Origin of the sequence: Vibrio sp. CCUG 15886, from assembly GCF_028570825.1 — a bacterium.
Taxonomy (GTDB): Bacteria; Pseudomonadota; Gammaproteobacteria; order Enterobacterales; family Vibrionaceae; genus Vibrio; species Vibrio vulnificus_B.
This window is the reverse complement of sequence record NZ_JAQQBT010000007.1, coordinates 57672-173014: the sequence shown is the minus strand read 5'-3', so window position 1 is coordinate 173014 and position 115343 is coordinate 57672. Positions and strand designations below refer to the sequence as shown.

Annotated in this window: 109 protein-coding genes, 1 pseudogene and 1 riboswitch (2 of these 111 cut by a window edge); of the genes and pseudogenes, 53 read left to right on the top strand and 57 right to left on the bottom strand. The window is 45.6% G+C overall.

The window, feature by feature from the left end; translation table 11 throughout:
• Positions 1–282, top strand: the final stretch of a protein-coding gene (gene napH, locus PQQ36_RS14740; RefSeq protein ID WP_263179695.1) for a quinol dehydrogenase ferredoxin subunit NapH. The gene continues 573 nt to the left of window position 1, outside the view; only the last 282 of its 855 coding nucleotides appear in the window; its start codon lies beyond the left edge, outside the window; its stop codon occupies positions 280–282.
• A gap of 72 nt (positions 283–354) precedes the next feature.
• On the opposite strand, the gene PQQ36_RS14735 is transcribed toward napH, so the two are convergent.
• Both PQQ36_RS14735 and PQQ36_RS14730 read right to left on the bottom strand, forming a co-directional pair.
• Positions 355–1113 (bottom strand): 1-acylglycerol-3-phosphate O-acyltransferase, encoded by a 759-nt coding sequence (locus PQQ36_RS14735; RefSeq protein WP_101956926.1) that lies wholly within the window; start codon positions 1111–1113, stop codon positions 355–357.
• Between the two features lie 216 nt (positions 1114–1329).
• Positions 1330–2802, bottom strand: a complete 1473-nt coding sequence (locus tag PQQ36_RS14730) for a carboxypeptidase M32 (RefSeq protein WP_181392218.1) — start codon at positions 2800–2802, stop codon at positions 1330–1332.
• Positions 2803–3040: 238 nt separating this feature from the next.
• Here PQQ36_RS14730 and PQQ36_RS14725 point away from each other — a divergent pair, with 238 nt between their 5' ends.
• Both PQQ36_RS14725 and PQQ36_RS14720 read left to right on the top strand, forming a co-directional pair.
• Positions 3041–3676 carry a LysE family translocator gene (locus tag PQQ36_RS14725; RefSeq protein ID WP_011080538.1) on the top strand — a complete coding sequence of 212 codons (636 nt, stop codon included), beginning with the start codon at positions 3041–3043 and terminating at the stop codon, positions 3674–3676.
• On the top strand, positions 3676–4239 hold the full coding sequence (locus tag PQQ36_RS14720) for a hypothetical protein (protein WP_011080537.1): 564 nt from the start codon (positions 3676–3678) through the stop codon (positions 4237–4239). Before PQQ36_RS14725 ends, PQQ36_RS14720 begins: the two co-directional genes overlap by 1 nt.
• Before the next feature lie 99 nt (positions 4240–4338).
• Here the strand turns inward: PQQ36_RS14720 and PQQ36_RS14715 are convergent, their stop codons facing one another.
• Complete coding sequence (locus PQQ36_RS14715) at positions 4339–5715, bottom strand: alanine/glycine:cation symporter family protein (RefSeq protein WP_263179699.1); 1377 nt, start codon at positions 5713–5715, stop codon at positions 4339–4341.
• Positions 5716–5852: 137 nt separating this feature from the next.
• Positions 5853–5952: riboswitch (glycine riboswitch) on the bottom strand.
• A 329-nt stretch (positions 5953–6281) separates the two neighbouring features.
• Here PQQ36_RS14715 and PQQ36_RS14710 point away from each other — a divergent pair.
• Positions 6282–6440, top strand: a complete 159-nt coding sequence (locus PQQ36_RS14710) for a hypothetical protein (protein WP_011150215.1) — start codon at positions 6282–6284, stop codon at positions 6438–6440.
• Positions 6441–6466: 26 nt separating this feature from the next.
• On the top strand, positions 6467–7210 hold the full coding sequence (locus PQQ36_RS14705) for a chromosome segregation ATPase (RefSeq protein WP_011150216.1): 744 nt from the start codon (positions 6467–6469) through the stop codon (positions 7208–7210).
• A 359-nt stretch (positions 7211–7569) separates the two neighbouring features.
• Here PQQ36_RS14705 and PQQ36_RS14700 read toward each other — a convergent pair whose 3' ends face one another.
• From PQQ36_RS14700 to PQQ36_RS14675, 6 genes are all read right to left on the bottom strand, one after another.
• Positions 7570–8757 carry a helix-turn-helix transcriptional regulator gene (locus PQQ36_RS14700; protein WP_263179701.1) on the bottom strand — a complete coding sequence of 396 codons (1188 nt, stop codon included), beginning with the start codon at positions 8755–8757 and terminating at the stop codon, positions 7570–7572.
• A 178-nt stretch (positions 8758–8935) separates the two neighbouring features.
• The gene (locus PQQ36_RS14695) at positions 8936–10081 is read right to left on the bottom strand and encodes an ABC transporter permease (RefSeq protein ID WP_273661756.1); all 1146 of its coding nucleotides are present in this window, start codon (positions 10079–10081) and stop codon (positions 8936–8938) included.
• Positions 10068–11234: an ABC transporter permease gene (locus PQQ36_RS14690; protein ID WP_263179704.1), complete on the bottom strand. Its 1167-nt coding sequence runs from the start codon at positions 11232–11234 to the stop codon at positions 10068–10070. Before PQQ36_RS14690 ends, PQQ36_RS14695 begins: the two co-directional genes overlap by 14 nt.
• Before the next feature lie 10 nt (positions 11235–11244).
• A complete protein-coding gene (locus PQQ36_RS14685; RefSeq protein WP_045623741.1) occupies positions 11245–12219 on the bottom strand; it encodes an HlyD family secretion protein in 975 nt (324 codons plus the stop codon).
• Positions 12216–13625, bottom strand: coding sequence for a TolC family protein (locus tag PQQ36_RS14680; protein WP_273661755.1), 1410 nt, complete (start codon positions 13623–13625; stop codon positions 12216–12218). Before PQQ36_RS14680 ends, PQQ36_RS14685 begins: the two co-directional genes overlap by 4 nt.
• Before the next feature lie 238 nt (positions 13626–13863).
• Positions 13864–14091: a hypothetical protein gene (locus PQQ36_RS14675; protein WP_017422113.1), complete on the bottom strand. Its 228-nt coding sequence runs from the start codon at positions 14089–14091 to the stop codon at positions 13864–13866.
• A gap of 350 nt (positions 14092–14441) precedes the next feature.
• Here PQQ36_RS14675 and PQQ36_RS14670 point away from each other — a divergent pair, with 350 nt between their 5' ends.
• From PQQ36_RS14670 to gnd, 5 genes are all read left to right on the top strand, one after another.
• Positions 14442–16061, top strand: a complete 1620-nt coding sequence (locus PQQ36_RS14670; protein WP_273661754.1) for an ATP-binding protein — start codon at positions 14442–14444, stop codon at positions 16059–16061.
• Positions 16058–16744, top strand: a complete 687-nt coding sequence (locus tag PQQ36_RS14665) for a response regulator (protein WP_072605534.1) — start codon at positions 16058–16060, stop codon at positions 16742–16744. Before PQQ36_RS14670 ends, PQQ36_RS14665 begins: the two co-directional genes overlap by 4 nt.
• A 415-nt stretch (positions 16745–17159) precedes the next feature.
• Complete coding sequence (zwf, locus tag PQQ36_RS14660) at positions 17160–18662, top strand: glucose-6-phosphate dehydrogenase (RefSeq protein WP_273661760.1); 1503 nt, start codon at positions 17160–17162, stop codon at positions 18660–18662.
• Positions 18659–19393 (top strand): 6-phosphogluconolactonase, encoded by a 735-nt coding sequence (gene pgl, locus PQQ36_RS14655; RefSeq protein ID WP_011080525.1) that lies wholly within the window; start codon positions 18659–18661, stop codon positions 19391–19393. The genes zwf and pgl overlap by 4 nt, the downstream gene beginning before the upstream one ends.
• Positions 19394–19426: 33 nt before the next feature.
• Positions 19427–20875 (top strand): decarboxylating NADP(+)-dependent phosphogluconate dehydrogenase, encoded by a 1449-nt coding sequence (gene gnd / locus PQQ36_RS14650; protein WP_011080524.1) that lies wholly within the window; start codon positions 19427–19429, stop codon positions 20873–20875.
• Between the two features lie 87 nt (positions 20876–20962).
• Here gnd and PQQ36_RS14645 read toward each other — a convergent pair whose 3' ends face one another.
• Positions 20963–21169, bottom strand: coding sequence for a hypothetical protein (locus PQQ36_RS14645; RefSeq protein ID WP_043877161.1), 207 nt, complete (start codon positions 21167–21169; stop codon positions 20963–20965).
• Between the two features lie 345 nt (positions 21170–21514).
• Between PQQ36_RS14645 and PQQ36_RS14640 the strand changes: the two genes are divergently transcribed.
• On the top strand, positions 21515–21652 hold the full coding sequence (locus PQQ36_RS14640; protein WP_011080522.1) for a hypothetical protein: 138 nt from the start codon (positions 21515–21517) through the stop codon (positions 21650–21652).
• Between the two features lie 84 nt (positions 21653–21736).
• On the opposite strand, the gene PQQ36_RS14635 is transcribed toward PQQ36_RS14640, so the two are convergent.
• Positions 21737–22372 (bottom strand): outer membrane beta-barrel protein, encoded by a 636-nt coding sequence (locus PQQ36_RS14635; protein ID WP_011080521.1) that lies wholly within the window; start codon positions 22370–22372, stop codon positions 21737–21739.
• Between the two features lie 241 nt (positions 22373–22613).
• Here PQQ36_RS14635 and PQQ36_RS14630 point away from each other — a divergent pair, with 241 nt between their 5' ends.
• Positions 22614–22994 (top strand): VOC family protein, encoded by a 381-nt coding sequence (locus PQQ36_RS14630; RefSeq protein ID WP_011080520.1) that lies wholly within the window; start codon positions 22614–22616, stop codon positions 22992–22994.
• Positions 22995–23087: 93 nt separating this feature from the next.
• On the opposite strand, the gene PQQ36_RS14625 is transcribed toward PQQ36_RS14630, so the two are convergent.
• Complete coding sequence (locus PQQ36_RS14625; protein ID WP_011080519.1) at positions 23088–23576, bottom strand: hypothetical protein; 489 nt, start codon at positions 23574–23576, stop codon at positions 23088–23090.
• Between the two features lie 339 nt (positions 23577–23915).
• On the opposite strand from PQQ36_RS14625, the gene PQQ36_RS14620 reads away from it, so the two are divergent.
• Together PQQ36_RS14620 and PQQ36_RS14615 are read left to right on the top strand one after the other, a co-directional pair.
• A complete protein-coding gene (locus tag PQQ36_RS14620) occupies positions 23916–24119 on the top strand; it encodes a DUF1289 domain-containing protein (protein ID WP_080553474.1) in 204 nt (67 codons plus the stop codon).
• Positions 24120–24224: 105 nt separating this feature from the next.
• Positions 24225–24617, top strand: a complete 393-nt coding sequence (locus PQQ36_RS14615; protein WP_011080518.1) for an ATP-binding protein — start codon at positions 24225–24227, stop codon at positions 24615–24617.
• Position 24618: 1 nt separating this feature from the next.
• Here PQQ36_RS14615 and PQQ36_RS14610 read toward each other — a convergent pair whose 3' ends face one another.
• The 18 genes from PQQ36_RS14610 to PQQ36_RS14525 all read right to left on the bottom strand — a co-directional run bounded on the left by PQQ36_RS14610 (position 24619) and on the right by PQQ36_RS14525 (position 46482).
• The gene (locus PQQ36_RS14610) at positions 24619–25260 is read right to left on the bottom strand and encodes a sugar transferase (RefSeq protein ID WP_011080517.1); all 642 of its coding nucleotides are present in this window, start codon (positions 25258–25260) and stop codon (positions 24619–24621) included.
• Positions 25257–26486 carry a glycosyltransferase family 2 protein gene (locus tag PQQ36_RS14605; RefSeq protein ID WP_011080516.1) on the bottom strand — a complete coding sequence of 410 codons (1230 nt, stop codon included), beginning with the start codon at positions 26484–26486 and terminating at the stop codon, positions 25257–25259. The genes PQQ36_RS14610 and PQQ36_RS14605 overlap by 4 nt, the downstream gene beginning before the upstream one ends.
• On the bottom strand, positions 26483–27589 hold the full coding sequence (locus PQQ36_RS14600; protein ID WP_118893739.1) for a glycosyltransferase: 1107 nt from the start codon (positions 27587–27589) through the stop codon (positions 26483–26485). The genes PQQ36_RS14605 and PQQ36_RS14600 overlap by 4 nt, the downstream gene beginning before the upstream one ends.
• 210 nt (positions 27590–27799) lie before the next feature.
• The gene (locus PQQ36_RS14595) at positions 27800–29233 is read right to left on the bottom strand and encodes a GumC family protein (RefSeq protein ID WP_273661753.1); all 1434 of its coding nucleotides are present in this window, start codon (positions 29231–29233) and stop codon (positions 27800–27802) included.
• Positions 29230–30408: a glycosyltransferase family protein gene (locus tag PQQ36_RS14590; RefSeq protein ID WP_065090459.1), complete on the bottom strand. Its 1179-nt coding sequence runs from the start codon at positions 30406–30408 to the stop codon at positions 29230–29232. Before PQQ36_RS14590 ends, PQQ36_RS14595 begins: the two co-directional genes overlap by 4 nt.
• A gap of 10 nt (positions 30409–30418) precedes the next feature.
• Positions 30419–31189 carry an acyltransferase gene (locus PQQ36_RS14585; RefSeq protein WP_011080512.1) on the bottom strand — a complete coding sequence of 257 codons (771 nt, stop codon included), beginning with the start codon at positions 31187–31189 and terminating at the stop codon, positions 30419–30421.
• A gap of 116 nt (positions 31190–31305) precedes the next feature.
• Positions 31306–32667 (bottom strand): O-antigen ligase family protein, encoded by a 1362-nt coding sequence (locus PQQ36_RS14580; RefSeq protein WP_011080511.1) that lies wholly within the window; start codon positions 32665–32667, stop codon positions 31306–31308.
• Positions 32664–34124: a lipopolysaccharide biosynthesis protein gene (locus tag PQQ36_RS14575; protein ID WP_273661752.1), complete on the bottom strand. Its 1461-nt coding sequence runs from the start codon at positions 34122–34124 to the stop codon at positions 32664–32666. Before PQQ36_RS14575 ends, PQQ36_RS14580 begins: the two co-directional genes overlap by 4 nt.
• Positions 34121–35299 carry a glycosyltransferase family 4 protein gene (locus PQQ36_RS14570; RefSeq protein WP_103175241.1) on the bottom strand — a complete coding sequence of 393 codons (1179 nt, stop codon included), beginning with the start codon at positions 35297–35299 and terminating at the stop codon, positions 34121–34123. Before PQQ36_RS14570 ends, PQQ36_RS14575 begins: the two co-directional genes overlap by 4 nt.
• Positions 35296–36489, bottom strand: a complete 1194-nt coding sequence (locus PQQ36_RS14565) for a glycosyltransferase (protein WP_045623752.1) — start codon at positions 36487–36489, stop codon at positions 35296–35298. The genes PQQ36_RS14570 and PQQ36_RS14565 overlap by 4 nt, the downstream gene beginning before the upstream one ends.
• Positions 36490–36596: 107 nt before the next feature.
• Positions 36597–37730, bottom strand: coding sequence for a glycosyltransferase (locus PQQ36_RS14560; protein WP_273661751.1), 1134 nt, complete (start codon positions 37728–37730; stop codon positions 36597–36599).
• Positions 37723–39216, bottom strand: a complete 1494-nt coding sequence (locus PQQ36_RS14555; protein ID WP_039553593.1) for a sigma-54-dependent transcriptional regulator — start codon at positions 39214–39216, stop codon at positions 37723–37725. Before PQQ36_RS14555 ends, PQQ36_RS14560 begins: the two co-directional genes overlap by 8 nt.
• A 156-nt stretch (positions 39217–39372) precedes the next feature.
• Positions 39373–41661, bottom strand: a complete 2289-nt coding sequence (locus PQQ36_RS14550) for a HAMP domain-containing hybrid sensor histidine kinase/response regulator (RefSeq protein WP_198102609.1) — start codon at positions 41659–41661, stop codon at positions 39373–39375.
• Positions 41662–41684: 23 nt separating this feature from the next.
• On the bottom strand, positions 41685–42503 hold the full coding sequence (locus PQQ36_RS14545; protein WP_080932305.1) for a phosphate/phosphite/phosphonate ABC transporter substrate-binding protein: 819 nt from the start codon (positions 42501–42503) through the stop codon (positions 41685–41687).
• The gene (locus tag PQQ36_RS14540) at positions 42500–43192 is read right to left on the bottom strand and encodes a tyrosine-protein kinase family protein (protein ID WP_043877164.1); all 693 of its coding nucleotides are present in this window, start codon (positions 43190–43192) and stop codon (positions 42500–42502) included. Before PQQ36_RS14540 ends, PQQ36_RS14545 begins: the two co-directional genes overlap by 4 nt.
• Positions 43192–45246: an SLBB domain-containing protein gene (locus tag PQQ36_RS14535; RefSeq protein ID WP_413764449.1), complete on the bottom strand. Its 2055-nt coding sequence runs from the start codon at positions 45244–45246 to the stop codon at positions 43192–43194. Before PQQ36_RS14535 ends, PQQ36_RS14540 begins: the two co-directional genes overlap by 1 nt.
• A 41-nt stretch (positions 45247–45287) precedes the next feature.
• Positions 45288–46130 carry an OmpA family protein gene (locus PQQ36_RS14530; protein ID WP_011080501.1) on the bottom strand — a complete coding sequence of 281 codons (843 nt, stop codon included), beginning with the start codon at positions 46128–46130 and terminating at the stop codon, positions 45288–45290.
• A gap of 31 nt (positions 46131–46161) precedes the next feature.
• Positions 46162–46482: an STAS domain-containing protein gene (locus PQQ36_RS14525; RefSeq protein ID WP_011080500.1), complete on the bottom strand. Its 321-nt coding sequence runs from the start codon at positions 46480–46482 to the stop codon at positions 46162–46164.
• A 298-nt stretch (positions 46483–46780) separates the two neighbouring features.
• Between PQQ36_RS14525 and PQQ36_RS14520 the strand changes: the two genes are divergently transcribed.
• Together PQQ36_RS14520 and PQQ36_RS14515 are read left to right on the top strand one after the other, a co-directional pair.
• A complete protein-coding gene (locus tag PQQ36_RS14520) occupies positions 46781–47623 on the top strand; it encodes a DNA ligase (protein ID WP_225471940.1) in 843 nt (280 codons plus the stop codon).
• A gap of 251 nt (positions 47624–47874) precedes the next feature.
• Positions 47875–49794 carry a GGDEF domain-containing protein gene (locus PQQ36_RS14515; protein WP_225471941.1) on the top strand — a complete coding sequence of 640 codons (1920 nt, stop codon included), beginning with the start codon at positions 47875–47877 and terminating at the stop codon, positions 49792–49794.
• A 103-nt stretch (positions 49795–49897) separates the two neighbouring features.
• Here PQQ36_RS14515 and PQQ36_RS14510 read toward each other — a convergent pair whose 3' ends face one another.
• Both PQQ36_RS14510 and PQQ36_RS14505 read right to left on the bottom strand, forming a co-directional pair.
• On the bottom strand, positions 49898–50380 hold the full coding sequence (locus PQQ36_RS14510) for a YajQ family cyclic di-GMP-binding protein (RefSeq protein ID WP_017422085.1): 483 nt from the start codon (positions 50378–50380) through the stop codon (positions 49898–49900).
• A gap of 25 nt (positions 50381–50405) precedes the next feature.
• On the bottom strand, positions 50406–51458 hold the full coding sequence (locus tag PQQ36_RS14505) for a 3-deoxy-7-phosphoheptulonate synthase (RefSeq protein ID WP_011080496.1): 1053 nt from the start codon (positions 51456–51458) through the stop codon (positions 50406–50408).
• Between the two features lie 340 nt (positions 51459–51798).
• Between PQQ36_RS14505 and PQQ36_RS14500 the strand changes: the two genes are divergently transcribed.
• A complete protein-coding gene (locus PQQ36_RS14500; RefSeq protein WP_011080495.1) occupies positions 51799–52284 on the top strand; it encodes a PaaI family thioesterase in 486 nt (161 codons plus the stop codon).
• A gap of 2 nt (positions 52285–52286) precedes the next feature.
• Here the strand turns inward: PQQ36_RS14500 and PQQ36_RS14495 are convergent, their stop codons facing one another.
• Positions 52287–53645 carry a hypothetical protein gene (locus PQQ36_RS14495; protein WP_011080494.1) on the bottom strand — a complete coding sequence of 453 codons (1359 nt, stop codon included), beginning with the start codon at positions 53643–53645 and terminating at the stop codon, positions 52287–52289.
• A gap of 96 nt (positions 53646–53741) precedes the next feature.
• Here PQQ36_RS14495 and PQQ36_RS14490 point away from each other — a divergent pair, with 96 nt between their 5' ends.
• Entirely contained in the window at positions 53742–54578 is an 837-nt protein-coding gene (locus PQQ36_RS14490) for a CvfB family protein (RefSeq protein ID WP_011150250.1), read from the top strand.
• A 237-nt stretch (positions 54579–54815) separates the two neighbouring features.
• On the opposite strand, the gene rsmF is transcribed toward PQQ36_RS14490, so the two are convergent.
• The 4 genes from rsmF to PQQ36_RS14470 all read right to left on the bottom strand — a co-directional run bounded on the left by rsmF (position 54816) and on the right by PQQ36_RS14470 (position 62075).
• Positions 54816–56234, bottom strand: coding sequence for a 16S rRNA (cytosine(1407)-C(5))-methyltransferase RsmF (gene rsmF / locus PQQ36_RS14485; RefSeq protein ID WP_273661750.1), 1419 nt, complete (start codon positions 56232–56234; stop codon positions 54816–54818).
• Between the two features lie 98 nt (positions 56235–56332).
• Positions 56333–58990: an MlaD family protein gene (locus PQQ36_RS14480; protein ID WP_045620037.1), complete on the bottom strand. Its 2658-nt coding sequence runs from the start codon at positions 58988–58990 to the stop codon at positions 56333–56335.
• Positions 58974–60236 (bottom strand): paraquat-inducible protein A, encoded by a 1263-nt coding sequence (locus tag PQQ36_RS14475; RefSeq protein WP_013571849.1) that lies wholly within the window; start codon positions 60234–60236, stop codon positions 58974–58976. The genes PQQ36_RS14480 and PQQ36_RS14475 overlap by 17 nt, the downstream gene beginning before the upstream one ends.
• Positions 60237–60275: 39 nt before the next feature.
• Complete coding sequence (locus tag PQQ36_RS14470) at positions 60276–62075, bottom strand: ABC transporter ATP-binding protein (RefSeq protein ID WP_011080489.1); 1800 nt, start codon at positions 62073–62075, stop codon at positions 60276–60278.
• 127 nt (positions 62076–62202) lie between these two features.
• On the opposite strand from PQQ36_RS14470, the gene PQQ36_RS14465 reads away from it, so the two are divergent.
• The 13 genes from PQQ36_RS14465 to rmf all read left to right on the top strand — a co-directional run bounded on the left by PQQ36_RS14465 (position 62203) and on the right by rmf (position 83321).
• On the top strand, positions 62203–62676 hold the full coding sequence (locus PQQ36_RS14465) for a GAF domain-containing protein (protein ID WP_061058513.1): 474 nt from the start codon (positions 62203–62205) through the stop codon (positions 62674–62676).
• 99 nt (positions 62677–62775) lie between these two features.
• Complete coding sequence (gene proQ / locus PQQ36_RS14460) at positions 62776–63399, top strand: RNA chaperone ProQ (RefSeq protein ID WP_013571847.1); 624 nt, start codon at positions 62776–62778, stop codon at positions 63397–63399.
• Between the two features lie 17 nt (positions 63400–63416).
• Positions 63417–65417 (top strand): carboxy terminal-processing peptidase, encoded by a 2001-nt coding sequence (gene prc, locus PQQ36_RS14455; RefSeq protein WP_011080486.1) that lies wholly within the window; start codon positions 63417–63419, stop codon positions 65415–65417.
• Between the two features lie 202 nt (positions 65418–65619).
• Positions 65620–66288, top strand: coding sequence for a hypothetical protein (locus tag PQQ36_RS14450; protein WP_013571845.1), 669 nt, complete (start codon positions 65620–65622; stop codon positions 66286–66288).
• Between the two features lie 279 nt (positions 66289–66567).
• Entirely contained in the window at positions 66568–69177 is a 2610-nt protein-coding gene (pepN, locus tag PQQ36_RS14445) for an aminopeptidase N (protein ID WP_263179737.1), read from the top strand.
• Positions 69178–69225: 48 nt separating this feature from the next.
• Positions 69226–69444, top strand: a complete 219-nt coding sequence (locus tag PQQ36_RS14440) for a DUF2835 domain-containing protein (RefSeq protein WP_011080483.1) — start codon at positions 69226–69228, stop codon at positions 69442–69444.
• A gap of 207 nt (positions 69445–69651) precedes the next feature.
• Positions 69652–74493, top strand: a complete 4842-nt coding sequence (locus tag PQQ36_RS14435) for an NAD-glutamate dehydrogenase (protein WP_273661749.1) — start codon at positions 69652–69654, stop codon at positions 74491–74493.
• A gap of 297 nt (positions 74494–74790) precedes the next feature.
• Positions 74791–75801: a quinone-dependent dihydroorotate dehydrogenase gene (pyrD, locus tag PQQ36_RS14430; RefSeq protein WP_263134611.1), complete on the top strand. Its 1011-nt coding sequence runs from the start codon at positions 74791–74793 to the stop codon at positions 75799–75801.
• Positions 75802–75956: 155 nt separating this feature from the next.
• On the top strand, positions 75957–76499 hold the full coding sequence (locus tag PQQ36_RS14425; RefSeq protein WP_047112033.1) for a cell division protein ZapC: 543 nt from the start codon (positions 75957–75959) through the stop codon (positions 76497–76499).
• 493 nt (positions 76500–76992) lie between these two features.
• Positions 76993–79371 (top strand): bifunctional 23S rRNA (guanine(2069)-N(7))-methyltransferase RlmK/23S rRNA (guanine(2445)-N(2))-methyltransferase RlmL, encoded by a 2379-nt coding sequence (gene rlmKL, locus PQQ36_RS14420; protein WP_273661748.1) that lies wholly within the window; start codon positions 76993–76995, stop codon positions 79369–79371.
• Positions 79349–81268 carry an ABC transporter ATP-binding protein gene (locus tag PQQ36_RS14415; RefSeq protein ID WP_017790418.1) on the top strand — a complete coding sequence of 640 codons (1920 nt, stop codon included), beginning with the start codon at positions 79349–79351 and terminating at the stop codon, positions 81266–81268. The genes rlmKL and PQQ36_RS14415 overlap by 23 nt, the downstream gene beginning before the upstream one ends.
• A 7-nt stretch (positions 81269–81275) precedes the next feature.
• The gene (locus PQQ36_RS14410; protein ID WP_017790417.1) at positions 81276–82982 is read left to right on the top strand and encodes a DUF3466 family protein; all 1707 of its coding nucleotides are present in this window, start codon (positions 81276–81278) and stop codon (positions 82980–82982) included.
• A 165-nt stretch (positions 82983–83147) separates the two neighbouring features.
• On the top strand, positions 83148–83321 hold the full coding sequence (gene rmf, locus PQQ36_RS14405; protein WP_011080475.1) for a ribosome modulation factor: 174 nt from the start codon (positions 83148–83150) through the stop codon (positions 83319–83321).
• 141 nt (positions 83322–83462) lie between these two features.
• Here the strand turns inward: rmf and fabA are convergent, their stop codons facing one another.
• Positions 83463–83981: a bifunctional 3-hydroxydecanoyl-ACP dehydratase/trans-2-decenoyl-ACP isomerase gene (gene fabA / locus PQQ36_RS14400; protein WP_011080474.1), complete on the bottom strand. Its 519-nt coding sequence runs from the start codon at positions 83979–83981 to the stop codon at positions 83463–83465.
• Positions 83982–84052: 71 nt separating this feature from the next.
• Entirely contained in the window at positions 84053–85696 is a 1644-nt protein-coding gene (locus tag PQQ36_RS14395) for a S16 family serine protease (RefSeq protein ID WP_011080473.1), read from the bottom strand.
• Between the two features lie 188 nt (positions 85697–85884).
• Between PQQ36_RS14395 and matP the strand changes: the two genes are divergently transcribed.
• The 9 genes from matP to PQQ36_RS14350 all read left to right on the top strand — a co-directional run bounded on the left by matP (position 85885) and on the right by PQQ36_RS14350 (position 91300).
• Entirely contained in the window at positions 85885–86334 is a 450-nt protein-coding gene (gene matP, locus PQQ36_RS14390; protein ID WP_011150268.1) for a macrodomain Ter protein MatP, read from the top strand.
• 15 nt (positions 86335–86349) lie between these two features.
• Positions 86350–86661, top strand: coding sequence for a DUF3634 family protein (locus tag PQQ36_RS14385; RefSeq protein ID WP_011080471.1), 312 nt, complete (start codon positions 86350–86352; stop codon positions 86659–86661).
• Between the two features lie 104 nt (positions 86662–86765).
• A complete protein-coding gene (locus tag PQQ36_RS14380; protein ID WP_013571780.1) occupies positions 86766–87092 on the top strand; it encodes a hypothetical protein in 327 nt (108 codons plus the stop codon).
• 209 nt (positions 87093–87301) lie between these two features.
• Positions 87302–88519, top strand: coding sequence for an HDOD domain-containing protein (locus tag PQQ36_RS14375; protein ID WP_065090441.1), 1218 nt, complete (start codon positions 87302–87304; stop codon positions 88517–88519).
• Between the two features lie 43 nt (positions 88520–88562).
• Entirely contained in the window at positions 88563–88772 is a 210-nt protein-coding gene (locus PQQ36_RS14370) for a DUF3693 domain-containing protein (protein WP_273661747.1), read from the top strand.
• Positions 88732–89127, top strand: coding sequence for a phage protein (locus PQQ36_RS14365; protein ID WP_130239644.1), 396 nt, complete (start codon positions 88732–88734; stop codon positions 89125–89127). Before PQQ36_RS14370 ends, PQQ36_RS14365 begins: the two co-directional genes overlap by 41 nt.
• A 183-nt stretch (positions 89128–89310) precedes the next feature.
• On the top strand, positions 89311–89937 hold the full coding sequence (locus PQQ36_RS14360; RefSeq protein ID WP_130239645.1) for a hypothetical protein: 627 nt from the start codon (positions 89311–89313) through the stop codon (positions 89935–89937).
• Between the two features lie 2 nt (positions 89938–89939).
• Entirely contained in the window at positions 89940–90431 is a 492-nt protein-coding gene (locus tag PQQ36_RS14355) for a TIR domain-containing protein (RefSeq protein WP_130341250.1), read from the top strand.
• A 50-nt stretch (positions 90432–90481) separates the two neighbouring features.
• Positions 90482–91300 carry a hypothetical protein gene (locus PQQ36_RS14350; RefSeq protein WP_130239712.1) on the top strand — a complete coding sequence of 273 codons (819 nt, stop codon included), beginning with the start codon at positions 90482–90484 and terminating at the stop codon, positions 91298–91300.
• Between the two features lie 93 nt (positions 91301–91393).
• Here PQQ36_RS14350 and PQQ36_RS14345 read toward each other — a convergent pair whose 3' ends face one another.
• On the bottom strand, positions 91394–92104 hold the full coding sequence (locus PQQ36_RS14345; RefSeq protein WP_130239711.1) for a phospholipase D family protein: 711 nt from the start codon (positions 92102–92104) through the stop codon (positions 91394–91396).
• Positions 92105–92485: 381 nt separating this feature from the next.
• Here PQQ36_RS14345 and PQQ36_RS14340 point away from each other — a divergent pair, with 381 nt between their 5' ends.
• The gene (locus PQQ36_RS14340; protein ID WP_263115945.1) at positions 92486–92620 is read left to right on the top strand and encodes a hypothetical protein; all 135 of its coding nucleotides are present in this window, start codon (positions 92486–92488) and stop codon (positions 92618–92620) included.
• 72 nt (positions 92621–92692) lie between these two features.
• Here the strand turns inward: PQQ36_RS14340 and PQQ36_RS14335 are convergent, their stop codons facing one another.
• From PQQ36_RS14335 to PQQ36_RS14285, 11 genes are all read right to left on the bottom strand, one after another.
• Entirely contained in the window at positions 92693–92869 is a 177-nt protein-coding gene (locus PQQ36_RS14335; RefSeq protein WP_158001903.1) for a hypothetical protein, read from the bottom strand.
• Between the two features lie 9 nt (positions 92870–92878).
• A complete protein-coding gene (locus tag PQQ36_RS14330; RefSeq protein WP_130239710.1) occupies positions 92879–94246 on the bottom strand; it encodes a zonular occludens toxin domain-containing protein in 1368 nt (455 codons plus the stop codon).
• A 2-nt stretch (positions 94247–94248) separates the two neighbouring features.
• A complete protein-coding gene (locus tag PQQ36_RS14325; RefSeq protein WP_039537895.1) occupies positions 94249–94593 on the bottom strand; it encodes a DUF2523 family protein in 345 nt (114 codons plus the stop codon).
• On the bottom strand, positions 94593–96101 hold the full coding sequence (locus PQQ36_RS14320; RefSeq protein WP_130239709.1) for a hypothetical protein: 1509 nt from the start codon (positions 96099–96101) through the stop codon (positions 94593–94595). Before PQQ36_RS14320 ends, PQQ36_RS14325 begins: the two co-directional genes overlap by 1 nt.
• 132 nt (positions 96102–96233) lie before the next feature.
• Complete coding sequence (locus PQQ36_RS14315) at positions 96234–96440, bottom strand: hypothetical protein (protein WP_039537901.1); 207 nt, start codon at positions 96438–96440, stop codon at positions 96234–96236.
• A gap of 30 nt (positions 96441–96470) precedes the next feature.
• Entirely contained in the window at positions 96471–96701 is a 231-nt protein-coding gene (locus PQQ36_RS14310; RefSeq protein WP_015727932.1) for a hypothetical protein, read from the bottom strand.
• Positions 96702–96703: 2 nt separating this feature from the next.
• Positions 96704–97054, bottom strand: coding sequence for a DUF1293 domain-containing protein (locus PQQ36_RS14305; protein ID WP_015727931.1), 351 nt, complete (start codon positions 97052–97054; stop codon positions 96704–96706).
• Between the two features lies 1 nt (position 97055).
• Positions 97056–98123 (bottom strand): replication initiation factor domain-containing protein, encoded by a 1068-nt coding sequence (locus PQQ36_RS14300; protein ID WP_273661746.1) that lies wholly within the window; start codon positions 98121–98123, stop codon positions 97056–97058.
• Positions 98113–98313: a hypothetical protein gene (locus tag PQQ36_RS14295; protein WP_015727929.1), complete on the bottom strand. Its 201-nt coding sequence runs from the start codon at positions 98311–98313 to the stop codon at positions 98113–98115. Before PQQ36_RS14295 ends, PQQ36_RS14300 begins: the two co-directional genes overlap by 11 nt.
• Positions 98314–98315: 2 nt before the next feature.
• Positions 98316–98507 carry a hypothetical protein gene (locus tag PQQ36_RS14290; RefSeq protein WP_039560615.1) on the bottom strand — a complete coding sequence of 64 codons (192 nt, stop codon included), beginning with the start codon at positions 98505–98507 and terminating at the stop codon, positions 98316–98318.
• A gap of 2 nt (positions 98508–98509) precedes the next feature.
• Entirely contained in the window at positions 98510–98746 is a 237-nt protein-coding gene (locus PQQ36_RS14285; RefSeq protein ID WP_052132500.1) for a hypothetical protein, read from the bottom strand.
• Between the two features lie 191 nt (positions 98747–98937).
• Between PQQ36_RS14285 and PQQ36_RS14280 the strand changes: the two genes are divergently transcribed.
• Entirely contained in the window at positions 98938–99306 is a 369-nt protein-coding gene (locus tag PQQ36_RS14280) for a DUF3693 domain-containing protein (RefSeq protein WP_130239708.1), read from the top strand.
• A gap of 148 nt (positions 99307–99454) precedes the next feature.
• On the opposite strand, the gene PQQ36_RS14275 is transcribed toward PQQ36_RS14280, so the two are convergent.
• The 3 genes and pseudogenes from PQQ36_RS14275 to PQQ36_RS14265 all read right to left on the bottom strand — a co-directional run bounded on the left by PQQ36_RS14275 (position 99455) and on the right by PQQ36_RS14265 (position 102836).
• Positions 99455–101179, bottom strand: coding sequence for an ATP-binding protein (locus PQQ36_RS14275; RefSeq protein WP_443098526.1), 1725 nt, complete (start codon positions 101177–101179; stop codon positions 99455–99457).
• Positions 101166–102364 (bottom strand): annotated as a pseudogene (locus PQQ36_RS14270) (FIST signal transduction protein). Before PQQ36_RS14270 ends, PQQ36_RS14275 begins: the two are co-directional and overlap by 14 nt.
• 115 nt (positions 102365–102479) lie before the next feature.
• Positions 102480–102836, bottom strand: coding sequence for a hypothetical protein (locus PQQ36_RS14265; RefSeq protein ID WP_043877168.1), 357 nt, complete (start codon positions 102834–102836; stop codon positions 102480–102482).
• A gap of 250 nt (positions 102837–103086) precedes the next feature.
• On the opposite strand from PQQ36_RS14265, the gene ccoN reads away from it, so the two are divergent.
• From ccoN to ttcA, 11 genes are all read left to right on the top strand, one after another.
• Positions 103087–104520: a cytochrome-c oxidase, cbb3-type subunit I gene (gene ccoN / locus PQQ36_RS14260; RefSeq protein WP_273661744.1), complete on the top strand. Its 1434-nt coding sequence runs from the start codon at positions 103087–103089 to the stop codon at positions 104518–104520.
• A 12-nt stretch (positions 104521–104532) separates the two neighbouring features.
• Entirely contained in the window at positions 104533–105153 is a 621-nt protein-coding gene (gene ccoO / locus PQQ36_RS14255) for a cytochrome-c oxidase, cbb3-type subunit II (protein WP_011080465.1), read from the top strand.
• An 11-nt stretch (positions 105154–105164) separates the two neighbouring features.
• Complete coding sequence (locus PQQ36_RS14250) at positions 105165–105338, top strand: cbb3-type cytochrome oxidase subunit 3 (RefSeq protein ID WP_072614899.1); 174 nt, start codon at positions 105165–105167, stop codon at positions 105336–105338.
• Entirely contained in the window at positions 105338–106315 is a 978-nt protein-coding gene (gene ccoP / locus PQQ36_RS14245; RefSeq protein WP_273661743.1) for a cytochrome-c oxidase, cbb3-type subunit III, read from the top strand. Before PQQ36_RS14250 ends, ccoP begins: the two co-directional genes overlap by 1 nt.
• An 86-nt stretch (positions 106316–106401) precedes the next feature.
• Positions 106402–106878 carry a FixH family protein gene (locus tag PQQ36_RS14240; protein ID WP_011080462.1) on the top strand — a complete coding sequence of 159 codons (477 nt, stop codon included), beginning with the start codon at positions 106402–106404 and terminating at the stop codon, positions 106876–106878.
• A gap of 4 nt (positions 106879–106882) precedes the next feature.
• A complete protein-coding gene (locus PQQ36_RS14235) occupies positions 106883–109252 on the top strand; it encodes a heavy metal translocating P-type ATPase (protein ID WP_273661742.1) in 2370 nt (789 codons plus the stop codon).
• Positions 109253–109255: 3 nt separating this feature from the next.
• On the top strand, positions 109256–109426 hold the full coding sequence (ccoS, locus tag PQQ36_RS14230; RefSeq protein WP_011080460.1) for a cbb3-type cytochrome oxidase assembly protein CcoS: 171 nt from the start codon (positions 109256–109258) through the stop codon (positions 109424–109426).
• Complete coding sequence (locus PQQ36_RS14225) at positions 109426–110103, top strand: sulfite exporter TauE/SafE family protein (RefSeq protein WP_072614901.1); 678 nt, start codon at positions 109426–109428, stop codon at positions 110101–110103. The genes ccoS and PQQ36_RS14225 overlap by 1 nt, the downstream gene beginning before the upstream one ends.
• A gap of 86 nt (positions 110104–110189) precedes the next feature.
• Positions 110190–110936 (top strand): FNR family transcription factor, encoded by a 747-nt coding sequence (locus PQQ36_RS14220; RefSeq protein WP_011080458.1) that lies wholly within the window; start codon positions 110190–110192, stop codon positions 110934–110936.
• A 131-nt stretch (positions 110937–111067) separates the two neighbouring features.
• Positions 111068–112015: a universal stress protein UspE gene (gene uspE, locus PQQ36_RS14215; protein WP_011080457.1), complete on the top strand. Its 948-nt coding sequence runs from the start codon at positions 111068–111070 to the stop codon at positions 112013–112015.
• A gap of 114 nt (positions 112016–112129) precedes the next feature.
• A complete protein-coding gene (gene ttcA / locus PQQ36_RS14210; RefSeq protein ID WP_011150276.1) occupies positions 112130–113062 on the top strand; it encodes a tRNA 2-thiocytidine(32) synthetase TtcA in 933 nt (310 codons plus the stop codon).
• Positions 113063–113131: 69 nt separating this feature from the next.
• On the opposite strand, the gene PQQ36_RS14205 is transcribed toward ttcA, so the two are convergent.
• The 3 genes in view from PQQ36_RS14205 to PQQ36_RS14195 are tightly spaced (at most 18 nt apart) and all read right to left on the bottom strand, a layout consistent with a single transcriptional unit that may run on beyond the window.
• Positions 113132–113794, bottom strand: a complete 663-nt coding sequence (locus PQQ36_RS14205; RefSeq protein WP_273661740.1) for a DUF2987 domain-containing protein — start codon at positions 113792–113794, stop codon at positions 113132–113134.
• A gap of 18 nt (positions 113795–113812) precedes the next feature.
• Positions 113813–114601: a glucosaminidase domain-containing protein gene (locus PQQ36_RS14200; RefSeq protein ID WP_045620014.1), complete on the bottom strand. Its 789-nt coding sequence runs from the start codon at positions 114599–114601 to the stop codon at positions 113813–113815.
• Positions 114594–115343: the 3' portion of a membrane protein gene (locus PQQ36_RS14195; RefSeq protein ID WP_011150279.1), read on the bottom strand. 48 nt of this gene lie beyond the right edge of the window; only the last 750 of its 798 coding nucleotides appear in the window; the start codon falls outside the window, past its right edge; the stop codon is at positions 114594–114596. The genes PQQ36_RS14200 and PQQ36_RS14195 overlap by 8 nt, the downstream gene beginning before the upstream one ends.

The following is a 115343-nucleotide window of genomic DNA, read 5'->3' as shown; positions in this document are numbered from 1 at the left end:
GATCATGGTTGGTGTGGCCATCTGTGCCCACTCGGTGCAACTTATGGCGTGATTGGACGAAAAAGTGTTCTGAGAATCTCAGCGGAAAATCGAGAAGCGTGCACCAAGTGTATGGATTGCTACAATGTTTGCCCAGAGCCAGAGGTATTACGGCAGCCACTAAAAGAAGGGGACAGCAGAGTCATGGATCAAAACTGCATCAGTTGCGGACGTTGTATTGATGTTTGCCCCGAGAACGTGCTGGTATTTACACATCGCTTCAAAGACAAAGATAAGGCGTAACGTTCGTAACGCTAAAACAATCCTGCTGTTAATAATGAGCCCATCTTAACTGATGGGCTCATTATTTTCACATTAAGCGTTGGCTTGATTTCTCGGTGATCTTTGCTCAGCTTCGAGTTTTGCCACCTCTTCATCCAGTTCGCGTATTTTTGTCTCCATGATTTGATGACAATGATCAGCCAACTGACGAGCTTGCTGGAGGGTGTAGCCCTTTGTGTCTATGGGGGGCAACATTTCAGTGATGACAACCCCATTTTTCCAGCGATTGAGCGCAATTTTGTTGTGCGTGGTGCTGACACACATTGGAATAATAGGAACGCCAGCTTCTATCGCCATACGAAAGGCTCCCGTTTTAAAAGGGAGTAACCCGCGGCCTTTACTACGAGTTCCTTCAGGATAGACCCACACAGACAAATCCCGCGTTTGAATTGCTTCTGCCACTTGCGCGATGGTATCGCGAGCTTTCGACTTATTCTCTCTATCGATCAAAATGTTACCGGTTATCCAGTACAGCTGGCCAAAGAACGGCACCCACAGTAGGCTTTTTTTGCCGATCGTCACTGTTCGAGGAGGTAACATCCCAGGCGAGGTGACAAAATCAAAAACACTTTGATGGTTGGAGACGTAGACGGCATGACCATTTTGGCGAGCATGTTCAGCGCCACGCTGAATCAAGGTCATTCCTACGATTTTATGCAGTTGATTAAACCAGCGACAAAACACATGCACGTGTTTGGGATCCCTTGGACTAAAAAGGCAGTAGATCAGTGCGGAGAGTGTTGTGACCACCACAAAGATCGCGGCAAGTAGAATGCGAATGAATGCGAGCAAGAGGCCCCCTGATATGAGAAGATTTGCTCGCAGTCTACTAAAGTAATCGCTCTAATAAAGTAATTTGTTCACATTTTTGTAACGAAGGTAAAAGAATTAGAGTAAGAAGATTATTGGTAAAATGATTAACAGAAGGATGGCAACGTAATGAAAATAATAGGTTTTGTTTGTGCATAGAACAAAGAGCAGCGATGGCTGCTCTTTGAAGGGGATCAGCTACAGATAACGAGCTTGTAAGTGTGCTTGGAAAAACTTCGCATTGAGTGTTTCTCCGGTTGCCTGCTTAACAAGTTCGTCCGTGGTCAACAAGCTGCCTTTGCTCCAAATATGGTCTGATAGCCACGTGAAGATGGGTGTCAAATCGCCAGAACGAACAACGCTGTCTACATCAACGCTTTGCTTCATCGCTGCCATGAACTGAGCCGCATACATCGCCCCTAATGTGTATGAAGGGAAATAGCCAAATGAGCCATCGGTCCAATGGATATCCTGCATACAACCATTTTTGTAGTTGCCTTCGGTTGATAGGCCGAGATAGGACTTCATTTTCTCGTTCCAAAGTTCTGGCACGTCGGTGTGCTTAATCACGCCATTCATCAAATCTCGTTCGATTTCATAACGTAAAATCACGTGCGCTGGGTACGTCAGCTCGTCGGCATCGACACGAATATAGCCTTTTTCTACGCGAGTATAGATTTTAGCAAGGTTGTCGGTTTTGAACTCGTCACCTTGGAAGTAGTTGGTGGCGAGTTGTGCTAAATGCTCAACAAATGCAGGGCTACGGCCCAATTGCATTTCAAAAAACAGTGATTGTGACTCATGAATGCCCATCGAGCGTGCTTGGCCTGCGGATGTTCCAGCGAACGCTTTGGGCAAACCTTGCTCATACCGAGCGTGACCCGTTTCATGCACAATGCCCATCAGTGATTGCACAAACTCTTTTTCGTCGTATCGAGTGGTGATACGCACGTCACTAGGCACGCCGCCACAGAAAGGATGAACGCTCTCATCGAGACGCCCGTGTTCGAAATCAAACTGAAGCAATTTCATTACATCGAGGCCAAGTGCTTTCTGTTTTTCTGCAGGGTAGTGGCCATTTGGCAATTGGATCTGACCGGATATTTGCTTTTCGATGGCTTGATCAATCATCGATGGCAACCACGTTTTTACATCACTGAATAATTGGTCAAGTGACGCTGTGGTGGTGCCAGGTTCGTAGATATCCAGCATTGCATCATAAGCCGATACGCCTTTTGCTTCAGCACGAATTTGTGCCTCTTCACGTGACAATGTCACCACTTCCGCCCAGTTTTTTTCAAAACCTTGCCAATCGTTGTTGCCACGCTGAGTGCGCCACGCGTGCTCACACTTAGAACCCGCTAGAGATTGCGCTTGCACTAAGGATTCTGGCAGCAGGTTTGCTTGTTGCCAGTCTCGTTTCATTTCACGCAATACCGCGCTTTGTTCGACAGAGAGATTTTCTTCTTCTGCCTTAGCAAAAAGATCACCAAGCTGTGGTTGGGTCATTAGAGAGTGGATGTGTACTGACAGCTCTGCCATTGCGTTTGAGCGCGCTTCAGCGCCTCCGGATGGCATGACTGCGGCTTGGTCCCATCCTACAATGGCACTTAAATGTTCAAAGTGAGAGACCTTCTGGGAGTGGTCTAGGAGTTGTTGAAATGCGCTCATGTGACGTCTCTTTATCGTTATTCTTTCCATATCTCCCTAATTACGTTGTGCGCGTTTTCGCTGAGTGATTAGGGTTCCTGTAACGCTTTAAAGCTTATAACTTAAAGCGAAAAGTGCATTTTCCATAATTCATCTCATTTATACAACACTCTGGCAACGCCGTGTTCCTTGATTTGCTTGCGTAACGAATCAATAAAGAGTATTGATCTTCACACTTCCAACATAATTCAGACAATATATGGACATTTTAAATTTTGAAGCCTTTTTAATCGCCATTACCATCTTAACGTTAACTCCGGGGCTAGATACGGCATTGGTCATTCGCAATACGACTCGTGCTGGCTTGCAAGATGGCTGCATGACGAGTTTAGGCATTTGCTGCGGTTTGTTTGTGCACGCGCTGTTTTCTGCCATTGGGATTTCAGCCATTTTGGCGCAGTCAGCGGAGCTGTTTCAATTTGTAAAAATGATCGGGGCGGCTTACCTTATTTGGCTGGGCTTTAGTAGCTTGAAGTCTTTGATGACAAGTGGTGCAGGGTTAAGCGTCGCGCAGATGGCACAGCAAAGTTACGACGCAAAACGCTCGTTGCGAGAAGGTTTTTTGTCGAATGTGCTCAATCCTAAAACGGCGGTCTTCTATTTGGCGTTTTTGCCACAGTTTGTTAATCCAGAGGGTTCACCTCTCTTACAATCAATGACGATGGCGGGAATTCATTTCGTCATAGCGATGGTGTGGCAATGTGGGTTGGCTGGTGCGTTGAACTCAGCGAAAAATCTTTTGAAAAATGCGCAGTTCATGAAATGGATGGAAGGCGCAACAGGGGCCGTTTTGGTGGCTCTTGGTATTAAACTTTTGGTTGAAAAGCCAGTCTGATGCGTTTACTCACCAGTGTTTCTTTGGTATCGGTGATCTTTCTAAGTGGCTTTGCTGCCTTTGTCGCTTTGAAAACTGTGCCTCAGTTAAATTTTGCGTCGAAAGGTATGGACTGGCAGTGGCATTGGGCGTATTTCCTGCCATTCTCGAATGGCATTCAACAGACTCGGACTCAAGACACCAAACAATTGCTATTGAGGCGAGTCTATTTGGAAGATGACATTGCGGTTTTTGTTTCAACCACGTTGGACAACAAGTTCGAAATTGACGTGTTTAAAGCGGCTAAGTGTAACGCGACTTCTAGTGAGTGGGCCTCGGTTTCGGTAAATGGTGCGCCTATGACGCACGTCCCGTTGAAGTGTGAGGCTAGTGGTGACGGTTATCTCTTTCGCCATGTTGGGAACAAGTTGAAGTCCTTGGAATTTGGCTTTGAAGATGACTTCATTATCGAAAGCTTTGCACAATGGCCCATTAACGAAATCAAAGCGGATCAATTTAAACAGCAACATCCGACGTTTTTCAAAAAGCAGGGCGTTGAGGTGGAGCAGTGGCTAAGAGATTAAACAGACAAGATTGTGCTTGAGAGCATCTATCCACAACAGCAATAAAAACGCCCGCGATCACGAAGTGACAGCGGGCTTTTTTGTGTTAGAACTTAACGATTAGGCTTTAACGGCGTCAAAGTCGTCTGACTGAGAAGAGGGATTGAAGAACAGCTTCGTTTCTTCAATCACCACATGGCGCAACGCGATCAAACCAATAAGGTTAGGAATTGCCATAAGACCATTGACGATATCGGCCAAGATCCAAATCATATCCAATTGCATAAACGCGCCTGAAGCCACCAATGCGAGAAAGATGATCTTGTAAGGCAGGATTGCTCTGGTACCAAGTAGAAATACGACGCAACGCTCACCGTAATAGTTCCAGCCCAAAATGGTGGTAAATGCAAAGAACATCAGGCCAATTGACACCAACATTGGTCCCAAGGTATCTGCTTGTAAACCCACAGCAAAGGCATGTGTTGTCATCGCGGCACCAGCAAAGTCACTTTGCCAAGCACCCGTCAAAATAAGAGCAAGACCGGTCATCGTACAAATAACGATAGTATCGAAGAAGGTGCCTGTCATTGAGATTAAACCTTGTTTCACACAAGAGTCAGTTTTGGCTGCGGCTGCTGCCATCGGCGCACTTCCTAAACCAGATTCGTTTGAGAATACACCACGAGCAATGCCCGATTGAATGGCCAACATGATACTCGCGCCCAAGAAGCCACCCGTGGCCGCCGTGGAGGTAAATGCCGAAACCAAGACTAACTCAATCGCGTTGAGCAATTGATCGGTGTTCATGATGATGACACTCAAACACGCCAACACATAAAAGAGAGCCATGGCTGGAACCACTTTGCCAGCGACGCTTGCGATAGATTTAATGCCGCCTAATGTGACAAATGCGACAAGCAGAGTCAGTACCGACGCAGAAATCTCTCGAGATACGCCCAGTGAAATCTCACTTGCGTCTAAAATCGCGTTAACTTGTGGGAAAGTACCGATACCAAAACAAGCAACGCCTAGCGCAAAAATAGCAAACATGATTGCTAATGCTTTAGAGCCGACACCGTATTGAAGGTAGTACATCGGGCCACCAACCATTTGGCCTTTATCGTCTACTTTGCGATATTTAACCGCCAGCAAGCACTCCGCGTATTTGGTCGCCATACCAAACAAAGCGGCGAGCCACATCCAAAAAAGAGCACCAGGTCCACCCAATTTAATCGCGGTGGCCACGCCAACAATATTACCTGTACCAATGGTGGCAGAAAGGGCGGTACACAACGCGGCAAAGCTAGAAACATCACCTTGCTGTTGTGTGGATTTGTCTTTACTAAACACCATCGCAAGTGCAGTCGGTAGGTGCTTAAACTGAATTAAGCCTAGGCTAAATGTGAAATAGACTCCGGTGCCGACCAGAAGAATCAGCAAAGGTGGTCCCCAGACAAAGCTATCGATAGTTTGTAGTAAAGATTGAAGGTTGTTCATGATTTCCCCTTAATAAAACAACTAATAAGGAGAAGAGGGAAAGGTAAAGATCGAGGATCTAAAATGGGCCAACAAAGCAAAACTTTGCGGCCGAAAGCTCAAGCCACAAAAGAAAAGGTGCATGTTGGGGTATAACTTTCCACTCCTCTGTCCTTTTGCCTGAGAGTTTCACCCTGCACATGGGCAGGACTTGCTCCTTCGGCGACCGATTTAACGGTTCTCTCCAGAGGTTCCTCCAACTGCAGTCCTCGCATATTCTCTTGATATAACCAATAAGAATATTGCACCTGAAAGATTTACTTCTTCGGCGGGTATGACTAACCAAATGTTAAAATATGGTTAATTACCACTCTCCTGTAGCCTTCATCGGAACAATTGCCTGAACTATTCAGGCAATCTGTAGGCGAATCCTAACCAATAACTTTTGTGATGTCATCAACAAAAATATCGTTTGAGTAATTATTACGCGAATCGAGAAAAAACTACCGGAAGTTGACGTGTTCACTGCGAGAAATAGAGTACAATGCAAAGGCTAATAGATTGGTTTTGTTCGGTAAGGATGAAGAATGATAAGACTGATAGCAATTGTGGTTCTCATTGTATTGGCTTACTTTTTGCTGAGATATCGCACCAACGAAAAAATTCAGAAAGGGATTGTTGTGACGTTGCTAGGGATATTTGCCGTCTATACGATTGTTCTGGTTGCGAGCGAGCTGATTAAGTAGCTTAGTAATTCATATTGGAGTGAAATGTGGTGACATCGTCAAATAATCATCATGACGATCAAGATGATGTGGTCGTGATTGAAGAGCGTGATAACAAAACGGTTGTCTATATAGCGGTTGCAGCCATTTTAGGCATGGCCTTTGGTGGATTACTCGGCTCACATTTTACTGCCAAGAAATGGGAAGCAAATTACCAGACGCTAGAACAGCAATATAAGTCAACCGTTGACGATCGAAGTACGCTGGTGGCGAATTTGCAAACGCGTGAAGCCGAGCTAGATAAAGAACTGGATGCGAAGTTGGAGAGTGAACTTGCAATTCGTCAGAAAGAGCATCAGGCAGAAATCGAAAAGTTGCAGAATCAACTGACGGAGATGGAAAAGCTTAACATCGCTCTGGAAGGGCAATTGAAAACACAACAGTCTCGCATTGATTCTACCCAAGTTGAGAATGAAAAACTCAACCGCCAAGCGGATATGCAGGCGAATATGTTTGAGCGATCTCGCGAGCTGTTTCGTCGTGAGATGGAGATTAGCCAAGATCTTGAGAAGTTAGAAAAAGAGCGCGAGGCTTTGGTGCCCGCTTTTGACAAGCTGAAGAGTGAATGTGAAGTCTATTTGGCTGGGAAATCTTGGGATGCTAAGTCAGATGCGTGTGACAAACAAGATGAAGCGTCGTCCCGTTTAAGCCAGATCGATCAGCTTATCGAAGTGTACAAAATGGATTTGAAACAAATTCGAACCATTACGCAAGATTTAGGATTGCAGTAATTTTCTTTTTGATACCAACAGAAACAACAAGGCCCAGCGTAACGCTGGGCCTTGTTTATTCCGCTAGCCAATGACGGTGTTATTTTTATGCTTGGCTACTTGTCTTCCATGTCACACTGATGATGGAGTAAGGCAGCAATACGAAGGTGCGGAAATTCGTCATTCACATCTATTTCATGGCAAGAAAAAAATTCAGTGGCTCTGTGCCGGAGCCACTTAGAGTAGAACCCAATATCCAGAGCGAAATGTGAGTTCTTCAAATGAGCCATCCTTGCTCAATTTCCAGCCATCTACGCTAAAAAATCAGTGAATATTTGCACTTACATTAATTCATTTTGTCAATATGAAACATCCCCCATTTAGGGGGTATGTGCTGGACTGGTCAGAATGGTGGCAATCAGATCAGATTGTTTGCCTGTGCCGGTTTTACTGTAGATAGATTTGATGTGATCTTTGATGGTGTGAGGAGAGCGGTGACTGAGTTGAGCAATTTCATCTCGGCTGTAGCCTAACGTCAACAATTGGCAAACTTCGGTTTCCGCATCGGTAAAATTGAAAATCGGCTTGAGGAGAGTCGGGTTGAGTGTCGCACTTTTTTCTCTATCGTAGAGATAAATGATGCAGCCAATGCCTTCTTCCATAAGCTGATTGGATTCCGCGGCGAGAGGATAGCCTTGTGGAATAGTTTGCGCTTCCAAGCCGATTGCGACAAACAGTAGCGTTAGCCCACCACGTTGTGAAGACAGATGCATCACCTTACACGCATCCTGGTTTTTGACTCTGACAAGATGCAGTGTTTCTTGAATATTGAGCAGAAACTCATGGCGTAATCTGGCGTCACGGAAGCTGAGCTCACTAGGTAACAACTTAACGTTTTCCTGCAACGCGATGAGATCTTTCGCTTTGTGATTAGCGGCAACGTAAGCGCCTTTGCTGTCATAAAGCAGCGCTGCGTGAGGCAACTGGCTGATGATTTGGGTAAGATTATTAGTGTATTGCTGTGAGGTTTTGAACTGCTGATAAAGCGTAAAGGCACGTTGAATGTGAGGAACCAGCTTTTCCAATAGATAAAGTTCGGTTTCATCCAGTGGTGACTCACTTTTATTTCGATGCACACTGAGGAAGGCAATGTTGCCATCTGCATGGCCAATCAAAGCGGTAGCAACATCGCAAAAACCGTGGCGGTCAAACCAGTCTTCGACTTTCTGCTCTTGCGGGGTTAAGTCGTGTTGTCTACCGATATGTTTATCTAAGGAATAAAATCGCCCGATCGGGTTTGCGGCGATGAAGTCGTTAATGATGTTGCCGCGCGCGAGGTCTTGCTCTATGTATTCAATGACGGCATCAATTTGTGGGCCGGCTATCCAGCCTGAAACCAGCTCTCCACGGTAGTTTGACTGAATATGAAAGACTGCGTCGGCCAAACGAAATTCGCCCACCATTTGCTCTAGAAACGGTTCGAATCCACGAGGATGAACAGGAGCTTGGTAGAGAGAATCAATAAGTTGGCTAAAACGACTAATCGATGAATGGATATCCTTTTCCATAAAAAATGGTCGCTCTTCTACTTATCATTATGTGTGGTTTATAACTTATAGATATTCTCAATGGATCGAAGTTTTTACTGTGAGAAGTGTTAAGTCACTCGATCTTTACCTGTCTCATAATTGATAAAGGCTCAAATTAATGAGCCTTCTTGCATATCAATAATAGGGTATTAGACCGTTAAGCCAGTCTTCTATCTGCGCGTCGTTGTTGAACGGTTTGGAAGAGACAAAGTACCAACCAAAATGCGGCCACTAACCACAAGGTGCTCCAATAGTTGGCGATTTGTTGCCAACTCGCGCCCATTTGATTGAGGGCTAAGAATCCTTTGATCGCGTTGGTGCTTGGGCTCAGTTGTGCCAGCCATAGCAGCGGTGTTGGTATCATCTCTACAGGCCAAATGAAACCTGCTAAGAAGATCAGTGGCATTGAGCTAATCAGCACCACGAGGGTGACAAGCTCTCTTCGCGGCAGTAGCTCGCCCAACCAATAACCAGCCAAACACGACGCGATGAGGAAGGGTAACAAGAGCGTCAACAACTGGGTAGCGTGGCCTAAAGTGTGGACCTGATGCATGGTAAAGCTGGCACCAAAATAGTACGCGCTTAAAAGGTAGTACACACCAACCAATACCAGAGTTCTGACAGCGAGTAGCTTCCAACGAGGTTGGCTAGTCCAATATCCGTGACCATGTTTTTGCGTGCCAACCATCAAACCCGCCGCCATGATTAAGGTCTGCTGAAGGATCAGCACAAACACAGCGGGCACAACATACTCAACGTATCCCATGGTTGGGTTAAAGGTCGGTTTTAGATTTAGCTTTACCGCACTGTATTGGTTGGCCGCCAGCGAAAGAGGTACGCCATCCATGACCAGTTTGGAGACTTTCACTTGTGCAGCTAAAGTGCCTCCGGTCTGGGCCAGACCTTCAACCACCGTGCCATAGACCAAAAAGTAAGAGGCGTCGCCTGCATAGGAGAGTGTCGGGCTTTTTCCAAGCAACAAATCACGATAAAAATGCTCTGGAATTACCAATATGCCGCTGATTTTTCCCTCTAGGAACGCTTGTTTTGCCGATTCAATCGTGTAGTCGCGACGGACAACATGCACTTGTGGTGTGGCATCGACCATCCGTTCCAGCTTGAGACTCGTGGCGCTCATGTCGAGATTCACGACGGATATGGTCTGTTCCCGAGGGGTTTGATTCGCGTACGGAAGCGGGTATAGGAATGAATAGAAAACCACACCACCAAAGACAGTGAGTGTCACCACCGGGTTGGTGAAAAGGGCTTTTATCTCCGCTTTGAACAACTCAAACAGGGACATTTGTCGCCTCCGTTTTCTTTAGATGGCGTTTTGCCAGCGCCACAGCCAAAAAGGCGGGTAGCACGTAACCGACCATAGGTAGCAAATGAGTAAGCGACGTTAACGCGCTTGCACCGTAGCTGGCTTGTGCGACTTGTACTTCGATGTAGTGACTGATCGGCAGCAAACTACGCCAAAATTGCGCCAATGAACCCATGTCTGAAACTGGGAAAGTAATGCCCATAAACGCGAAGCTCGGGGCGGTAAACGCGCCGGCGAAACTCATGGCTCGCGCCGCATCCAATGTCATGAAGAAAAAGAATGCGCCCATGATCATACAAGCGATGGTGGTGGCTAACTGGGCGATCATGATCGGAAGTAATTGGCCTTGGAATGGCCAATCAAGCACGAAATAGAACCAAAATAGGAAAGCAAAACCATGCAAGAGGAAGATGGGCAGGTAAGCCGCGAGTGTTTTGCTGATGACTTTGAATGGTTGAGTACCCAGCCATCGATCAAGATGTTCCGGTTTTCTCGCATACACACGCAAATTGGCGGCGAGAATTAGAATGGAACAGACAACGATCATGATTTGCCAAATCGCCGGTACGACAGCAGAAACCAAAAACTGTGCATAGTTGGTGTTTTGGTTAAATAAAGGGGAAATTTGCGTGGAAATAGTGACAGCATTCCCCAAAGCGCCTTGTACCGTGCTATTGCCATGACTCAAGGATTTCATGGTCTCAAGGCCTGCATTAAAGAAGCCTTGGGCTTGCACTACGGCAGAATTGATCAAACGGCCAATCAAAATGTATTGACTGTTATAAAACACCGAGACTTGTGGTGCGCGTTGCAGGTAGATATCGCGATCGAAATGGTCAGGAATGATGACATAGGCATAAACCTTTCCTTCGATCATGGCGTTTTTGGCTTGTCGTACATCGCTAAACTGATAGTCGACACTCATCGTGGATGACGCATCCAGCATTTGAGTTAGCTTTCTCGAGAGTGTGCTGTGTGCGTTATCCACCACGCCGATAGGCAAATCTCGAGCGATGCCCGCTGAGAACACGCCCCAAATCAACAGCGCTAACAGGATAGGGATCCAAGTGAGACACGACAACAACCATTTGTCGTGTCTCAACACATGCAATTGTGAGAGTTGTGGTTTCATTGGCTAACCTTTACAGCTCAACCACTAAACTCATGCCCATGCGCAGATCGTTTACCGGCGTTACTGGACGCGCTTCGACTTCAAACGTGCGCAGGTCAAAGCCTTTGGAGGCATCGGTTGCACGCCAGGTCGCGAAATCACCCATCACAGCGATGTGGCTCACCTTAAACTCGACCTTTTTATCTAGCGCGGGTAGATAAGCTGAAAAGGTTTGATCTTTTTGGAAATGTTTCAGTAGGTCTTCTCGAACATTCAGCACCGCCCAAGCGTCTTGTGTATCGATCACCGTGACGACAGGAAAGCCCTGAGGCGCAAGCTCGCCACTTTGCAATAGCACTTGTGATACTTCACCATCAAACCAACTCTCGATGCGAGTATCGTTGGCGTACGCTTCGACTTCCGCAACAGCGCCTGCTGCCATGCGCGCTTTTTCAGCTGCTGCTAGTTTGGTTTCGTCGCGGACACCTTCTTTTGCCATTTCGTACATTTGAAATGCTGCGCTTTCGGTGTACTTGGCGGCTTGCCATTGTGTCATGGCTTCATCGCGTTTTTGCTCTGCAACAACACCATCGTTATACAGATTGTTGACGCGTTGGTAGGTCTTCTCCATCAAGTCTGCAGCGGCTTTGGCTTTTAGCCATTGGTCTTTTGCTGCTTGAATCTGTTGGCTACGAGCCCCTTTTTCGGCTTCTTGAGCAAGGGCGTCAGCCGCTTTTTCACCGGCTTTCGCTTGTTCGAGCTTGGCTTCGATTTCTGGGCTATGCAGGGTAAAAACCAGTTGGCCTTTGGTGATATTTTCCCCTTTCCGTACTAAGACTTGGTCGATACGGCCTGGTACTTTAGACGAAATACTGTACTGCTGCGCTTCAATCATGCCTTGCAAGCGGACTGGCTCTGGTTGATAGGCTTGATAAAAGCTGTAACCGACCCAGCTCACGACACCGACGGCACACAGTGACAGCAAAACAGGTTTAAATGATTTCATAGCGACGCCTCTTGAGTCGGTTGGTAAGCAGAAGATTGATATTGATTGAAGCTGTTCATTTCGCTACTGAGCGCCAATAACTTGGTCAAAGAGAGTAGGTAGCGAAATCGTGCAGCAGATTGCTGGGTTTCGACGCTCGCGAAATAGAGCTGCGCATCAACCACTTCCAAAGAAGTGGATAGGCCTTGGTTGAACGCTTTTTCTCTTAAATCCAGGTTCTCTTTGGCGAGGCGAATGCTTGATTCAAGGCCAATGACTTCGTCGATGGCTTGCTGCGCTTCCAAATAGGTTTTTTGTACCAGTACCGAAAGATCTTCTTTCGCTTGTGCTTTGAGAGATTGAACTTGAGAGACCATACTGTTGGCAGCTTTCACTTTGTCGCTGCGGCCAGTGTTTTCCAATAGTGGAATATTCACGCCCACACCAACCAGCCAATCCGGCTTCATCTCACTGGCTAACGAATCATCTTCGTAAAGACTGTAATCACCGTAAAGATAGACCTCAGGGTAGTATTTCCCTTTTTCAGCCTTGATCAGCGCGCTGGCTTGTTTCTCTTTTGCACTGAGTAAATCCAAGCCTGGGTAGGTGGCGAGTGTCTGCTCAGTAAAGGCGGTGAGTGGAGGAAGATGTTGGTTGATGAAGAGCCCTTCCGCGGGTTCGACCATGTCATTTTGTGCCAAGATTTTGCTCAAGGCTGATTGTGCGATATCGAGGTCACTTTGGGCTTTTCGTGTTTCGACCTTAGCTTTATCCAGTGACGCTTCTGCTTGTAAGCGTTCAACATGGGCGATTTGGCCCTGTTTTTCGAGCTTAATAGCGAAATCTCGATGCTGTGTTAAGCCTTGTTCCACCGCTTGGCGTGTTTGTAAGACTTCCTTGGCTAACACGACCGAGAAATAGTATTTGCTTAAGTCCTCGTATCTTGCTTGCGTCTCCATCGCCAGTTGGCTTCTGGCTTCATCGGTTTTCCCTTCCGCAGCCGCTTGTGCTGCAGAAATTCTACCGCCAGTGAAAATTGGCCAAATGGCACGGATGGAAGAAGTAAAGATATCTCGCTCGGTGATAGTAGACGTCGTATTGGCCAACGCCCCAAAAATGGGTTGAAAGGCAGGTGGAACCGCAATATGTTGGCCTGTGCTGTCGAGAAGTTGTTGTCCAGATACAGTGACATCGGTGTCTAGTCGAGTGTAATTAGCACCAACACTAATAGAAGGCAGATTTAAACTGCTGGTGGCGCTTTGCATATGTTGCTGGCTTTCAACATTGGCGCGTTGCGCTGCAAGAGAGTGGTTGTTTTCTTGCAAAAGTTGCCATGCCTGCTGGAAGGTAATGGGTGCCGCCTGACAGGCGAGCGATATGGAGCTCGAGAGCAGCCCAATCATCAATAGCTTACTGTGTCGTTTCATGATGGATATCGCAAAATAGAGTAATGACTCTAATATATAGTAATTGTGATCCACTGTTAAGCTGTGGGTTTATCTTTTCGCCAAGATTGCGAAATGAGCAGTTGCCATCTTGGTAAGCAAATGTGTCTATTAAAACATGAAGCCTCACCTATGCAAATTGGAACTTATTATGGGCAAGGTACAGATAATAAAAAGCACAACCCGAAAGCTGTGCTATTTTGCGTAGAGGCGAGCTATCTTACTTCATGGAAGGGCAGAAGAATTCTGCTCTCCATTCAAGTTGTCGAGAACCTTGCATGGTCTGCAAAAGATCCCGTCCGCTCATTTGCGGGAATGATAAAAGGACTTTCAGGTCACTCGGACTCCGGCCGTCTTTTTCATAAGCCCTGACGTGTGTAAAGGTTGAATGCATATTCTTCGACAGCATTGCCTTATTCAGACAAATTCCAAAGGTATCGCGTTCCATATTGATCGTTCCTTATCAATTGACACCACCTTGTCGTTATTATTGTAATCAAGTTTGATGTTGCTTTATTGCCCAAAAAGTATACGCCCTACGCCCTAAAAAGACCTCAAATTTAGCTAAATTCGTAGTGATCTAGATCAATAACTGGTTCGATGGTTATGTAACTTGTTGTTTATTTAAAATCCACTTCTCACATTTGAGAGGTATTACTTGCAGGATAATAAATAGTCATTTCACGAGGATTTATTTCTTGCGATTCACACTTCCGGAGGGTGGTAAGAGCTTGCATGTTAAAACGGTGTTAAGTTAACTGAGTTTTCGATGTTTTTAAGTGGTGCAAAGAGGTAAGCATGACGTGGCAAAGCATCAGTTTTCGTAAAAGAATGCTGGTCATTATGACGCTCTCCGGATTAATTGAGTTGCTTATCCTCGTAGCAGCGGGCTTTGCCTACCTCAAATACTCGCAAGAGCAAGAAATGGGGCAGAAGGCACTCGGTGTCGCGCGATTTCTTGCTACCTCTACGACGGTTATCGAGTTGATCGAAAATCGTGACAATGTCACCTATCAGCAAAAATTTCGAGAGCTAACCCAAGCATTGGGCGCAGCCTTCATTGTGGTGGGTGATCGTGAAGGTATTCGGTTGATCCACCCCGTTGATGAACGTCTTGGTTTGCCGATGCGTGGTGGTGATAACGCCCGTGCGTTGGAAGAAGGCGAAGCGTATATCTCCACTGCAAGAGGTTCATTGGGTTATTCTGTGCGTGGGAAAGCAGCAGTTTTTAACTCGGCGGGTGAAGTGATCGGTGTGGTTTCTGTGGGTTATCTGCTGGATCGATTACAAGACAGAATAGAGCCATTTGCGTGGTTTTTAATTGCTATGACGTTACTGGTGGTTGCTGCGAATGCCTTGGTTTCCAATTACGCTTCTCGTAAATTTCAGCGAGCGATTTTGGGGTTTGAACCGGAAGAAATTGGTCGGTTATATGGTGAGCTTGATGTGACCATGAGCACCATTAAAGAAGGGGTGTTAAGTATTGATTCGAGTGGCGTGCTGCGTTCCATCAACCGCAGTGCAGCGCAGATTCTCGGGTTAGATCCGGCCCAAGTGCTGAACAAACCGCTCTCTGATGCGTTGCCCGCCAGTGATCTGTACCGTGTATTAGAAACGGGACAAGAAGATCACGATATTGAACTTTACCTCAACCAAAAGAGGTTGATTGTCAACCGAAGCCCGGTTTACGTAGAGGGAAAGATTGTCGGCGCGGTGTCCAGTTTTCGTTTGCGTGATGAAATTTCTGAGCTCACTGAACAGCTTTCTCAAACCAAAGAGTATGCCGATTTATTACGCTCACAAACGCATGAACATCGCAACAAACTTAATACCATCAGTGGCCTAGTTCAGATGGGCGAGCTTGATGCGGTTCAACAGCTTATCGGGCAGGAGACGGCGCACTATCAGGGGTTGATCGAGTTTCTACGCGATACCATCAAAGATCCGTTGGTCGCGGGCATGCTGCTAGGAAAAACGGAACGCGCGCGTGAGCTTGGCTTAGAGTTAGTGGTTGAAGAAGGGGCTCGTTTAGAGCCGCTAAGTGCTTGGCTGAACCCAGAAGACATCACGACAATACTCGGTAACCTGATTGATAACGCTTTTGACGCGACCATGAGCGCGATCGCGCAAGAAGGCAATTTTGCCCGTTCACGCAGAACCATTGAAGTTTCCATCAGTGACTACGGAACGGAAGTGATTCTTGAAGTGCAGGATCAAGGTTGTGGTTTGCCCAAACAATTTTCCACCGAGCAGCTGCTTGAGAAAGGGATCTCGAGCAAAGCGACCAGCACTCGGGGTGTTGGGCTCTACTTAGTCAATCAATTAGCCGCACGTTATGGCGGCTCGATAGAGATGGCTGAGAATGACAAATTTGGCACAAGAATGACGGTCTATTTACCCAAGGAAGAACAAAGATGAATGCCGATACCCGAGTGATGATAATTGAAGATGATATGGCGATTGCTCAGCTTCATCATAAGTATTTGCAGCAAATGGATGGTTTCGAGGTGATTGGCATTGCGACCACACAAGCCGAAGCCGAAATGCAGTTGTCCGTGTTCGAGCCTGATTTGGTTTTGCTCGATGTTTACCTTCCTGATGGCAGTGGGTTGGAGATCCTCAATCAAATTCGCGGCAGCAATCGTCATTGTGACGTTATTTTGATTACCGCAGCAAGAGATGTGGAAACGCTACAAACCGCAATGCGTGGCGGTGTGGTGGACTATTTGTTAAAACCCGTGATGTTTCCGCGGCTGGAAAGTGCTTTGAACAAATACCGTGCGCAACGAGTGCAGTTGGGAACCGTGTCCGACCTTAATCAAGGCTTGGTGGATAAAATGCTGCAAGCAAGCAGTACGCAGGAAAGCTTATCCAATCGGCTACCCAAAGGTATCGATGGGGTTACCCTTGATAAAATTCGAACCTTATTTCAAGGCGAGGTTTCCTATACTGCCGATGAAGCGGGGGAGCAAATTGGGGCCAGTCGCACCACGGCAAGGCGCTATCTTGAATATTTGATCAGCTCAGGTGAGCTTGCTGCAGATTTGAATTACGGTACGGTCGGTCGCCCTGAACGAACGTATCGCAAAGTTCATCGTTAATTTGCTGGTTATGCGGCAAATTTAATATGTGAGCGGTGTTTTTGTTACTTATCGTGCAATGGATTACATTTGGGCGGATATTTGCTGATTATTTGCCCACATTTCGATTAAACTGGTCTAATCAGTTTTAAATTAAATAATCTTTAAATAACAAGTGGATATGTCATTTTTGAGTCATAATTTAAACGATTGCGATTCTAACTATTGATGTATGTCAAATTGTCGTAGACAATACGCCCCCGTGTCGGGCAAATCATTCTTATTACCAACCCACACTCACTGTTTTGTCAGGTTTTGTCTATTAGTGGAATAGGCAGGGCCGATTATCAATTTTTAGGTGTCACTGATAGGGTGGGCTCATCCTTTAAGCCGTATCCAGGCACACAACAAGTACCTCGTTTTTAAGGGAAAGATGATGGTAATACCAGAAAACAGCAGCATCGTAATTTTTGGTGCTTCAGGTGATTTAACATATCGCAAGTTGATCCCTGCTTTATACCACCTCTACGCAAGTAAGCAGCTACCAGAAAACTTTGCTATTTTAGGTGTCAGCCGCACTGAATACAGCGATGAATCTTATCGCGAAAAGTTAAAGCGCTCTCTTCAGGAAATGGAGAAAACGGAACCAGCTATTCTGGATTCATTTATCGACCATCTTCACTATCAAGCCATCAACACGTCAGACACACAAGACTACGCGAAGTTGGTTGTACGTTTAGACGAATTGGCCGCTCAATACCAGTTCGAACAACGTAATACACTGTTTTATCTTGCCACACCGCCAAGCCTTTACAGTGTCATTCCTGCAAGCCTTGCTCATCACGGTCTTAATAGTGAAGAGGATGGTTGGAAACGTCTGATCATTGAAAAACCGTTTGGTTATGATTTGGCTTCGGCACGTCAGCTCGACAAAGAAATACACGATTGCTTCCAAGAGCATCAGATCTATCGCATCGACCACTACCTTGGAAAAGAGACCGTACAAAACTTACTTGTTTTCCGTTTCTCTAACGCCATGTTTGAACCTCTGTGGAACCGCAACTTCATTGATTATGTGGAAATCACAGGTGCTGAATTCCTTGGCGTGGAAGAGCGTGGCGGTTATTACGACGGCTCTGGCGCTGTGCGCGATATGTTCCAAAACCATCTACTGCAAGTGTTGGTGATGGTGGGCATGGAACCGCCGGCACAAATTAATGCCGATTCCATGCGCGATGAAGTAGTGAAAGTTCTTCAGTGTTTAAAACCACTTGAGGAAGATGATCTGCGCAACAACCTAGTTTTGGGTCAATACACCGCATCAGACGTGCGCGGACAACATCTGCTTGGCTACCGTGAAGAAAACGGCGTAGCGGACGATTCTCGTACCGAGACTTACATTGGTCTTAAAGCGTACATCAATAACTGGCGTTGGAATGGCGTACCATTCTACGTGCGCACGGGTAAGCGTCTTCCAACTCGCGTGACAGAAGTGGTTATCCACTTCAAACAAACACCGCATCCGGTATTTGGCCAAAACGCTCCAGAAAACAAACTGATCATTCGTATTCAGCCTGATGAAGGCATTCAAATGAGCTTCGGTTTGAAAGAACCCGGTGCAGGCTTTAAAGCCAAAGAAGTGAAGATGAACTTCCATTATGCTTCGTTGCAAGAGACGCAAATGCTAACCGCCTATGAGCGTCTGCTTCTTGATGCGTTAAACGGCGATGCAACGCTGTTTGCTCGCAGCGATGCGGTAGAAGCGTGTTGGAAATACGTTCAACCTATCCTCGATTTCAAGCAAGATCCACAAGCACTCTTTGGTTATGCCTGCGGTACTTGGGGGCCAAAAGAGTCAGACGATTTGCTGCAGCGTGACGATCGCGCGTGGCGTTTCCCATGCAAAAACCTAACAGATACGGACTACTGCGAACTATGATCAATCACAAGATCTACCAAACAGCAGAGCAGGTAGTAGAAAGCCTAGCAAACGACATGAAAGCGTTTAGCGAAATGGGCCGACCTGTTCATATCTCACTTTCTGGTGGAAGCACGCCTAAAATGCTGTTTAAGCTTTTGGCATCAGAAACGTACGCAACCTCCATTCAGTGGCAAAATCTTCATTTTTGGTGGGGCGATGAACGCTGCGTGGCACCAGACGATGCTGAGAGCAACTACGGTGAAGCGAATGCCCTTTTATTCTCTAAACTAAGAGAATTGAGCCAAGTGAGCATTCCTGCGGAAAACATCCACCGCATCCGTGGTGAAGAGCAACCAGAAGTGGAAGCGGCACGTTTCGCAAAAGAAATGGCAGACGTGATTCCAACCGATAACGGCACACCTGTGTTCGATTGGATTTTGCTTGGTGTTGGCGCAGATGGTCACACCGCGTCGCTTTTCCCAGGTCAAACGAATTATGACGATGAGAACCTGTCAGTATTGGCTTCTCATCCGGAGTCTGGACAAATTCGCGTTTCGAAAACGGCACGTGTACTGGAAGCGGCTAAACGCATTAGCTACTTAGTACTGGGTGCAGGTAAAGCGGACATTGTTGAAGAGATCAACAGCAATCCAGCGGAAGAACTTCCTTACCCGGCAGCAAAAATTCATGCGAAAGCAGGGCTGACGGAATGGTATTTAGATTTAGACGCAGCAGCGAAAATCGCTTAACCGTCGCAGAAAGAAATATATTGGAGAGAAACAATGAAAGGTGATATCGGTGTAATTGGCCTAGCAGTAATGGGTCAAAACCTTATCCTGAACATGAACGACCACGGCTTTAAAGTGGTGGCTCACAACCGTACTGCGGCGAAAGTAGATGAGTTCCTAGAAGGCCCAGCGAAAGGCACTAACATCATTGGCGCATACTCACTTGAGGAACTGGTTGAGAAACTGGAAACACCACGCAAAGTGATGCTGATGGTTCGTGCTGGCGCGGTAGTGGACCAGTTTATTGATGCACTTGTACCGCTTCTTGATAAAGGCGACATCATCATTGACGGTGGTAACACGAACTACCCAGATACAAACCGTCGTGTAGCGGCGCTGCGCGAAAAAGGCATCCACTTCATCGGTACTGGTGTCTCTGGTGGTGAAGAGGGCGCACGTTTCGGCCCTTCTATTATGCCAGGCGGCGCTCCTGAAGCATGGGAAGCGGTTAAGCCTATCTTCCAAGGTATCTCTGCAAAAACTGACGCTGGCGAGCCTTGCTGTGACTGGGTGGGTAACGATGGTGCAGGTCACTTTGTTAAAATGGTCCACAACGGCATCGAATACGGCGACATGCAGTTGATCACCGAAGCGTACCAATTCATGAAAGATGGCCTTGGTATGTCTGCAGACGAGATGCAAGCCGTTTTCGCAGATTGGAACAAGACTGAGCTAGACAGCTACCTAGTCGAAATCACCGCTGACATCCTTGGCTACAAAGACGAAGATGGCGAGCCACTAGTAGAAAAGATCCTCGACACGGCTGGCCAAAAAGGTACTGGTAAATGGACAGGCATCAACGCACTGGATCTTGGTATTCCTCTAACGCTTATCTCTGAGTCAGTATTCTCTCGCTGCCTATCGGCACTGAAAGATCAACGTGTTGAAGCTGAGAAGCTATTTGGCAAGACCATTACTCCAGTGGAAGGCGACAAGAAAGAGTGGGTTGACGCACTTCGTCAAGCGCTTCTAGCATCTAAGATTATCTCTTACGCTCAAGGCTTTATGCTGATGCGTGAAGCGTCTAATGAAAATGGTTGGGATCTCAACTACGGCAACGTGGCACTCATGTGGCGCGGTGGTTGTATCATCCGTTCTGCGTTCCTAGGCAATATCCGTGATGCGTACGAAGCGAACCCAGATCTTGCGTTCCTAGGTTCTGATGACTACTTCAAAGGCATCCTACAAAACAGCCTAGTGGCATGGCGTAAAGTGGCGGCGAAGTCGCTAGAAGCGGGCATTCCAATGCCATGTACAACGTCTGCACTGACGTTCCTAGACGGTTACACAACTGCGCGTCTACCTGCAAACCTACTGCAAGCACAACGTGACTACTTCGGTGCTCACACTTATGAGCGTATCGACCGTGAGCGTGGTGAGTTCTTCCACACCAACTGGACCGGTACCGGCGGTAACACAGCGTCGACGACTTACGACGTTTAATAGATCGTTAGTAAACCAATAAAACGCAAAAGGATGTCCAAGTGACATCCTTTTTTCTTGAATGACTTTTAAAGCTAATGAACAAGCTTACGCACGCTTTTCTTTGGATGTGCTGGAATGGTATTTTTCGATGAACTTGTCGCGAAGGTAGAGCAATAAGCTCACAACTAAAGCAACGATAGAAACCGTAAACAGAGCATACATACTCAATATCCACGCAAACGTTGCGGTAAGAAAAGCGACGAAAGAGAACATTCTGCTGAATGACATGACATGACCGAGTTTCTGTTGCATAAGAACCTCCAATGGTTTCTGTTTGTCTCTGCCTACAATGTCAGTTGGTGGGGATGGATACATAAAATGTCGGCTAAATAAATCTCAAAAAGTGTACATCTTTGATGAAGGTAGTGTTTTTATTCAACATGAAAGGCGGTATTTCGTAAAAATGTTGTCAAAAGTCTCACTTTGTCTATCTACGCCCCTGAACTCATCCTATAATTAGCGTGCATATGGAGGATGTTTAATATTTAAACATCCTCTATTTTTTGAAACCGCCAACATGGAGTCGATTCGTTTGTGAGTCGATGTTGTTAAATGCTTACCGGGAAGGTGATTTAAATTACAACCGAGGTTCTTAAGATGACTATTAATAAGTACTTTGTATTTGTTCCACAAGCTGTTGAACAAACTCAGGAAAAGGAAAATAAAGTGGTAACAGATAAGGAAACTCAACGTCAGGCATTAGTAAAGCAAGCTCAGCAGGAAGGCGGGCTATAACGGCTAGGTTTCATAATGAGAGAGCACCCATCGAGGTGCTCTTTTTTTGTCTTTCGCGTGCGAAGAGTGCGTTGGATCTTGCCGCTAAAAAGCAAATTTTACCGCGGTTTGCCCATTAAACTGTTCAGAATCTCGGTAGGTATTGTAGCCTGCTGATACCTCTAACGAGAAAGTCGATCCAAACATAAACTGCCCAGTGAGTTTGAAGTCATTCATTACATCTTGGTCAAGATAAGAAATTCGATATCTTGGCGTGAGGGCTAAAAAGGGCGCAAGCTGGAAACTCACGCCGAGATCGGCTGCCGGGCCAAACTCTCGGAACCTCGCAGAACCTTCACGGGAGCTGTATTCACGCTCTACGTCGTATTTACTGACACCAACTGTGTAGAAAAGCGAAGTGGTATTGAAATTGTTGTAACCGCCTAAGCCAGCAAACGAGCTGGAGATGTCGGTATTTCCTGATGTGGTACCTTCAAACTCGTATTTGACATAAGCATCCATGGTAACGGGTGAATAGCTACCAGTGAAGTTAACACCAAAAAGATCTCTTGAGCCTTTACCATCGAACTCAGAGCCTAGAAATGATCCTAGACTGTCATTCTTCTGCTCGCTGTATTGCAGACCGACACCGATGTAAGAGTATTTGCCAAAAGAGTTTGCGTGTGCAGCTGCGCTAAGGGTCAGTAGCAGTGCTACTGTGGTCAATGTTTTTCTTTTCATTGTACTTTCTATGAAGATGGTGAATCGAGAAGGCGACCTTAACAATTAATAAAACAATGTTCAATTGCAATGTTCATAGCGAGCGTAATTGTTCTAAGCAGCGCTTTGTTGATGGTTATATTAGTTTAAGTGAATGTATGAATGTAATAGGCGGGATGCTCATTATTAAGACGTAGAAAACTGGCAATTAGGTCCTCATCGACTAGTGTTATGGCGAACATAACAACGTGTAGGAGGCAAAATGGATAAGAATCCCATCGGTTGGTTTGAGATTTATGTTGATGATGTAGAGAGAGCCAAACATTTTTATCAATCGGTTTTTCAAGTCACGTTTGAACAAATGATGGATCCGACAGGAACAGATATAGAAATGTGGTTCTTCCCATCGGATATGGAAAGCTATGGCGCAAGTGGAGCATTAGTGAAAATGGACGGTATTAGCGCCGGAGCAGGCGGTACGCTGGTGTACTTTTCTTGTGAAGACTGTGCGGTTGAACAGGAGAGAGCAACGCAACATGGTGGCGTTGTCGTTCAAGCGAAAATGGCCATCGGCGAGTACGGCTTTATCTCGTTAGTGCAGGATTCGGAAGGCAATATGATCGGCTTACATTCTATGCAGTAGTGGAATTGTTTTGCGCTCTCATTAAATAGAAAAGGCATCTAACAAGATGCCTTTTTGTCTTTGTGATTCGTTTATTGACGAATAAGGCGTCGCTTAAACACCTGCACGTTTAAGTAGGCCGGCCATAAGCGCAGAGCTTGAGCGCGCTTGTTTGCCTTTGCCTTGTAGGGATTTTGCAAGTGAGACGTTATCAATGCTCTTAGCAATGTACGCCATTGAGTTGTACAAATCCGTCGCAGATTTGATCTTTGACTTGTCATTCATAGGCGCAAGCAGTTGCACCATCTGAGTACCACTCATCTGTTTCTCTGTTGCGTATTCCTCAACGGCATCTAAAAGAAGATCAAGGTCGACCATGGCTTCTGCGCTTTCGATACCTTGTTTTTTCATCTCTTTTTGGTTGCGTCGACGCATTTGCTTGATGATGAAAGCAGGCTTGTTGAGCTTTTTGAAGCCGAAATAGCCGATCAGCGCGACAACCGCGATACCGCCAATCACATAACCCCAAACTGAACCTGTAGATTCAACAACAGGTTGAACAGTTTCTACTGCGTATTCAACGGTAGTAGGTGCATCAGACATAAAATTTACCTTTGAAAATGGCTTCTAAAATGAAGCGTAATACTAAATCTGGCTAGCGAAGCACCGCATTGCGGTGAATCAAAAATCGTTGGATAAGCTACTTTTACTCAAGTAGACAAAGCATTTGTTTTATCTCGCTTGCACATGTTATTGGGGCCACATACTGAAATACAAGGCATGAGGAGACGCTATCTTTTAAAGTGCAGCCATTGATCACACTTTTATTGAGCATTGAGACACTATTTGAGCAATGGCTTAGCTCGAACTGGTGGATGAAAAAGACGTGGTGCCAAAATTGAACGATACTTTAGTGAGGTTTGCAATTGAGGTGGCGCGGATATGGAAGAGCGACGATTCGATAATCCATGCATTCGGCACTGTTGTTTGAATGAGGAAGATGTCTGTTTAGGTTGCGGTCGGCACCTAAACGAGATCTTAGGCTGGACGCAATCGAACGCAGCGCAGCAGCAGGAAATATTGGCGCGCAGCCAAGCGCGTTTAGCCACACTGAAGGCACGCGTTTATTTCCATAACCCCAAATGAACTTCACAGCGGCACGCTCTCTGTTTGTTAACGAGAATACCGCGACAAAAACTGATAATATGTCCGCCTTATGCTTTATTTCTACTCTCTGTATCTCTACTCGCTATGTCTCAACAAGCCAAATTGACACTCATTCGCGGATTACCAGGTTCTGGTAAAAGTACGCTGGCGCAACAACTTGCGAAGCAAACGCATGCCGTTCATCTCGAGACAGACATGTATTTTGTCGATCAGCAAGGCCGCTATCAATTTGACCCAACGCGCTTAGAGCAAGCCCATCGTTGGTGTTTAAACAAAGTGTGCCAATACCTCAAACAGGGCAGAGCGGTGATTGTGAGCAATACCTTTGTTCAGCACTGGGAAATGAAGTCTTACTTGCGTTTTGCAGAGCGCCATGGTTTCAGCGTGGAGATTCTTGTCTGCACAGGTGAATATGGCTCGATTCATGATGTGCCAGCACAGACGATAGAAAAGATGCGTCAGCGCTGGCAAAACTAGCTCAACGACCTCGTCCATCCACCATCACAATGATGGTTTTGACGATAATGGCTATGTCTGTCTGCAGCCAGTTAGAGAAGGAATTGAGGCTCAACGCATAGCTATGATCAAACCCCACTTTTCGGCGAACATCTTCAATACTGGTGTCGTAGCCTTGATTGATTTGTGCAAGCCCTGTTATTCCGGGTAAAACCCCATAGGTGCGATCGGCAAAATAGGGGATCTCTTGTTCAAGGCGCTGATAAAAATCGGGTCTCTCAGGTCTTGGGCCAATCAGAGACATCTCACCTTTTAAAACATTAAATAGCTGCGGCAATTCATCTAGGCGCGTTTTGCGTAAAAATCGGCCCACAGGGGTAATTCTTGGGTCGTTTTCCGTTGCCCACACTGCGCCAGAGCGTGATTCTGCATCGCAGTACATAGTGCGAAACTTCATGATCTCGAACAGTTCCATTTTCTCGGGGGTCGAGCGTCCGACACGCAACTGTTTATAGATGATGTTGCCTTTCGAGGTGGCTTTGATTGCCAGTGCAATCAGAGGAAAGAGAGGCAAGGTCACGAGCAATGCTAACGAGGCAAACACTAGGTCGAACAGACGTTTTGCTCGAAAGATGTGCGATTCAAATAAGCCGTTACGTTTCATGAGCGTTCTCCATCGTGATGAACTCGAGTCCAGTGTCCATTTTCTTTACCCAGCAGATAGCGCAAGCCGCCGAGTAAATTGGCAAGGTGGCCTGTGACGAGGTAGTGGATCAGTCTGATTGGTTTGAATTTGGCCGCAGTCGGCCAGCAGTGGCCAAGCATCGCACCGAGATAGATGGCCAACTGTAAACCCAATAACGCGGCAAAAATGACATGCTGCATCAGCCACAATGACGTGATCAAACACAGCAGCATTAAGTAAGGGGTAAGCAGTCTGAGCCCTTTGCCAGAAAAGAAGGTAAAAGCGGTTCCCCCAAATTTTGGATTGAGTAACGCCGCCAATGCGATCAATTGTTGCATGTTGCCCGCAGAAATGCGTAAACGGCGCGCATAATCTTGTTGAAGCTCGCTGCGTTCAAGCTCAAGTGCCACCATTTCCGTCTCATAGTCTGCTTTATGACCTTGTTTCACGATGCTCATTGGCAAAATGAAATCATCGTTAATGGTATTGCTGCTCAGGGGTGTAAATAACTTAGTGCGAAAAAGATAGAAGGCGCCGTGTGAACCAATACTTGAACCGATTGAAGACTCTGTCGCCTTGATGCGAGTTTGATACTGCCAATAGGCATTCTCTGCCGAATTTTCATGGCACCAAATGCGATAGCTGGCGTTGACCACGCCAGTTTCTTGCTGTTCAAAATGCGCGGCGGCCAGCAGCAATGCATCGACGGAAATCAATGCTGAGACGTCACTGAGCGCCGTAATCTCGCTACTGATTTGAGCAACTTCGTCATTAATCACCGCCACCTTACCTCGGTTGACGGGATAGTCGTGAATTTCGAACAGCATCTCGGAACAAATCGCTTCCTGGATGGTGTCTTGAGCAATATCAACGGTGTTGTCGGTGCATCCATCACATGCGATGACCACGCGTAGCTTGTCGGCTGGATAATCTAGGCTCGCAAGGTTACGTATTTTGTCGGCGATCCAATGCGCTTCGTTATAGGCAGGAATAACAATCGTAATGCTGGGTAACATCTTGTCTTTTTGCTGCACGAGATAATGGCGTTGGAGAGTGTTTGAACTCAGGTTCGACGCCTGTTTTTTTCGTCCGGCCATCCATTTAAGTAAAACCGGATAGCCGACGTGGTGGTAAACAATCAAGCTGGCTGATGTTGCAAAAATGCCCGCCATCATCCACTCAAAGAAACTCAATGTTGCCATCATAGAGATGCTCCTAATGCCAATTGGTTGTACTGCGCCACCATGTGACGAATATTATGATGACGAACGACAAAATCACGCAAAGTGTGGGCAAAAGCAGATCGGTCCATGACCAATAACGCATTGATTTCTTGCGCTAACGCAGCGGCGTCAGCAGGAGGGCAGAGCCGACTTAAATGGGGGCATAAGGTTTCGTGGGTGCCGCCTACGCTGGTGGCAACCACCGGAACGTTGCACGCTTGCGCTTCTAGCGTCGAAAGAGGAAAGCCTTCGTTGAGTGACGGTAAGCAGAAAAGATCAAGCGATTGATAAAAAGTCGGCATCGTGCAGCAAAGGCCAAGAAACGTCACGCGATCTTGCAGTTGCATGGTAAACACCAAACGCTCTAACTCTTGGCGTAAAGAACCATGACCAGCAATCGCCAAGTGTACATCGTGAGGCAGCATGGGCAGCGCTTGTATCAGCCACTGCTGACCTTTCACCGATTCCAACCTTCCTGCACAACCGACAATACGCTTGTCCAATGGCAGATCTAACTGCTTACGAGCCCAAATTTTATCCGCAGGGGCAAAGTAATCGCAATCAATGCCGTTTTTAATGGTAATGATGTTTTCACGATGCAGATGTTGTTCAATGCTCAGTTTTACTTCGGTCGCGTCAGCCACCAAGATGGGCTGAACCAGTTTTAACGCCCATGTTTGCAATAACGCGTTTTTGGTCTGGGTAAGGTGCCAACCGTCATGCTCAGTATGAATGCGGCAAGCAACGCCGCTTAAACGAGCCGCGAGCCCTCCATACAGTAACGGACCAATATGATGGGTATGAACCACATCGGGTGAGAACTGGCGAAACAGCTTAACGAGATAGTGAATGGTCTGAACGCGGATACCCGCCCCTTTGTCGAGAAAGACACATTGGCGAGCGTACTTGCGCAGCTTAGGCCAATGCAGTACCGCATCTTGCTTTGTGCCCTCTAGGCTAATGATGTAGACATCGTGATCCGTCGAGCAGACGTTCATCATGTCCAGAACGAGCGTTTCTAAGCCGCCGGGAGCGAGATGTTGAACAACATGAAAAATGGTTTTTCTCGGCTTGTCTTTGTTCATGTCCTATCCCCATTTCAACTGATTAACGTAAAGCGTCGCGTAGTGCTTAAGGGATTTAGCAGGTTGTGTGCCAATGATTTAGTTGAATTAAAACATGGAGTTATATCGATTGGCTGTAGTGTTCTCATATTGAGAATCGCTTTGACGAGCGATTAAAAAATGCCCACCAAAGCGGATGCTGTGGTGGGCGAGGCGTGATATTCAGTGGGATCAGTTACGCGGGGCGCGAATACGAGGAATCACCGTTAAAACGGGCACATTGATGAGGCTGCGTAACTGTTGTTGACTGCGTATGGTTGAATCAAAAATCTCAAAGAAGATCGCCATGCCCGCACCGAGCGCGATGCCGCCAAATAGCCCTGCCAGCACGAAGAGAATCACAGGTAAGTTGGCGGTGGAAGATGGCGTGTAGGGGACATCAATCACTTTCACACGTTTATTTTGCTCAAAGATGCCTAATGAGCCTGTCAGTTGCGCCATTTCATAACGCTGAACCAATTCTTCATACAGTTGGCGCTTCACTGTGACGTCGCGCTCCAGCCGTGTGATGTCTTTCGCGGTATTGCCGAAGTGATTGGCTTTTTGTTCCAGCTCGCCAATCATGTTTGCGAGGCTGAGGGTTTCTTCGTTCAGTGCTTCATAACGGCCTCGTATCACCTGCAACTGCTGCAACTGAGTGACCAAAAGCGGCTGGCTGTCATTGGTATCGCTGATGGTGCTACTGGCGATATCCCATAGTTGAGCGCTATTGAGCGTGACACTGCGGTTACTCAGCAGTTGATGCCGCTCTTGTTCCAAGCGCGAAAGCTCGCGCATTTTGGCTTGAACAAAGCTGTGCTGATCGGTGTACTTGGCACTTAGCAAGGCCAGTTCACTGCGGATGGTGATAATTTGTTCTTCAATTTTGCCAATCACAGGGTTGGTTTTCGACAATTGTTGGTCAAGCGAACCTAAGGTTTTTTCCACACCAGCAAGCTCGGCTTCTTTCTCTGCAAGGCTCTGTTTAAGAGAAGCCAAGCGCGTTAAGTTCTGCGCTTGCATCGCTGGTGTGTCGGCAGAATATTGGTTTTGAAAGTCAGCCAACGCTTGTTCAGCCGCGAACAGCTCTTGCTGACGTTTTTCAATATGCACGGTGAGAAATTCGCTGGAATCGCGGATGGACGAACGCTCTGGAGCCAACAGTTGGTCGATAAATTGATCGCTGACTGCCGAGAGCAGTGAGGCCATGCCTTTGGGCGAGTTGGCGACCAGTTCAATCTGGATAAAATCTTTGCCTAACTGCTGAACGTTGAGCTTTCCAGCGAGTTGATGAATGATGCGATCCTGCTCGGCGGTGGTCATGTTGTCATCAATCAGCCCCTCTTGTTTGGCCACGGAATAGAGTACATGGCGGCTTTTTAGCAAGGTGCTGAGGGCACTTAGGCGATCTTTGAGCATGGTGGAGACGGCAATATCTTCAAGAAACGGATTCATTTTGGCGGTTTCTTGGATGAGCATGCTGGTGTGCGAGCGATAAATCGGCGTCGCCGTCATTCCAATCAACGCACCGACGATCGGCAAAATCACAATGGGCGTCACAATGACGTATCGACGTCGCCATGCGGCCACCAATATGGAATAGAGGCGCAGTTTTAATCCCATCATAGCTGTTCCACCAAATGTTCAACGTAACGAGCGCGCGCTTCCCAGCTTTGCTGGCTTAGCTGCTTATCGAGTGGATGGCGTGTTTTGGGCTGACTTTGCAATGTGAGCAGTTGCGTCACCATTTCTTGTGCGTTTTCAGCCAACCAAAGATGGCTATAAAACTTCTCTACTGCGGGAAAGTTTTTACTCAGTACAGGCGTGCCTGCCGCCAAATATTCCAATAACTTTAATGGATTGCAGTATTTGATTTGCTGATTGATGACAAAGGGTAACCAACTGACATCCCAATGTTGTGAATACCGAGGCAGTGCATGGTGCGCTTTCTTCCCGAGATAAATCACATTTGGCAACTTGGGTAACGGATTACTATCAAATTCACAGGGGCCAATGAACACAAAGCCCCAGTGTGGAAGCTGAGAGGCAACGCGTTCAATTAAGGGGTAATCCAGCCATTGAGAGAGTGAGCCATAAAAACCGCATAAATGGGTAAAGCCTGTGGGCAAATCATCGGCGCGATGGGCTGGGCGAGTAAAGAGTTCAAGATCGACGCCATGAGGGAGTAAGAAGGTTTTCTGCGCCGGGAATTTTTCCAACAAACGCTGGCTGGCCACCAATATGCAGTCGCAACGCTGTGCGAGTTTTGTTTCATGCTGGCTCACCGTGTGATGATCCACGCCAGCCAGCGATGCAAAATCATCACCACAATAATAGACCGAGCGAAACAGCGGAAAACTGTCGAGTAAATCGGCGGCCGTTGGCAGTGAAGTCCAAAAGATCGGATCGTGCATTCGTAATTGTTTGAGTTTTCGTTGTAACTGTAGCGTCAGCATCCTTTTCGCCAACCAGCGAGCCCAGCGACTGGAGGGGGCAGGAATGGTCAGGAAAGAGACGATCTCGATGTTGCTTGAAACCGTATTAGGCTCATCAAACGTTTCGCTATTTTCGCCGTTTTCGCCATTCCCATCGTTTTCGACAAAGGGCTGACGTTTTTGTAACGCGATGGCAAACAGTTTGGCCAAAAGACGTTTGGCGTCTTTTAAACTCCACTTGGGTTGACGAAGGCCAATCGAATTGACCCACAAAACGCGATGGCGCTTAGCGAGCTGTCGCACGATGTGCTGCGTTGAAGAGGGCAGCCCTCCAAAGTCTTCAGCAAAAACAATCATGTCATTCATGATGCTCTCCTCAACGAGGTATGTTCAATGAACGAATCACGTGGGCGGGATTACCGCCTGCGATCACACCTTCAGGAATAGAATGTGTCACCACACTGCCTGCGGCGATCACACTGCCAGCTCCGACGGTGACGCCCGCCATGATCATCACGTTGCTGCCAATCCAGCTGCCGCGTTGTAGGGTAATTGGGCGAATCTGGCTGGGATCATCGCCTTCACCCGCGGCACGACGTTTGGGATCTAAGGGGTGGCCTGAATAACCAAAAAACATGCAGCGTCCGGCGATCGCGACGTCGTCTTCAATCGTGATCAGGTCGCCCACCGCGATGGTGGTTTGCCAGCCAATCGAGACACGATTGCCGATGTTCAATCGAGGCTCTTTGACAGAGCTGCAGCCTGTGATGGTTGCTTGACCGGAAAGGTTACAGTCATCGCCCATGGAGATACGAACATTGTTGGTGATGAGCGGTAATCCGCCATACAAGTAGAGCTGTTTGCCGCATGCCTTGACCCTGCCTTTGAATGCTGGCGTGGTGATGAAGGTGCGATACACATAGTCGCTTGATTGGCGAAGCAACACCATCAAACGGTAGAGCAAGGCATTGTAAAAATGTGGTGTGGGTAAGTTGGCACAACGGATCTGTTTGAGTGTGCGAAAAAGCGCTCGCATAAGAGGATTGGGATGATGTTTGAGCCAAGATTTTACGTCGCTTCCTTGAAAGGTTTTCGTGTTTTTCTCGCTATCTGGTTTGACTCCGAGTTGTGATTTATTCACCAACATAACGCCTCCTACCGAACATTGAATGTTATTTGTTCTCTAAGCTTTTGTATCAACAACTATGCCACTTGGAGATTATCGATAATTCAATAGCTTAGCGTTTGCTGCTGCGTTGGTGTTTAGGCATTCTCATTTTGAGAATCAATTTTAATGATGTGGCTGATGGCGATAGTGAGGGCGGTAAGAATATAAATTGGCCAAGTAAACCCTTGGGTGAGAAAAGTACCGGAGACGATCGTTCCCAAAAGCCCGGCAAAGACCGCGTTGGCGGCAATATCAATGGCGGTCGGTTTTTGGCAGTGAATTTGCCGAATAGAGTGCAAAGAGGTTTTGATTAAGCAAACAATGAGACCAAGAAACAGAGTTAGGCCAACAAACCCTGTTTCGGCAAGTACGCCAAACCAAGTGCTGTGTACGGCGTGATTGAGCCCATCCCAGTGCGGGCTGTAGAAGAAATAGTTGTAGTAAAAGTTTTGTAACCCGACGCCAAGTAAAGGATGGGCCAATGCCATTTTGAAAGCGGCCTCCCAAGCGTAGAGTCGCCCCATGGCTGAAGCATCAATGCCTTCTTCGGCTGAGCCGCCAGAAGCGCGATCGGATATCCCCGCCACCGCATAGAGAAGCAAACTGGCCACACACCCAAGGAGGATCAGCACCGTTTTATTGCGAATGGTTTTGTTGGCGAAGTAACCCAGAACCGCCATGGCACCGAGCAACCCACCACGGCTTTGTGTTTCCAGTAGTGCCAGGAAAAGGATCGCACACGTCACGCCCGCGAGAAGGCGCACCGCCACGTGGGTTCTGCGATGAAAACTTAAGCTAACGCTAAACGCAAATGGAAACATCAGCACTAACGCCAGGTCGTTTGGATCACCAAGCATAGAACCCAGATCGCGCCCGATGGTCACTCGTGAGCCTTCCACTAGGCCAATCCCTTGCATGGCGTTACTCAGTGCCACGCAACCAATCAGTAAGCCAGAGAGCGTGATGGTAATCGAAATAATGTTGAGATGTTTAGCGCTGGTGACGAGCCACATGATGGCTAAGGTCATCACCATGATTTTCCAGTAGACACTGGAAAAAGCGCCAAATGCCACTCCTCGATTGCCTGCAAAGAAAAGACCAATGACAACCACAAGCCAAAAGGCGACTAACCAGTTCATCACAGGGTGCCAGTAGGGCTTCAACTGTCGTGTAATGATAAGATGCCAGCCCAATGCCGCCAAAGCGCCAAATGAAAGCAATAAGGGAATTTTCAGAGAATAGAGCTGTGGAATGGCTTCATGGATACGAAAAAAAGAGAACACCACAAACAACAGTACCAACCAAAAGGTTTGATTGAGCACATAAAGCGTTGCGATAGGGAGTAAGCAAAGCGCTACCACCACAAGTGGGTTGGGTTGCCAAGCCCATACCAGCGCCACCACCATACAAAGTGTCAGCACAAACGCCAGATGTGGGTAGCGAGGGGTGACGGTCATAACGCCTCCTCATGGGCGTTCAATGACGGTGCTGCCTGCAAGCCTTGTTGGGTGGATTCTCGTGGGGTGGATTGAAAGTGCAGAATCGGCCATGCCAACACGATGATCACGCCCAAGCAGAGTAAGATTGAAACAGCCCCCGTTAGCCAGTCGCTTGCGAAATAGAGTGCGCCAACGCCAATTAACGCGCAGAGAAAAATCATCGCCAGACGGAAAAACTGCCATGGAAGAGCAAAGGCTCGTTGGCTTAACACCATCACGCCAATAGCTCGCACACCTTGCGTGATCGCAAGGGCAAAGCAGACACCGACCACGCCAAAGGATGACAGCCCCCAAAACAAACTCACGGCCAACAGCGCACAGACCAGATTCAGTATCAGCAACTGCCGAGTTTGATGACGATAGAGTAGGCCGAGATTCACTAGCTCATAACTTTCTTTGAACATCGCCGCTGGGATGAGCAATGCTAAAAAGGTGATCGCAGAAGCAAAGCTGCTGGGTAAGGCGTAGAGAACAAACACTTTTGCAATTGCAAATACCGCGACCGCAAGCAGTGAGATATACACCAGCCCACATTGACTGATCTTGACGGCTTTCGTCTCGCCTGAGTGGGCAAGGCATTCGAAACGTTTTGGCATCCACCACATGCCAAAAGGCTGCACCAAAATACACAAGGCGAGCGAAAATTTCGCGGCAATCGCGTAAATACCCAATTGAGCAAGAGAAGAAAACCCACCAATAAACCATCTTTCTGCCCCATTTAACGTAAAAGCCAGCAATGCGGAGAGCATCAGCGGTGCGGCGTAGTGCAACCAGCGCTTAAGCTGCGCCGATGAGATGGAAGCGATCCGATAGCGATTTAGCCAGTGCAGCGCTACGCATTGATAAAGTGCGCTGAGTAAGCTGCAAAGCAATAGTCCAGTGACACTCGGCCGATAGTGCAGCACCAGCAATACACAAGAGAGCTGGAGAACGAGCGCACTCAGCGTTATCGTGACCAGCGCTTTGGCTTTGTCATCTTGAATTCTTAACCAAGCGGTGCCGATGGCAATCAAACATTCAAGGCTGATGCAGGCGAACAGAAGTGACAGTGTGATGCTGTTGAGTTCTCCATTCCACGCGATGTTTTGGACGATGGCGAAAGCGAGTAAGAAAAACGTCAGCGCGATGATCGCTGCGAGCGAGTAGACCTGATTCACCACCTGCTTTTTCTCATTCATCGATTCACAGGGGGCTGCGAAACGGTAAAGCACTTCATGCAAGGAGAGCGAAACCATCAGCGCGGAAAAGGTGCCAATGGACGCCAATAGCTCCAACGTGCCCAACTGAGTGGTGGAAAGATAGTGCGCCATAATGGGCAGCATCAACAGTGCCGCGCCTTTTTGTAAAATCAGAGCCACGCCAAACAGTGACATATTTTGCAGTGAACGGGAGTAGCGCAGTTGTTGTAATCTCATAGCGCACCTTTTTGTCGAGTACGGCTAAGTGGGATGACATTGCGTGTGAGTTTTCCCCCTAATGAATCGATGATTGGCTGGTAACAAAGATCGGAACGATAGAGCTTGGCTAAGGTTCTGCCATTGCGTGATAAACGTTGACGGTTACAGGGTGAGGCGAGCAGCAGCTCAATTTTCTGCCGCAAATCTTTTGCACTATTGGGTTGGTATTTAATGCAGTGTTCGCCATCTGTCAGTTTTTCAGCCCAGAAAGCACCATCGTCGGGGATGATCACACACAGACCCGCAGCCAGAGCTTCGAGAATGGATAAGCCAAAAGGCTCATTTTGGCTGGTGGAAATAAAGATCGAACACTGTGAGCGGATATGATCAAGATGGCTTGGCTGTTGATACCAATGGCAGCGCGTGAGGGTGAGATCCGGTTCACTTACCGCCAGTTGAGTCTGCTGAGGTTGGATATAGCAAACGTGGCAGTCGATGTCTTGAGGATGAATTTTTAATGCCTCAACCAGCAAATCAAGCCCCTTCCATTTGAGTAATGACGCCGCCCAAAAGAGTTGATCCGATTGTGCATCGCACTCTGTTGGCCACTGCTCTGCACTTAATCCATTGGTAAAAGGGACAAAGTTGTTGCGCTCAAACACCATTCTAGCTCGGTCTGTGTTGGCCATTGAGGGGGCTGTTTTTTCGTAGTAGCGACACAGCGCCCCGAAGAGGCTTTTTTTCGCACAAGGCAGATAAAACACCTTTTCCGCTACCGAGAGGCAATGGCCAATTGAACGCGACCGCGCCACTTTGCCATGAATCACTTGAGTAATCGGTGTTTTGAACATGAGTTTGAAAAGATAAAGTGGCATATCAAGCCCTGGGCCAGAAATGCCCATGAGCCGATGGATCTTAGGCAAACGCAAAGTGATCACCAGCAAAACCAACCAATGATAGGCTTGCAGTAGCCAGTACTTTAACCCTTGTTCCGCGAGCAACATGGCTATCGTCGGGTATGAATAGACTGAACAATTGCCATGAGCCAATGCGCTTTGCCAGTTATCGCGATTAGCGGTGACGATATAGAAATGGATTGAGCGCTGTTTGGCGACGTGCAGCATCTCTTGTGTGGCGATTTTAGACCCGCCTAGATAGCTAATGGGATCAAAAATTAACACGTTCTGTTTCATGACAGCAGCTCCTTACGACGAAAGAAGTAAAGAAGGGGACGCAGCATCGCACGCCATTGAGGGGCGGGTTGGTCGCGCTTCATCAAGGCGAGATAATGCGCTTGCAACGTTTGGGTGTTGCACTGAATCGTCAGGTTTTCATGCGCATCCACGTAAGCAGTTTGTTTGAGCTTGTGACTCAGCACCGGATTCAGCATCAGCGTTTGCATGGCTTGCACCAGTGAAAATACGCCGCTGTTGTGATACAGAAGCCCATTTCGGTTATGAGAAACGAATTCGGGAATGCCTCCAGTGCGTGGGGCAATCACAGGCAACTCCGCCATCATGGCTTCTGCTATCACCAATCCAAACGCCTCTTGGTAAGCGCCGCTAACAAAGGCATCCGCATCGGATTTCAGCCATATGGCGGCGTTGGCTTTTTCGCCTAACCAGTGCACTTGCTCGCTTAATCCCAATGTCTCGCTCAAGTGTTTAAGGGTGATACGTTCAGGGCCGTCACCAATGATCACTAAATGGGCTTTCTCGCCATTTTTTTTCAGCAGATAGAGCGCCTTGAGCAAACGATCCACGCCTTTTCTCGCGATCAAGGAGCCAATCGTGATGAAGGTAAAGGCTTGGCGTGGAATCGAAAGTTGAGTTTTGAGGGAAGTGTCAAGTGATGAGGAAGGCAAACCCACGCCGTTGTGCACCACACTCAACTGAGGCTGGGTGAGCCCTTCACTTTGCATTGCTTGGCTAATGGCGTTACTTACGCAAACAATTTTATCGGCGAGATGAAAGCCCATTAAAAAGCGCTCGCGGAGTGGGTAGTCGCCATGGAGTTGAAGCAGCAGTGGGCAGTGACAAAGTCGTGCAGCAATACTCATCCATTGGCAAGGCGCGCCACTGTTGACGTGGATAAGCGCAACATGGTGGCGTTGTATTAAGGTGATCGCCCGGGCAACCAATTTCATCGTGTTGAGGGGGTTAAACTTGTTTGACCCTATGACACCCAATACCGAAAATGGGTCTTGATAGGTGGTGATATCACATTGAGTGAGATGATCGAACAGAGGCTGACAATTTGACCATACGATAGGCTCAAACTGTTGGGTGTCTAACGTTGCCAGTAGATGGATGAGCGTTGTCTCGCTGCCTCGGATCCAGTTATCCCCATAGTGGACAAATAAAATGGGTGTTCTTGTTGTCATTGTGATTCCCTATCCACGACTTATTCTCATGTTAGCTAGGGAGTGCAATGGCAGTGCCAAAGAAATACTCGATTTATCTCACTGAAAAATCGAGCATTTCTTGTTGGCTAATGGTGAGGCGTCAATTTGATTCTCAAATTGGGAAAAGCGTTGTCGATATGATAGGACGAGAGAATTTGCGGCAAAACAGCTTGAGGCGAATAGTGTTGCATTATGGTCTCGCGCGCCTGAAACAGTAGGCGTTGCTGTTCCGCGGACGGCATCTCCAACCAACGCTGCAAATGCGCCACCAAATCTGCTTCTGTTTGTGCAATAAAACCGTTTTGACCATGTTCGATAAGTTGGCCTAATTGGCCGACATTCATCGCAATGACAGCGACGCCGTTTGCCATGGCTTCTAACGCTGCCATGGGTAGGCCTTCAAAGCGAGAAGGGATGATCAACACGGAAATCTTAGGCCAAACCTTCGTCATGTCACTGACAAACCCAGAAAACTCGACGTTGTCGTTCGCTAAGGTCTCCAACGGCTCGCGTTCTGGTCCGTCACCGTACAGATGGAAGGTCAGGGAAGGAAAGTGCTCCGCCAATTCGACAAAACGATCGGCGGCTTTTTCGTAACTCAAACGGCCTACGAAGCCGATGTGTTGCGAACAATTCTGATGCGATTCTGCCAGCTCTGATACCGGGACAAAATTGTTGATTCGCTCTCCAGAAAAAGGCAAAGAGTGAAGAATAGCATCGCTGACGGCAAAGCGATGATCGCTAATGAAGCTGGTCAGGCGATCGACCCAATCGTACAACCACAGCTTACCCGTTTTACTTTCTCCTGCATGATAGGTGCTGACTAAACGCAGATGCGGAAAGCTCATCATTCGTGCTAAGCGCGCGTAGATATTGGCTTTGTAGCCATGGGTATGTACGGCGATGGGCCGATAGCGCTTTAGCGCAACGGCTAACTGCATAATGGGCATGGGGTGATTACCGGATAACTGAGAGATGTAGTTAACGCGGATCCCTCGCTGTCTGAGCTGCTGCATAATCAGAGGGCGACGGACATATTTGTTGGTTAATAAAACACGTACCGAATAATGCTGAGCCTTGAGTGCCGAAGCGAGCTCAATCACATGGCTTTCAATCCCTCCGTAAACGAGAGAGTCGAGCAGCAGCCATATCTCTTTCCCGACGCGATGACTTTTGGCTGTGCGTTTTTTGCCGAGTGCGGCTTTGTTATCGTCAGGCATTTTCTTCTGCCTCCCACGCTTGTTTTTTGCGATACACCGTCGAGGGGCTTAGCTCCAACATCACCGCTGCACTGATCACGTTGCCATCGCAAAAGGCGATGGCGTTTTGAATCGCTTCGCGTTCGATTTGCCACATTGGACGGATACTGCCGTCAGAATGGTGGAACGCATTGTGGGCGAGTGGGTTGGCCTTGGACGTTTGCGTCTCAAGCGAATGATGGTTTAACGCCTCATGTCCGTTGTGCATCTCGTGTATGACCGCTTGAGTAGGTTGAGGTGGGGTTGAGAGTTTAGCGGGTTCTTTGACGGTTTGCGGTTTGGTGGTGAGCTGAGCCGGCAAATGTTCCACATTCAGTTGGTTGTCATCGTTGAGAACGACAATGTTGCGAATGATGTTTTGCAACTGACGAACATTGCCCGGCCAGTTGTATTTTTTGAGTATTGATTGAGCTTCTTTGCTGATTGAGTTGAATTTTTTGCCGTCTTCTTTGGCGTAAGTTTTGAGGAAGTGATTGGCCAGCTCAACAATGTCATTACCTCGTTCTCTAAGTGGCGGCATTTCAATGGGAACCACATGGACACGATAGTAGAGATCTTCCCTAAAACGGCCTTCTTCGACCTCTTTGAGGGGATCGCGATTGGTGGCGCAGATGATGCGCACATCCACCTTGACTTCTTTACTGCCGCCGAGTGGGGTGAAGGTACCAGTCTGAAGAAAACGCAGCAGTTTTTTCTGCATCTCCAGTTCCATTTCGCACAATTCATCGAGAAACAACGTGCCGCCGTTGGCCAGCATTGCCGCACCTTTGCGGTCGGTTGTCGCTCCAGTAAACGCCCCTTTTAAGTGACCAAAGATTTCGCTTTCCATTAAGTCACGAGGAATCGCCCCACAGTTGATTGCGATAAAGGGCTGCTCTTTGCGTAGGCTCTGTTTGTGGATCGCTTCAGCACACACTTCTTTCCCTGTGCCACTCTCTCCGTTGATAAAAACACTGGCGGTGGTTGGTGCCACGGAATCAATGGTTTTATAAACGGCCTGCATTGGCAGGCACGCGCCGATAAAGCCATGATAACGTGGCCTGTCGAAGCGAGATTGCATGTTCTCAACCAAATGCTCTAACTTGGCGCGTTTTAGATGAACGGCAATGGATGTTTTCAAACGGTCGGCTTTGATTGGCTTTTCGAGAAAATCTTCCGCCCCTTTGTTCATTAAGCTGACGGCGATGTCAACGGAGCCATGAGCGGTGGCGATGATAACCGCGGTCGGAATATCGTTTTGGTTGATCCAGTCGAGCACATCTTCCCCGGACATATCGGGCAACTTGAGATCCAAAATCACCAGTTGAGGCGTATTGCGCTCAATAAACTGAATCGCGTCACGTCCGGTTTCTACGTGAAAAATGTCATAGGGCTCATCTTTGACGTATTGCTTATATAAAATGGCAAGTGAAGTGGAATCCTCGACTAACAGTACTTTTGCTCGCATCTCTTCTCCTTACCCATGTCACCGTCTGTTGCTCGTATATTAATAATAGTTTTAGCACATGGGTGGCGCTTTGCTGGGTTAAGCGACTATTTTTGATTGAAATTTCTTCAAATCGTTGTTGTGCGATCTCGTATTAGGACAGCAATATTCAACGCGTTAAATTGAGTTTGGCTCTACAAACCCAAGTTGTTTGCGATCGTTTAGGGCAGACAGCGAATCGTGTGCTAGCTGAGCAATACCAGACGCGTCTTCCATTACGGCGTCATACTCTTTTGCTACGCACAGCCGCTCAAGCTTTCTGGCCAGGTTGGATAAGCGTCGATTGCCCAGCGCCAGTGATGAACTGCCTAGCGTGTGTAACTCAAACTCCAGTTGTTGAAAATCGCTGTGAGCGATCGCCTGATCAATCTTCACCAAGCGCCGCTCCGATTCTTCAATGTAATGCTCAATGAGCATCGGCATCACCTCAGCACTGGTGTCACGAATCATTTGTTGAATGATCAATTCATCCACCAATGGGGCGGTGGTGTTTTTCTCTGACGTTAAGGTGATCTGCATATGATTGGTTTTCTCCGTTTCAAGGGGCTTATTAGCAGTATCGTGGTGATTGGATGCGCTTAAAATCTTGTTCAACTCCTCAATTAAATGACGGCTACGTAGCGGCTTAGAGAGGTAGCCATTCATGCCTGAGCGAAGAAACTTCTCTTTATCGCCATATAGCGCGTGTGCGGTAAGCGCAATAATGGGCGTTGCTGCTTGTTTGGCATCGGGCAATTGACGAATCTCTTTGCACGCTTGCATGCCATCTTTGCCGGGCATCGAAATATCCATAAAAATAATGTCGTAGTGGTGATTTGATGCCATGCTCACCGCTTCATAACCATCGTTGGCTAAGTCGATCGCCACGCCAAGGCGCTCAAACATGGCTTTAATCACCATCTGATTCGCGGTGTTGTCTTCCGCAACCAAGATGCGTTTGCCTTGAAGCAATGTGCAGACGCTATCATTGTCAGGCTGAGCCTGTTGCGTGACAGTGTCATGTTCTGCCAGTGGCATTTCCACACTAAACACAAAGCAAGAGCCTTTTCCCACTTCGCTTTCAACGTTGATTTCACCTTCCATCAATTGAGCAAGACGTTTACAAATCGCAAGGCCAAGCCCCGAGCCTTCGCGAGTCCGAGAATAGCCCTGATCGACCATGGTGAACTCTTCGAACAAAATGGCCATGGCATCGGGCGCAATACCGATACCGGTGTCGTTGATCTCGCAGCGGATATAGAGCTTATCGCCTTCGTTTTGTGTCGTCACATGAAGGGACACGCTTCCTTTTTGGGTAAATTTGACGGCGTTGCCGAGCAAGTTAAGCAGCACTTGGCGATAGCGGTTTGAGTCACCCACCACCACGTAGTCACACTCATCGTTGAAGGTGAGAGACAAGTACAACCCTTTGGTTTTGGCGAGGGGTTCAAAGCTGTTGACGATTTCCTCAACGCAGCTTTTTAGCTCAAACGGGCGAGGGTAAAGAATCAGCGTATTGGCTTCCATGCGAGAGAAATCAAGAATGTCGTTGATGATGGAAAGCAGCAGCTCGCCAGATTCTTTCGCCGTATGGACAAGGTTTTGCTGATGGTTGTCCAGTTTGGTTTCACCCAAAATGCCGAGTAGCCCAAGCACTCCATTCATCGGCGTGCGAATTTCATGAGACATGGAGGCCAGAAAGCGGCTTTTCGATTCATTGGCGAGCTCAGCTTGGGTCCGGGCTTGCTCAAGCTCTTGGTAGCTGGTGGCGAGATTATGCGACATGGAGTCAAACGCGGCGGCCACTTTGCCGATTTCATCTTTCGCCTTGAGTTGAAGTTGGAAGCCGGGGCCATCATTGGCAACGCGCTCTGCCGCGCGAGTGAGTTGATAGAGATTTTGGCTGAGATAACTCCCTAAAAAATAGGAAAAGAGAGCAACAAGAATGATCTCTAATACGGCGATAAGGACGATGGCTTTGCTCGCTTCATCAAGCGCGGTTTGAATCGCCGTGGTGTTAAAACCCATGCGAATTTCACCATAGGTTAGGCCATCGACGGTGATCTTTTCACTCACATCAAACACCAAATCGCCTAAGCTGACGTGGTCATCGGCTTGCCAATCGGCACTCACTTTTGGCAAAGCACCTGCAAACGCCAGTTGCTGCTCGTTGTTGCGGATATCCACATAGAGGATGTCTGGAAGAGAGAGGATTTCTTGAGTCAAATCATCCAAAGTGGCGAGATCGAGGGAAAGTAGGGCATCTTTGGATGCACGAGCAAACATCTGTGAGGTGGCATTGGCTTTTTGAATAAACTGCTCTTGATTTGATTGGCGCATGAAGTTCATGGCACTGAAAACCAGCAGCATCAACATGATGATTTCAATGCAGGCAATGCCGATGATGGTTTTAATTCGAAAAGACATAATGACCTCCTGGCGAGATACCTTTAGTCCGTCAGTAACTTAATATCGAGCTGGCGAATATCGTTCCAATCAGAATCTTGCGCCGCGACAAACGCAGAAATCTTGAGTGGGCTCAACAATGACTCTCTCCCGTTGCGCTGATTGAGATTGAGCAGGGCGTTTTGCAGCGCCAATACGGTGTTTGCATCAAGGTTCGGTTTTACGGCGATAGGGTGTGGCGTGTAGCCATCGCTGGTCCAAAGTATCTTTAATTGCTGACGAACATCGGCAGGAGCGGCGTTCAGTGTTCTGGCAATGCCACCGCCAGCAGGTAATAAGCCACGCGCTACATTGAGATAGACAGAGTCGTGGGATGAAACGTATTTGGGCTGATATTCAATACCTTGTTGGTTTAAATACCCTTGCGTCAGTATCGTCGCAGCAAAAGCGGCTGGTGACGGAAACGCCAATGTTTGTCCGTTCAACTGAGAAATGGTGTTAATGGCGTCATTGGCATTCACCACAATTAAGCCATAAATCAACGTATCTTTGGCTTTGGCGATGGCTTGGTAGCCAACTTGCTGGTGGAACACCACATAGTGATAAGGGTTCATGTAAGCGATGTCGTAATGGCCCTCATTGAGGCGTGCTTCAAACGTCGGAATGTCGGGGGCGGTGGCAAAAACAATCTCGAGCCCGATATCCTCGCTGAGTGCTTTGATCACTGGCGTCCAATTGTCGGCCAGACGGCTGGCGGATTGCTGAGGTACCACACCAAAAACCAGCGGTTTACACCAACTGATGGGTGCAAAGAGGAGCAGTGCGGTCAGTATCCATTGCTTCATCGTCAAGTCTCCAATCAATAGGGCAGATTCAAAAATTCGTTTTTATACAACCAGTTTTCTAAGCGCTTTCTTAAGCGTAGTGGAAGAAATTTGAATTTATTCAATTGTCTGACCAATTCTTCTGAAAAACTTGGCGAATCTTTCATGTTCAAAATGGTGCCAAGTAGATGAATGGATCGGGCATCGAGCAGACTTTGTGCCTGCAAAATTTGGTTTTCTGTTGTACTGCCATAGCAAGCGACAAGAATGGTGGCATCACACGCACTGGCGACGCTTTGTGCTGGCACATTTCCTTTATTGAGATTAAGTAGCGGCGAGGTATCAATAATGATGCGCTCATAGTGGCTTTGCCATTTATTGACGGCTGAGCACAAGTTGGCCGGATCTTTGTAGGAAAGCTGAACGGCCGTCTGGGTGGGCGCTGGCACGCCGACCAATACTTGATGGGTTTCATTGTGTTCGATGAGCATTCCTGGCTGCGCTTCGTGCTCGAAGCTATGCACATCGTGAAAAGCGGGCTTAAACAGATTGAGGTCGACATACAAGGTATGATGGCCCGCAAGAATGAATCGTTCAGCCAGCGCAGTCGCAATTGAGGTGACGCCGTCACCAGAGCTGCAGCCCGTGAGACAAATGGAGCGAATCTGTTCAAGCTCTGCTTTGAGATAGAGCTGTTCAATTTCGGCGTGAGTCGCGGGAATCATCATCATAATGCTCCTATTAATACCAAGGTGGTGGTGATTTGCAGCACATCGCGCAAACCTGCGCGTGCTTTTTCAATCAAGCTTTCATCGCGGCTCGGAATATAAATCGTGTCGCCTGCACGGATCACGGGAAGGTGGTAAATATTCGCGGTTTTGCTGAAACTCACGAGATCGAAGGTGCGCGCCTGCCCTTGGCAGCAAGACATATTAACCACGCTGATTTTCTCTAAATAAGCGCTTGAGCTTGGTCCACCAGCCTCCGCGAGTAAATCGAGGATCGTCATGTTGTCGTTAAAGGCGTAGCGTCCCGGTTTGTTCACCGCTCCTAGCACTCGAACGGTTGATTCTTTGCTGGTATCGAGCCAGTTTTTCTCCTTCTCTGGAATGTAGATGGTGTCTCCGGGCTTGACGTGAGGAAGAAGAGATTCATCTCCGGTTTCAAAATAGAGTGAGAGATTGAGTTTGCTGACCAGCGAGTAGCTTTTATCTCGGTGCGTGACGCGGATATTGTGAATATCAGCATCTTTGGTTGGTCCGTCAGCGGCAGACAAAATGTCAAGAAAGTGCATTTCATTGGTAAAGCGATAGCGCCCTGGCGCATTGACTTGACCAAAGACATAAATCGAGGCATCTGAGCTTTGTCTCACCCACTGTGATTTGTTGTCGGATGGGTCTTGTGGTAAATCGTGCACACGAATGATCGCGCCTGCATCAATGCGAGGCAGGGCTTTCGTTGGCGCACCTTGGCGAATAAAAGCATCGAGGTCAAACACTTGCATTTTGCCGCCGTTGACAACTTCGATCTTCGTTGTGTCAGCCCGTAATGTTGGGCCACCGACATGCGCCAGCAGATCCATCAAATCCATTTCGTCGGACCACTCGATGCGACCCGGACGAACCACTTCGCCCATGACAGCAACGGCGCGATCGGGGGCCACTTTAAGCCAGGACTTCTCGTTCATGTCGGTTTTTTCTGGGACAAAAATGGCGTCACCGGGCTGGATTTGTGGCACCTTGGTTTTGCCCAATCCTTCCGTGTGTGCGGTCAAATCAAATCGGATCACGCGCCCATCCGCTTTAAGCACACGAATTTGACGAGACTCAGCAAATCGTGTGGGGCCGCCGGCATTGGCAAGAATGTCCATAAAGGTAGCCCCAGGTTTGCCTTCATACGCGCCGGGGTGAGCCACTTCGCCCATGATATACACGGTGTTGGAGCCGGACTTAATCTCCTCTTCTTGACGAGGAACGAACACAGTGGAGCCGGGGGCGATATCGGGTAAAAGAGAAGAATCGCCGCTATCGAGGTATTTTTTTAGATTGAATACTTTGGGCTCATTGTTGGAAATCACTCGGATCTGTTCTACGCCAGCGTAACGTGTAACCCCACCTGAGCGCATCAAAATATCAACCAAGTTGGTGTCTGGTTTGTAACTGAACGAGCCCGGCGAGTTCACTTCACCGAACACTTTGATGCCTTTGGTAGAATCTGCGCTGTCGCCACTGTCTGCCAGTTTTGCAGGATCAAACGTCTGCTCAATGTTGCCTACTAAAGGAGAGGCGGGAACGAAAAGCACGTCAAGCGACATCAACTGTGGTAACAACTCATCGTTGCCAGAGTCGAGAAATTGTTTGTAGTTAAACTCGCGACGGTCACTGCCCCGTTTTAACTGCATTTTGTCGAGTTGAGCGCCAGAGCGTAATCCCCCCGCCGCATGGAAAGCCATCTCAACGCTTGCGCCTTGCGGCAAAGTGTATTCACCCGGCTGTGAGACATAGCCTTGTACGGAAATCAGCATCTGTTGTTGTTTGACAAACACGCTGAGGTTACTCACATCACGAAAAACGGTGGCTAATGACTGTTTTACCGCGTTTTCCAATTGTGCCGATTGATAACCTGCAACATAAATTGGGCCAATCTCTGGCAGAGTGATTCGGCCACGTTTATCGACTTGGAATCCGCGATTGAGGCTCTCTTCTCCAGGTAGGTTAATTTGGATTAGATCGCCCACCTGCACGCGCTCATCGGCAGCATGGCTTAGGATTGGCGCAATCATTAACAGCAAAAGAATGAGAGCGAGATAGCTTTTTGCGATGTTCATTGTACGCCTCCTGCATAGGGAGATGGCTCCGTATTCGCTGGCGATTGAATTTCGATGCTCACACGGCGATTGGTCAGGCGCACGGCGGCACTTTCACCATCAAACAAGGGCAGTTTTTCTCCCAGTGAATAGGTGGTGATGCGGTTGGGATCCAAACCGAAAATGGCTAAGTAACGTTTGACTTGCTCGGCTCTGTCCATCGCCAGTTTTTCGTTGTATGCCTCGTTACCGGTGGCATCCGCGTGGCCCGTCACGGTGAGGGTTAACGCGGTGTGCTCGCGCAATATATTGGCCGCTTTGGCAAGGTGGCCCATGTATTTGGGATTAATTTCCGCGGAATTCACCGCGAATTGATTGTCAATATTGAGGATGTCATAGAGCTCGTTGACGATATCCAACTGAAAACGGAAGGCGTCTTCATCACGTGGGGGAACGCATCGAGTGTGTGAAAGTACGTAGTCGAGCTGCTGTTCTAGTTGATGCAGACGTTTACGTTGAATGACCAAATCGTTCGCCGCATCGAGCAGCAATCCGCCTTGCAATTCACGAGCGATGCGATTTTGCAGCTCTAAGGCTTGTACCACAGAGGCAGGAAAGCACCATTTAGCGCCTTCGCGGATCAACGAATCTAAGTGCAATTTCGCCAGTTGCCAATCGAAGCGCATGCCATGTTCAGGACCGAGAGGTTCATCAGGCATGACCGGAGAAAAGTCGGCGTTTTCATAACTGATATTTTGATAACTCTCTGCCAATCCACCGCTGCCATGCTCAGGGTAGCTTGCACAACCTGAGATGAGCAGGGTGAAATAGAGCGTTGTAAACAGTAAGTGTTTTTGCATGCCAACCTCCGACGAATTTTTATTGTTATGGTTAAAACTGCTTGGAGTTAACGGGAATCGCGTGGTCAATACGCAGCAAGCTGATGATTTCGAGTGGCTGGCCGCGTACGTTTTCAATGCGCATGGTGCGTTCACGTTCAACCAATCTTTTATAGAGATAAACGATCGCCCCAATACCTGATGAATCGAGAAACTCAACACCACTCATATCGACTTCGATATCGGTATGGCGATCGTTGTTGATCAACTCATCAATGTGAATTTGGGCTTGGCGGCTACCGTGGGCATCAAAATTACCAACGATAGACAGTGTGAGTGTTTGTTGATTGAGGTCGAGTGTGCTGAGTTCCATGTGACGTTCTCCTGTTGGGTGTCTTCAACAAAGAGCAGGTTGTATGCCAAAAATTACACTATAAAAATCAATTGGATAGATTGGAGTGTTTTAGGCTTCTCAAATCGAAATGATTTTTTCTCAATTTGAGAATCAGGAAAACACGTCTGAGAGCATGGAAAAATTGTAATTAATAGAACCCTTTTTCGATTTTTACTGAGTGCTGTCGCACATCATTTATGAACCTTGATACTGGACGTGAACATGGCGGGGAAATGCGATAAAAAACGCTAGAAAGGAAAGGATTAGGGGAAGCAGGATGCGTTTGACTATATTATCGATGGCGATTCTCGTCGCCATCCCTGCGATGGCTGAGGAAGAGCCATTGCCAATACCAGAGGTGATGCTTGCACAAACTTATGGGCATGGCGTGAAGATCAACGATTATTGGTATAGCGAAAAATTGGATGGTATTCGGGGGTATTGGACTGGCACTCAATTGCTTACTCGCAATGGCAATCGAATTTATGCTCCGACGTGGTTTATTGAAGCATTACCACCGATGGCGCTCGATGGTGAGTTATGGGCCGGACGAGGTAATTTTCACATTGTGCAGCAGACAGTGCTGGACGCCACGCCCGATGAGCATGCTTGGAAGCAGATTGACTTTATGGTTTTTGACCTGCCAGAGTCAGCGGGTGATTACCAAAAGCGCTACTATACCCTGATCGATTTAGTGAAAAACATCGACGCAAGGCACATCAAATTTGTTGAGCACAAACCGATCGTCAGCGAAGCACAGCTTTTTGAAAAACTGGATGCCATTACGGGCGTCAGTGGTGAAGGGGTGATGCTTAGGAATATCACCAGCCGCTACCAAGCGGGGCGGGGCAGTGATCTACTGAAACTGAAGAAGTACAGTGATGCAGAAGCGACGGTCATTGGTTATAAGCCAGGGAGTGGCCGTTTAATGGGTATGCTAGGCGCATTGTTGGTCCGGCTCGATGATGGTACCGAGTTCTATATCGGTAGTGGTTTCACCGACGAACAACGCAAAAATCCCCCTGCTATTGGGGCGACTGTTACTTATCGACACAATGGTTTCACTAACAGCGGCAAACCCAAATTTGCCCGATATCTGCGAGAGCGTCTTCCAGAATAAAGGGCTTTATTAGCAGAACTTTTAACTGAAATGCATTGGTTGTGTGACGAATGTCTTGCGTTATAGAGTTGGAAATTATATATAACGCAATCACCATGTTTTTTGTGTGTTTATTATCCGTGTGCGCTATGAAATGATGGTTTTCATAGCTCTGCCTTATCGTTTTGCTCTGTCGTCAGCGTTTCTTTGATAACGTGGCACTGCGATAACCCCATATTCAAGGAAGAGCGAATCTGAGTCAGTAATGCCGAATGTCATCAAAAGTTAAACCGTTATTCATATCACTTTTTTCTGCTCTCATTCCAACTGTGGTTTTTGCCGAGCCTCATGCTTTACCTTGCGATCTCTACTTAGATGAGCTCATCTCCGAGCAAGATCACATTTACCTTCAGTACTACGTGGATTCGCTACGCTACCCACAAATCACGGCAAATAAAACGTTTGTTTATCCAGAAAATGGCAGTGATAACGCCAAAGCCTTGTATTTGTTTGCTAAAAACAATCTCTTTAAGTACGAAGGAAAAGAAAGCTCCAACTTACCCGAAGTGCTTGAGTTGGCAGAGCAAACGGATCAGCAATGGATTAAGGCTGAAGCGAAGTTAACGCAAGGTCGCGGGCTGATGACCCAAAATCAGTTTCGCCAAGCAGAGGCGTATTTTCTTGAAGCGCAAGAGATGGCAGATGCGCTTGGCTACCAGTCTTTAGAAGGGCGCGCGCTAAAATGGCTCGGCAATGTAGCCTATGAGTTTACCGATTTTACGGTGGCGCTGAATCAGTATCATCGTGCGTTAGAGATTTTTGAACAGAATGAAGAGCCGCTTCAGGCTTCTATGGTGCTCAATAATATCTCCACTGTGTACATGGATAGCAAAGATTGGCAACGTGCGGAGCAGTTCAATCGTCAGTCTAATCGGCTCTATGACTCCAATCATTTCAAAAACACTTTGTTTGAAGCCATCTTACTCACGAATGCCAGTGTGATTGATGGGGCCATGGGGCGTAAAGAGTCTGAGCTCAATAACATCAGATTGGCATATGAAAAGGCCGGTGTGGCAGGGGCCAGCTATCTAAAAATTAAAACCCTAGTTAACATGACGGAAGTATTGCTGAGGCAAGAGCACACGCAACTCGCCATGGAAACAGGTTTAGAATGTCTCAAATTTTCACAGCAAAACGGCACTGAGAGTCAAATTGCTCATTGCCAAGACATTCTTGCGGAAGTGTTCCTTGTCGAAAATGAACTCAAAGCTGCCACCAGCTATATCCAGTTGGCATTGAAGCAGTTTGAAGAAGATAAAGAGACCATTGCGATCATCGAAGCGCTAAAAACATTGTCGCGAATTCAACAGCACTCGGGTGATCTCAAGTCTGCACTGCAAACTTATCAAACCGCGTCGCAGTTAGAGCAAAAATACCTCACCGAATCGTTTAACTCTGACGTGGCGATTGTCAGAGGTCGGCTCGATGAAAAACTCGCTTCGCAAGAGCTGATGTTGCTTGAGGCGCAAAACGCCTTGCAATTGACCCAACTGGAAGCGCAAAAATTACGTGAATGGGCCTATATGCTGGCCGTAACTCTATTCTCGTTTCTCGCATATCTGCTTTGGCGTAAGCTCAAAGCAAGCCAACGTTTACAACAAGCATTGACGCAACAAAACGTGCAACTAGAGACGCAATCTATGATTGATCCTCTCACGCGGGTCAACAATCGCAGCTATCTGGATAAATGGTGGCAAAGCATCAGCAACAAGTCAGACACCATGAACACGCCGAAATGCTTGGCCGTAGTTGATATCGATCATTTCAAACAGATCAATGATACCTATGGACATCAAGTGGGGGATGATGTGCTGTCAAAAGTGGCCGACATGCTTAGCTGCTGTACACGCGGTGACGACTTACTGCTTCGATGGGGGGGAGAAGAGTTTGTTTTGGTATTGAATCTAACTTGCCAACAGGCCCATCAGACATTAACTAGGCTGCAAGAAGCGATTTCGCGCACTGAAATTGCCGCGTCGGATGAGGTTGTCGCCGTTACGGTTTCGATTGGTGCGGTTTGTGTCTCTTCGGCTCATGAATTGCAGCAAAATTGGGAACCCTATTTATTTCAAGCCGATGAAGCGTTATATGACATCAAACGCGGTGGCAGAAATGGCGTAAAAGTCATCTGAGTCCATTTTCTTTTTTCCTTTCTGCGTAGTGTTTATTATGTCGCAGATAAACAAAAAGCCTCATCAGAGGCTTTTTTCGTTGGATATGATCGCGATATCGCGATTAATCACGGAAGTTATTGAACTGGAACGGTTGGCCAAGTTCTGCGGCACGAATTGCTGCAATAGCTTCTTGCAAATCGTCGCGTTTTTTACCCGTTACGCGAACTTTGTCGCCTTGGATAGAAGCTTGTACTTTCAGTTTGGCATCTTTAATCAGCTTAACGATTTTTTTCGCCATTGGCGTTTCAATGCCTTGCAGGAAAACAATGTCTTGATGCCAGTTTTTACCAGTCTGTTCAGCCGTTTTCGCATCCATAGAGTTTGCGTCAACGCCACGTTTAGCAAGGTGACCACGTAAAATATCGCGCATTTGCTTTAACTGGAAGTCACCTTCAGCAGAGACTTTTACCGTTTGCTCTACTAGCTCAAAGCTAGCTTGCACGTTACGAAAATCAAAACGAGTCGAAAGCTCACGGTTTGAGTTGTCTACAGCGTTGCGTAGTTCAACGGTATCGATTTCAGAAACAATGTCAAATGACGGCATGGTTTAAGTTCCTATAGTTATTATCTTAACGGCTTTCTTTTACAGCAGTCGCAAGCATATCCAGCATTTGCGCTGTGTGTTCCCAGCTTAGGCAAGGGTCAGTGATCGATTGGCCGTAGGTCAAGTTATCAAGATCAGTCATCGGCTGATTGCCTTCGGTAATGAAGCTTTCTGCCATGATGCCTGCGATATAAGTGCTGCCCGCTTTTAGTTGGTTACAAATGTCTTGCGCGACATCGAGCTGTTTACGATGTTGCTTTTCACAGTTAGCGTGACTGAAATCAACGATCAAACGTTGTGGCAAATCGAATTCAGCCAGTGATTGACAGGCAGACTCAACCGATTTTGCGTCAAAGTTAGGGCCTGTATCACCACCACGCAGAATAATATGTCCATATGGGTTACCACTGGTGCGGTAAACGGTCATGCGGCCATTTTTATCTGGAGAGTAGAAGTAATGCGAAGCTTTTGATGCGCGAATTGCGTCAATCGCAATTTTCACGTTGCCGTTGGTGCCGTTTTTAAAGCCAACCGGGCAGGAGAGTGCAGACGCCATTTCACGGTGAATTTGCGATTCAGTGGTTCGAGCTCCAATCGCGCCCCAAGTGATCAAATCAGCAATATATTGACCGGTGATCATGTCAAGAAACTCGGTTGCGGTGGCAAGGCCAAGTTTGTTGATATCGAGCAATAGCTTACGTGCTTTATGCAGGCCTGCTTCTAGTGCGTAAGAGCCATCCAGATTTGGGTCGGTAATGAGGCCTTTCCAGCCCACCACAGTGCGTGGTTTTTCAAAGTAGGTGCGCATAACGATGAACAGCTCATCGCGATACAGCTCTTGAATCGAGCTTAAACGCGTCGCGTAATCAATCGCGGCTTCAGTATCGTGCACAGAGCAAGGACCGACAATCACCAAAAGGCGGTTGTCCTTACCCGTTAGAATATCTTCAATTTGTCTGCGAGATTTCGCAATTCGCTCGGCCACATCGTCGGTAATCGGATGGGCTTGGCTCAACTCAGCGGGAGTTGGCATTGGACCCAAAGGTTGGGTTCTCAATTCATCTGTTTTTAGTGGCATGTGATAGCTTTGTATTTTATTACGAAGCGGTAAAGATAACGGAATTAGCCACAGGAATAAACCATTTAACGGGATTCTTAGCCATCTATTTACGTGTCAAACTGTAAAGCTGGCGTGAATTAAAATGAATATAAGCGTAAGTGAAACAGTATGAGTAACTGTTAATAAATAAAAGCCTTAATGAAAAGGGAGTTAATGAACATTTTCCACTGAATTGATGATGAATCGCGGGGATAAATTCGTGATGGACTCAGCGACTTGATGATTTTTGTTAACAATTCTTTGACAACTGGTGCTGTGCGCAGGAAACTGGTCTGACTAGTTATGAGGAAACGCCACTATGCTTACGTCACTACAAAAAGCCAATCTTTATCTCAATATGTTTGGGTTTTCTAAAGTCCCACTGATATGGTTGTGTCGCCCCAAAATCATTGCCATTGATGAAAAAATGGTGGAAGTGAAAATCCCCCTAAGAAAACGAACAAAGAATCACCTGAATAGCATGTACTTCGGTGCATTAGCCGTTGGTGCGGATGTGGCAGGTGGTTTTTTGGCGATGAGCAAAGCCAAAAATCAAGGAGAGAAAATTTCCTTGGCGTTTAAGGGCGTAAAGGCGGAATTTCTAAAAAGGCCAGAGGCGGATGTGCATTTTGTTTGCCATGATGGTCCTTTGATCGACCAAATGCTGGCTCAAACCATGCAAACAGGTGAAAGGGTTAATCAAGATGTTCGAATTACCGCGCTTTGTCCCACCTTGCATGGGGATGAGCCGATGGCCGAATTTGATTTAACCCTATCGATTAAAAAAGTGACGCCTAGGGCGTAACGCTAGGTTTCAGGTTGTTCGATTTTCTCGATGGCAACAATTTTCGAGCGATTCATGACAATTTTCCAGCGGTAGTAAACGGGTTCACCTTGGTGGGTGTTTTCTTTCACAATCAGATTAAAGAGATGGCGTTTTTCCACTGATTCGCGACTGACTTGCCCATCTTGTAGCCGATAGATACGATTGCTGCCTTTGTCCATCAAACGTGTAAATGGTCTTAAACTGATGTTGAATGTTTCGCGTGTTTGCTCATAGCCACTCAAAAAGCGAGACGTCGACATTTCCGTTTTGGCGTGGTAGTGAAGAATTTGCTCTTCACGCTGAACCACACGTCGTTTGCGAATGGCTTGAATGCGATCCGGCAGTTTATTGATGACGGTGTAATCTAACCATTCCAACTTGTGGCCGACCTCTTTCCCTGTTGTGGGGTCGGTGTATTTACGACGCCACTTCGGCTTACCTTTGCGGATCCAACGCCACATCATGTCACGTAAGTCATCTTTAAAGATTTCACGTAAAGCATAAATGATCGACATGGCGACGATGAATGACGCAGAAATTTCGCCAAGATAATCTCGCGCAGAAATGACCGTGGTTGTGACAAACACCATCACAAGACCCGTTGCCAAGCCTTTGATCATGCGTTTGATGTTCTTGCCTAGTGAGGTGGTTTTTTCATTCAACACAATCGGGTGCTCAATCAAGCGGCGCAGTAAACGCATTTTGTTGGTCATGCGCGTTGCATCGTCTGCTGCGTTGGATGAGTTGTACTTATTGAGTTTTCGATGTGCTTGCTCTTTTTCACAGAGAGTGATTAAGCGATCCTTGATGGTGCTGTAATCCCCTTCACGTGGTAAGTGGGCAACTAAGGCAAGAAATTTTTGTTCTGTGTACCAAGAAAGATAGTTGTCGATGTTGACGTAATAACGCTTAAGAATCTCTTCATACGGGATAGAGCGGCGCAGTCTTTTGAGGATATCGAGAGAAATCTCAATCACCTCATCGACTTGATCTTCGGTGACGCCGTCACTGGATTGCTCATTCAGTTTAGCCACGGCTTTATCGAGTGCAATAACGTATTGATAAGCAAACAAACTCAAGCTAACACGATACTGAGTGTTGGATAAACGCCCCCGCTGTGCTAATCGGCTGTGTACTAGAGGCAGTAGTGTTTTGTCACTGTAATAAGAACGCTTTTGCACCACAGAGGTATAGTAAAACTCAGATTCAGAGAGCACTTCAGGCGTTAGCCCAAGCTCTCCTGGAACGAATAGGTAGAAGTCGAGATCGAGTTTTTTACTTGCCCCCATAATATGGCTGATCTTGAGGGTGATGGAGTCTTGTTTATCGACTGAAATCAACGAAATACCCTATTTGATAAATAATTGTATTGAGACTTGCGCAAGAATAGCAGAGATCACGTATAATCTCTGCAAATTTGCAGTGAGATATATTCAATGATTAAAGTTGGTCAAATTAACAACTTAGAAGTAACTAAACGCACAGATTTTGGTGTATTCCTAGATGGAAAAGATTACGGCAGCATTTTACTGGCAAACAAACATGTGCCAGAAGGTTGTGACGTCGGCGCTAAAATCGATGTCTTTATTTACTTTGACTCCGACAATCAATTGGCAGCTACAACTGAAACGCCAATCGCACAAGTGGGCGAATGGGGCTTGATGAAGGTTGAGGGGGTCAACAGCACGGGTGCTTTTGTTAACTGGGGCATCAAAGAGAAAGATCTGCTGGTGCCATACAGTGAGCAACGCAGTCGTTTTACCGCTGGTCAATCGATTCTCGTGTATGTATACACCGATAAAGCCTCTGGTCGCATCGTCGGCACCACCAAATTCAATAAGCTGCTTGATAAAACGCCGGCGAATTACACCCGCAACGAGCAAGTGGATCTGATCATTGCCGAGCGCAGTCAGTTGGGCTTCAAAGCGATTGTGAACGGTTCACACTGGGGCATGATTTTTCCATCGGATGTTTTTGGCAAGCTGTTTATCGGCAAGAAACTGAAGGGATACATCAAAAACGTTCGTGAAGATGGCAAAATTGACCTTGCATTACAAAAAGTGGGCGTTGCCAAAATGGACGACCTTTCTGAAAAAGTCCTCGAGTTACTTGAAAAGAAAGGGGGCTTTTTGCCACTTAACGATAAGTCGACTCCAGAGGCAATTTTTACGGCTTTTCGCACTAGCAAAGGGACGTACAAGAAAACCATCGGCGGCTTGTTTAAAGCAGGCAAGATCGTCATTGAGAAAGATGGTATTCGCGCGGTGAAGTAGTCACTGGTCATTCTTGCCAGCAAAAAAAGAGGCCCATCGGTTCCGTCGGTGGGCCTAGGGGAAATGGCTCTTAAGAGCCTGCGCTAAACAGTGTTGCTATGTGAGTGGTAAGAATGTTACAGAAGGGGAGATTCTTACTTGGGTTTCACATCCAACTGATCCTAAGTGTAGTACAGGCTTACTGCGCTGCTTGGTTCTAAGACCCACGCAGCGCTGATTCTGGAAGCAGTCTTAGATTTAGAACAAATTCTTATCTCTGACTAATTCTCGCGGTAATCCATTCTTAATTTTGTTACTTACCCACTTACCCAAACCAATAATTGCACCTTGGTAGCGAACGAAAACTTCGCCTTTGCCACTGTTTTCTGGGTAGATATCGCGGCCCATAAACCATTCGCGTGCGGCATCGGTGTCGATGTCCACAACGGTTTTCTCATTGCCACTGGCTAGTGTTGTCGCAATCTGATGCTGCCAACGATAGCCATTCTTGTGCTTTTCAGCCAGCTTGATCCCCATGCGAGAGAAACGCAGTTCACCCAGCATGGGTTCTAAAGCATTAGGGAAGAGCCAAACATCGTTGTCTCGTAACCAAATGGTGCCGTCCGCTGGTAAACTGATATCGAGTGAATCAGAGAGGGATTTTTCAATCAAAGCGCTCTCTTTTTTACTCGCTTTTTGAAATGGAAACTTACCCATTTTCTTGTTGACGTCTGGACTGTTGACCGACGCCAGTTTGCGAATACGCGCGACGAAGAAACCTTCACTGTCGTACACTTGCGGGAAAATATGCAGAAACCCATCTTCTGTTAGCGCTTTCTCTGCGCCATCAAAGAGCGAGCTCAAACTTTCAAACGCCACTGCATCGCCAAAAGTGTGTTTTAGATGGTGACAAACTTGCTGGTTTTCTTCTTCGCTCAATGTGCAGGTTGAGTAAACCATGACACCGCCCGGTTTGAGCGCTTGAAACGCACTTTCGATCAAATCTTTTTGTGTCGCGGCAATTTCCAGTACAGATTCTTGGGACCAGTTTTTCATGGCATCTTCGTCTTTACGCACGGTGCCTTCACCTGAACAAGGGGTGTCAAGCAACACGGCGTCAAACGATTCCGGTAGCCAACCACCAAACACGCGGCCATCAAAGTTACTCAATGCTGCATTTCGAACACCACAACGTTCAATGTTGGCGTGAAGCACTTTCACTCGGCTTGCAGCATACTCGTTCGCGACCAAAATGCCTTGGTTGTTCATTAATGCTGCGATTTGTGTGGTTTTAGAGCCAGGTGCCGCGGCGGTATCCAGCACCGATTCAAATTGGTTTTCACCCAGAAAGAGCGCGCTAACTGGCATCATTGAGCTGGCTTCTTGAATATAGAACAAACCGCACATATGCTCAGCCGTGTTGCCAAGCGGCACTTTGCTTTCATCTGCCTCAATCCAAAAACCGGTTTCACACCAAGGAACAGGGTGAAGCGTCCAACCTTTCTCTTGCGCGATGGTCAGAAAGGCATCAACGGAGATCTTGAGCGTGTTGACGCGGATACTTTTACGCAGTGGCTGCTGACAATAGGCGATAAAGTCGTCCATGTTCAAGGCGCTAGGTAGGATGGTTTTGATTTTTTCCAGAAAGGTTTCTGGCAGATAGACGTTTGAATGCACAGTAGGGTTCCAGGTGCCAATATGGGAGGGGAATGATAAACGAATTGGCGAGCAGACAAAAATAAAAATGCAGCCCGAAAGCTGCATTTAGAGTCACACTAAGGTTTAGGAATGGCCGTTCGCCACTTTTTCCAATCTTCCTCGGCTTTGTCGTAGAGGAAAAATGCTTGGCCTTGCTGCGCGATAGGCTCTAATTGTTTTTGCGGTGGGGTTGCGAAGGCAATGCCACCTCGAACCAAGCTATCAAATGAGCCAGCTTTAATGTTGGCACCGGATAGGCCTATTGAAACGTCGACGCCAGACACATTCCAAAACAGGCTGTTTTGTCTGACCAAATAAGCGTATTCGTTTTGAATCTCGATACTAAAGACAACACGATCAGCAAACTTACCAAGCTGGACATCGGTCACGCTGCCCACTTCCATATCGCGATAAAGAATCGGCGTTCCAACACTGACCGAGCCACGATGCTCACTTTGTAGTGTAAACACAGTTCCCGTTGGATGAGGTGGCTTATTGGCTAATTCAAAACTGAATGCCGCTTTCCCTTTGCCTGGCTCTACCTGGATGTATTTGCTGATTAGGGCGTCGATGTTTTTTACCCCATTTAGGCCAATTTTGGGTTCCGCTAACCAAAAATGCGAACCTTGCAAAGCAACATTGGCGACGTATTCTGGCAGAATTCTTGCTGATGCCTCTACGATGCCTTTGTTGAAATCAGGCGCCACCAGCGTAATTTCTCCCACCTTGACCCCTTGATATTGGATCGCCATTCCCTTGCTGAGGGATTGGCCTCCATCGGATCTGAGTGTAATAATTCGGCCAAATTTGCGCGCTTGGTTTTGGTCCGGATAGAGTTTCCAATGCTGCCCAGTTTTGTTCTCAATGCCAGCAACCGTGTCAAAAGCAATTCCACCTTGTAGTAGTGTTTTAAGCGGAGCGGCTTTGATCGCCACACCGGCCAAGCTGGCGTCCACTTCGACGCCCGAGCGGTTCCAAAACACCGTTTGATCATTGATGAGATGCTTATAACGATTCTCGATGCTGATAGTGACTTCGACGCCACCGTTGGCTAAGGCGAAGTCCGAGACGCTACCGACGGGTAGGTTACGGTAGAGAAGGGGGCTTCCTTTTGAAATCGGCGGTAATTCTGCAGCAAACAGGGTCAATGTTTGCGAGCCCGTTTGATTGAACTTTGCCAACTCGGCAAGTGAGCGACTTTGGAACAGCTGATAGGTTGGACTTGCGTTGTTTTTTCCTTCACTGACGAAGCTAATCGAGCCTGTGAGTAGCTGTTTAGCGGGCGGTACAGTGACACTCAGGCCAGATTCAGTCAGCTCAGCGGTTGCACTGCCCGTTACGAAAAAGCGGTTGTTGGCGCGAATTAAATAGGCGTATTGTTTGTCGATGAGGACATCAAGATACACTTCATTGGCAGGTTGACGGGCTGTTTTTTCGTCCAACAGGCCGACTTTGATCACCGAACCAACAACAATCCCTTTGTAAAGGATGTTCGCACCCGCATCGAGACCGTACGAGCTGTCGGACAAGAGACGTACAGACAAGGACTTAGCTTGTTGTTGTGAATATTCCTCTTTTTTAATCGCAGTAAAGCGGCGAGATTTTTCCCCGTCACCGGGAATGATGGTAAGGAAGTTACCGCGAACCAAATTGCTGATGTTTTCGACACCAGAAAGCGACACTTTGGCTTCTTCTAATACAAAATCACTGCCTGTTGTCAGCATGTCGCTAAAGGCGGGTTGAATAGCGGCATTGGCAATAATCACCTCACGCCCTTCTGAAAGCGAAAGATTGGTAATTTCACCTACTTCAATGCCTCGGTACATAATCGGTGCGCCGTTAGAGCTAATGTTATGACCATCGGGGAGGGTGATTTGTACCGAAATCCCACGGCCAGCGGTTTTGAGGTCGCGATACAAACGAAACTGAGCATTTTTCTCCACGGGTTCACCATCATCTGGCGAATCGACCGCGATGGCGCCGCCAAATAAGGCGCTCATGCTTTCCAAACGTACATCCACACCTTCAAAGCCAATGCTGGCCCCAATGCCACTGACGTTCCAAAATCGGCTCTGCTGGTTAATGATGTGGCGATATTCATCGTCAATTCGAGCAAGAATGGTCACCGATTTACCGTTTTCCGCTAAGCGGTAACTGTACACTTCGCCGATAGGGATCTTCTTGTAAACAATTTTAGAACCAATCGAGACGCCACCCAAATCGCGGGCACGTAAGGTGATCGTCAGCCCTTTTTCGGCAAGAATATCGGTGGGCGCGCTATCAAGAGCATAAAACACGGTTTCGGCTTCATCGTCGTCATTGCCGGGTTGAATAGCGATGTAGTTACCAGAAACCAAAGCATCAAGACCAGAAATACCGGAGAGACTGGCCGTTGGTTTTACCAACCAAAAACGGGTGTTTTTGTTGAGGAGCTGAGTCGCTTCGGGATAAATATCGGCATCGACGTAGATATTAGAAAGGTCTTTGGAGAGGTTAATATCTCGCACCATGCCAACTTCTAAGCCTTGATAGCGAATCGTTGTACGACCTGCAACCAATCCTTGTGCGTCAGAAAAGTAAATTTGAACTCGTTGCCCTGCATCGTGGATCGCCTTCGCGACCAACCATCCCGCAAGCAGCATGGTTAAGATAGGCAAAATCCAAAGGGGAGAAATCCCTTTGTTCTTTCGCACATCAGGAGTGTAAGATTTTTGCGAACTATTTTGTTTGCTCATGCAATGACTCATCTTTATTTGCATCTGAGTAGTTGTCCCAGATTAATCGGGGGTCAATACTTTCTGCGGCCAACATGGTTAACACAACCACCATACCAAATGCGACCGCTCCATATCCGGGAGTAAAATCGAGAATTTGACCTCGATCGACTAAGGTCATCATGATCGAGATGACAAAAAGATCCATCACAGACCATTTACCAATCCATTTAACAAAGAAGTAAATCGTCATTCTCTGCCGATGGTAAATCGTACGTTTGAAATGGATGCACAAAAGTATGTAAGTCAAACCGAGTATCTTAGCGACGGGCACCACAATACTGGCGACAAAAATGATCACGGCGATACCATGCATGCCGTTTTTAATTAAGGATGCAACACCCGAAAAAATCGTATCTTCTAGCCGTTGCCCATTAGTGATTAGAATCGAAATAGGGATCAAGTTGGCAGGGAAAATCGCGACAGTGGCTGCGATTAAATAGGCCCATGTTTTTTGTAACGAGTGCGGTTTGCGATGGTGTAGAGGGCTATGGCAGCGAATGCATTGCTCTGCTTCGGGTTGAGACATGTGACAGCTGTGGCAGTGGACATGCTTTTCTTCGAGCGAGTAGTGGCTCTCTGCATGCCATGTTTCCCAATATCGCCTGACACTGACGCGAGTTATGAGCAAGACACTAAAAAGTTGCAATAGGAGCAAGCCAATTAAGCCTGGCCCAACGAAAATATCGGAATAGTCTTGCAGTTTAAAACATGAGATGGCGATGCTGACGAGGAAGACATCCAGCATCATCCAGTGTTTAAGATTTTGCACGATTTCCAGTGAATACTTGAGCACTCGAAACCAGCGATAATGCAGCGCCATATGAGCGGTCACCACGGCACTGCACACTAATAATGGGGCTAATGAGCTGCAAAACATGATCAGCAGTGAAAGAGCAACAAAGCCTTCATCCATTAAGGTCAACATACCGGATGGGAGTGTTGCAGGGATCATGACGCCAAAAAGTCGAATGCTGATAAAGTTAAAAAAGTGAGAAGGGATAAACAGCATCAAGCAGGTGATCGCGATGGCGAGGTTACCAGAAAGGCTTGGGTTGCCACCACGATAGAGCTGGGTACCACACCTTGGGCAATATGCGCTGCGGCCTTTGGCAACATGCAACACATCGACGGGAAGTTCGCACCCTTGGCACAAACGGACTTTTTCAATTTCGGTTTGATGCTGATGAGTAGTAGGAGAGGTCATTGCGACCTCTCAAAATGGGCGATAGAGGACGTGCTGCCACTAGCTGGCATGCGATTGGACACTGCCATAAAGTGTTTGATACAAGCCATCTTGCTCAACCAGCTCAGTATGTGTCCCGCTTTGTGTAACTTGTCCATCTTCCAATACATAGATCAAATCCGCTTGTTTTACCGCAGACAATCGGTGTGCCACGATAAGCGTTGTCTTTCCTTTCAAATATTCATTAAGCGCTCTATGGAGCGCCGCTTCGGTTGCGGTATCTAACGCTGAGGTTGCTTCATCCAAAATCACAAATTGAGGATCACTCAATACCATGCGAGCAATAGCTAAACGCTGTCTTTGGCCTCCGGATAAACGTATCCCATTTCGGCCCACTTGCGTATCCAACCCAGCAGTTAACTGCGAAATAACATCTTGCAGTTGAGCGATTTCCAACGCTTGCCACAGCGCGCTTTCGTCATAGTCGCCACCAAGGGTCAGATTATGCCTTAGGCTGTCATTAAATAGTATAGGTTGTTGTAATACAACAGCAATTTTTTCACGAATTAACTCAAAACCAATATCATCGCTGGACTCATTATTGTAACGAATGACTCCGCTGTCTTGTCGGTAGACACCAATAAGCAGCTGAATTAATGTGGACTTTCCACCACCACTTGCACCAACGAGAGCGACTTTCTTTCCCGCAGGGATTCGTAAATTCAACTGATTTAATACAGTGGTTTCACTGTTGTAAGAGAAGCTGACATTTTCGACCGAAACATCAATTTCTTTGCCATCAGTGAAAGGATTGACTTTCGACTCAGGTCTATACTCTTCTTCCAGTTCCAAAAGCGCGTTGATGCGGGCAAGCGCCGCTTTCGCGCTATACCAAGAAAACTGGATACCTAGCAGTTCTTGAACCGGAGTCAGCATGAACCAAAGATAACCAAAAACAGCAAAAATTTGGCCAATCGTGAGATCACTAAAGAGTACCATTAGCATCGCAACGGCACGAAACAGCTCAAAACCAAGTAAAAAGAGCAAAAAGGAGACTCTACCCGCGGCTTCGGATTGCCAAGCATATTTGTCTGCGTTGAGTCGGACTTGATCAGCTTGCTGTTTGAGCTCAGAGAGAAACTCTCGTTCCTTATTGGCTGCTCTCAATTGATAGATGCCATCAAGGGTTTCAACTAGGCGATTTTGAAACTGCTCAAATGCTTGGTTTTCACGCTTTTTGAGATGTTTAACTTTGCTGCCTAGTTTTCTAGAGAAGTAAATAACGATAGGGTTGACTAAGAGGATAAACAAGCCAAGTCGCCATTCCAGCCACAGAAGAACACCTGCAGTGCCGATGACGGTAAGCAAGCTAATCACGAACTTCGCTAAGGTGCTGCCGATGAATTGGTCAATGGTCTCGATGTCTGTGATGAGGTGTGCGTTGATGCCTCCGCTACCTCGAGTCTCATATTGACGAATACTGATGCGACCGAGTTTATCGATCATCTTAGCGCGCATTTGATAAGTAATGGTTTTTGAGACCAAGGTGAACTGGCGGCTCTGTAAAATGTTTAATGCTTGGCTGGTGATACGCATCAGAATCACCAGTAACAAAGTCAAGAAGATATACCCTGTCGGTGTTTGCCAGGCTTGAGGCAATAGGGTATTCATGGCTGCTAATCCTTTACCAGGTTGATCAAGTAACACTTCGTCAACCATGAGTGGCATGAGTAGAGGAATAGGGACGCTAACCAAAGTGGCAACAATGGCAATGAGGTTCGCAAACACAAGCTTAGATTTGTGTTTTTTTGCTTGTGTTAAAAGCCAGGAGCGGCTAATAGTGTCGGATGTCGATAACATTATAATGAGAATAAGTCCTATTTATATTAGAGTCAGCATTCTAGCGGCTGTTGATTCTATTCCAAAGTAAATTCAGGAAATTATTAATGCACGCTTCAGCTGTGCAATAAACAATTGGAAGCTTTATATGACCATAGAACATTACCAAACACTCACCAAACAAGCAGTCGCACTTATTGAATCAGAGCGTGACTTAATCGCCAATCTTTCAAACATTAGTGCGTTGCTGAACATGGGAATGTCCGATCTCAACTGGGTTGGATTTTACTTATATAGAGAAGACGAGTTGGTTTTAGGGCCATTTCAGGGAAAAGTAGCGTGCGTGCGAATTCCTATGGGTAAGGGCGTATGCGGAACGGCAGCGCAAACTTATACTGTTCAACGAGTGCATGATGTGCACGAGTTTGAAGGACATATTGCCTGCGATGCGGCGAGCAATTCAGAAATTGTTATCCCATTCTCAATCAATGGGCAATTGGCTGGCGTTCTGGATATTGATAGCCCAAGTGTAGGTAGATTTAGTGAAATTGATGAACAAGGGTTAACATTTTTCATGGCAGAAGTAGAAAAGCTGCTTAATTCACACGCGAACAACGCATAAATTGGGTAACGAGAGTGGTTTTTCGCCCGCATCTCTCTATAATACGAGAATATTTTTATCTTAATGCTCGCGGGCAGGCCGCTCAAACCAGGACAACTCATGACTGAAAAGTTAAAAAACAGCAAAGAAGTTATTGCATATATTGCTGAATGTTTCCCTAAGTGCTTTACTTTAGAAGGTGAAGCGAAACCTCTTAAAATTGGTATTTTTCAAGATCTTGCTGAACGTCTAAGTGAAGATGAAAAAGTAAGCAAGACTCAGCTTCGAGCAGCGTTAAGACAATACACTTCTTCTTGGCGTTACCTACACGGCGTTAAACTAGGCGCAACTCGTGTTGACCTAGATGGTAACGAGTGTGGTGTACTAGAAGAAGAACACGTTGAACATGCGAAAGCAACGCTAGCGGAAAGCAAAGCTAAGGTACAAGCTCGCCGTAAAGAACAAGCTCAAAAAGCTCGTGACGAAGAGAAGTCAAAGCCAAAAGCTAAAAAAGCACCTCAGCAACGTCGTGCTAACAAACCTCAGGCGCAAAAGCCTGCGAAACAACCTGTGGAAACACGTGCGCTAAACGCAGATGAATTGATCACTGGTAAAGCGGTTAACGTAAACATGGGTAAAGGAAACATGGCTGCGACTATCGTAGAAATTAATAAGGATGATGTGCGAGTTCAACTGTCTAACGGCCTTCAAATGGTTGTGAAAGCGGAGCACCTTCGCGCATAAAGGAGACACTCCTACGCATGAAATGCCGTTCAAAAGTGACTCTGATTGCTGCTAGCCTTTGGCTAGCAGCGTCAGCTCAGGCTCTAGAAGCCAAACTATCAGAAAAAGATCTCCCTTTACTTGCACCTGAAGTTCAACACGAAACTGCAAGCAAAAGGGTCACTTCTCGTTTTACTCGTTCTCATTACAAGCATTTTAATTTCAACGATGATTTCTCTCGTGCGATGTTTAATCGCTATATAGAAATGCTTGATTACAATAAGAATATCTTCACCCAAGCAGACATTGATTCATTTGAAAAGTGGTCAACAGAGTTGGATGACCAACTCAAAGAAGGCAACAATCAAATCGCGTTTGATGTTTACAATCTCTCAATGAAAAAGCGTTTTGAGCGATTCTCTTATGCTCTCAAACTGCTCGATCAAGAAATCACCTTTGATACGGATGATGAGATTGAACTCGATCGCACTGATGCGGCTTGGCCAAAGGATCAAACCGAGCTTAATGAACTGTGGCGTCAGCGAGTAAAATACGATGCGCTGAACCTCAAGTTGACTGGCAAAGATTGGCCAGAAATTAAAGAAATTCTAGAAAAACGTTATAACAACGCGATGAAGAGAATTACTCAAACGCGCAACGAAGACGTTTTTCAACTTTACATGAACGCGTTTGCACGCGAAGTGGATCCTCATACCAGCTATCTTTCGCCAAGAAACGCTGAACAATTCCAGTCCGAGATGAACTTGTCACTGGAAGGCATTGGTGCTGTTTTACAGATGACGGATGATTACACTGTTATCCGTTCTTTGGTTGCTGGTGGCCCTGCGTCTAAAAGTAAACAGTTAGGCGAGGGGGACCGAATCATCGGTGTTGGTCAAGATAAGAAAGACATCGTCGATGTGATCGGTTGGCGTCTTGATGATGTTGTCCAGTTGATTAAAGGTCCTAAAGGAACCAAAGTTCACCTACAAGTTCTGCCAGAAGGTAAAGATTCTAAGAGTTACGTTGTCACTATTGTACGTGACAAAATTCGCTTGGAAGACCGAGCGGTGAAGGCCGAGGTGATTGAAAAAGATGGCAAAAAAATCGGTGTTCTAGAAGTACCGAGTTTTTATGTGGGTCTTTCTGCCGACACCGATAAGCTGCTGACTGATCTCAAAGGTAAGGGTGTTGACGGCATCATCGTTGATTTGAGAAACAATGGTGGTGGGGCATTAACTGAAGCCACTGCGCTCACGGGTTTGTTTATTGAAAAGGGCCCTGTGGTTCAAGTTCGTGACAGTTATGGGCGAGTGAAAGTCAACGCTGATACGGATGGACAAATCAGTTATTCAGGCCCGATGACGGTGTTGGTTAATCGCTATAGTGCATCTGCTTCTGAAATTTTCGCCGCTGCACTACAAGACTATGGCCGCGCCATTATTCTTGGTGAAAACTCATTTGGTAAAGGAACCGTACAACAGCACCGCTCGCTGAATCATATCTATGATTTGTTTGACAAAGAAATCGGTTATGTTCAGTACACCATCCAAAAATTCTATCGAATTGATGGAGGCAGCACGCAAAATAAAGGTGTCGTGCCAGACATTCCTTTCCCTACCGCGATTGATCCTGAAGAAACAGGTGAGAGTGTTGAAGATAATGCTCTACCTTGGGACAGTATTGAGAAAGCGGATTATCAAGTGTTACAACGTAATGATTCTTTGATTGAACAGTTGCGTGTAAAACACGATGAGCGGATCGCTAACGAGCTAGAGTTTAAGTTTATTGCGGAAGACATTGCGAAGTACAAAGCAGAGAAAGACGACAATACGCTTTCTTTGAATGAAAAAGTGCGTAAGCAAGAATCTGAACAGGCTGATAAGCAGCGCCTAGATCGCATCAATCAACGCCAAGCATTAGCGGGTAAAGAAGCGTTTAAGACTTTAGACGATGTACCCAAAGACTATGAAACGCCAGATGCATATCTTGATGAATCTGTTGCTATCATGGTAGACATGCTGAAAAAACCGTCCTAAAAACGGTGTGATGATAAAAAGCGAGCATTAAAGCTCGCTTTTTTCATTCATAACCCATAGCAAAGTGAAGGAAAGATGACGTATAGATGAAGTTATTTTTCTCTGAACAATAATGTGATTTAAGTCAAAAAAATTCGCCATATGATGACTCCATGCCTAAGCTTTAAGAAAACGGCATACAGCCCAAGTGTGGAGATGAACAATGAAATGGCTCTTAACTTTGCTCGCTGCGCTAACGCTATCTTCGGTTTACGCTCAAGATACGTCCACTAAATCCGCTGATTTAACCTATTTTGACACCCCCTTATTACTTGGCGATTGGTATTTGGTGAATCCGAATGTTGAAGACAGTCGTGAAGACTTTAGGGCGATTAAGCTCACGTTAAACTCTAAGTATGAGTTCCAAATCGATATCCAAAAACGCGACTACAGCATTGACCATTGGGAAGGGATCTACACCGCAAATGAAGACACCATCATATTAGGACTCAATACGGATGAGCCTCAAGTCTATCAGTATGAAAGTAATCACAATATGCTCAATCTCAACGGCGTGACGTTTACCAAAGGTTTACCCAATGCACTGGCGGGTATTTGGTCGAGTGCGCAATTATCTGGAGAAGGGATGATCGCGAATCAGATAAACAAAATGGACTTAATTTTACAGCCTGATTTTGTCTTTATGTTTAGGGTGACATCTGAGGATGGAGATGAGTCGGTCAAGAAAGGGGTTTACTACACCGAAGGAAATCATTTGGTGTTGTTATACGAAAATGGTGAGCATGATACAACTTATGTCTTAGACACAGATCAGTTAACGTTACAGGAAGAGAGTGGGGAAATGCTCGCAGTACTTAACCGAGTACGTTAACCCAAGTGGCCTAATAGAGGCTGTCTAAATGGCAGTAAAAGAGACATATTGATGGATTTTTCATCGGAAAAGAGAGGATTTTCAACGAGTCTTCTCTTTTTTTGCGTCAAGCCTTGTTTTATTCGTTTCCAAACCGCATCTAACAGAGGTAATTTATCTGTGCCCGAAATAACAGACACACAGATGCACAAGTGGATAGTTGCGGTTAGCGTAAACCTTTAAAGCAATTATGAAATAACGACGGGCACATTCTGATTCACTGTACAAGGATTTATAGATATGTCTCAAACCCCACAGGCTAAATATCGTAAAGATTACAAGGCGCCTTCGCATACGATAACCGACATCGATTTAACCTTTGATCTTTACGATCACAACACCGTCGTCACGGCGGTTTCTCAAGTTAAGCAACAGGGTGAGAGTGATGTCCTTGAGTTAGACGGTGAAGCTCTAAAACTGATTTCTGTTGCTGTGAATGGTGAAGCATGGTCGGCGTTTGAGGTTAAAGAGAGTTCCTTGCTTCTCTCGAATCTTCCAGCAGAGTTTGAGCTTGTCATCGTGACCGAAATCGATCCAGAAGCCAACACCGCGTTGGAAGGCCTGTATAAATCGGGTGGTGCTTTCTGTACACAATGTGAAGCTGAAGGTTTTAGACGCATCACATATTACTTAGACCGCCCTGATGTCTTAGCGCGTTACCAGACAAAAGTGATTGCCGACAAAGCACAATATCCTTATTTGCTGAGCAATGGTAACCGCATCGCAGAAGGAGAACTGGAAGGTGGCCGTCATTGGGTTCAATGGCAAGATCCGCATCCAAAACCTGCATACTTGTTTGCTCTTGTTGCAGGCGACTTTGATGTGCTTCGTGATAAGTTTGTCACCAAGTCTGGTCGTAGCGTAGATCTTGAAATCTTTGTCGACAAAGGAAACTTAGATCGTGCGCCACATGCGATGACTTCTCTGATCAATTCGATGAAATGGGATGAAGAACGTTTCGATCTCGAGTATGACCTAGATATCTACATGATCGTCGCCGTTGATTTCTTCAACATGGGTGCGATGGAAAACAAAGGTCTCAATATCTTTAACTCAAAGTTTGTTTTAGCCAACTCTCAAACCGCGACTGACGCAGATTACCTCGGCATTGAGCGCGTGATTGGTCATGAGTATTTCCACAACTGGACAGGAAACCGCGTGACTTGTCGCGATTGGTTCCAATTGAGCTTGAAGGAAGGTCTAACCGTTTTCCGCGATCAAGAATTCTCTTCTGATCTTGGCTCTAGAGCAGTGAATCGCATTCAGAACGTGCGTACCATTCGTGGGCCGCAGTTTGCGGAGGATGCTAGCCCAATGTCTCATCCAATTCGCCCTGATAAAGTGATTGAAATGAATAACTTCTACACGCTAACAGTGTATGAAAAAGGCAGTGAAGTTATTCGCATGTATCATACTTTACTAGGTGAAGAAGGTTTCCAAAAAGGGATGAAGCTCTACTTTGAGCGTCACGACGGTACTGCTGCGACTTGTGAAGATTTTGTCTCTGCCATGGAAGATGCAACGGGTGTTGATTTAACACAGTTCCGCTTGTGGTACAGCCAGTCGGGTACACCAACGCTTCGTGTGAGTAGCCAATATGATGCCGAGAAACAAACTTACGCGTTAACGGTTGAGCAGTCGACCGAGCCAACACACGAGCAAGCGGAAAAGCAACCATTGCATATTCCATTCGATATCGAGCTTTACGCAGCAAATGGTGATGTGATCCCAATGATCATTGCTGGTGAGCCTGTTGGAAACGTGCTGGATGTGAAAGCCGACAAACAAACCTTCGTGTTTGAGAATGTGGCAGAAAAGCCAGTGCCTTCTTTGTTACGTGAATTCTCAGCACCGGTTAAGCTTGAGTACGATTATTCAGACCGTGAGCTGATGTTCCTTATGGTGAATGCTCGTAACGAATTTTCTCGTTGGGATGCCAGCCAAATGTTACTGGCAAAATACATTCGTCAAAATGTTGAGCGAGTTCAGGCGGGTAAAGAAGTAGAACTGCCTGAGGCGGTTGTTGATGCCTTCCGTGGTGTGCTTCTTAATGCAGAATTAGATTCCGCGTTTATCGCTGAAGTCATGTCATTACCAAACCACAATGAAGTGTCTGGTTGGTACAAGCAAGTGGACGTTGATGCGATTGCTCAGGTCCTCAAACAGTTAAAAGTCATTCTTGCGACACAGCTATGTGATGAGTTGAGTGCACTTTATCATAGCTTGAAGCAAGCTGAGTATACCATCGAGCATGCGGCGATTGGTCAGCGTGCGTTACGCAATATCTGTCTAGCGTATCTGGCATATACTCAAGAGGGTAATGATTTGGTATTGAAGCAATACCAAGAGTCGAACAACATGACCGATACAGTTGCAGCGATGGCATCCGCCAACCAAGCGCAATTGCCTTGCCGTGAAGCACTGATGCAAGATTACAGTGATAAGTGGAAGCATGATGGTCTCGTTATGGATAAGTGGTTTATCCTACAAGGCTGCAACCCTGCTGCCAATGCATTGGACGTTGTTAAAGAGACGATGAAGCATGAAGCATTTAGTCTTAAAAACCCCAATCGTACACGCAGCTTGATTGGTTCTTTCCTTGGTATGAACCCAGTGAACTTCCATGATAAATCTGGCGCGGGTTATCGTTTTGCTGGCGAAATCCTACGCGAGTTGAACAGTACCAATCCCCAAGTGGCATCGCGCTTAGTGGATCCTTTGCTCAAGTTAGGTAAGTACGATAGTGATCGTCAGGCGTTAATTCGCCAAGAGCTCAAAGCCCTTCAAGGTTTAGAGGATTTGGCAAAAGATCTATTTGAAAAAGTGTCAAAAGCACTAGAAAACGAATAACCGTGATCGTGAGATAGCTGGCACAATGCCAGCTATCTTGTTCAAACTATGAATTACTATTACTTCACACTCAATATTAGCTATCAGGCATTTTTAGCTCACTATTCTGGTGCGGCGAGTGCTGTTCAAGTGGTGACAGAGCAAGGACTGAGGATTCAATTACCAGCGGTTAAATTTCGGCCGTTTCTCAGCCAGTTAGGTTTAAAAGGGCGCTTTAGACTAACAACTGACCAGAATCATCGATTTATTAAGTTAGAATCACTATAAGAACCTAGTTTAACAGTGAGTTAAACACGAATCTTAATCACATTATCAAACATTTCACCTCTATTCTTCGTTAATTTTATTAACTAAATTTCAATATTGCTTTTACAATAAGCGCATGCATTACCTATGCTTAGTTATTGAGTCTCCTAGCTAGATTTATTGCTAAGTGTCCCCTACAAAAAAACTATTCTAATGTGGAGTGTGAATATGACCGCGCGTGAAAATGTAGTGCCGGTTCTGCTTGAAAAAGTTTACCAACTGATTCAGGAAAAACTCGAGCTATCCCACCAGCCTTTCGTTACTAAATTAGCTCAACACCTATTTAGTAACATGTCTATGGACGACCTAATCCAACGCAATGAGTCTGACCTTTACGGTGCGATTATTAGTCTTTGGCATCATATTCAAGAGAAGAAACCAGACGACGTCTCGGTTCGAGTATTTAACCCAACGGTCAGTCGCCACGGTTGGCAATCAACGCATACCATCGTAGAAGTGGTGGTACCTGATAGTCCGTTCTTGGTTGATTCCATCAAAATGGCGTTAAGCCGACTGGATCTTAACTGTCACTTAATGCTCAACAACCCGACGCAAATCACTCGCAATGAAAAAGGCCAAGTGATTGATGTCAATGGACAGGGTGGGATCTTACAGTCACTGTTTCACATCGAAGTTGACCGACTAAGCAAAAAAGATGAGATGCACAAGTTGAAGCAAGAGCTGCTTGATGTGCTCAACGATACTCGCTTGGTGGTGAACGATTGGTTGCTCATGGTAGAGCGACTAGAGCAAGTGACAGCACAACTGGAAGCGCAAAAATCAGCGGTTTCCATGGATGGTGAACGTTTCGATGAAAGCATTGCATTTCTACGTTGGTTAGGGGACCACAACTTTACGTTCATGGGATACAAAGAGTACGACTTGGTGAGTGTGGATGGCGAAACTGAGCTCGTACCAACAAAAGAAAAAGGCTTGGGCCTTTTTGCGGAAGAATCTCGAGTTCGCAGTGTGAAGTTATCACAACTTTCAGATTCAGCTCGCCTCGAAGCCAAGAAGCCAAGCGCACTGATTATCACTAAAGGCAACAAAGCGTCTCGTATTCATCGTCCTGCATACAACGACTACATCGGCATTAAAAAGTTTGATGCCAAAGGAAAAGTGGTTGGTGAGCATCGTTTCACGGGCCTGTATACCTCGTCGGTGTATAACCAAACCGTTTCTTCCATTCCACTTATCCGCGAAAAAGTGGATCGCATTCTCGATGCCAGCGGATACCGCGATGGCTCATATGCCTTTAAAGCGCTACACAATATCCTTGAAAATTACCCCCGCGATGAACTGATTCAGGCAAAAGAAGAAGAGTTACTTGAAGTCGGCATGGGCGTGGTGCAAATGCATGATCGCGATCTTCTGCGTCTGTTTGTACGCAAAGACCCGTTTGGCCGATTCTTTAGTGCGATGGTGTATGTAACAAGAGATCGTTACAACACAGAATTGCGTCGTCAAACTCAACGCATTTTGAAACAGTACTTTGGCAGTGAGCAAGAAGTTGAGTTTACAACGTACTTCTCCGAAGGGCCGTTAGCACGTACCCATTATATTGTGCGTGTAGACAACAATAACATCGACGTAGACGTGAAAAACATCGAGCAAAATCTAATGGAAGTCTCTTCAACTTGGGATGATCGCCTTAAAGATTCTATCATTGCCAACTTTGGCGAAAGTAAAGGACTGCCACTTTCAAAAGAATACATGAAGGCATTTCCACGCTCGTACAAAGAAGCGATGATGCCGGGCAGTGCGGTTGATGATATTGATCGTTTAGAGGCACTTAGTGATGACAACAAACTGGGTATGCTTTTCTACCGCCCTCAAGAGTTGTCCGCAGACTCTAAAGCCGTACGCTTAAAACTGTTCCATCGTGACGAACCCATTCACCTTTCTGACGTCATGCCGATGCTCGAAAACTTGGGTCTGCGTGTGATTGGGGAGTCGCCATACGAGATCCACAAGACCAATGGTCAAACATTCTGGATCCTCGATTTCTCGATGTTGCACAAGAGCGACAAGGTAGTGGACTTAAGTGAAGCGAGAGATCGTTTCCAACAAGCGTTTGCTGCTATTTGGGAAGGGGAATTAGAAAGTGACGGTTTCAACCGTCTGCTATTGGGGGCTTCGCTGACTGGCCGAGAAATTTCAATTTTACGTGCCTATGCTCGTTATATGCGCCAAGTGGGTTTCCCATTCAGTCAACAATACATCGAAGACACCCTGAGTCACTATCCAGAGTTGGCCAAAGGGTTGGTTGATCTCTTTGTCAAACGTTTTGATCCTAAACACAAAGGAAGCGAAAAAGGTCAACATGAGCTGATCAACAAGATCACCGAACAGCTAGAGTCGGTGGATAGCTTGGATGACGATCGTATCATTCGTCGTTACATGGAAATGATCGTTGCAACCGTACGGACAAACTATTTCCAACTTGATGATCAAAAACAACCGAAACCTTGGTTGTCATTAAAACTAAAACCGCGTGAAATCCCTGAAATTCCACAACCCGTGCCAGCCTTTGAAATCTTCGTCTATGCTCCCGACATTGAAGGTGTTCATTTGCGTGGCGGAAAAGTGGCTCGTGGTGGTTTGCGTTGGTCAGATCGCCAAGAAGACTTCCGTACAGAAGTGCTTGGCTTGGTGAAAGCGCAACAGGTTAAAAATACCGTTATCGTGCCTGTTGGAGCTAAAGGTGGCTTTGTTTGTAAACGTCAACATACCATGACCAACCGTGATGAGATTTTTGCAGAAGGCCAGCGTTGTTATAAACGTTTCATTCGTGCGCTATTAGATGTCTCTGACAACATCATTGAAGGGGAAGTGATTCCACCGAAGAGCGTTGTACGACATGATGAGGATGACCCGTATTTAGTCGTTGCTGCGGATAAAGGCACCGCAACCTTCTCCGATTTGGCAAACTCTGTGTCTGCTGAATATAACTTCTGGTTAGGTGATGCATTTGCGTCTGGTGGTTCTAACGGCTATGACCACAAAGCAATGGGTATCACTGCGAAAGGTGGTTGGGAGTCCGTGAAGCGTCATTTCCGTGAAATGGGTATTGATTGTCAAACAACAGACTTCACGGCGATTGGTGTTGGTGATATGGCTGGTGACGTATTCGGTAACGGTATGCTGCTGTCAAAGCACATTCGTCTACAAGCGGCCTTTAACCATCTTCATATCTTTATTGATCCAAACCCGGATTCGGCTTCTAGTTGGGAAGAGCGTGATCGTTTGTTCCAGCTTCCTCGCTCGAGCTGGGAAGATTATAATCCTAAGCTGATTTCAAAAGGCGGCGGCGTCTTCTCACGTAAGGCGAAGTCGATTACCTTGACAGCAGAGATCCAAAAAATGTTGGGTACAAAGAAAACCACTTTGGCGCCAAACGAATTGATCAAAATGATCTTGAAAATGGACGTAGATCTGCTTTGGAATGGTGGTATTGGTACGTATGTGAAAGCATCGAGTGAGACACATACCGATGTAGGCGATCGAGCGAACGATGTGTTACGTATCGACGGTCGTGATCTCAATGCCAAAGTGGTTGGTGAGGGTTGTAACTTAGGTATGACGCAAAAAGGTCGTATCGAGTACGCTCTAAAAGGCGGACGTGTTAATACCGACTTTGTTGATAACGTGGGCGGTGTGGATTGCTCGGATAACGAAGTCAACATTAAGATCTTCTTGAATGGTTTGGTCTCCAATGGCGACATGACCGTGAAACAGCGCAATAAGATCTTGGAATCGATGCAAGATGAAGTCGGAGATATCGTTCTAGATGATGCTTACCGCCAATCTGAATCCATCTCTGTGACCGAGCAGCAAGGTGTTAGTGTCGTTAAAGAGCAAATTCGCTTTATTCATACTATGGAAAAAGCAGGCTATCTGGATCGCGTTCTAGAAAACATCCCTGATGACGAAACGTTACTAGAGCGTGAGAAGCTGGGCCAAGGCCTAACTCGTCCTGAACTGGCAGTGTTGGTTGCTTATGGCAAGATGGTACTTAAAGAGCAACTGGCCAATGACGAGATTGCGAATGATGAGTTCCATGGGCAGCAATTGATCCAATACTTCCCAAGTGAATTGAGAAACAAATTCGCGAATCAGATGTCTTCACATCCACTGCGTGCGGAAATCATTGCTACATCACTTGCGAACCAAATGGTTAACGAAATGGGGTGTAACTTCGTCACTCGTCTCCAAGAAGAGACTGGCGCATCGGTGGTGGATATCGCCAATGCGTACAGTGCTTCACGCGAGATTTACGGCTTGGGTGAGATTTTGGCTCAAACACGTGAACTGGACAATGTCGCAAGCGCAGATGCTCAATACGAAATCATGTTCCATGTACGTCGAATGCTTCGTCGTGTTGCACGCTGGCTACTGCGAAATCGCAGTGGTAAGAACACGGTGAGCGAGCTGATTGCTAAGTACCAAGCTGACGTTGATGTGATCACGCATTCTCTTGACAACATGCTGGTTGTCTCTGAAGTGGAAGAGCATGATGAGTTGGCAGAAAGTTGGATCTGTCGTGGGGTAGAAGCGAAGCTAGCTAGCCGCGTTTCTCGTCTAACCAGTCTCCAATCAGCGTTAGACATTTCTTCGGTTGCTCGTGAAACCAATAAAACGGTTGAGGAAGCAGCGAAGTTGTACTTCAACTTAGGCGATCGTTTATCACTACATTGGTTCTTGAAGCAAATTAATGGTCAGGCAGTCGATAACAACTGGCAAGCCTTGGCTCGTGCTGCTTTCCGCGAAGATCTCGATTGGCAACAACGTTTGCTGACTGCTCAAGTGCTCAACTGCATGCAGTCAGAGAACAAGGGAGATGTTATGGAAGCGCTGGAAACGTGGATGGAGCGCAATGAAACCTCACTACATCGTTGGGAAAGCATTCTCAACGAGTTCAAAGTGGGTAGTGTGCATGAGTTTGCCAAGTTCTCAGTCGCATTGAGAGAACTGGTTCTTCTCAACTTAAATTGCAGCTCAAATAGTTAATGTTTTGAGTCTCTGACATAAAAAAGCCCCTTTAATGGGGCTTTTTTCATATCGAAGTGCAAAAAACAATCAACAATAAGTTGCGTTGTCACGTTTTGAGTGTTGGCAATCGTTACAATCACTCGTGCCTTTCGCTAACTTTCAACAAATAAAAACTTTAACCCTATGTTTTAAATCAATTTAATTCTACTAATGCATTTGGAATGCAATATCTTTGACGTTTTTGTTTGAAAAGTTGTTCTTTTAAGTAAATAATACCAACCCGTTTACACGGGGCTTTTTTCTTTCGGAGGCACAATGCTTTACCGTCTTGCCAGAGCTGGCTTTTTTCAATTGGATGCAGAAAAGGCACACGATCTCGCTATCCATAACTTCAAACGCTTTACCGGCACACCAATTGATCTTTTCTATCGTCAACAACTCCCAAATCGACCAGTAGAATGCATGGGACTCACTTTCCGAAACCCAGTTGGCCTTGCGGCTGGTCTTGATAAAAATGGTGAGTGTATCGAAGCATTTGACGCAATGGGATTCGGCTTTGTTGAAGTTGGTACCGTTACACCTAGAGCACAATCAGGAAATGATAAACCACGTTTGTTCCGCTTAGTAGGGGCGGAAGGGATCATTAACCGTATGGGTTTCAATAACCTAGGTGTTGACAATCTCATTGAAAATGTCAAGAAGGCCAAATACAGCTGTGTATTAGGCATCAATATTGGTAAAAACAAAGACACACCAATCGAGAAGGGCGCGGAAGATTATCTCATCTGTATGGAAAAGGTATATGAGTATGCGGGATATATTGCCGTGAATATTTCTTCTCCAAACACGCCTGGGCTAAGAACACTTCAATATGGCGAAGCGCTTGATGAATTACTGGTTGAGTTAAAACGTAAGCAAGCTGAGCTTGAAGAGAAGCATGGAAAATATGTACCTCTGGCATTAAAGATCGCACCGGATCTTACCGACGATGAAATTCGCCAGATTTGCCAATCATTGATCAACAACAAGATCGATGGTGTGATCGCAACCAATACCACGCTTGATCGTACGATGGTTGAAGGCATGAAACATGCGCAAGAGGCTGGGGGCCTTAGTGGCCGTCCACTGCAGTCTCGTTCTACTGAGGTCGTGCGATTACTTCGTAAAGAGTTACAAGGTAACATACCAATTATTGGCGTCGGTGGTGTTGATTCTTATGTTGCTGCAAAAGAAAAAATGTTGGCAGGGGCGGATCTTGTACAAGTTTACTCTGGCTTCATCTATCACGGCCCTGGCTTAGTACGCGATATTGTTAAAAATCTATAGAATGATTCGCTAACATACTGACATAGCAGCTTTTCTAACAGAAAAAAGAGGACTTGGTTTCCTCTTTTTTTTTATTCATTCGTTTGTAGAATCAAAACAGTTGGAGGGTAATTAAGCGTTTACCTCTGTGAATCAGTCAGTGTGAGAATAGAACGATGCTTAAACCAAGTGATAAATGGAGCTGGTATTTTGATAAGCCGTCAGGCCGTCTAATGCTTGACTTAGGCGATAGATATCTATTTCAAACCAATCTTAGTGATAAATTGCTGGTGGACTGCGCTTTCTCCTATAACGACTTCACAGTTGATGACGCGAGTGCCTTTCAGACTTTCAAAGAATGTCTGTCGTCGCTTGATTTGAGTGAATATCGCAGAGATGAGCTGACGCTCTACTGCGTTGCTGCTAAGCGCTTTCATAAGCCAGTCCAACCCAAGAGTTGGTTTTTCCATTCTACAGGTTTGGATTACCAACCCAATGAAGGGGAGCTTGTACAGCTGCAAAATGGCTTGAATCAAGGGCTGTTTATCGTATTGGAAGCAGGGGACAATGCAAGCTTAGTCAGCTGTGTAGAGCTTGAAGGCTTTATGCTAAGCGGTTCAAAGAGCTTAAGTTATGGTGAAGCCATCAAAGTCATGCACGATCGCATGTCTACTGCTGCAAGAATGAATACGCTAATGCCTATGGCGTTAGTCGGATAACCTTTCCTAATTTTCGTTCCTATAAATTTTTCATCGGCCTTTTGGCCGATTTTTTTTGCCTTCTCCTACCTCTGTTCATTGTGTTAATTCGTCTAAATACTGCGACTATGAGAGCTTGTAGTGCAATCAGGTAGACATTTTTTACACATTTTTAGCACGTAAAATGTCCACTTTTGCCGGCGAAATGTCATCGATAGAGTAAAAAATTCCCTCTTTTAAGTGGTTTTGTAATTAAATTACCAACATAAATTCCACCTGGTATAGTCCAATTCATATGTGAATAAGCATTCACTATCGTAATTTGAACCGAATTTTCGTTTAAGATTGCGTACGTTTCGTTCGTCACCGCTGAATTGGTGTTATTAATTCACGACGATAAAACGACCAATTGACACACTGGCTCATAGGGAGATGAGAAAAGTCCTTGAAATGCGAGGCATGGAGTAGATTTGTCAGGTATAATCAACGCCATTTTTAATAGCTAAAGAACACTATGAACCAATATCTTGCGGTTACCTCAAATGGTCTTGAGAACCTTCTTGCTGAAGAACTAACAAAACTTGGAATTGCAGACGCTAAGCCAGTACAGGCTGGAGTAAGATTTAAAGCCTCTAATGAACAGGTTTATCGTTGCTGTCTATGGAGTAGGTTGGCATCGCGTTTTGTTCGCGTGTTGTCCGAGTTTACCTGTCAAAGTGATATGGACTTGTATTTGGCAACGTCCTCTATCAATTGGGTAAATCAATTCCACAGCACTAAGAAGTTTGTGGTTGATTTCAACGGCACGAACCGTGAGATTCGTAACAGCCAGTACGGTGCGATGAAAGTGAAAGATGGCATCGTAGATTGTTTTGAAAAGAAAAACCTGCCACGTCCAAATATCAGCAAAGAACGTCCGGATGTACGTATCCATGTTCGTCTTCACAAAGACAAAGCGATTCTTGGTGTTGATATGGTCGGGAATGGCTTGCACCAACGTGGCTATCGTCCTGCATCTGGTAAAGCACCACTCCGTGAAACCTTGGCTGCTGCCATCATCCTTCGCTCAGGCTGGACAGAGGAACAACCGCTTTTGGATCCAATGTGTGGCTCAGGTACGTTGTTGATAGAGGCGGCCATGATGGCAGCAAACATGGCGCCTGGCGTAAAACGCGAAAAGTGGGTCTTTGAATCACTTGAAGATTTCGAGCCAGAAGTGTGGGCAGAAATAAAATCAGAAGCAAATGTCATTGCTCGAAGAGGTGTCAAAAAAGTTGGCGCAAGATTCTATGGCTTTGATAATGATGAAAAAGTGCTGAAAATTGCCCAAGATAACGCTCGCAGAGCAGGGGTTGCGGATCTTATCGAGTTTAAGTTAGGTGACGCCGCTACAGTGTCACGTCCTCAAGAATTTGAGAATGGTGTAATTGTTTGTAACCCACCTTATGGTGAGCGACTTGGCACAGAGCCAGGATTGATTGCACTATACACAGCGTTTGGTGGCCAGTTAAAAGCCCAGTTTGGTGGGTGTACGGCATCTATTTTCTCGAGTTCAGATGAGCTGTTGAGCTGTCTTCGCATGCGTGCGGAAAAACAGTTTAAATTGAATAACGGTGCGTTACCTTGTCACCAAAAGAATTACACGATCGCTCAGAGAAGTGCAGAGCAGATTGAAGGTGCGGATGGTCCGCTTTCTATCGCACCAGACTTTGCTAACCGCCTAAAGAAAAACATCGGTAAGATTGGCAAATGGGCTCAAAGAGAACAGCTCGATTGTTACCGCATCTATGATGCCGACCTGCCAGAATACAACGTGGCGATAGACGTCTATCAAGATCACTTGGTGATTCAAGAATACGCCGCACCAAAAGATATTCCGGAAGAGAAGGCAAAGCGTCGTCTGACGGACATCATTCGTGCTTCGATTCAGGTAACCGGCGTAGAAGCCAACAAAGTTGTGCTGAAGGTTCGTGAGAAACAAAAAGGCCGTAACCAATATCAAAAATTGGGTCAAGTTTCTGAGCGAATGGAAGTCAACGAGTATGGTGCAAAGCTGATCGTCAATTTGTACGATTATCTGGATACGGGGTTGTTCCTAGATCATAAGATCACGCGCCGTCGTTTGGGTGAAATGGCAAAAGGAGCTGATTTCCTTAACCTGTTTGCTTATACAGGTAGTGCCACGGTACACGCCGCTCTTGGTGGTGCCCGCTCGACAACAACGGTCGACATGTCGAACACCTACCTTGAGTGGGCAAAAGACAACATGTCTGCAAATGGTTGTATCGGACGTCAACATAAGTTTGAGCAGGCAGATTGTTTACAGTGGTTAGAGAAAGCACAGGGACAGTACGATTTAATCTTTATTGATCCGCCGACGTTTTCAAACTCTAAGCGTATGGAAGACTCGTTTGACGTTCAGCGCGACCATATCAAACTGATGAAAAACTTAAAACGTTTGCTAAGAGAAAACGGCACGATTGTTTTCTCTAATAACAAGCGTCATTTCAAAATGGATATGGAGGCAATGGAAGAGCTGGGTTTAGACGCGAAGAACATTTCTTCTCAGACGCTACCACTCGATTTCTCAAGAAACAAACATATCCATAACTGTTGGGTCATCACCCACAAAAAAATAGGAACAAGGAACGTGATCACCCTATACAGTACCGAAGGATGTCATCTGTGTGAGATGGCTTACGAGTTGGTGGAACAAGCAGGCATTGCTGAACAAGTTCAAGTGATTGATATCGCGTTTGATGATGCGTTATTTTCTCGTTACGGGGTCACGATTCCTGTCTTAAATTCTCAAGGGTCAGAGCTTGGCTGGCCCTTTGATCTAGAAAAATTAAAACAATGGTTGGACGATAATGGCATTACTTACCATTCATAATGGTCAACTCGCCTTTGGCGATAATCCTCTACTTGATAAAGCTGATTTTGTACTTCAAGAGCATGAGCGAGTTTGTTTGGTAGGACGAAATGGGGCGGGTAAATCGACCTTAATGAAAGTTCTAGCGGGCGAGGTGATTCTTGATGATGGTAAGCTACAGATCACTCAAGATGTCGTAGTCTCACGCTTAGAACAAGATCCACCACGAAATGAACCAGGAACGGTTTACGATTATGTCGCAAGTGGGCTAGCTGAAATTGGCGAACAATTAAAGATCTATCATGATCTTCTCGATCTTGTTGCTCAAGACCCAACGGAAAAGAACATTAACCGCTTAGCGAGAGTGCAAGAACAGCTTGATCACGCTAACGCGTGGCGATTTGAAGACCGAGTTAAGCATGTGTTGGCGGCATTAAAGCTGGATGCTGAAACGAAGCTCACCGATCTGTCGGGTGGTTGGCAACGAAAAGCTGCGCTGGCGAAAGCGCTAGTATGCGATCCAGATGTCTTGCTGTTAGACGAACCAACTAACCACCTTGATGTTACGACGATTGAATGGCTAGAAACGTTCCTCAAAGATTTCCGTGGCTCCATCATTTTTATTTCCCACGACCGAGCCTTCATCAAAGCGATGGCAACGCGTATCGTTGACCTTGACCGCGGTAAACTCGCTTCTTTTCCTGGTGATTACGACAACTACCTTGTTGAGAAGGAAGAAATGCTTCGTGTTGAGGAGATGCAAAACGCAGAGTTTGATAAAAAGCTCGCTCAGGAAGAAGTGTGGATTCGTCAAGGTATCAAAGCACGCCGCACACGTAATGAAGGTCGCGTTCGTGCACTTAAAAAGCTGCGAGAGGAACGCCAGAATCGAGTTGATGTACAAGGCAAAGCCAAAATTCAAATCGATGACGCCGCACGCTCTGGCAAGATCGTCTTTGAAGCAGAAAAACTGCAGTTTTCATTCGATGGAAAGAAAATTGTTGATGATTTCAGTTTTAATATCATGCGTGGCGATCGAATTGCGCTTATTGGCCCTAATGGCTGTGGCAAGAGCACGGTCCTTAAGTTACTGCTGGATCAGCTAAAACCGGAATCTGGCCGTTTGCATTGTGGTACTAAGCTGGAAGTTGCGTATTTTGACCAATATCGAGAGATTTTGGACCCTGAAAAGACGGTCATTGATAACCTAGCGGATGGTAAACAAGAAGTCACTGTGGGTGGGCGAGAACGCCATGCATTGAGCTATCTTCAGGATTTCCTTTTCTCACCGAAGCGTGCTCGTACACCCGTCAAAGCACTTTCAGGTGGTGAAAAAAACCGTCTGCTTCTAGCTCGTATCTTCCTAAAACCGAACAATTTATTGATTCTCGACGAACCAACTAACGATTTAGATATCGAAACATTGGAACTTTTAGAAGAATTGCTTGCCAATTATCAAGGTACTCTACTGCTGGTCAGCCACGACCGACAGTTTGTGGATAATACCGTCACGACAAGCTGGATCTTTGAAGGTGAAGGGAAAATCGAAGAGTTTGTCGGTGGTTATCATGATGCTCAACAGCAGCGCAAACAAGCGATCGAAGCTCGTGAAGTGATGGAAAAATCAGCGCCTAAAGCAAAAGTCGTTGAGGAAACTCCCAAAACTGCGCCAGCTAAGAATACCTCTAAGAAGTTATCATATAAGCTCCAACGAGAACTTGAAGCACTACCTGCCAAGTTAGAACAGTTGGAAGTGGATATTGAAGCGCTTCAAGAGCAAGTAAACTCCGCAGAGTTTTTTGCTCAACCCGTAGAGACAACGCAACCAGTGCTAGAGCAACTTGCCGCACTGGAGCAGGAATTAGAAATTGCTTTCGAGAGATGGGAAGAGCTCGAAGCTATGCAACAGGACAGTTAATAAATAGATGAATTGCAGTATTAGATTCAAATTAACCACAGTCGCGCTACTCGTTGGTAGCGCCATGAATGCCAACGCCGCTTTGTATAAGGTCGTTGAAGTTGATCCTGCACTCAATGGAAGTTCATCAACCTATACCGATGCTTATGGTGTTGCAATTCAACAAGGTGATGTCGCTTTCGAAACCGGTTGTTTCGCAAATGGTGCTAATTGTACAGACGATAAGTTCAAACTCGCACTTGAGACTCGTGTCAGTGTCGATGGGGTGAGCTATCGAGAAGAGCTTCCGTTTGCGATGGATGCGACGTTTGGCTATATCCAGGAGTTTGATGACTTTGAGCGTTATTGCTACAACGAGCTGCGTTATTCGACGTGTGAAACGTGGGCATCGATTCACTGGGCTCCTTGGTACAAAGAACTAAGCAAAGACTATACTTCAAACGCACTGGCTTTTGTGGAAGGTAATCAAAGCGCCTACACCAATAAATTCAACAATGTCATTAACAGTTTAACGGAAAGCGGTTCACCCGTTGGGAATCAAAGCATTGTCAATGGTGAGGGGGTGTTACAGACCCGCAATAAAGTCGTGGCGCCAGTGATGCCTGTGTATGAAAAGGTCAGCGACACAGACACGGAAACTGATTTCTATCAATCACGAGCTTGGAAAACCGATGGTATTTACACCGTAGGTAGCGTGTCCTCTAAAACAGGTAATGAAAACGGCACACACTATACGAGCAAAGCGGCCATTTGGGACGCTGCTGGCGCAGTGAAACAGTTGGATTGGCCTCAAGGCGGAGATAGAGATGGTGAACGTTTGGCGCAAGGCAGTATGCGTGATGTGGTGGTTGATACGGCGAAAAATATAGTTTACGGCGTTGGTTACAACACTTACGCAGATGACAACTATATTAATGCCAGCGTGTTTGTTGGTACGTTTGACGCTGGCGGTGCATTAAAAGACTCTACTTGGCAAAGTAAACAAGTTAGTGGCGCGCAGATGAAGATCAGCGGTGATATCATTCACAGTAATTCTGTTGTTACTAACGTAAACAGTAATTTTGTCGCAATAGGCGAAGCAAAGCGCGCTGGTGGTAAACCGTCTGAAGGTTCAGCAGCCAATCGACTATTCTTGGTAAAAGATGTTAGAGCCGAAAGTGTTTCGGCGACATTTCTACCTGAGTTAGGGGGGATCTTCTTCTCTGGTGCAGGCGGTAAAATGGGTGGCATCAACAAATACAATGAAATTGTTGGTCAGCTGGACGCTGAAGATACTCGTGAGATCGATGGCAAGCCGCGTCGTAAACGTGCATTTATTCTGCCTTATGAGGCAAATGGTTCTGTTGAAAGTAGAAGATCGATATTTGATAACAAAGCGTGGTATTTGGATGACCTTACCAATGGTTCTAACGCGCCTGTTGAAAACAACCAATATCGTGTTATCGACGCAACGGATATCAATGATGCTGGTGTGATTTCCGCGACAGCAATCAAGTGTGAAGGTGGCTACGATACGACCGCACACAACTCATATTGTGGTGAAGGTTCCAAAGAGGAAACAGTGGTTGCTGTTAAGCTAATCCCTATCGCCAATGCCGACGCCAATGACATAGAGAAACGTCCAGTTGAAAAAGCTGCAGCAGAGCGTAGCGGTGCAGGACTTGGTTGGTTGTCTTTGACATTACTGGTTTTATTTGGTTTCCGCAGAAAATAGGCTACTTTTTAAACTAGGCACAGCTTCACAATTTTGAAGTTGTGCCTTTTTTATCGCTTGAGAAATCCCTTCATTTGATCGATTCTTAATTGTGGAGTCACAAAAACTCCATCAAAGTTTCACAGTAGTACGTTAGTTCTAATGGACCTGTATGAGGTAGAAATTATGAAGAGACAAAAGCGTGATCGCCTAGAACGAGCACAATCCCAAGGCTACAAGGCAGGCTTAAACGGTAGATCTCAGGAAGAATGTCCTTATCAACAGATGGACGCTCGTTCGTATTGGTTAGGTGGTTGGCGTGATGCCAGAAGTGACAAACTCTCTGGTCTCTATAAATGATGTCCACATACAACACAGAAGGATTTTAAAGAAGGGCCCACGATGTGGGTCTTTTCTATTATTGGGCGGAATAAAAACGGAAGGCCAAAGAAAAAACGGCCACGAGGCCGTCTTATCAAAATCACTGGAAAGTGGAACAACTTAGAATGCTGAGGTGTCTTGGAAAAGACCCACTTTTAGATCCTTCGCGACGTAAATCTCTTTACCGTCGACAAGAACTCGGCCATCCGCTAGACCCATAACAAGCTTACGATTGACAACTCGTTTCATGTGGATCTCGTAGGTCACTTTTTTCGCTGTAGGGAGGATTTGACCAGTAAATTTGACCTCACCAACGCCCAAAGCGCGGCCTTTGCCTTTGCCGCCAACCCAACCAAGGAAGAAACCAACTAACTGCCACATCGCATCCAAGCCAAGACAACCAGGCATCACTGGGTCGCCAGGGAAATGGCAGTCAAAGAACCATAGATCCGGTTTGATATCTAGCTCTGCCAAGATGAGGCCTTTACCAAAGTCGCCTTCAGTTTCTGACATTTTGGTTACTCGGTCCATCATTAACATGTTTGGTGCTGGTAGCTGAGGGTAACCAGGGCCAAACAGTTCACCTTGACTAGAGGCTAAAAGATCTTCGCGGGTATATGATTCACGTTTATTCTGCATTGTTTGTAAACTCCAATTTTAGACACAGGCATGTTAGTGAACAGGTGTACGCTAAACAACTCCGATCAGTACTAGACAAACCAGTTTTTAATCCATTGAACAAAGCCTTGCGGATGATCATGCTTCGCAAAGTTATCGATTCTTTCCGCAATTTTGTTGAGCACGCTATCTTCGTCTTCGCCACAAAACGGCTTATTCATAATGATAGGGATCACGTCTTCAACATCGGATACCGCCCAAATATGAAACTCACCGAGCTTAATACTTTCGACCACTTCTTTATGAAGTGCCAGATGTTTTAAGTTCGTTTCTGGCAAAATAACCCCTTGTTCGCCAGTGAAACCTTGATGTTTACAAACCTGATAGAAGCCTTCAATTTTTTCATTTAGGCCTCCTACGGCTTGTACACGGCCAAATTGGTCCACTGCACCCGTTACTGCGATTTGCTGATTGATGGGGTACTCAGATAGGGCGCTGACTAGGCAGCAAAGTTCAGCAAGTGACGCACTATCTCCATCGACTTCACTGTAAGATTGCTCAAATACGATAGAAGCAGAATAAGGCAGTGGCGCATCTAGCTGAAGCGCACTGCTGACAAATGCTTGCATGATCATCATACCCTTTGCATGAAGATTTCCGCCGAGCTCGGCTTTACGTTCAACGTCAGAAATATCACCGTCACCAAAATGGATAACACAAGAAATTCGCGCTGGCTCACCATAAGAAACCGGGTGACCTGCGACATCAATAACGGTTAGGCCGTTAATCTGACCGATTTGTTCGCCGGTGGTTTCAATGATCACTTGGCCATCTAGGATATCGTCGATAGCGCGTTGGGGGAGATAAGACTCTCGGAAATATTTTTTCTCAATGGCCGCATCCATGTGCTCGCCGTTGATCTGATAACCTTGCGATTCAATGGCGGCCAGAGATAACCATTGATGAAGCCAAATTGGTGAGAGAGGCAGATAATGTTGGTCCTCTGTTTCACGAACACCGGCAATCAACAAACGTTGTAGGGCGTCCTTATCAAAACTGGGCAGATGGTAACGATCACATATCCATTTAATGTATCCAACATAGGCATCTAAATTCTCTTCACCTAAGTGAAAATCTTCTTCGAGTTCAGTGAATAAAGTCATTGGAGAGAAGAGATCAGGATCAAGATACTCAAGATCTGCTAATTGCCCACGATCACCAGTAATAACCAATTTTATGTCGTAGCAAGTCGGTTCCAGGTGTGATGATTGCCACTCGGGTTTTAATGGAGAAATGAGTAGGGATTCGCCAAGCACTGCCGCCTTAATCGCTGGCCAAGAGCCCGGATTTGCAAGCAGCAAATTCGCAGAGACAGTGACAATGCCACCACGAGCTTTAGAGAACAGTCCTGTAATGATTTCGACGTCACCATTAGCATTAAGCTTATAGCGGTCAAAGAGATGAGAAGGAGAGAGCGTCTCTGTTTTTAGGACCACTAGTTCAGGATCAATAGAGTTCAATCCTTCTTCAACCAAACCACGATAGATAGGGTTATCACAACAATTAATTACCAAGAAACGAGCCATTCCAGAAAGAAGGGTAAAGTGACGGAATGTTGCTAATGCACGCTCTTGTAGCTCAAAATAATGGGTTAACTCAATAGAGTGAAGATTAGCAAAAGACGATTCAAATTGATCGAATTGTGGCGTAACGGCTTGCCAGTTAATTTGGTTCATTGACTTTCTTCATAAACTTTAATTGCAGCGGAGTATATCAGAACCAACAAAATCTGCAGTTAAATCCGGCTAAATAGAGGGTGAGGGAGGAAAAAGTTGATCTCTCTCTATCCTTCGACCACGTTTTGTTGAGAATTAAACCCACATGGGTTACGCTGTCACCCTAAGTAGCGCTAGGACATGGAAAAATGAAATATCAACAACTCGAAAACTTGGAATGTGGGTGGAAATGGCAGTATTTGATCAATAAGTGGAAAGATGGAGAAACCATCACTAAATATATTGATTCGAGTGAAGCTGACCATGCAGTTTCTGAACTAAGAAAGTTAGAACATGAACCGACCAAAGTCCTCGAGTGGATTGATTTGCACATGGCGGAGGAGTTGGACAAGAAACTCAAACAAGCCATTCGTGCTAAACGCAAGCGCCATTTCAATGCTGAGCAGATCCATACAAAGAAAAAATCCATCGATTTAGATTATCGTGTGTGGGAAAAGCTATCGACACGTGCGAATGAATTGGGTTGTACTTTGTCTGATGCCATTGAATATTTACTGAGTGAAGCTTCTCGTAGCGAAAAAGCGAGTGCAGCCGTATCGACTCTGAAAGAAGACTTAAGCAAGTTATTATCCGATTAGTGCAGGAGAACACACATGTTGTATGTCATTATCGTTGCCGCTATCGTTATCTTTTGGCTAGTGGCCATTGACCGCCCCGTATTGAAAGTTTCCTTTAAAGAAGGACACCTTCAGTCAATCAAAGGGAACTTGCCACCGTCTTTTCGCCATAATTTAGTGGAGATTGGTGAGAAGACGCCTTTTGATGGTGAAATGAAAGTTTACAGCTTACGTACTGGTGCAAAGTTGGTGTTCAGTAAACAAGTGCCAAAGAAAGTCCAACAAAGAATTCGTAACGTATTTCCACATCAAGGATTTAAGTCTAGCAAAGGTAAGAAACACGCCTAACAAACATATCAATTGCAACAACCACTAATCCGCCACGCAATTGAATAAAATCGACGTATATCATCCAGTCTGAGCACTGTATTGTATTTTCATTTGGAAAAACTATGCGATACAGTGTCACTTTTCTTATTTCATCTCTTTTACTTTTCTATCCAAGTGCAATTCATGCCGATGATTCCACTCGTAACCCAATAGCGTTAAAGCTAAAAAAGTCAGTACAAAAGAAAATCGACAAAGAATTTATCCACTATTCGGGCTATTGCGACGTTGTCGTTTATTTTAATCACACTGACAAGCATGCGGTGGTTGAGAAGGTCAATGGGACGGGGGATGCCAAAATATGTCGCTTTGCGAAGCAAACAATCAAAGTCGGCAGTAAATTTCGCTATAAGGTACCGGAACGAATGATTGTCATTCACATCTCAAGCTAATTGATAATTGATAATTGATTGAAAACATGGTGTGTTGTGAACGTTTACTACTCGATGTGATGTTCAAGAACGATTATCGTCAGTGACTTATAGTGACAGAGTAGGCAATTTCAAGATTAAATAATGGAAGCAATATCACTTTGGTTTCTCATTTTTGGTCTCTATGGAATAAACTAAAACTAGTGATAAATCTTTAAAGGGATACAGATTTGCTACTCGCCAACAGACGGTATACACAAGAAGCGATTGAAACAGCGGAACAAGTGGCAAATGAGGTTAATGTTAGGCATGCCAAATGGTTAGTGAGTATGAAATACCTTCTTGATCAGTCTAACGTTGATAACCTACTTAGTTTACAAGGTCGCTATTGCGAAGACGTTATTTTTTCTGAAGATGAACGTATCACTCGCAATCAACGCATTTTATTAGAATGTGAGCAGGCAAAAGTGGTTGAGCGGCGTGAACAGGTAAAAGCAAGACAAAATACCCATAAACGTGTCGTTGTGGATGTTACTCGCCATGCTGAGCACATGATGATTGAGAAACTACTCAATACGCCTATAGACAAATTGTTCAATGGTATACCCAACTTTGATCATCTTGCTTCGTTTGCTTACTCACCATCCTTGAGTTTCTCCAAGTTGAGTACTTTGACAACCTTGAGTCATCAGCTTAGTTCAAGCATTTTAGATCTCGTTACAAACCCTAAATTCTGCGAACGCATAGGGAAATCATCAAAAAGTGCGACCGATGCGAAGATAGCAATAGGGCAGATGGGCATAGAAAACTGCCGTTTACTTTTCCCTGTTCTGATGGCTAGGCCGATGCTCAAATGGTCCGATGCGAATACCAAGTTGATTGCTCCTAAAATGTGGCAACATATGATAGTCACCGCGAATGTCACTAGAATGCGCTTACAAGATGCAAATTTCAAAGAGCCCGATGCAGGCATCTTGATTGGTGTGTTGAGAACAGTTGGTCAGTTTCTCGCATCAAACCATTTTACGCATACATTTGAAGATGCTTTAGTTGAGATGATGCTCAAATACCGCGAGCAAGATATGCGTGAAGAGTATTACGCTTGTGCAGAGGTCGTCGCCAATATGTCTTTTTTACCCAAAATTATTTTCGAACTTGAGGGACAACTTGCCAAACGAGTCTTGGAGTCCATGGATTGGCCAGCAAATGCAATGTTTATCAAAAATGCCGTGATTGAAGATATAGACAATGTGCCTGTTGAAGAAAGAAGTATTGCAGGAGCTGCATTAGCACAAGGTCGGGCATTCTCAATCTATGATGGATTGCAGCACAGCAATGCATTCGTAGAAAAACACAAACCATATTGGTTTGCTCAAGTACAAATGCCTGGAACATCGCTTAAAGATATTCAAGCAAGAATGCCCGGACGCTTAACACTGTCTATGTAAGTTGGTTATAGCTTTTCGCAATCCGCATAGAGTGATTCAGTAAATGCATGATGGGCTCAGTTTAAGCGGAATTTCAATAGCTTGTGGTGGCTTGGCTATGTGGATTGGTAGCCCTGCGGAAGCGTTAGCTAAGTGCGCATTATGCGGGCTTATGTTAAGTGTTGAATATATCAACGGTGCATATGAAACTTCGAGATTTCGGAGTTTCATTAATGAAGTATTACGAAATGACAAAAAACTTTGTTTTTCGTGAATTTGAATGCGGCTTAACCGTCGAAGAGACAGCCAAACTATGTTTTAAAAGTGTGAGACAGGTCAAGGAGTGGGATAAAGGAAAAACCATACCTAATGAGTGCAAAAGACTCATGAGGATGTCAAAGGGACGAGAACTCTCACCTTGTGAATCATGGGATGCTTTTAGAATGCACTATGACAAACTTGAATTACCCACAGGCAAGTTGGTGACTGCTCAGGAGATATTAGCAGGAGTCGCGCTGATGGAGATCGCAGCACCAGATGACTTAAGAACAAAATCGAAGCTGCTTAAATATGCGAGAGCTATAAACGAGATAAGAAAACGTCTTCCTAAAAATACAAGCTCAACATAGAGAAGCTGGCCTGAAAGCTCCTAGTATAAGAACGAATGATAGAATCAATTTCACTTAGATTATCTAGTTGAACTATAACGAGATTCTGTTCAAATTATCATCATTCTAGATCAAAAAAGTGGACATAACGGTACAATGTTCTGATATTATCACCGCAGTACAATAAGATACTTGGAGTTACTATTGAAGAACGGTTTCATTTATCCACTTTTTGATGCTGTAGTGAGGTTCTGCTATTACTGCAATTTAGTCGAGTTATTCAAGTTTTTAGCTAAACTATCACTCGGAATTTTGAAAAAAGGTGACGTGTCGGTTGCTGACACGATAAAAGCTTGTAACGTTGCAATCGATATATACCAGATCTTTAAATGGTTTATTTTGCTGAGTCTTTGGTATTTAGGTATAGACAGTAAAGCAGCATTGTTGGTTACATATTACTTACTTGCCTCTAACCTTTTTACCTACTTTTACTACCATGTTTGGGGAAGTCGATACACGCAGCGTATAGACCGAGAAACACTGAATCGAAAGTTTTTAAATGCTATGTTAGCAATCAGCTACTATCTTGCATGTTACGCTTACCTATACCATGTTCATTTTAGCAATGAAATAAAATGGCCAGGAGATTTAGTTGATAGTACTAATGCAATTTACCTAAGCATTGCCAACGCATTTACGCTGACTTATGGTGGTTTTTCTCCAGAAACTCAAGAAATTAGAGTTGTATTTATGAGTCAACTTATAAATACATTTCTATTCTTTACAATAATAATCTCAAATTCTATACCAAATCATGCAGAAAAGGAGTGACTGTGAGTTACAGAAATAAAACTTATGTAATGTTTGATGCAGATACAGATATATCGAAGTATCGTCTTATGACAGCGTGGAAAGAAAACGAAAGAATTGACTTTGATTTTCATGATGCGCATGACTTAAATAATATAAGAGCAATGTCTAGTGAAGAAACTATCAAGAGACGTTTAAGAGAACGATTGAAAAACACAAAGCAAGCTGTGTTGTTAGTAGGTGAAAATACGAAAAATCTATACAAGTTTGTTCGTTGGGAAATAGAAGTTGCGATAAGTATGGATATACCAATCGTAGCTGTGAATTTATGTAAATCAGATGGGGAAACGGATAAAACACCAGCTATACTAAAGAATAAAGCATATTTTGTATCTGTTCCATTTGAAGTAAAAAAAATAAAATATGCATTAAATAACTTTCCTGACGAATATCATAAAAACAAAACTAAAGCACCGAGTTCTAGACATTATGACTGGAGCAAGATAAAACTATAATTTAATGTTTGTTTGTATATTTAGCAAGTTTTAATAAGAGATTAAATTAAATGGAAAAAGATACTTGTGGAATTATTATGCCAATCTCATCTATCGATGGATGTGGAGAGGCACACTGGAAAGACGTTTTAGATATTTTGAAGGAAGCTATTTCTGATGCTGGTTATAAGCCTAATTTGGTAAGTAAATCAGATGACTCAGGAGTTATTCAACAAAGAATAATTCAAAATTTATACGAAAATCCGATTGTTGTATGCGACGTTAGTGGAAAAAATCCAAATGTAATGTTTGAATTAGGAATGAGATTGGCTTTTGATAAGCCTACAATTATTATTAAAGATGATGATACTGCTTATTCTTTCGATACTGCGCAAATCGAGCATATACCTTATCCTCGTGATTTAAGGTTTACCGAGATAGTTAAATTCAAAAAGAAGTTGACAGAAAAAATCCAAAGTACTGTTGAAAAATCACTAAATGATCCTCAATACACAACTTTTTTAAAACACTTTGGTGAATTTAAAGTGGCGAAAATTGAGACAAAAGAAGTGCCGGGAATAGAAATTTTAATGGATGAGATACGTGATCTAAAATACTCAGTTTCAAATTTGGAAGTGCGCAGAAATAGCGGGATAAAAAATAGAACAATTGCAGATATATCAGTTTGTGCAAGGGATAGTTCTTATGAACAGGTGGCTCTTGTTGAAAGTTTGTTGACTTTTAATTCACAAGTAAAATCTTGTAGGGTTAGAGAGATAAGAAAAGACCACTTCCACCTAGAAATCGAATTAATGGATGGCGAGATATCTAAAGAAATTGAAGGAATTATATTAGATCACATACCAACTGCTAAAATGCACATACGTTGATTTTATTATTCACTTTGACTATCTAGATAGTTTTAGCATATATCACGCCAAAATGATGTGATATATGCTAATAGAAATTAGTATCTAATTAAATCACGCAAAATCGAGCAGTTCTGGCCAAATAAAGTATGGACCAAAGCGTTTACTGTATTTGAACTCACCACCTTGCGCTTTACCAGATTCCGTTAGAATGTGCTTTCCGTTATCTACGGTGAGGTAGCCCTTAACAACACACAACTGAAGGAAGTCATCAGTTTTTAGCTTGTGTTTTTTCGCAAGTTTGGATGAAGTGATCTTAGACTGATCGTCCGTAGAGCTTGATTCCTCATCATGTTCAGCATCTGCTGCTTCAGCCGAAACCTTTTCTAAAGAAATTCTGACTTCATCGCTTATACGAATGATGCGTTGCGCTTCTTCATAGGAATCTTTGTAAAGCTCACTGTCTGAATCACGGTCGATGAAAATACCCATTTCATTGTTGTTTACTTGACTGAATTCATAGAGGTTAAGGCTTGTTATGATGCAAGAGCTTTCGTTTATGTAGCACTTAGCATGTAGGTTCTTACAAAAGCTAGTACGCACGAAAGACAGTCCTTTAAGCCAATTGATCTCGTCAGGTTGAAGCTCACTCTTGCCGTAGACAATCCTGATGTCAATTTTGAGACGGTCTTTGTCTTCTAGGAGCTCTCTAATTCGGTCATTGAGTTTGAGAAAGGGACTGATAAGAATCAATCGTTCTGATGCGTTCTTAATCAGTTCTTCGAGATAGTAGTTTGTCGCACTTGTATTTAAAAACTTAGCCATTTCATATCCTTGACATATAAAACCTAGCACATACACGCTACGACCAATATTCGTGCAGATCAAGTGTTCTGATTCAAAAAGCAAACACAATGCATAGTATGAAGTTTTGCCCCTAGCAATCAGTCAGCACAGTGGAAGAACTCGCTTCGCTCAAACACTGGCGCACTTCGTTTGCGGTTCGACTGGTTCGGTGAGAATGGATAGTACGGGGGAATTTACCCCCGTGATACAGGACGGGGGTTTGCTCACGCTCCGCGTCCTCAGTCTTCGTCCTTGTGCGCGTTCGCTTAACCCCAATGTGGATAGAGACACTGAAAAACGCTGAGCGTTATGCTGATGTGGCGGCTTCTTTCTAGGCTTAGTAGGGCGAGGGGTGGCAGCATGTCAAAGGAACGATGTGGAATACTAACCGCGCCATTTGGCTATGTTCGCTTACTTGAGTTTGGAGAGTGGCTTGGTGCTTCGCTTGCACTGCGTGCATCGCTTTTCCCTGTCGGGGCGAAGGGGGAAGATTAGGTGGTTTTCATCGACGGGCTAGGCCGCGCCTCTCCGCGTCCTAGTCCGTCCTTGTGCGAGGCTTGCCAAGCCCTAGTCTGTTGGCAATGAGCGTCTTTTCTTGTATTCAGTGACCGCGTAACCAACGCAGCTTCTTAGCGTATCGTAGACGAACAGACCGCCCAAGACGGCCAGCAGGTTGTAAAAGTAGGCCGCTTCTAGCAGCGTGGCCAAGTCGTCAGCGCTGATAACGAGGGGTTCCAGTTCCATAGTGTTTCCTCAAAATAGTGGGCCAAGTTGTACGTTGGCCGTTTCGGGTTTTCTCTCCTGGACAACATCACGCGCCATCGGTTTGCAATACACGTTCAGGCTTACCGCTTCCTTCGTCAGCTTGAGCAAGCAATCATCGTAATGCACGTAAGCAATTTGATTGGCCTTTAAGAATCGGTCATTCAAGTAATAGGTGCCTTCCGGTGTTTTCGCCTCTAGCGTGACATAGAAGTAAAAGCCGTCCTTGTTTTGCTTGGTGGTGTGTCCCGTGTAGTAGAGCGTTTGAATATCGTAAAGGCCAAGCATCTGCTTGATGTCGTCTATCCGAGTAGATGGACGATTGGAAACAGAAGTAGCCGTATTCCCGTTCCCACTAGGATGTAAAGTAGGATCAACTTGAGCCCCTTGCGCAGATACCCCAGAGGCCGAGCCAGAAACGGCAATCTCAGTGCTTTGCGTGGCCGCGTTCGCCACCGTCTTAGAAGTACCAAAAACCAAATTGGATAGCGCATAGATGAAATACCCCATACAGAGCAAACCTAAAACCATAACGCCCATGATTTTGGGATTGCGAAATAACATGTTCATTGCACCAGAATCACGCGCAATACCTGTTGATGTAGACTTGTAGAGCAAGAACGCCTCAAGCGGAATTTTCTGCTTGGTCAGGTTTGGATCTTTTCCTTTGGGGATGGTCGGCGTTGAGACGTTCTTCTGATGTTTGTAGATGTAAGGCTTTCGTTTCGCCCAGAAATAAGCGTCACGGCCTTTGTGGAAAAAGCATTCTTCCGAAGGTGCGCGAATTTCACTTTGAATTTGTCCCCAGTCGGGTGAGAGCAAGTGAATATCCCAGTTGTATTTGCGGTGACGTTGAAAGCCTTCGTTAAAGGACAAGGGATAGATGATCCTCCCTTGCTCATCATATTCAGCGCGACCTCTATCATCGACCTCACCAGCATCAAGGTTGGACATATCCGCAGGGGTATAGCGTGAGTAGAAGAAACTCTCATAGTCAGGCGGCAGCTTATCGAGGAACTCAGACAAAGGGCGATACATTACCTTATCGATACGAAAGCCGACGTTCTTAGAGAAAATATCTTGGCACTCATCAATCACAATCAACGCCCCAAGCGGACACCAACAAAAGAAGTGTTGCCACAACTCGATGCCGTCTTGGTCACGGCTAAAGATTCGAATCAAGCGAGTAGTGGAGGGGAACTGGATGTTCAAGCGCTTTTCTATCACCTCAAGCGGTTGCATGCCTTCAATGTTGGTGACGACCACGCGACCCGCTTTCAGAGCTTCGTAAATCACAAAGTAGGCGGTGTAAGCCGATTTATAAGAGCCGTTCGCGCCTGTTCTAATGAAGATAGCCATGATTAAAACCTTGTCATTCTCAGCACAAAGGCCGTCGCTAAGCAGTTGAAGTAAATCGAAATCGCTTGCGGTATCTTGAAAAGAAACGCGTAGTAACGCAGCTCACTAGGCAGTGCGTTAAACGAAGAAGAGATCATTTGATTAAAACCAATGTCATTGAGCAGATATACCGCCGTGTCATAGGCCATTTGCAACGACATGATGAAGAAATAGAACTTAATCTTGACGTACCACGCGTTGAGATAGACGAAGAACTGGTGAAAGTAGTCCGGAATCGACGTGATGAACTCAACGAACGTGTCGCCAATGCTGCTAAGAAACGCTAAGAAATCGAGGATAAGTTGCATTAGTCTTTGGCTCCCATAACAACGCGCAGGCCAGCAATGACCGCGATAAACAAAATCACCGCACTGATGGTGCCGGAGTTACGAACCAGCGCAGGAAAGACCGAAGACGAGGCGCTCAGATTTCCCCCGTTAGCGAACGAGAAATTTAAAGTGTGCTCAACAAACTCGCCATTAGTGAGCGAGCTGGCGTTAAAAGCGAACAGGCTCTTAAAGTCTTGCACCTTTTGGTTGTACTGGTTTTTCAACTCTTCGACTTCGGTGTTGAGCTTGGTGATGTCAGACTCTTGATAGAGGGGCAGCTCATTGAACTTCACCAGTGAATCGTGTTCGCCTTTGTTCAAGCCCTTACCGCCAAGCAAATCGGACATGTCACCGAGTTGATCACCAATATTACCAAGGCTAGTTCCAAGGCCGTCTATCTTAGAGCCGACCGCGTTAACCGCACCAATAACCCCGTCTTGATTGCCACCATTGCCCAACTCCAATGCATCAATTTTGGCGTTCAAGTCTCCGAACTGTGCGTTCATTGAGGCTTCCATCCCATCGACATTTTTGTTGAGCGTGTTGAATTTGGTGTTTAGGTTACGGTTTACGTTGCCGACTTGGGACTTGAGGTTGGTTTGATTGGCCTCAAGCGTGTTTTGGTTGTTATTGATGGCGTTCAAAAGCGTGTTGGATTTTTCGTTGATTTCACGAGTTAGGCGCGTTGTCGTTTGGTCGTGTTCATCTCTCACCGTCAAATCCAGAAAACGAATTTTTTTACTGATGTAATCAGAGAGGTCATTATCAAGGTAAGGGTAGAGCTTATCGACTTCTGCTTTGAGCTCTTCAAGTTGTTTTTGGGTCGCCTCATTACTCTCGTTTGCACTGGTGACAAGTGCTTTCACTTCTTTGTTGACCTCATCGTTAGAGGCGGCAATTTCGCCACCGACTTTTGAAAGGTTTTTGTTGAGGTTTTCATTGGACGCGCTGACTTCGTTCATTACATTCAGGGCCAGAGAATCGAGCTTGAGCAACAGGTCATAGGTTTGTCGGTCAACCTTGTCAGCCACCGAGGTATCGAGCTTTGCAAACGCATGATAAAGGCCAGTGCAATTGAACTTTCCGTCATTGCCCGGAGAGCAAGAAAAGTTCTCTTTCTCCCATTTAGCTTGTGATGCACTGTTGGGGTCGGAATCAGGATTCGTGGGCGGTTGTGGTTTGTCGCTGGGTTTCTCACCACCAAAATAAAGACCGTCTTTTGTACAAGAGCCCCCTGTTGAAATAAACGAGCCCCTGCAATCGCCACTACTGACAAAGCACAGAGAAGACACACCGCCACCATAGCGACGATACTCACAGCCGAGCAAACATAAGTTAGGGTTATTACCATAAACCTTGCCGTTCCAAATTCGAGAAGGCGTGATGTTGCCCACCTCGCAAACTTGTTCAGCGTAAGAAGCAGCAGAAAAGAGAAATAGAATGAGGGTTGCCAGCAAGCAGCAAAAGAAGTTAATCGCAAATCTCATTGTTATTCCCTCAAGAAAAAACGCCTCAGTTAAGAGGCGTTGATACCTGTATAGAAGCCATAAACAAAACATCCCGCCATGGACAGGCCAAAGAGAACAGACAGGACGTTTGTTACGAGCTCAGCCATACGATTAGCGCATCGCGCCGACAATCATTTTCAGACCGAAGCCCAACGCAGCGAGACCAATCAGGCCAACAACCACAAGACTGTAGTTTGATTGGCCAGTCGTCACCGCACCGTTGATAGCGGTTGCAATCGCAGAGGTATCTGCAAATGCGCTAGAAGTGGCAAGAGTGGCCGCAACTGCGATACCGATTTTTTTTGCTAGGTTTTTCATAGGATATTCTCCAACTGAGTTAATAAAGGGCTAACCGCGCCCAAGGGTTTTTACAATGCGACCCAGAATGTGCCCCGACAGCATCGACAACAACAAATAGCCGCTTACCGTGGTGTAGATTTCAGGGTCAATCGTTACCGAACCGAGAGATTGATTGCGTAGCGTCTCAAGTTCAGAAGGGGTGATGATTGTGTAAGTGCAGTCAAAACCTTGAGGCGCCAGCATCAAGTAACCGTTATAAGCAATCACACAATCACTCATGTTTACTTACTCACTTTGCTGTCGAGTTGCTGAGCCATGTATTTCTTTACATCCTCATCAACCGGCACGATTTGAGTCACCAATACTTCCAATGGATCATCGGGATTGCTGCCGAACTTGATTTCATAGTCACGGTTTGGAAGAAACGCCCGTGTTTCAATCAGTTGCTTTGCGTAGTCCAAAGAGACTTTAAGCGGCTGCTTGTTGTAGGGGATATCGGTATTAAAACCGATGCCGTGTTGGTTGAACTTCTCCGCGTTGACGTTTTCAACAGGACGTAAAACGCTCAGTTCAGCGATTTGAGTTCCCGACTTGGGGAAACCTTTAATAACGATTCCGGTGATAGTGGCCATGTTACCTTGACTCCAAAGTTTGATATTTCAGTGATGTATAAGCGTCCGGAACTCCGAGTTCGTCGAAGTGCGTACGTCTCCATTTAGGGGGAATGAGCATGCCGAATGCCTCGCCCAAATCACCCTCCGTCATTGCGACAATTTCCGCTAATGCCTTTCCGCATTGGCGACGAGTCCAAGCAATACGGCCAAAGAACTCAAGACCGACTGCTTTCTTATTCTTGGAAAACTTCACAGGCTCCGCAGGTTCGATACTGGCGGCAAAGTCGCACAGGCCAGAGAAGGCCGAAGCAGGCGCCGCGAGCATATCGATATCGCACTTTTTCAATTCCACTTCGTTGCGATACCAAACCACATCAGGGTCAGTGATTTTTTGCTCAAGCTTTTTGTTGTAGACACGCCAATAAACCAGCGAAGAACGTGAGCCCACGATGGTGGCTTCTTCGAGTAATTCACCGCTTTGCGTGATGCGTTTATGAGGAACCATTGAAGGGCCGCGACCCTTTGGAGCGGTGCGAAATGCCCCCTCATAAAAGCACATTTGCGCATACTTACAGTCAAAAATTCCGGTGTAATCGTCCACGGCCAAGTCCAAGCGAACTAAGCGCGTAATGCCAAGAATCGTTGATAACCACCAATGCAATTTGGTGTGCGTGATGTGGTCAAACAGCTTGGTGCAACCCGTGCCGTTAATCTGAATGAAAATGGTATTGTTATTGCCGCCAATCCCAATCAGGCCGCACTCAACGGTGCGTGTTTTATCGAGGATTAACGCGGAATCTTCATGGCCATGTAAACCACGGCCACGCATCGGCGACATGATGAAACCGAATACCTTTTCCAAGAACTCTTCCAAACGATGGAACAGAATCTTAGATACTTTGGCTTTATGACGAGCCATTGCCGCTTCAATCGCTTCCGGTGAAAAGGCCAACGGTTCGCGATACTCAGGGAACTGCAAGTTGATAAAGTCTTGCTCATTGGATTTGTCCAAATGGCGCAACGATGAGTACGGGAACGTAAACGCCAAGTGGTCAATTTTCACAGGGCGAATTTCGTCAGATAGCATGAAAGACCCCCTTTAAAAGTAGTGATTGATAGTTTTCATCGGTGATTTCGACGAGCTGGTAAGCGTCATCCGGATAGTGAGCCGCAAGAAATTGCTCAAACTCCGCTTGATGCTTGAAGTAGCGATGGCCCCAAGGGAAATAGGCATTAATCCCGTGTGCTGGCTCATTGTCGAAATACACGCTGTCCATGATTACGCGCCCAAAGAGTAGGAGAGTTGAGCCACTGGCCAACGACGCTTCACCATTGGAAGCAGTTTTTTAGCGGTCGAGTCGGGCAGTGTCAGTGCGTGTTTTTGGTCAAACGTGGTGACAATGTCACCTTTTAAAACTGACTTTAGAAACACAGGATGAGCACCAGATGAGAGAACGATTTGAGCTTTCATAATCATTGCTCCATTACTGGCATTTGGTTCATAAAGACATGGTGAAGCTTGAACTTTTTGTTTTTCTTTTCGAGGCGTTGCGTTGTTTTCTCAATACGTTCATCGTCCTTCAAAAACAACTCCGCACCAGCGAGAGACCAAGCTGTTTGAACGCAACCAGACTTACCAAATCTGCAAAAGAAGCGCTGACCGTGTTTTGTGTCGATGAGAATAACGACTGCCGATATTGCTAAATCCATATTAACCACCTTGACCAGTTAACTTGAGAGAGTGACCGCCAAGGCCAAGCGCGAAAGCGTCAAGGGCAAACGCCCAGAGCCGAGGCGGTCAAAATTCGATTTATCGAAACTCTAAATGCGATTAATCGAACTTACAAGATGCGAAAAATCGAATGTATCAGGCTAAAATGATTAAAAATGGAGGGTCATCTATGTACGCAAATGAACTGTTAGATGCCTATAAAAAGGCTCAAAACTACGTACAAGACAAACAAATAGCTCACGATTTGAATGTGGAACCAAATAAAATCAGCAAAATGAGAAATGGAATCAGGTATGTAACTGATGAAGAAGCAATTTTTCTAGCTGAAGGCGCAGGAATTGAACCAGAAGTTGCGCTTATTGGTGTTCACGCTGATCGCAATGAAAACCCACGCATCAGAGAGCTATGGAATAACATTGCAAAAAAGCATAACGGGCTCGGTTTACGTGGAATTTCAATGGCTTGCGGTGGCTTGGCTATGTGGATTGGTAGCCCTACGGAAGCCTTGGCTAAGTGCGCATTATGTATATTATGTTAAATATAATATAACGCTACGTGAAATGTTTGAATCTCTACCACCCTTTATTGATATTGTTGCGCGTATTCATGATTAAACATAATTCGTATTTACCATAAAATACCTAATATAGAACCTTATTAATCAAAGATTTAAGGTTCTATATTGGTTATACGATTAAGGCTTCGATTGCGTTGGCAAGTTCTTGTTTTCGTACAGGCTTGGCAACGAAGCTGTCCATGCCAACGTCTAGGCAATTTTGTTTATCGCTGGCTAAGGCATGGGCTGTTAAAGCGATAATTGGCACTTCAAATCCCTTTGCTCGTAGAATTTTAGTTGCTGTGAGTCCATCCATGACTGGCATTGACACGTCCATAAACACCACATCCAGTGACTCAGTGTTGGACTCGATGAACTCTATCGCTTCGCTGCCATTGTTGGCAATAAACACGTTGTGGCCAAGTTTGTTTAAAAGCAGTTGGATAACCATTTGATTGGAATGTGTATCTTCTACGACTAAAACATTCAATGCTCTGTCGCGTTTGTTAGTCGTGCCGTCTTGGCTCAAACGAATAAGCTTGCGACTTTTGACCGGAATTTTCACAACGAATGTCGAGCCCTTACCAAACTGACTAGAAACACGAACCGTTCCTGACATGAGTTCAACCAAATGTTTTGTAATAGCAAGCCCTAGACCCGTTCCTCCAAATTTTCTGGTAATTGAACTATCTGCTTGTTTAAACGCAGTGAACAAAGAGCTAATTTTGTCTTTCTCAATGCCAATTCCGGTGTCTGTGACAGAGATGGATAACTCATCATTCTCTAGGTTCACACGAATATCAATCTGGCCTTGCTGAGTAAACTTCACCGCGTTACCAATGAGATTAAATAACACTTGAGACAATCGGCTGGGATCAAGCCAATAGTGACGCTTGTCGTCAAGTTCGATGCTGAGTTCAATATTGAGCCCTTTTGTTGCTGCGACTAATTGCTGTTGCGATACCACAAAAGTGACAGTGTCATTTATGTTGATCCATTGAGGTGAAAGGGAAAATTCGCCAGATTCAATTTTGGATAGGTCAAGTATGTCGCTGATGATTGCCAGTAAAAGCCCTGCCGAACTTTCCATATGGGAGAGCAAGTTGATGTGACCTGCTGACATGTCGGACTGTTTGAGAACATCCAGCATTCCCAAAACAGAGTTCAATGGTGTTCTTAACTCATGGCTCATCATGGCTAGAAACTCGGATTTTGCTCGGTTGGCTCGTTCAGACTCTTCCCTGGCCAATGCCAATTCTCGGGTCCTTAATTCAACGATACGTTGTAACTTCTCTTTGTTTTCGATATCAATAACAGCTCGTTCTATCAAAGGCAAAAAGCGCTTGAGAGTTTCTTTCGCTTCAATACTGAACTGCCCTTTTGTATTACCGATCAGGAGAATAACGGATTGTGTGACCTGAGCATCAATACCCGTTAATAAAACAGAGTTAATGTGGCTTTTGATAAAGCTGTTGAGCTGTTTAAACTCTGACAACTCGGTGGGTTCGAATAGAATGATGCATTCGCCATTGAGCACTCGGCTAAATTTTTTTCCATCACACCAAGTTGTATTATTGAACACTTGGTTTGTCGTGAGCAACGTTGCGAAACTCTCTTTATCGCAGTGCCGGGTAAGGACCACAAAATCATCAAAGTTGATGTATTTCTTCAATACATTATTGAGGCCTAAGAAGATTTCGTGACGATTTTTTGCTTCACTCATTGCAGAGATTGCGCTGAGGATGGCTTTGTTTTCTTCAGCTAGTCGTTTTTCGAGTTCCCTACTCTTTTTAAGCTCAACTAATGCGTCGTGAAGGGCTTCTTTTTCAAACGTTGTCATGTTATTTACTTTCATCCGGTGAATGGAAAATAGCTGAAGAAATCATTAAGTTACCGTGCCCGTTTTCACCGCCAACGAAGCGCCCCTGCTCGCCGAAAGTAAACGGGCAAATAAAAGGTTTATCATCTAATTCATCTAGAAGTTGTTTCAAAACACTGTCGATATCGTGTTTTAAGTGAATCATAGGGCCTGCACAAAAATGTTAATAACACCTATTTTTCGAGAGTCTTCTAGTTTTTGCCAAAATGCCGCATTGATAACTCGTGCTGCTCGGCTGATAAGCTGATCTTTACATCCCTGCATGAGGTAGATGCGCTCTCCCAGATCGACGGTAGAAAAGAGTTCAATACCATTTTCAGTCGTTTCTCTGACTGGGTGTGAAAGCTTAAAGTAAGGATAATCGTAGAGCTGCCCTGCAACTCGCCCTAACGGATACGCAGTTGCAATATCAAAGATCAATTGTTCTTGGTTGTACTCATCAAGATGAATTTTGGTCCAATCTTTGTACACGGAACTTGCGGGTTTACCATCAATCTCCAGTAGAACTCTATCGCTGACTTTCGTAACGAGCCCCGATAATTCTGTTGGCGTGTGGCCTGCACTAAACGCAGTGAAGATAGATTGTGAAGAGAAAAATACCGTGAGGCTAATGCCTTTTATGCTTGTTCCCTGCGTTGTGAAAATAGACCAGTTTCCTTTGACCTGATTGTCGGCTGCGCTTCCGCCGATAATAGGTACTAAAGTTCCAAACTTTTGGTCAATAGCTTCGATGATTGACTCCTCATTCCCTGGAGTCGCATGAAGTAAGATCAGACTAGGTACTTCCCCAACTCGGTCTGCATTGTGAAGTGCCATATCCAACGTTTTAAATACAATTTCCGTGACGCTGTCACTGCTTTCGTCGATGTCTGATATCCCAGTGCCATAAGCGTTGCTACCACTGTCATAGATAGCAAAAACACCAACAACAGGCCCTGGGTGAAATCCCTTATCGGTCATGATCGCGCGACATGAACTTGCACCATGTACAGGAATCGCAGGAAAATGTTGTCGGAAAGAATGTTGAAGTTTATGGCTAGAATACTCTTCGGTATAGTAGCAAATGAGCATCGCTAAGTGATCATGAGCGATCTGCTCTTTGATTGCAGCGACAGCGTGTTCTTCGTTGGTCAAATGACTAATAACAGATTGGCAAAGCATCACGTAGTAACGATTTCTAAAACTCCCCTTACTTTATACCAATCTAGTACTCCACTTCTATTAATTTGAATGAGAAGTACTGAACCAGTCTATAACAACGCGTGCCAAGTCTGATTTATAGAACAATAACCGCAATGGTCGTATTGTCTTTATTACGTATTTTTATTGATGTAGCAGTGCTTGCATCTAATAAAATGATGTTATCGCTGAATGGTATATTTGATGCTTTATTTTGATCTAAATCAATTTTTAAATTATTGTTTTTATCTGTTTGGATCTTAATTTGGTGGCTAGCGCGATAAATAATCATTTTACTGTTATCAAGTGTTAACTCGCATCGTTCTTTTTGTGAACAATCAATCTCTTCCAGCGGTTGATAACTCAACGACCTCCATATAAACGCCACCACTAATATCGTGAGCATGATTAATATTTGTGCAAGCCTTGCCTTTGTTAACTTTTGTGCCGGCATTTTTTCAGTTTTCCTTGTTACAAACTTCAAAGTTTTTAAATAAAAGATGATTTCCAGAGCGTCAGTAAGGTTACTACTCTGTCATTGAATTGTTAATTCAAGTATAGTGTGCCACTGAAAATGCCACTTTTTCTTAAAGTCGGCAAGAGGAATAAAGTGATGATAACGCAGTATTTCTTGAGTTGATTTGGGTGGTGTTACGACGCAAGTCGTGTTGGAAGTAAAGTGTAGTTAATTAGAAATTGGAAGCATGCAAATGAGCCAAGAAAAGCAGCTTGAACAAAACTACAACTATACAGTCGTTCGTCAATTTACCCTTGTGACCATTTTATGGGGTATTGTTGGCATGGCTGTTGGTGTTTTGATTGCCGCTCAATTAGTATGGCCACAGCTCAACTTTGATACGCCGTGGTTGACGTACAGTCGTTTACGTCCCCTGCATACTAACGCGGTCATTTTCGCGTTTGGTACAAGTGCCTTGTTCGCAACGTCATACTATGTTGTACAGCGCACCTGTCAAACTCGTCTATTTGGTGGTCCTCTCGTCGCCTTCACCTTCTGGGGTTGGCAGGCTATTATTCTTGCCGCTGCAATCACTTTGCCACTGGGTTTAACCTCCGGTAAAGAATATGCAGAACTTGAATGGCCAATTGATATTGCAATCGCAGTCGTATGGGTTTCATACGCGGTTGTTTTCTTTGGAACCTTAGTGAAACGTAATACTTCTCACATTTACGTAGCAAACTGGTTCTTTGGTGCCTTTATCATTACCGTGGCAGTGCTTCACATTGTGAACAGCATGGCAATCCCTGTTTCACTTGGTAAATCTTACTCGATTTACTCAGGTGCAGTAGATGCGATGGTTCAATGGTGGTACGGTCACAATGCGGTAGGTTTCCTTCTTACAGCGGGTTTCCTTGGTATGATGTACTACTTTGTACCAAAGCAAGCTGAGCGTCCTGTTTACTCATACCGTTTGTCAATTGTCCACTTCTGGGCTCTTGTTTCTTTGTATATCTGGGCTGGTCCTCACCACTTACATTACACAGCACTACCTGACTGGACTCAGTCTCTAGGTATGGTTATGTCTTTGGTTCTATTCGCTCCATCTTGGGGTGGTATGATCAACGGTATTATGACCCTGTCTGGTGCGTGGCATAAGCTACGTTACGACCCAATTTTGCGTTTCTTGATCGTTTCACTTTCTTTCTATGGCATGTCGACTTTCGAAGGTCCTATGATGTCAATTAAGACGGTGAACGCATTGTCACACTACACCGACTGGACTGTTGGTCACGTTCACTCAGGTGCGTTGGGTTGGGTTGCAATGGTATCAATCGGTTCGGTTTACCACTTGATCCCTCGCCTATTTAACCAAGAGCGCATGTACTCAGTAAGCCTAATCAATGTTCACTCCTGGTTGGCGACTATCGGTACAGTACTGTACATCGTTGCAATGTGGATCTCTGGTGTTATGCAGGGTCTGATGTGGCGTGCAGTCAACTCTGACGGTACGTTGACTTACAGCTTCGTGGAATCTGTTGAGGCTTCTTACCCATTCTACTTCGTACGTTTCTTAGGTGGTTTCATCTTCCTATCGGGTATGTTCCTAATGGCATACAACACGTACAAAACAGTGACTGCACCTAAGCAAAGCTTAAAAGCAGTTGCACAGCCGGCATAAGGAGATTGAAGAATGAGTTCGAATTCTAATAATCGCCACGAGATCATTGAACGTAATGTCGGTTTGTTGGCTATCTTTATCGTTTTTGCAATCAGTTGGGGTGCTCTTGTTGAGATCACACCGTTGATTTTCCAAAAACAAACAACTGAGCCTGTAGAAAATCTACGTGCTTATTCTGCTCTAGAGATGGAAGGTCGCGATATTTACATCCGTGAAGGCTGTAACGTTTGCCATAGTCAAATGATTCGTCCTTTCCGTTCAGAAACAGAACGATACGGTCATTACTCAGTCGCTGGTGAAAGCGTTTGGGAACACCCTTTCCTTTGGGGTTCTAAGCGTACAGGCCCTGATTTGGCACGTGTTGGTGGTCGTTACTCAGATGAGTGGCATCGCGTTCACTTGTTAGACCCTCGTGAGCTAGTACCTGAATCAAACATGCCTGGTTTCCCATGGCTAGCTGAGAACGTACTAGATGGCAAATTGACCCAGAAAAAATTGGAAGTGTTCCGTAATCAGTTTGGTGTTCCATACACTGATGAGCAGATTGCAAACGCATCCAAAGATGTTGAAGGAAAAACGGAGATGGATGCCATCATCGCTTACCTTCAGTCTCTTGGTCATGCGATGAAATAAGGGGGCATATCATGGATTTCGGTACAATTCATAGTATTTATACCGTTGTACTTTTCGTTAGTTTTATTGGCATTGTTGCTTGGGCATACAGCAAAAAGCGTAAAGCGAGTTTTGATGAGGCCGCCAACCTTGTTTTTGCTGATGAAGAGAAATCTGGCCCAACTAAACAAGGAGTGACGAAGTAATGACTACATTCTGGAGTCTCTGGATTATCGTGATTACTGTCGGTACGCTTGTTGGCTGTGCTGTACTTCTTTACTGGTGCGCTAAAGATAAAATGGGCGTGGAAGAAGGTGCAGATATGGGCCACGAGTACGACGGTATTCGCGAGCTAAATAACCCACTGCCAAAATGGTGGACTTACTTGTTCGTAGGTACATTTATTTTTGCAGCGGTTTACCTAACCCTGTTCCCAGGCTTGGGTAATTTTAAAGGTGTTTTGGGTTGGCAAAGTTCTGCTCAGACAGTTCGAACGGTTGAAGAGTCTAAGCAAGCCATCGCCAACGCTCAATCAAACAAACAACTGAACCAATACGCAAAAGACTTGGATGATGCTGATGCATACTTTGGTGAAGCATTCCGTCGCTTGGCGTTTGATGACAACGGCTTACGCCCTATCCCAGCTATTGCAGGTGATGATGAGGCGTTAAAGGTAGGCCAACGCCTATTCCTACAAAACTGTTCTCAGTGTCATGGTTCCGATGCGCGCGGTCAGAAAGGTTTCCCTAACCTTACAGACAATGCTTGGTTGTACGGTGGTGAACCTCAAGCTATCGTAACAACAATCATGCATGGTCGTATTGGCCAAATGCCAGCGTGGAAAGATGCACTTGGTGAGCAAGGCGTAGAAGAAGTTGTGAGCTACGTTTTGAGTTTGTCTGGTCGTAAAGTGAATGCGCGAGAAGCCGAAGCAGGTAAAGCTCGTTTCGTTGTCTGTGCAGCGTGTCACGGTACTGATGGTAAAGGTAACCCAGCAGTAGGTGCGCCTGATCTAACAGACAAAGATTGGTTGTTTGGTGATTCTCGCGCAGACATTACTGAAACCGTTATGAACGGACGTTCTGGTGTCATGCCAGCCTGGAAAGACATTCTAGGCGAGGACAAAGTTCAGCTTGTTTCAGCGTATGTTTGGAGCCTAAGCAACGGCGAAAATAATAAGTAACATTTCAATAACAGCCCCTTTTTAAGGGGCTGTCTTTCCTTTAAATTAAAGCCCTTATCTTTCATTTAGTTGTTGAGAACTTTTTTATGGTAAAGCCTTGGTATAAACAGTTTTGGCCGTGGTTTCTGATCATTTTGCCACTGACAGTGGTAGTGTGGACGATCGTGACAGTGGTAATTTTTTCACAAAACTCAGTCTCTCTTGTCGCGGAGGATTACTATAAAAAAGGTAAAGGGATCAATATAGACATTAGTAAACTGAATGTCGCGAAAGAACTGGGGTTGAATGCCACCGTTTCTTCAGATAACAATGTCATTGTTATCGAATTCAGCAAAGGTGATCTTCCTCATTTTCCTGCGTTGACCGCAACATTTACACATCGCACTCTACCCGACCGAGATTTCACACAATTGCTCACGGCGGATGCCAAAGGTGTCTATCGCTTATCGCTGGATCACAAAATGGAAGGGCCTTGGTTTATTGAGCTTCAACCACATGACCAAAAGTGGTTAGTTCAAGGTCGCGTTACTTTCCCTTCTTCCGCAACTGTTTTGATGAACTAAGACTATGACACAATCCTGTTATCACTGTGGTGAAGATGTACCGGTCAACACGGATTTTAAAGTTGAAATCTTAGGTGAAACTCGCGAAATGTGTTGCCCAGGTTGTGAGACCGTGGCGCAAACAATCGTGGATAATGGCCTCGTTTCTTATTACCAATATCGAACCGCGCCAGCAGAAAAAGTGGAGTTGGTGCCTGAGCAACTCAAGGCCCTCATTCATTACGACAACGAGGAAGTTCAAGCCGAGTTTGTGCGCAGCAACGACAATTATTGTGAAGTGATGCTTTCTTTAGAAGGCGTTTCTTGTGCGGCGTGCGCGTGGTTAATTGAAAAACAAGTGAATGGTCAAACGGGTGTGGTGTCAATAAAGGTAAATACCACCACGAATCGAGCACTGCTCTCTTGGGATAAATCCAAAACAAAACTGAGTGAGCTTCTTTCCGGCATTCATGCTCTAGGCTACAAAGCCGCCCCTTTTGAAGCGGATAAACAAGAGGCCTCATATCATGCGACGATGAAGCAGTATCTTTATCGACTCGGCATAGCGGGACTGGCGACAATGCAAGTGATGATGCTGGCCGTTGCATTGTATTTGGAAGTTTTTGGCGATCTTGAACCAGAGTTTAAGAATTACTTTCGTTGGGTGAGTTTGATTTTTGCAACACCAGTGTTGCTTTACTCTGCCCTACCATTTTACCTAAATGCTTGGCGCAGTATTAAAGGAAGAACCTTGGGGATGGATGTGCCTGTATCCATTGCCTTGATTTTTGCATATTGTGCGAGCTTAGTGGCAACCGTCACAGAACAAGGGGAAGTGTTTTTTGAGTCCATCTCAATGTTCACTTTTTTCTTGTTAGTTGGGCGCTTTTTAGAAATGCGAGCTCGTCGAAAAGCGGCGGCTGCAAGTGGTAATTTGCTTAAACTGATCCCTGCTATCGCCACAACGTTGGATGGCAAGCAAGTGCCGGTAAAGAGCTTAAAAATTGGTGATCAAGTCCGAGTTTTACCCGGTGAGCATATACCCGCCGATGGTTTTGTCGTTGAAGGACGAATCCATATTGACGAATCAATGCTAACTGGAGAATCAGTGCATGTCGTCAAGCGCGCTGGTGACGCTGTTTTTGCTGGTACCCTCAATGGCGATGAGTCGTTTGTTTTGCAGGTAACGAGCTCGAAAGCGGATTCGGTGATTTCTAATATCGTTCGGCTTCAAGATGAAGCGCAGCACTCTAAGCCCAAAATTGCCGAAGTGGCAGACGTAGTGGCGCGTTATTTTGTTGGTGCTATTTTGCTTATTTCCGCAGCCACTTGGTTCTATTGGCACCAAACAAAACCTGAGGACGCATTTTGGATTATGCTGTCTGTTCTTGTGGCGACTTGCCCATGCGCGCTTTCTCTTGCAACACCAACGGCACTAACGTGCGCCACGTCTCGAATGGGTAACTTTGGTATCCTATTGCGAAAAGGACATGTATTTGAAACCTTGTGTAAAGTTAACCATTTAGTGATCGATAAAACAGGCACGCTGACCAAAGGCGACATTGAAATCGAAGATACAAAAACCTTCGATGAGTTCAATAAAGGAACGTGTCTTGCGTTAGCAGCTAGCTTAGAAAGCCATGCCAATCACCCTATTGCCCGTGCATTCAAACCTTATTTTGATACAGATTTCCAGGTTAGCGATGTGGTCAACATCATTGGTTCTGGCATTTCCGGAACGTGGGATAATAAGGCAATAAACATCGGCAGCGCGGCGTTCGTTCTAGGTAGAGCCGCATTAGAAAAAAATGCGGTTTATATGTCCATTGATGGTAAGCATGTGGCAACATTCTATTATCATGATCCAATTCGAAAAGAGAGTCATGAGCTCATTGAAAAGTTTGCCCAAGCAGGTATCAAAACCACTTTGTTAACGGGAGACTCGGCCGCCAATGCTGAGGGTGTCGCAAAGGCCGTTGGAATTGAGCACGTTATCGCGTCAGCGAAACCGGAGGATAAACTAGCGTATCTCAAAGGATTGGAAGAGAACGATATCACGATGATGGTTGGTGACGGTATCAACGATGCTCCAACACTAGCTGGTGCACATTTATCTGTAGCAATGGGCAGTGGTACTGATGTCGCTAAGGCATCTGCTGATATGACGCTGCTTGGGGATCGTTTAGATAAGCTCCTAGAAGCTCGTGAGTTGGCGTTAAGAACTCGACGAATCATAAAGGAAAATCTCGCTTGGTCATTGGGTTATAACCTATTGATTCTACCTCTGGCTGTCGCTGGTTTGGTTGCGCCTTATATTGCGGTTGTAGGAATGTCTGGTAGCTCTATAATAGTGGTCTCTAACTCCTTAAGACTGCTCAAAGAGCGTGGAAAGTAAACAATGGAAAGTTTGTATCTTCTTATCCCAATTGCAATCGTGTTGGTTTGTGTTGCTGTAGCGATATTTCTTTGGGCGGTAAAAAGCGAGCAGTTTGAAGATCTCGAAAGGCAAGGCAGTAACATTTTGTTCGATGAAGAGCATGTCAAGCCGACGGAAAAAGAGAAATCTTGATGGCACCTGATGTTATTGGAGCCTTTATGATCGGCCTTGCTGGGGCCGGTCATTGCATTGGAATGTGCGGCGGTATCGCTTCTTTACTTAATCTAGGACAGCAACAAGCCTCTCCTATTCGCAACACCCTTCTTTATAATCTTGGACGCCTCACTAGCTATGCATTATTTGGTGCATTGATTGGGGGAGCTGTCTCATCATTAGCTGAGCTCAGTGGCTTAAATCAGTCTTTAGCTTGGCTAAGGTTGATTGCGGCATTTTTCATGATTCTCGTTGCTCTGTATATCTCCAAGATATGGAATGCACTCTTGTTCGTCGAAAAAGCTGGGCAATCTATCTGGCGATGGATCAAACCAATAACCGCTCGCCTCCTACCTATTCAACATCCCTTACAAGCATTCCCTTATGGCTTTGTTTGGGGATGGTTACCATGTGGTTTAGTCTATTCTGCACTGACGTGGTCGGCGGTATCTGGTAGTTATTACAATGGTGCGCTTATCATGCTGGCTTTTGGATTTGGAACTCTGCCCGCTATGTTACTTGTTGGCGTCGGTGCGCGATTTATTGCACAGCTTCAGACATCGTTAACATTTCGACATATCACTGCGTTAATGCTCATTATCTATGGTCTTTACACCGCTTACGACGCAGTAAAATTGTTACACTTGATCAACTAACCTGAAGATGACGCACTTTTTTTTACTATCCTTTAGTATTAACCAGTGCTAAAATATTGACGTATATCAAATAGTGAAAGGTTGTTATGATTTCTGAAAAACCTGCGACAAAGCGCATCCAATCAGGTGGTTGTGCGATTCATTGTCAAGATTGTAGTATCAGCCAACTGTGTATTCCGTTTACATTAAACGAAGCTGAATTGGATCAACTCGATCAAATTATCGAACGTAAAAAGCCGATCCAAAAAGGCCAAGAGTTATTCAAAGCCGGTGATGATCTAAAATCTCTTTACGCAATTCGTTCTGGTACGATTAAAAGCTACACAATTACCGAGCAGGGTGATGAGCAGATTACGGCTTTCCACTTGGCTGGAGATTTAGTTGGTTTTGATGCAATTACAGGTGATAGCCACCCTAGTTTTGCTCAGGCACTAGAAACTTCAATGGTTTGTGAGATTCCTTACGAAATTCTTGACGACCTTTCGGGAAAAATGCCTAAGCTTCGTCAACAAATCATGCGCCTGATGAGTAATGAAATCAAAGGTGACCAAGAAATGATTTTGTTACTTTCGAAGAAGAATGCAGAAGAGCGTTTAGCCGCATTTTTGTACAATCTATCTACCCGTTTCTCGCAACGTGGCTTTAGTCCGCGTGAGTTTCGTTTGACCATGACTCGTGGTGATATTGGTAATTACCTAGGTCTTACTGTCGAAACGATCAGCCGCCTTCTTGGCCGTTTCCAGAAGTCAGAGATTCTTAGTGTAAAAGGTAAGTACATTACGATTCTTGACCACGATGCACTGATGGAACTTGCTGGCGTATCAAAAGAGTAAATCTCTACTGCGACGTAGCTCAACCCTGAGCTACGTCATGTTTTTCTTCATTATCTTCCTAATGTCCTAATATTTCTCTCTTTTCTACGCTAAAGTATTCATATGGTTCTACAACATAAGTGGGCTGAGATATGAGTATTTACAGTAAAATCCTCGTTGTTGCAGACATCAATAAAGATGAGCAACCTGCGTTAGCAAGAGCAGTTCAACTTGCTAGGAAGAGCGTTTCAAAAAGTCACATAACCTTCTTTCTATCGATTTATGATTTCTCGTACGACATGACATCAATGTTATCCATTGATGAGCGTGACGCGATGAGACGGGGTGTGATTTACCAACGTGAGCAGTGGTTGAAGAAAATTGCAGAGCCCTATCTCGATGACTCCGTAGAATTCGAAATTAAAGTGATTTGGCATAATCGTCCGTATGAAGCAATCATTGCTGAGGTCTTTGCCAGCGGCCACGACATTTTGATTAAAGGAACTCGTAAACACGACGTTCTTGAGTCGGTTATCTTTACACCTACTGATTGGCATTTATTACGCAAGTGCCCTATCCCTGTGTTGCTGATCAAAAATGCGGATTGGCCTGAGCATGCCAATATTCTTGCTTCAGTTCATGTCGGTTCTGAAAACGAAACTCACCTTGAGTTGAACAATAGTATGGTTGAACGACTAAAAGAGATCACGAACCGTTTAGATGCAGAAGCGTATCTTGTCAATGCGTACCCAGTGACGCCAGCCAATATCACTATAGAGCTGCCAGAGTTTGATCCGACAACCTATACAGATGCCGTTCGTGGGCATCATCTTACAGCCATGAAAGCACTGAGACAGCAGCATGGTATTGATGAAGAACACACTATTGTAGAACAAGGCTTACCAGAGGATGTCATTCCTTCTGCCGCCGAAAAGCTGAATGCAGCAATGGTGATTCTTGGAACCACGGGGCGTACTGGCCTTTCTGCCGTCTTCATCGGTAACACCGCCGAGCATGTGATCGATAAAATCAACTGTGACGTTTTAGCGCTGAAACCAAAAGGCTACGTCAGTCCATTAGATCCAACGACGGCTTCATAACTCAAACTCCCGGGTAATTAGCCCGGGATTTTTTTGTCCGGCACTGGCATCTTGGAAATTTATCCGTATCATACGCACTTCATTTATTTTGACGTGTTTTAAGACTAACAGCCGATGACAGAGCAAATTCTAGAGCGCACTAAAGCTCAACAATATAACTTCAACAAGTTACAAAAGCGTATTCGTCGTAATACAGGCCAAGCGATTGCTGACTTCAACATGATCGAAGATGGTGACCGTATTATGGTGTGTTTGTCTGGTGGTAAAGACAGCTTTACCATGTTGGACATCCTGATGAGCTTACAAAAAAGTGCACCAATCTCTTTTTCTCTTGTCGCTGTTAACCTAGACCAAAAGCAGCCGGGCTTTCCAGCGCATGTACTGCCTGAATACCTAGAAAGCTTAGGTGTGGAATATAAGATCGTAGAAGAAGATACTTACTCGATTGTTCAAGATAAGATCCCTGAAGGTAAAACGACCTGTTCACTTTGCTCTCGACTACGTCGTGGTATTTTGTACCGCACAGCCAAAGAACTCGGTGCAACAAAAATTGCGCTAGGCCATCATCGCGACGACATTTTGGAAACCTTATTTCTAAACATGTTCTACGGCGGAAAAATGAAAGGCATGCCACCTAAGCTGGTTTCAGATAACGGCGAACACGTTGTGATTCGTCCACTGGCATACTGCCGTGAGAAAGACATCATCAAATATTCAGATATGGCTGGCTACCCTATCATTCCATGTAACCTATGTGGCTCTCAACCAAACTTGCAGCGACAAAATATCAAACAGATGCTGAATGACTGGGATAAGCGTTTCCCAGGTCGTATTGAGACAATGTTCCGTGCAATGCAGAATGTTGTGCCAAGCCATTTAGCGGATTTTGAGTTGTTTGATTTTAAATCGATCAACAAAGATTCAGGCGTGATTAACGGTGGTGATATCGGTTTCGACAAAGAAGAAATGCCTGTTGCAACCGTCGAGGATGAAGATATGGTGCAAGAGTTTGATCCAAGCTTAAAGCTAGACGTGACCAATATTTAATCAGCTTACAAATAAAATAAAGGCTACCATGTTGGTAGCCTTTATTTTATCACTTGAGTGTTCAACTCATTACTTCTTTGCCGCAGGCAAGTAAGGCAAAACGCGCATAGTGGGCTGCGGTAACACCATATAGCCCGCTTCGCCTATCTCACTAAGTGCCACTTGCACCTTGCCGTTGACGATCGCTTTTTTCTGCCCATTGGAGAAGGTAATCATGTCGTTTAATTGATCGGCGAACTCCATTGTCACCCCCTCTACATCAGGCGTAAACCAGCTAGAAAACATGCCGCCTAAATCATCCAACATGGTTTTCATCTGTGGCATGAGTGGCTCTAGCTGCGCATACGTCACTTTTCCTTGTAATGGCTGCTTGGTCATCACAACGAGCGAGTAGTCACAGCGCATATCTTGCGGTGTCTGAACAAAAACCAGTGGATTTGCTGACTTGAGGTTGTTGTCTATTGGCAGCGGTAACTCTTTTGATGCGGGAATCATAAATTCTTCGTAATGCTCCTCCTTTTCCATCCACGCTTTTTCAATATCACAAAGCTGTTTGGTTTGAGGATTAACGAAAAAAATGCCGACCTTAACGTCTTCATGCCCCTCTTTGGTATTGTTTTTTAATTGAGAGAAGAGCTTTGAGTAGGTAAACATGTATTCTTGCGCAGCGACGGGGGTCACCACGAAAGAGGATAAGGCGGTACAGAGTAAGGTGAGGCAAATCTTTCTCATTCTATTTCTCTTATTGTTTTAGTTTGTCCAAAATTCTGCATTGTGGCGGATCATCGCTTGCAGATCATCAACATAATCCTGCCCTCTCTCTGAATAGGAAAGCAGGCCATTCGTTAGTTCTGTCGCCACGGAGACGCTTTGTAGATCGCGACCTTGCATATCAAGAGTGGCGCGAATCTCACGCAGCTCTCTGTATGCACGATTACGATTAACGTTCATAAAATAGCCATGAACCGAATCTTGAACCGAAGAAAACTTCGCCACTTCGTGGAAAGCACCTTGATTACGTTCAAGTGGAACCACACCACATCCTGGGGTATAGCACCACTGGCCAAAGAGATTGTTTGCTTGACGAGCAAAGCGCGAAGTTCCCCAAGCGGACTCGTTGGCGGCTTGAATCATGACGAGCGCTTCTGGCAACACATTGACTCTCAACATCAATTCATTCAAAGAGTCTTCATTAGCTTCTTCCGCTGAAAGTGTGACATTGTAACGAGAGGCTAACTTGTCGAGTCGAGCGTTCTGCTTTTCCGATAAGTTGGCCATATCCAAAGATTCTAGAAAAGAACGCTCTTCAAGCACGCGTTGGTTTTCCAGTGCCACCATAGGTCTTAGATAGTCGAAAAAGGCCCTTTTTTTCTCGGCGACATTTTGAATCGCAGCGAAGTCAGGTAAAGACTCAATAGCTTGTACTTGTTCTTTAGGTTGATGGTCTCGATAGAACACATATGGACCGACAGCAGAGAAAGCAACAAAAGCCGCAACAGCGGTCACTTTTAAAAATGTAGATTGTGATGGGTTAAGCATTAAATACCTGTGAATTGTTATCGTTATTGTCGTCGGAACCGGAGGTAGCCACTATTTTCAAACGGATACCAAACATCTCGCGGTAGAGAATACCTTTGAGATGGAAGAAAAATGGCAAAACAAAAATCAACCCGATGCCATAAAAGACCGTTGCTACCGCAAACATCACCATCACCAGCAGGTACAAACCTGATACGACTAGAATTTTACGGTTGATCGCACGTAAAGAAAGCAGCAGAGATTGCATTGGTGGAACATTCTTTTCGCAGATAAGCAGAATCGAGTGACTAAACGCCATTGAAAGATAAAGTGAAAGCAAAGGAAAAATCATGCCCAGTAAGCCTTGAAGCATCAAGCTGAACAAGGTGGCAAGAATAACGGGAATCGTGTATTGAAGCCCTTTGCTGATGTGGCGAGTTTTCGTCTGTAAACCTGCGGCATGGCTCATCGCCATCAAGCTGACACCGGCAAAAATCGGCGCGCTAATCACTTCGTAGCTGAAGTTTGCTACATAAATAGCCGAAACAATTTGTTCAGTCAGTAAATCGGGATTGACGATGGCATCAAGGATCACACTCGGCTCACCAAGTTGCAGTTGAAGTGCGATATAGAAAATCAGCAACTGTAGCGCGAGTAACAGCACGATAGCTGGAGAAAAGCTGAAGAAATGCGACATCGTTTTCTTCCAAGCTTCACTAAAAACGGCTCCGGCACTCAGCTCATATTGACCAGAGAGCGCACT

Bases quoted from the DNA above. Each gene is read 5' to 3' on its own strand.
- PQQ36_RS14730 (WP_181392218.1), bottom strand. From the start codon at position 2,802: ATGAGCGCATTTCAACAACTCCTAGACCACTCCCAGAAGGTCTCTCAC.
- PQQ36_RS14725 (WP_011080538.1), top strand. From the start codon at position 3,041: ATGGACATTTTAAATTTTGAAGCCTTTTTAATCGCCATTACCATCTTA.
- PQQ36_RS14720 (WP_011080537.1), top strand. From the start codon at position 3,676: ATGCGTTTACTCACCAGTGTTTCTTTGGTATCGGTGATCTTTCTAAGT.
- PQQ36_RS14715 (WP_263179699.1), bottom strand. From the start codon at position 5,715: ATGAACAACCTTCAATCTTTACTACAAACTATCGATAGCTTTGTCTGG.
- PQQ36_RS14710 (WP_011150215.1), top strand. From the start codon at position 6,282: ATGATAAGACTGATAGCAATTGTGGTTCTCATTGTATTGGCTTACTTT.
- PQQ36_RS14700 (WP_263179701.1), bottom strand. From the start codon at position 8,757: ATGGAAAAGGATATCCATTCATCGATTAGTCGTTTTAGCCAACTTATT.
- PQQ36_RS14695 (WP_273661756.1), bottom strand. From the start codon at position 10,081: ATGTCCCTGTTTGAGTTGTTCAAAGCGGAGATAAAAGCCCTTTTCACC.
- PQQ36_RS14690 (WP_263179704.1), bottom strand. From the start codon at position 11,234: ATGAAACCACAACTCTCACAATTGCATGTGTTGAGACACGACAAATGG.
- PQQ36_RS14685 (WP_045623741.1), bottom strand. From the start codon at position 12,219: ATGAAATCATTTAAACCTGTTTTGCTGTCACTGTGTGCCGTCGGTGTC.
- PQQ36_RS14680 (WP_273661755.1), bottom strand. From the start codon at position 13,625: ATGAAACGACACAGTAAGCTATTGATGATTGGGCTGCTCTCGAGCTCC.
- PQQ36_RS14675 (WP_017422113.1), bottom strand. From the start codon at position 14,091: ATGGAACGCGATACCTTTGGAATTTGTCTGAATAAGGCAATGCTGTCG.
- PQQ36_RS14670 (WP_273661754.1), top strand. From the start codon at position 14,442: ATGACGTGGCAAAGCATCAGTTTTCGTAAAAGAATGCTGGTCATTATG.
- PQQ36_RS14665 (WP_072605534.1), top strand. From the start codon at position 16,058: ATGAATGCCGATACCCGAGTGATGATAATTGAAGATGATATGGCGATT.
- zwf (WP_273661760.1), top strand. From the start codon at position 17,160: ATGGTAATACCAGAAAACAGCAGCATCGTAATTTTTGGTGCTTCAGGT.
- pgl (WP_011080525.1), top strand. From the start codon at position 18,659: ATGATCAATCACAAGATCTACCAAACAGCAGAGCAGGTAGTAGAAAGC.
- gnd (WP_011080524.1), top strand. From the start codon at position 19,427: ATGAAAGGTGATATCGGTGTAATTGGCCTAGCAGTAATGGGTCAAAAC.
- PQQ36_RS14645 (WP_043877161.1), bottom strand. From the start codon at position 21,169: ATGCAACAGAAACTCGGTCATGTCATGTCATTCAGCAGAATGTTCTCT.
- PQQ36_RS14640 (WP_011080522.1), top strand. From the start codon at position 21,515: ATGACTATTAATAAGTACTTTGTATTTGTTCCACAAGCTGTTGAACAA.
- PQQ36_RS14635 (WP_011080521.1), bottom strand. From the start codon at position 22,372: ATGAAAAGAAAAACATTGACCACAGTAGCACTGCTACTGACCCTTAGC.
- PQQ36_RS14630 (WP_011080520.1), top strand. From the start codon at position 22,614: ATGGATAAGAATCCCATCGGTTGGTTTGAGATTTATGTTGATGATGTA.
- PQQ36_RS14625 (WP_011080519.1), bottom strand. From the start codon at position 23,576: ATGTCTGATGCACCTACTACCGTTGAATACGCAGTAGAAACTGTTCAA.
- PQQ36_RS14620 (WP_080553474.1), top strand. From the start codon at position 23,916: ATGGAAGAGCGACGATTCGATAATCCATGCATTCGGCACTGTTGTTTG.
- PQQ36_RS14615 (WP_011080518.1), top strand. From the start codon at position 24,225: ATGTCTCAACAAGCCAAATTGACACTCATTCGCGGATTACCAGGTTCT.
- PQQ36_RS14610 (WP_011080517.1), bottom strand. From the start codon at position 25,260: ATGAAACGTAACGGCTTATTTGAATCGCACATCTTTCGAGCAAAACGT.
- PQQ36_RS14605 (WP_011080516.1), bottom strand. From the start codon at position 26,486: ATGATGGCAACATTGAGTTTCTTTGAGTGGATGATGGCGGGCATTTTT.
- PQQ36_RS14600 (WP_118893739.1), bottom strand. From the start codon at position 27,589: ATGAACAAAGACAAGCCGAGAAAAACCATTTTTCATGTTGTTCAACAT.
- PQQ36_RS14595 (WP_273661753.1), bottom strand. From the start codon at position 29,233: ATGATGGGATTAAAACTGCGCCTCTATTCCATATTGGTGGCCGCATGG.
- PQQ36_RS14590 (WP_065090459.1), bottom strand. From the start codon at position 30,408: ATGAATGACATGATTGTTTTTGCTGAAGACTTTGGAGGGCTGCCCTCT.
- PQQ36_RS14585 (WP_011080512.1), bottom strand. From the start codon at position 31,189: ATGTTGGTGAATAAATCACAACTCGGAGTCAAACCAGATAGCGAGAAA.
- PQQ36_RS14580 (WP_011080511.1), bottom strand. From the start codon at position 32,667: ATGACCGTCACCCCTCGCTACCCACATCTGGCGTTTGTGCTGACACTT.
- PQQ36_RS14575 (WP_273661752.1), bottom strand. From the start codon at position 34,124: ATGAGATTACAACAACTGCGCTACTCCCGTTCACTGCAAAATATGTCA.
- PQQ36_RS14570 (WP_103175241.1), bottom strand. From the start codon at position 35,299: ATGAAACAGAACGTGTTAATTTTTGATCCCATTAGCTATCTAGGCGGG.
- PQQ36_RS14565 (WP_045623752.1), bottom strand. From the start codon at position 36,489: ATGACAACAAGAACACCCATTTTATTTGTCCACTATGGGGATAACTGG.
- PQQ36_RS14560 (WP_273661751.1), bottom strand. From the start codon at position 37,730: ATGCCTGACGATAACAAAGCCGCACTCGGCAAAAAACGCACAGCCAAA.
- PQQ36_RS14555 (WP_039553593.1), bottom strand. From the start codon at position 39,216: ATGCGAGCAAAAGTACTGTTAGTCGAGGATTCCACTTCACTTGCCATT.
- PQQ36_RS14550 (WP_198102609.1), bottom strand. From the start codon at position 41,661: ATGTCTTTTCGAATTAAAACCATCATCGGCATTGCCTGCATTGAAATC.
- PQQ36_RS14540 (WP_043877164.1), bottom strand. From the start codon at position 43,192: ATGATGATTCCCGCGACTCACGCCGAAATTGAACAGCTCTATCTCAAA.
- PQQ36_RS14535 (WP_413764449.1), bottom strand. From the start codon at position 45,246: ATGATTGCGCCAATCCTAAGCCATGCTGCCGATGAGCGCGTGCAGGTG.
- PQQ36_RS14530 (WP_011080501.1), bottom strand. From the start codon at position 46,130: ATGCAAAAACACTTACTGTTTACAACGCTCTATTTCACCCTGCTCATC.
- PQQ36_RS14525 (WP_011080500.1), bottom strand. From the start codon at position 46,482: ATGGAACTCAGCACACTCGACCTCAATCAACAAACACTCACACTGTCT.
- PQQ36_RS14520 (WP_225471940.1), top strand. From the start codon at position 46,781: ATGCGTTTGACTATATTATCGATGGCGATTCTCGTCGCCATCCCTGCG.
- PQQ36_RS14515 (WP_225471941.1), top strand. From the start codon at position 47,875: ATGTCATCAAAAGTTAAACCGTTATTCATATCACTTTTTTCTGCTCTC.
- PQQ36_RS14510 (WP_017422085.1), bottom strand. From the start codon at position 50,380: ATGCCGTCATTTGACATTGTTTCTGAAATCGATACCGTTGAACTACGC.
- PQQ36_RS14505 (WP_011080496.1), bottom strand. From the start codon at position 51,458: ATGCCACTAAAAACAGATGAATTGAGAACCCAACCTTTGGGTCCAATG.
- PQQ36_RS14500 (WP_011080495.1), top strand. From the start codon at position 51,799: ATGCTTACGTCACTACAAAAAGCCAATCTTTATCTCAATATGTTTGGG.
- PQQ36_RS14490 (WP_011150250.1), top strand. From the start codon at position 53,742: ATGATTAAAGTTGGTCAAATTAACAACTTAGAAGTAACTAAACGCACA.
- PQQ36_RS14480 (WP_045620037.1), bottom strand. From the start codon at position 58,990: ATGAGCAAACAAAATAGTTCGCAAAAATCTTACACTCCTGATGTGCGA.
- PQQ36_RS14475 (WP_013571849.1), bottom strand. From the start codon at position 60,236: ATGACCTCTCCTACTACTCATCAGCATCAAACCGAAATTGAAAAAGTC.
- PQQ36_RS14470 (WP_011080489.1), bottom strand. From the start codon at position 62,075: ATGTTATCGACATCCGACACTATTAGCCGCTCCTGGCTTTTAACACAA.
- PQQ36_RS14465 (WP_061058513.1), top strand. From the start codon at position 62,203: ATGACCATAGAACATTACCAAACACTCACCAAACAAGCAGTCGCACTT.
- proQ (WP_013571847.1), top strand. From the start codon at position 62,776: ATGACTGAAAAGTTAAAAAACAGCAAAGAAGTTATTGCATATATTGCT.
- prc (WP_011080486.1), top strand. From the start codon at position 63,417: ATGAAATGCCGTTCAAAAGTGACTCTGATTGCTGCTAGCCTTTGGCTA.
- PQQ36_RS14450 (WP_013571845.1), top strand. From the start codon at position 65,620: ATGAAATGGCTCTTAACTTTGCTCGCTGCGCTAACGCTATCTTCGGTT.
- pepN (WP_263179737.1), top strand. From the start codon at position 66,568: ATGTCTCAAACCCCACAGGCTAAATATCGTAAAGATTACAAGGCGCCT.
- PQQ36_RS14440 (WP_011080483.1), top strand. From the start codon at position 69,226: ATGAATTACTATTACTTCACACTCAATATTAGCTATCAGGCATTTTTA.
- PQQ36_RS14435 (WP_273661749.1), top strand. From the start codon at position 69,652: ATGACCGCGCGTGAAAATGTAGTGCCGGTTCTGCTTGAAAAAGTTTAC.
- pyrD (WP_263134611.1), top strand. From the start codon at position 74,791: ATGCTTTACCGTCTTGCCAGAGCTGGCTTTTTTCAATTGGATGCAGAA.
- PQQ36_RS14425 (WP_047112033.1), top strand. From the start codon at position 75,957: ATGCTTAAACCAAGTGATAAATGGAGCTGGTATTTTGATAAGCCGTCA.
- rlmKL (WP_273661748.1), top strand. From the start codon at position 76,993: ATGAACCAATATCTTGCGGTTACCTCAAATGGTCTTGAGAACCTTCTT.
- PQQ36_RS14415 (WP_017790418.1), top strand. From the start codon at position 79,349: ATGGCATTACTTACCATTCATAATGGTCAACTCGCCTTTGGCGATAAT.
- PQQ36_RS14410 (WP_017790417.1), top strand. From the start codon at position 81,276: ATGAATTGCAGTATTAGATTCAAATTAACCACAGTCGCGCTACTCGTT.
- rmf (WP_011080475.1), top strand. From the start codon at position 83,148: ATGAAGAGACAAAAGCGTGATCGCCTAGAACGAGCACAATCCCAAGGC.
- fabA (WP_011080474.1), bottom strand. From the start codon at position 83,981: ATGCAGAATAAACGTGAATCATATACCCGCGAAGATCTTTTAGCCTCT.
- PQQ36_RS14395 (WP_011080473.1), bottom strand. From the start codon at position 85,696: ATGAACCAAATTAACTGGCAAGCCGTTACGCCACAATTCGATCAATTT.
- matP (WP_011150268.1), top strand. From the start codon at position 85,885: ATGAAATATCAACAACTCGAAAACTTGGAATGTGGGTGGAAATGGCAG.
- PQQ36_RS14385 (WP_011080471.1), top strand. From the start codon at position 86,350: ATGTTGTATGTCATTATCGTTGCCGCTATCGTTATCTTTTGGCTAGTG.
- PQQ36_RS14380 (WP_013571780.1), top strand. From the start codon at position 86,766: ATGCGATACAGTGTCACTTTTCTTATTTCATCTCTTTTACTTTTCTAT.
- PQQ36_RS14370 (WP_273661747.1), top strand. From the start codon at position 88,563: ATGCATGATGGGCTCAGTTTAAGCGGAATTTCAATAGCTTGTGGTGGC.
- PQQ36_RS14365 (WP_130239644.1), top strand. From the start codon at position 88,732: ATGAAGTATTACGAAATGACAAAAAACTTTGTTTTTCGTGAATTTGAA.
- PQQ36_RS14350 (WP_130239712.1), top strand. From the start codon at position 90,482: ATGGAAAAAGATACTTGTGGAATTATTATGCCAATCTCATCTATCGAT.
- PQQ36_RS14345 (WP_130239711.1), bottom strand. From the start codon at position 92,104: ATGGCTAAGTTTTTAAATACAAGTGCGACAAACTACTATCTCGAAGAA.
- PQQ36_RS14340 (WP_263115945.1), top strand. From the start codon at position 92,486: ATGTCAAAGGAACGATGTGGAATACTAACCGCGCCATTTGGCTATGTT.
- PQQ36_RS14335 (WP_158001903.1), bottom strand. From the start codon at position 92,869: ATGGAACTGGAACCCCTCGTTATCAGCGCTGACGACTTGGCCACGCTG.
- PQQ36_RS14330 (WP_130239710.1), bottom strand. From the start codon at position 94,246: ATGGCTATCTTCATTAGAACAGGCGCGAACGGCTCTTATAAATCGGCT.
- PQQ36_RS14325 (WP_039537895.1), bottom strand. From the start codon at position 94,593: ATGCAACTTATCCTCGATTTCTTAGCGTTTCTTAGCAGCATTGGCGAC.
- PQQ36_RS14320 (WP_130239709.1), bottom strand. From the start codon at position 96,101: ATGAGATTTGCGATTAACTTCTTTTGCTGCTTGCTGGCAACCCTCATT.
- PQQ36_RS14315 (WP_039537901.1), bottom strand. From the start codon at position 96,440: ATGAAAAACCTAGCAAAAAAAATCGGTATCGCAGTTGCGGCCACTCTT.
- PQQ36_RS14310 (WP_015727932.1), bottom strand. From the start codon at position 96,701: ATGAGTGATTGTGTGATTGCTTATAACGGTTACTTGATGCTGGCGCCT.
- PQQ36_RS14305 (WP_015727931.1), bottom strand. From the start codon at position 97,054: ATGGCCACTATCACCGGAATCGTTATTAAAGGTTTCCCCAAGTCGGGA.
- PQQ36_RS14300 (WP_273661746.1), bottom strand. From the start codon at position 98,123: ATGCTATCTGACGAAATTCGCCCTGTGAAAATTGACCACTTGGCGTTT.
- PQQ36_RS14295 (WP_015727929.1), bottom strand. From the start codon at position 98,313: ATGGACAGCGTGTATTTCGACAATGAGCCAGCACACGGGATTAATGCC.
- PQQ36_RS14290 (WP_039560615.1), bottom strand. From the start codon at position 98,507: ATGAAAGCTCAAATCGTTCTCTCATCTGGTGCTCATCCTGTGTTTCTA.
- PQQ36_RS14285 (WP_052132500.1), bottom strand. From the start codon at position 98,746: ATGGATTTAGCAATATCGGCAGTCGTTATTCTCATCGACACAAAACAC.
- PQQ36_RS14280 (WP_130239708.1), top strand. From the start codon at position 98,938: ATGTACGCAAATGAACTGTTAGATGCCTATAAAAAGGCTCAAAACTAC.
- PQQ36_RS14275 (WP_443098526.1), bottom strand. From the start codon at position 101,179: ATGAAAGTAAATAACATGACAACGTTTGAAAAAGAAGCCCTTCACGAC.
- PQQ36_RS14265 (WP_043877168.1), bottom strand. From the start codon at position 102,836: ATGCCGGCACAAAAGTTAACAAAGGCAAGGCTTGCACAAATATTAATC.
- ccoN (WP_273661744.1), top strand. From the start codon at position 103,087: ATGCAAATGAGCCAAGAAAAGCAGCTTGAACAAAACTACAACTATACA.
- ccoO (WP_011080465.1), top strand. From the start codon at position 104,533: ATGAGTTCGAATTCTAATAATCGCCACGAGATCATTGAACGTAATGTC.
- PQQ36_RS14250 (WP_072614899.1), top strand. From the start codon at position 105,165: ATGGATTTCGGTACAATTCATAGTATTTATACCGTTGTACTTTTCGTT.
- ccoP (WP_273661743.1), top strand. From the start codon at position 105,338: ATGACTACATTCTGGAGTCTCTGGATTATCGTGATTACTGTCGGTACG.
- PQQ36_RS14240 (WP_011080462.1), top strand. From the start codon at position 106,402: ATGGTAAAGCCTTGGTATAAACAGTTTTGGCCGTGGTTTCTGATCATT.
- PQQ36_RS14235 (WP_273661742.1), top strand. From the start codon at position 106,883: ATGACACAATCCTGTTATCACTGTGGTGAAGATGTACCGGTCAACACG.
- ccoS (WP_011080460.1), top strand. From the start codon at position 109,256: ATGGAAAGTTTGTATCTTCTTATCCCAATTGCAATCGTGTTGGTTTGT.
- PQQ36_RS14225 (WP_072614901.1), top strand. From the start codon at position 109,426: ATGGCACCTGATGTTATTGGAGCCTTTATGATCGGCCTTGCTGGGGCC.
- PQQ36_RS14220 (WP_011080458.1), top strand. From the start codon at position 110,190: ATGATTTCTGAAAAACCTGCGACAAAGCGCATCCAATCAGGTGGTTGT.
- uspE (WP_011080457.1), top strand. From the start codon at position 111,068: ATGAGTATTTACAGTAAAATCCTCGTTGTTGCAGACATCAATAAAGAT.
- ttcA (WP_011150276.1), top strand. From the start codon at position 112,130: ATGACAGAGCAAATTCTAGAGCGCACTAAAGCTCAACAATATAACTTC.
- PQQ36_RS14205 (WP_273661740.1), bottom strand. From the start codon at position 113,794: ATGAGAAAGATTTGCCTCACCTTACTCTGTACCGCCTTATCCTCTTTC.
- PQQ36_RS14200 (WP_045620014.1), bottom strand. From the start codon at position 114,601: ATGCTTAACCCATCACAATCTACATTTTTAAAAGTGACCGCTGTTGCG.